We start from the raw sequence: 94,887 nt of genomic DNA on the forward strand, positions 1-94,887 counted from the left end.
ACGTGGATTCCGGCAACATTGCCTACAACCTGCTCAAGACGGCGGCGGGCGGCAACGTGGCGGTGGGTCCGTTCCTGCTGGGCGCGAACGCGCCCGTGCACATCTTGACCTCCAGCTCCACCGTGCGCCGCATCGTCAACATGACCGCGATGACGGTCGTCGATGTCAACACACCGCGTTGAAGTAAGGCCGGCCGGTCCGGCGTGCCCGCGCACGCCGACCGGCCTGGTCCTGACCGGAGGCGGCGCCCGCGCCGCCTACCAGGTGGGCGTGCTCAGCGCCATCATGGAACTGCTGGATCCGGACTGGCATTCCCGTTTCCAGAATCCGTTCCACATCATCTGCGGCACCTCGGCGGGCGCCATCAACGCCGCGGCGCTGGCGTGCCGGGCAGACCGGCCGCATCTGGGAGTGAGGCGCATCCGGCGCCTGTGGTCCTCGCTGAATACCGACATGATCTACCGGGCCGACACCCCCGGCATGCTACGCACCGGCGGCCGCTGGCTGGGCCTGCTGTCGCTGGGCTGGATGTATTCGGGGCTGACGCGCAAGCGGCCTACGTCCCTGCTGGACAACAGTCCCATGGAGGCCCTGCTGGGCCGGGTGCTGGATTTTCAGCACTTGAGGTCCAACCTGGAGAGCGGCGCCCTGTCCGCGCTGGCGATCACGGCCTCTGGCTATACCAGCGGCGAGCACTTGACCTTCTATCAGGCGCATACGCCCATCGAGCCCTGGCACCGCTATCTGCGCCTGGCCATTCCCACGCCGATCGGCATCGATCACCTGATGGCGTCGTCCGCCATCCCCTTCGTCTTCCCCGCCCGGCAGGTGCAGGTGCACGGCAAGGGCGAGTGGTGCGGCGACGGCTCGATGCGCCAGCTCGCGCCGATCAGCCCCGCCATACACCTGGGCGCGCATCGGGTGCTGGTGATCGGCACCGGCTTCCGGGACGACACTCATCCCGAGAACCGCGAGGACTCTCCGCCTTATCCGTCCCTGGCCCAGGTGGGCGGACATGCGCTGGCCAGCATATTCCTGGACGGCCTGTCGATCGACGTCGAGCGCCTGCAGCGGATGAACTCCTTGATGGCCTTGACCGGAGAGGGCGATTCCACCACCGGCGTGCGCCGCATCGACGTCCTGACGATCACTCCCAGCCAGTCGCTGGACCTGATGGCGCTGGAGCATTTGCAGGACATGCCGGCCCAGGCCCGTGCCCTTTTCCGCGTACTCGGTGTATCGTCCGATCCAAGCCGTCCGGGGGGCGGATCGCTGATGTCCTACCTCCTGTTCGAATCCAGCTACACCAAGCGATTGATTGAACTGGGTTATGCCGATACGATGCAGCGTAACGACGAAGTGATCGCCTTTTTCAAGGAGGCTCAGGCATGACGCGCAATGGCCAATCTACTTTGCAGCGGCAGCTGCTGCGCGGCGGTGCGCTGGCCGGCGAAGGGCTGGATAAAAAGGCCGTGGTGGACGCCGCGCATGAGCTCGGCCTGCCCCTGTTCGTCGCCAACTGCGATCCTGCCCGCAGCCGTTCGGCGGTGTTGCGCGCCATCGTCAAGGCGGTGGACTTTCCCGAGTACTTCGGCGGCAATCTCGACGCGCTGTACGACTGCCTCTGCGACACGGTGCTGGACCACAAGATCGGCGTGGTGCTGTGGCTGTACAAGCTGCATTCCGGAGATCCGGCGCTGGAAGAAGACGCCGCCCTCATTGAAACCGTCTGCTCCGATGCGTCCGATTTTGCGCGCGAGAACGGCCGCGTCTTTGCGTACGTCATCGAGCACGCCGGCAAGCATCCCGATCCCGAGCCGGGAGTCGCCGCCGCGCCCTACGGCGAAAATAGCTGAGCGGCCTACCAGCCCAGCAGGGCGCTGGCGGCCGATAGCAGGGCCAGCCCGGCTGTCTCGGTGCGCAGCACCCGGGGGCCGAAGCGCACGGCCTGAACCCCGGCCTCGCGGGCCAGCGCCAATTCCCTGTCGGACCATCCGCCTTCCGGACCCACCAGCAGGGTCAGCGCCTGCAGGCCGGGGGCGGACCGCAGCCGGGCGGCAAGATCGTCCTGCGCTTCCGGATGGCACATCAGGCGCAGCCCGGCCTCCGGCTGCGCCAGCCATTCCGCCAGCGTGCGGGGCGCGTCCACGGCCATCAGCCGGTTGCGGCCGCATTGTTCGCTGGCGGACTGCGCGATGCGCTGCCAGTGCGCCACGCGTTTTTCGAGCCGCAGCCCCGACAATTGCAATACGCTGCGCTGCGCCGCGACCGGGCAGACCCGCGCAGCTCCCAGTTCCACGGCCTTCTCGACGACCCAGTCCATCTTGTCCCCGGATGGCAGCCCCTGGACCAGGGTGACGCTGCCGGCCAGCTCGGCCTCGCGGGGCGAAAAGTCGCCCAAGCGGGCATAGCCGGCCTTGCCTTCCACCTCCAGCACCGCGGGATATTCGCCGCCGCGGCCGTTGAACAGCGTGAGGGCCTCGCCGTCGCGCAGGCGGAGCACCCGCAGCGCGTGGTGGGCAAGGGCATCCGGCAGGGGCACGCGGGTGCCGGCGGCGAGGGGGATTTCGCAAAAGAAGCGGGGGGCGGACATGGGCGTTGCGTTATGGCAAAGAGTGGCTGCAGGCCCGCGCGGCGGGGGCGGCGCGGGGACCTTATTATGCCGTCGGAAGCCGCTGCCGGACCGGCCTTTCGGCCGATGGCCTGAGGGAAACCCCTGGATGCTAAAATCCCTTGCTTCGCAACCTACTTAACTGGCCCTATTTTCTCTAGGCATGCCAGCTTCAAAGAGCCTTCCGAATGAGCAATCCGACCGCCCCTAAACTTGCCTTGGCGGATGCCATCCGCGCCCTCGCGATGGATGCCGTGCAACAAGCGAACTCCGGGCACCCGGGCGCTCCCATGGGCATGGCGGAAATCGCCCAGGCCCTCTGGATCGGCAACCTGCGCCACAACCCCAAGGATCCCGCCTGGGCCAACCGCGACCGCTTCGTGCTGTCCAACGGCCACGGCTCGATGCTGATCTACGCCCTGCTGCACCTGACGGGCTACGACCTGCCCATCGAAGAACTGAAGAATTTCCGCCAGCTGCACTCCAAGACGCCGGGCCACCCCGAAGTGGGCATCACGCCGGGCGTGGAAACCACCACCGGCCCTTTGGGCCAGGGCCTGGGCAATGCCGTGGGCATGGCGCTGGCGGAAGCGCTGCTGGCCGCCGAGTTCAACAAGCCCGGCCACACCATCGTCGACCACCACACCTACGCCTTCACCGGCGACGGCTGCCTGATGGAAGGCATCTCCCACGAAGTGTGCTCGCTGGCCGGCACGCTGAAGCTGGGCAAGCTGGTCGTGCTGTATGACGACAACGGCATTTCCATCGACGGCCACGTCGAGCACTGGTTCGCCGACGACACCGCCAAGCGCTTCGAAGGCTACGGCTGGAACGTGATCCGCGGCGTGGACGGCCATGACGTCGCCGCCGTCGACGCGGCCATCAGGCAGGCCAAGTCGCAGTCCGCCAAGCCCACGCTCATCGTCTGCCGCACCGTCATCGGCAAGGGCTCGCCCAACATGGCGGGCACGCACAACGTGCACGGCGCGCCGCTGGGCAAGGACGAGATCGCCGCTACCCGCGCCGCGCTGGGCTGGTCTTCGGAACCCTTCCAGATTCCGCAAGACGTCTACAACGGCTGGGACGGCCGCCAGAAGGGCGCCGCGGCCCAGGCCGAGTGGCAATCCGCCTTCGACGCCTATGCCGCCGAATTCCCCGCCGAGGCCGCCGAGTTCGCGCGCCGCATGAAGGGCGAACTGCCCGCCGGCTACGCCGATCAGTTCCAGGCGTTCCTGAACGCCACGCTGGAAAAGGCCGAAACCGTGGCTACCCGCAAGGCTTCGCAGTTCGCCATCACGGCGCTGGCCGCCGCGCTGCCGGAAATGCTGGGCGGCTCGGCCGACCTGACCGGCTCCAACTTCACCGACTGGAAGGGCGTCGCCGCCGTCCGCGCGGGCGAGCAGGGCATCCAGTTCGGCCGCCACATCAACTACGGCGTGCGCGAATTCGGCATGGCCGCCATCATGAACGGCGTGGCGCTGCATGGCGGCTACCTGCCGTTCGGCGGCACGTTCCTGACCTTCTCCGACTACTCGCGCAACGCCATCCGCATGGCCGCGCTGATGAAGCAGCGCGTGGTGCACGTGTTCACCCACGACTCGATCGGCCTGGGCGAAGACGGCCCCACCCACCAGTCCATCGAACACGCCGCCAGCCTGCGCCTGATCCCCAACCTGTCGCTGTGGCGCCCGTGCGATACCGCCGAAACCGCCGTGGCCTGGAACGCGGCCGTGACGCGCCCGACCAGCATCGGCATGGACGTGCATGATGGCGGCCCGACGGCCCTGCTGCTGTCGCGCCAGAACCTGCCGTTCGTGCAGCGCGACGCCGCCACCGTCGAAGCCATCGCCCGCGGGGGCTATGTGCTGCGCGACGCCGAAGGCGCGCGCGCCGTCATCATCGCCACCGGCTCGGAAGTCGCCATCGCGCTGGACGCGCAGGCGTTGCTGGCCAAGGAGGGCATCGCCGTGCGCGTGGTCTCCATGCCCAGCACCGACGTGTTCGACCGCCAGGACGCCGCCTGGAAGCAGTCCGTGCTGCCCAAGGGCCTGCCGCGCGTGGCCGTCGAGGCCGGCGTCACCGCCTTCTGGCACAAGTACGTGGGCCTGGAAGGCGCCGTGGTCGGCATCGACCGCTACGGCGAGTCCGCGCCGGCCGGCGCCCTGTTCAAGTTCTTCGGGCTGACCGCCGACAAGGTGGCCGAGACCGTCAAGCAAGTTTTGTAAAAAAGGAGCTTAGTCATGACCATTCGCGTCGCCATCAACGGTTACGGTCGCATCGGCCGCAACATCCTGCGTGCCCACTACGAAGGTGGCAAGAAGCACGATATCGAAATCGTCGCCATCAACGACCTGGGCGATCCCAAGACGAACGCGCACCTGACGCGCTACGACACCGCCCACGGCAAGTTCCCGGGCACCGTCGAAGTCGACGGCGACTTCATGGTCGTCAACGGCGACAAGATCCGCGTGCTGGCCAACCGCAACCCGGCCGAACTGCCCTGGGGCGAGCTGAAGGTCGACGTGGTGCTGGAGTGCACGGGCTTCTTCACGACCAAGGAAAAGGCTGGCGCGCACATCAAGGGCGGCGCCAAGAAGGTCATCATCTCGGCCCCGGGCGGCAAGGACGTGGACGCCACCATCGTCTACGGCGTGAACCACAATGTGCTCAAGTCGACCGACACGGTCATCTCGAACGCGTCGTGCACCACCAACTGCCTGGCCCCGCTGGTCAAGCCGCTGAACGACAAGCTGGGCCTGGAAAACGGCCTGATGACGACCGTTCACGCCTACACCAACGACCAGGTCCTGACCGACGTCTACCACGAAGACCTGCGCCGCGCGCGTTCGGCCACGATGAGCATGATCCCCACGAAGACCGGCGCCGCCGCCGCCGTGGGCCTGGTCCTGCCGGAACTGAACGGCAAGCTGGACGGCTACGCCATCCGCGTCCCGACCATCAACGTGTCGCTGGTCGACCTGTCGTTCGTGGCCAGCCGCGACACGACCGCCGAAGAAGTGAACGGCATCCTGAAGGCCGCCTCGGAAGGCGAGCTCAAGGGCATCCTGGACTACAACACCGAACCCCTGGTCTCGGTGGACTACAACCACAACCCGGCCTCCAGCACCGTTGACGCGTCGCTGACCAAGGTCTCGGGCCGCCTGGTCAAGGTCTCGTCCTGGTACGACAACGAGTGGGGCTTCTCGAACCGCATGCTCGACACCACCGTCGCGCTGATGTCGGCCAAGTAAGCAACACGGCTAGTCCATAGAGGGGACGGATTTGTTTTCCGCGCATGCGGAAAATGGGTTCGTCCCCTTTGTACGCCCATCGTAGGAATCCAAATATGTCCAAGGTCAACACTCTGTCCGCGCTGGCCAAGTCCGGCGCCCTGTCCGGCAAGCGCGTGTTCATCCGCGCCGACCTGAACGTGCCGTTCGACGACGCCGGCCGCATCAGCGAAGACACCCGCATCCGCGCCTCGGTGCCCGGTATCCGCCTGGCGCTGGATGCCGGCGCCGCCGTCATGGTCACCTCCCACCTCGGCCGTCCGAAGGAAGGCGTGCTGACCGACGCCGACTCGCTGGCCAAGGTCGGCCAGCGCCTGTCCGAGCTGCTGGGCATGCCCGTGCAACTCGTGCGCGACTGGGTCGACGGCGTCCAGGTCGATCACGGGCAGGTCGTGCTGCTCGAAAACTGCCGCGTGAACGTCGGCGAAAAGAAGGATGACGAGGCGCTGGCCAGGAAGATGGCCGCGCTGTGCGACGTCTATGTCAATGACGCGTTCGGCACGGCCCACCGGGCCGAGGCCACCACGCACGGCATCGCGCGCTTCGCGCCCGTGGCCTGCGCCGGCCCCTTGCTGGAAGCCGAGCTGGAAGCGCTGGGCCGTGCCCTGAACGAGCCGAAGCGCCCGCTCGTCGCCATCGTGGGCGGCTCCAAGGTGTCGACTAAGCTGTCCATCCTGCAATCGCTGGCCGACAAGGTCGACCAGCTGGTCGTGGGCGGCGGCATCGCCAACACCTTCATGCTGGCGGCCGGGCTGTCTATCGGCAAATCGCTGGCCGAGCCCGACCAGGTCGACCAGGCGCGCGCCGTGATCGACATCATGAAGCAGCGCGGCGCGGCGGTGCCGATCCCCGTCGACGTGGTGTGCGCCAAGTCCTTCGGCGCGGACGCCGAGGCGACCGTCAAGGCCGCCGGCGAGGTGGCCGACGACGACATGATCCTGGACATCGGTCCCAAGACCGCGGCGCAACTGGCCGAGATCCTGAAGAAGGCCGGCACCATCGTCTGGAATGGCCCGGTGGGCGTGTTCGAATTCGATCAGTTCGCCAACGGCACGGAAGTGGTGGCGCGCGCCATCGCCGAATCGGAAGGCTTCTCGATCGCCGGCGGCGGCGACACGCTGGCCGCCATCGCCAAGTACGGCATCAGCGAGCAGGTCGGCTACATCTCGACCGGCGGCGGCGCGTTCCTGGAGTTCCTGGAAGGCAAGACCCTGCCCGCCGTGGCCGTGCTGGAAGAACGCGCGGGGTGAGGGAGCCCCCACGCCGCGTCCCTGCGGGGCTAGCTGCCTCGCTTGGGCGCGGCGCAATCCTTCATCACTCCATCTTCGCGCCGGACATCTTCACGATGTCCGCATAGCGCGCGATCTCCGACTGTATGAACGCGCCGAAGGCTTCGGGCGTCTGGCCGTCCGGCACCAGCGCGCCCATGCCTTCCATCCGTTTCTTCATCGCGGGATCGGCGACCGCGGCGTTGATTTCCTTGTTCAGGCGCTGGACCACGTCAGCCGGCGTGCCGGCGGGCGCCACGATGCCGTACCAGGCGGATGCATACATGCCGGGCACGCCCGCCTCGGCGAAGGTGGGCACGTCCGGCAACGCGGGCAGCCGCTGGCGCGAGGCGACGGCCAGCGCGCGCAAGGCGCCGGCCTGTACCTGGGCCAGGGAGCCGGTGTCCAGCATCATGTCCACCTGGCCCGCCATCAGGTCCGACACCGCCGGGCCGCTGCCTTTGTACGGAATGTGCAGCACGTCGACGCCAGTCAGGTGCTTGAACATCGAGCCCGCCAGGTGCTGCGATGAGCCGACGCCGCCGGAACCATAGTTCAGCTTGCCGGGCTCGGCCTTCGCCGCGGCGATCAGGTCGGCGGCAGAGCGGAAACTCGATTTCCTGGGCACTTCCAGGATGTTGGGAATTTCGGCCACGAAGGCGACCGGCGCGAAATCCTTGGCCGGGTCGAAGCCTAGCCGCGAATAAAGGTGGGGGTTGGCGGCGTTGGTGGAGCTGGTGGCCATCAGCAGCGTGTAGCCATCGGCCTTTTCGCGCACGAAGGCGGCGGTGCCGATATTGCCGCCCGCGCCGGCCTTGTTGTCCACGATGACGGTCTGGCCCAGCTTCTCGGTCAGGCGCTGCGCCAGCATGCGGCCCAGCGCGTCGGTGGCGCCGCCCGGCGGCCATGGCACGACCAGCTTGATCGGACGGTCCGGGTAGGGTTGCGCGGAAGCGGCGGGGGCGATGGCGGCGGCCAGCGCGGCCAGCGCGAGCGCGCCGCCGGCGCGGCGCAGGAAGGCGATGTGCATGGGGTCTCCAGGAGTGCGGGCCCGTGGTCCGCCGGATGCGCTTGCGCGGGCGGGGGCCGATTTGGTCTACGGATGCGGCGGAGCGCCGCTTTTCTTATGCAGGCGACTCTACGCAATGATCTCGCTTCCGAAAAGGGATAAATATTGAAGAAAGTTGATTCCCTTAAGGAATATTCATCGCGGCGGCCCGATCCGGCGCATCTGCAACGCGCGGGCTTGGTGTAGGCTTGGCGCACACTCCGCGCGCCTTGCGGAATCCCGCTACCCCGATACGCCCGCAGCATCATGAACCTACGCCTGTTTCCTGGCCTGAACAACCTCCGGGGCATCACCCGGGAATCGGCGCGGCGCGACGTCCTGGCCGGGCTGAGCGTGGCGGCCGTGGCGCTGCCGGTGGGGCTGGCCTATGCCGCCATGATGGGAGTGCCGCCTGTCGCGGGCCTGTGGGCCGCCATCGCCGGCATGCTGGGCTACGCGGTGTTCGGCTCCTCGCGCACGCTGATCGTCGGGCCCGACACGGCGACCTGCACCCTGATCGCGGCCACCCTCACCGGGATGGCGCTCAGCATGCCCGAAGACCGCCTGGTGGCGGCGACGGGCATCGCCCTGACCGTGGGCGCCGGCTGCCTGATCGCCCGCGTCCTGCGCCTGGGCGTGCTGGCCAACCTGCTGTCGCGCCCCGTCCTCATCGGCTATATGGCCGGGGTGGCGGTCACCCTGGCCATTTCCCAACTGAGCGGCCTGACGGGAGTGGGGCTGCGCAACAGCGGCCTGGTGCATCCTTTCCTCGAGCTGTCGCGCCGCCTGCCCGAAATCCGGATCCCCACGCTCATCCTGGGCGTGGCGTCCTGCCTGCTGCTGGTGGTGCTCAAGCGCAGGCGGCCGAACCTGCCCGGTCCCATTCTGCTGGTGGCGGGCTCCTGCCTGGTGTCGTGGATCTTCGACTTTCCCGGCCTGGGCATCGCGGTCGTGGGCGAGGTGCCCGCCGGCTTGCCGTCGCTGAGCCTGCCGGTGCGGCTGGAGGGCGTGGACGGCATCCTGATGGGCGCGGCCGGGGTGCTCGTCGTGAGTTTTTCCAGCGGCATCGTGACGGCGCGCAGCTTTGCCGCGCGCACGGGCGAGCACGTCGACCCCAACCGCGAGCTGGTGGGCTTCGGCGCGGCCAATGTGGCGGCCGGCCTGTTCCAGGGGTTCGTGGTGACCGGCGCCGATTCGCGTACCGCGGTCGGGCTGGTGGCTGGCGGATCGTCGCCACTGGTCAGCGTCAGCGCCGCGGCCGCGCTGGCGATCGTGGTGGGCCTGCTGAGCGCGCCGCTCTACTGGCTGCCGCAAGCCGTCCTGTCGGCCATTTTGCTGTTGGCAGCCGTCAGCCTGTTCGACGGCAAGGCTTTCCTGCGCCTGGCCCGCATCTCGCGCATCGAACTCGCCTTCGGCATCCTGGCGGCCGTGGGCGTCATCGGTTTCGGCGTGCTGCAGGGGGTGGCGGTGTCGGTGGGCGCCACGCTGCTGTACGCGATGTATGTGTCGGGCAATCCGCGCGATGCGCTGCTGGGCCGGTTGCCCGGCGAATCGGTGTTGGGCAAGCTGCACCTGAATCCCGACGCGCAGCCGGTGCCGGGGACGGTGATCTGGCTCTTCGAGTCGTCCGTGTGGTTCTTCAATGCCGACGCGTTCCGCCGCCGCGCGCGCGAAGTGATGGACCAGGCGGCCGGCGCGCAGTGGTTCGTGCTGGACGCCGAGGCCATGACCCAGGCCGACGCCGACGCGGTCGAGGCCCTGTACGAACTCAAGCGCGAACTGGACGCCCGCGGCATGACCCTGCTGGTCGCCGGCGGGCATGGCCAGTTCCGCACGGCGCTGGAACGGTCCGGCCTGGTGAAGAAGATCGGGCGCGACAAGATTTTCGGCAGCCCCGAGCAGGCGGTCGAGGCCATCGAGCGCTGGCGCCAGGCGGCGCCGCCCACGCTGGGCTAGGGCCTGTTCACCCCGTAAGGCCTTTGCAGGCTCATCGCGGCTTCACCAGCGCCAGCGTATGCTGGGCGATGATCAATTCTTCATTGGTGCGCACCACGTAGACGCCGATGCGGCTGTCGTCGCTGGAGATGCGCGGACCGTGGCGGCCGTTGCGCTCCGGGTCCAGCTTGATGCCCAGCCAGCCCCAATGTTCGCTGATCGCCTGGCGGATTTCGGCGGAGTTCTCGCCGACGCCGGCGGTGAAGACGATGGCATCGACGCCGTTCATGGCGCAGGCCAGGCCGATCATGCCCTCGGCCACGCGCCACGCGAAATACTGCAGCGCGAGCCGGGCCGACGGCGCCTCGCTGGCCAGCAGTTCGCGCATATCGTTGCTGATGCCCGACAGGCCCTTCATGCCGCAGTCGTGATACAGCATGTGCTCGATTTCGTCGTGGCTCATGCCGCGTTCCATCATCCAGAGCACGATGCCCGGATCCAGGCGGCCTGGGCGGGTGCCCATGGGCAGTCCTTCCAGCGCCGTGAACCCCATGGTGCTGTCCACGCTCTTGCCGTGGTGCATGGCGCAGGCGGACACCCCCGAACCCAGGTGCGCGGCGATGATCTTGCCCATGGCGATGTCCGGCAGCGCCTGGCGCAGGCGCTGCGCGATGTATTCGTAGGACAGACCGTGGAAACCATAGCGGCGCACGCCCTCCTGGTACAGGCGCTCCGGCAGCGCGTAGCGGTCGGCCAGGTCGGAGTGGCTGCGGTGGAAGGCGGTGTCGAAGCACGCCACCTGGGGAATCCAGGGCCGGCGTTCGCGGATCACGCGGATCGGCGCCAGGTTGTTCGGCTGGTGCAGCGGCGCCAGCGGCGTGAAGGTGTCGAGCTTGGCCAGGATGTCGTCGTCCACCAGGACCGGCTCCGCCAGATCGGGGCCGCCGTGCACCACGCGGTGCCCCACGGCCAGCGGCGCCCCGCCTAGGTGGCCGCTCAGCCAGGTGCCGACCACTTCCTGGGCGTTGGGCACGTCGGGCGCGTGGCTGGGCGAGATTTCGCGCTCCACCAGGGTCTGGCCCGCCGCGTCGCGCACCCGCAGCCTGGGGTGAGGCGTGCCGATGCCTTCGAGCTGGCCTCCCAGGCGAGGGGCCAGTTCCTGCGCGCCGTCGATGTCGTACAGGTAGAACTTGATGCTGGAACTGCCGGCGTTGATGACGAGGATGGTGTCGGTCATGGCGCTGTGATTCCGGATTGGGACAAGTCGGGTCAGCGGATAGGGGCCGGCATCAGGCGAGCGGACGGGCCTGTTCCAGGCTGAGATGGTGCGCGTAGATGGCGGCCACCGCGCAGGAGGCCAGGCGCGATCGCGGGCTGTCGGCGCGGCTCGTCAGGATGATGGGCACGCGCGCGCCCAGCACGATGCCCGCCGCTTCCGCATTGGCCAGGAAGGTCAGGTTCTTGGCCAGCATGTTGCCGGCTTCCAGGTCCGGCACCACCAGCACCTGCGCGATCCCGGCGACCGGAGAACGGATGCCCTTGATGCGGGCGGCATCGGGGCTGATGGCGTTGTCCAGCGCCAGCGGGCCGTCCAGCAGGCCGCCGCTTATCTGGCCGCGATCGGCCATCTTGCACAGCGCCGCGGCCTCGATGGTGCCCGGAATGCTGGGCGTCACCTGTTCCACCGCGGACAGGATGGCCACGCGAGGCTCGCCCAGGCCCAGGCCGTGGTGCAGGTCGATCACGTTGCGGATGATGTCGGCCTTGGTTTCCAGGTCGGGGAAGATGTTGATGGCGGCATCGGTAATGAACAGCGGCTCCGCGTAGGTGGGAACCTCCATGATGAACACGTGGCTGATGCGCCGGCCGCTGCGCAGCCCGGTGTCGCGCGCCACCACTTCATGCATGAGCTCGTCGGTATGCAGGCTGCCCTTCATCAGCAGGGAGGCCTCTCCGCTGCGCACCAGGGCGACCGCGCTCTCGGCGGCCGCGTGGCTGTGCGGCGCGTCGACGATGCGGGCGTTGCCCAGCTCCAGCCCGTGCTGGGCGGCCGTCGCGCGGATCTTGAGCTCGGGGCCCACCAGGATCGGCTGCAGCAGCCCCAGATCCCGGGCCTGCAGGGCGGCGGACAGCGAAGGTTCGTCGCAGGGGTGGGCGATGGCGCAATGGGCGGGCGCCAGCGTCTGGGCGCGGGCGATGAGCTTGTCGTAATGCGTGGACGCGGGCAGGGTCATCAGGAGGCCGCCTTGGTGGATTTGCGCGCGGCGCGCGCCGGAGCCTTGGCGGCGCCGCGCTTGGCGCCGGAGGGCGAGGCCGCCGTCACGGCCTTGGCCGTGACGGCGGCTTGCGGGGTCTTGGAGGCGGCCGCCCGCGCGGGCCTGCGGGCCGCCGTCCTGGCCGGCGCGGGCGCCAGCGCCTGTTCGCGCTTCTGCGCGCGGCGCTCGGCGGATTCGAAGATCCGTTCCATTTCGCCCAGGCTTTCGCGCGCGGCCTCGCTCAGCGGTTCGGCGGCTTCCAGCACGCGCTTCATGGTGTCCAGCGTTTCGCGGATGGCGGCGGACGGAGAGTCTTCCAGCAGGCGCGGCATGGCCTGGATGGCGGCGGCCGAATCCAACGTCATCATCAGGGCCTGGTCGCGGGTGACGTCCTTGAATTCCTGCAGGGTCAGGGCATTGTCGGATTCCGCGCGCATCTTGCGGATCAGCGCGAAGCTGCGCTCGTCCAGGCCGCCTTCGGCGCCGGACACGTACAACAGCATCCGGATCGCGGCGACGCGCAGGCCGCCTTCCTGCAGCAGGGAACGCAGTTCGGCCGCGCGCTCTTCCATGAAGCGATGATGCTCGGGCGACACGCCCGGGTGCTTGCGCGGCGGGCCGGAACGCGCGCCCAGCCCGGCCATGTCCTGGACCAGGGGCGAGCCGTAGACCCCCATGAAGGTGCGTTCGTCCGCCGAATCGCGCAATTCCTGCCAGATGTTCAGGCTGGTCTCGATCAGGTTGGAGAACATTTCCTGCGCCAGCAGGAACGGGTTGGAGGGCGATACGGGCTGGCGGTGTTCGCGCACCTGTTCCGCCACCTGGGCGATCGGCGCGATCACGGGGTTGCGGTCCGAGATCAGCTCATAGGGCAGGCGCAGGGGATGCAGGCGCTGCGCCCATTCCGCGGATTGCGGCGTCACCATGGCGCGCACCCAGGGCTGCACGAAGCTGCGGTACATGCCCAGGTTGATGTCGGAGATCCGGGCCACGGCGGCGAAGCGGCGGTCGTCTTCTTCCTTGCGGTCCACGATGGCGCGCACGTCGTCCAGGCTGCGTTGTTCGAACGACAGGACGTAGTTGCCATAGGCCAGGTCGGCGTTCTGCGTGTCCGGCGTCTTGTCGGCGATCTCGGCCTGGTAGATGCCCGGCGGCAGCACGTCGATCATGTCGATGTTCGACGTGAACTCCTGGTGTTCCTTGCGGGCGACGCTGCCGGACACGAAGATGCCCAGGTGGCCGATGCTCTCGTGCACGGCGTAGACGATGGTCTGGCCGTGGGCCAGCACTTCGGCCTCGTCCTGGTAGAGATCGGGGATCCAGCCCAGCGCCTGCGGCGGAGGCGTGATGTTGTCGCCCTTGGAGCAGAACACCACGATGGGCGAACGGATGTTGCGCAGGTCGATGCGGATGCCGTCGGACGTCACCAGGCCGGCCGTCGCCAGACGGTTGCCGACGAACAGGTTGTCGACGATGTACTGGATCTCGGGGCCGTTCAGGAACACGTGGCCCCCCCACCATTTCTCGAAGCTCAGGTAGCGGGCGGATTCGGTGTCCACCTTGGAGTACAGGTTGTACTGCTTGGACCACAGCGTGTTCGCGGGATTGAGGTTCTCGAAGTTCTGCACCAGCCAGGCGCCGTCGAACTTGCCGTCGCCCAGGTCGCTGGTCATCGCCGTGAGCCAGCTGCCGCCCAGCAGGCCGCCGGCATAGCGCATGGGGTTCATGCCGCGCCAGCCGGCCCAATAGGAAAGGGGGGCGCCGGCGACGATGATCGGGCCGAAGAGCTCGGGGCGGACCGCGGCGGTCATCATGATCTGCCAGCCCGCCTGGCAATTGGCGACCACCACGGGCTTGCCTTCGGCATTGGGGTGCAGGGCGATGATTTCTTCCAGGAACCGGGCCTCGGCCATCATCACGTCTTCGACGGTCTGCGTGGGCATGGGCTGCGGCAGGAAGGTCGCGAAGTAGCAGGGATGGCCGGCGCGCACCGCCACGCCGATTTCGCTTTCGGGCTTGAAGCCGCCGATGCCGGGGCCGTGCCCGGCGCGCGGGTCCACGACGAGGAAGGGGCGCTTGATCGGATCCGTTTCCACGCCCGCGGGCGGCTTGATGCGCAGCAGGCCGTAGTTGACGGGGCGCGGCAGGCAGCGGCCGTCCAGCACCAGCTCGAACTCCATGCTCAGCACGTTGGGCGCGCGCTTGGCCATGTGTTCGTGATATTGATTGCCGCGCTGGCGCATGACGTCGGCGTAAAGCACGCCGCGCTGCCAGGCGTCCACTGCGTATTCGTAGGCGGCCGTCCAGGGGTTGAAGGACGGCGCGGGGACGCGATCGTTGCCGGATCCGGCCATGGCGATCTCCTTGTAGTAGCTTCCGGCGGCGGTAGCCGCCAGGCCGATCCCGAGTGGAACCGGCCAGGTTGACCTCACCATTACACCGCAACTGATGTTGCGCTGCAACATCAGAGGGGCTGATCTCCGTCAAGCCGGCCGGTTTTACCCGTCCCTATTTGCATTCCGGTTCCGCTGGCGCTGGCGGGTTCACGCCGGATCGTGGCACACGGCTTCGATCCGGTTGCCGGCCGGGTCCAGCAGGAACGCGGCGTAGTACTGCGGATGGTAGTGTTCGCGCGGGCCCGGCGCGCCTTCGTCGCGCCCGCCATGCGCCAGGCCGGCGGCATGGAAGGCGTCCACCGCGGCGCGGCTGGGCGCCTTGAAGCACCAGTGGCGGCGCGCGCCGGCGGCGGTGTCGACGGCCGCGCCGGTGGCGAACACGGATAGATAGCTATGCTGGTTGCCGCCGGGGCCGCAGCGCTCGCCGTAGCCGAGCGCATCGGGGCGGTCATAGACCTTGTCGGCGCCCAGCGCCCGCATGACGGCGTCGTAGAAGGGACGGGCCGGACCCAGGTCGGGCACGGTGATGGAAACATGGTCCAGCAGCTGCATCGGGCCCTCCGCGCAAGTGAGCCGGGATCAGGATCGGGCGGCGGCGTTGTGCTCCAGCCATTTCTGGACCGATGGGCGCTGCCACTGGCCGTCGGCGTAGGCGCGCAAGGGTTCCGGCAGATCGTCCTGGGACAGGCGCTTGAGCATGACCGCCAGGTCCGTGTCCGCGATGCACCATTCGTCGAACAGACAGGCCCGGCCCCCGCCCACCAGGCTTTCCGCCACCCGCACGAGCTTGGCCGCGGCGGCATGCGCGGCGTCGGATAGCGGCTGCCCGGCGGCGCCATAGAACACGGTTTCGGTGGGGCGCTCCTGGCGCAGGGCGGCCAGGTCGCTGCGCAGCCAGGCCTGCAATTGCCGGGCGCGGGCGCGCGCGCGGAGATCCCGCGGATACAGGGCCGTGTGCCCAGGCGCGGGAAAGGCCTCGTCCAGGTATTCGGCGATGGCGCTGGATTCGGTCAGGTGGAAATCCTGGTGCGTCAAGGCGGGCACCCTGGATGTCAGCGCGCGCGCCTGGTAGGGCTGCATGCGCTGCTCGCCGACTTCGAGGTCGATCGGGCGCACCTCGAACGGCAGCTGCTTTTCGGTCAGCGCCACGTAGGCCGACATGGCGTAGGGGCTGAGAAACAGGGAATCGACGAATAGCGTAAGCGGGGCGCCCAAGTGTGGTCTCCGATCAGGCGGGTGATAGGCGGCGGGGCGTCGCGGCGCGAGGCCCCGCATGGGTCAAGCGTAACGCAACTGCCGCCCGCGTGTCGCGCGGGGGCGTCAATCCACGATGAAGAGCTTGGCCCCCGTGGCGGTGGAGGAACGATGCGGCTCGGCCTGATCCGCGACCTGGTAGCTCATGCCGGGTGTCAGGACGAACTGCCGGCCGTCCTCGAGTTCGGTGTGCAGCTCGCCTTCCAGGCAGAAAAGAATGTGCCCCTTGCTGCACCAGTGATCGGCCAGGTAGCCGGGGGTGTATTCCACCATCCGCACCCGCAAATCGCCGAACTGCCGGGTCCGCCAATAGGCCATGCCGGTTTCGCCGGCGTGTTCGGTGCGTTCCACGTCGGCCCAGTCGGTGGTGCCGAAGGGGATATTGTTCATTTTCATGGTCGATCCTGCGTTGTGGTCCGGGCGAAGCCGCCCGGCGAAAAATGGATACCGCGCGGCTCAGGCCGGCAGCTTCTTCTGCCAGAACATGGCGCGGCCGGTGGCGTCGTCCAGCGCATAGCCTTCGAAGCCGAGCTTGCGGTACAGCCCTTGGGCGACGGCATTGCCTTCCAGCACTTCCAGCGTGATCTTGCAGCAGCCGAGCCGGCGCGCCCGGTCTTCGAGCGCGGACAGCAGGGCCTTGCCCACGCCCAGGCCCTGGAACCGGGGAGACACGCCCAGGTCATGCAGATTGACCAGCGGGCGGCAGGCGAAGGTGGAAAAGCCTTCGAGGTAGATCGCCACGCCGGCAGGCTCCCCGTCGACCCGGGCCAGCAGCGCGTGGGCCGTGGGGCGGCGGGCCAGCTCGGCGATGAGGTGCTGCCGCGCGTAGCCGGATAGCGGGGCGCCGCCGCCCATGGGGCCGCTGGCGTATTCGTCCAGCATGGCCAGCACCTGGCGGCCGTGTTCGGGGTCGTTGAAGTCGGCGTCGATGATTTCCAGCACGATCGTTCCTGTTCGTTCGTATTCGTTCGGCGCGGCAGCGGCCGCCGCGGCAACCGGACATTATGCGCGATGCGCCCGGCTTGGCAAGGCGCATTGAAAAAACGGTCCGCAACCCCTATCTTCTTGATATTCAAGGCCGAATCCAGGAGCGATCCAGGGCGGCCGCAACCCTTGCAAAGGGCGGAACATGGAGTTCAAGGACTATTACGGCATTCTAGGGGTGGAGCGGGGCGCTTCGGAAGACGAGATCCGGCGCGCCTACCGCAAGCTCGCCCGCAAATATCATCCCGACGTCAGCAAGGAAAAGGACGCCGAAACACGCATGCGCGACGTCAACGAAGCCTACGACGTGCTGCGCGACCAGGAAAAGCGCCTGGCCTACGACAATCTGGCCGAGGGCGTGTCGCCAGGGGGCGGCTTCCAGCCGCCGCCTGGCTGGGACGAAGGCTTCGAGTTTCATCGGGGCGCGGCCCCGGGCGAAGAGGCGCAGTTCAGCGAGTTCTTCTCCTCGCTGTTCGGCGGCCGCGGCCGTGGCCGCCACGGCGGGGCGCAACAGCAGGAGTTCCGCGCGCGCGGCGAAGACCACCATGCCGCGATCGAAGTGGACCTGGAAGACGCGCTCAAGGGCGCCACGCGCGACATCAGCCTGCGTTCGATGAAGATCGACGACCAGGGCCGCCCGCAGATGCAGACCCGCACGCTCAGCGTGAAGATCCCCGCCGGCGTGCGGGAAGGGCAATTCATCCGCCTGGCGGGCCAGGGCATGCCCGGATACGGCGGGGGCGAGAACGGCGACCTCTACCTGGAGATCCGCTTCAAGCCGCATCCGCAGTACCGGGTCGACGGCCGCGACCTGTACATGACGCTGCCCGTGGCGCCCTGGGAGGCCGCGCTGGGCGCCAGCGTCAAGTCGCCCACCCCGGGCGGCACCGTCGAGGTCACCATCCCGCCGGGTTCCGGCAACGGCCGCAAGCTGCGGCTGCGCGGACGCGGAATTCCGGGCGATCCGGCGGGCGACCTGTATCTGGTGCTGGATCTCGTGCTGCCGCCGGCCGACAGCGAGGCCGCCAAGGCCGCCTACCGGAAGCTGCAGCAGGACCTGCCTTTCAACCCGCGGCGCCACATGGGGGTCTGATCATGAAGAAGCTTGTCATCACCAGCGCCACCGTCGTGGGCAAGACGCAACCCCTGAGCGCCGACGACCTGGCCCGCGCCTGCGGCCAGGAAGTGGAATGGATCGTCCGGCTGGTCGAAGTGGGCATCGTCAATGCCAGCGGACGCCGGCCGGCGGATTGGCGGTTCTACAGCGTGGATCTGCAGCGCGCGTTGGACGCGCGGCGCCTGGAGCGGGATTTCGGCGCCAGCCTGGACGCGGCGGCGCTGATCCTGGACCTGAGCCAGGAGGTCCGGCGCCTGAAGGCGCAACTGCGCGTGCTGGGCGCCGACGAGACCTAGCCGCGCCCGGCGGATGAGTAAACTAGGCGCTTGCCGCAACACCGAACAAGCGAAAGAACCTTGGAGTCCTCATCCGCCCCGGCGCCCGCTCTCGCTGGCGCCCGCATCGACGGCCTGAAATCCTGCCTGCCCGTCATGATCGGCTACTTCCCGGTGGCCGTGACCTTCGGCATCGCCGGCATGGCGGCCGGCCTGGCGCCGCTGCAAGTCGTCCTGATCTCCGTGCTGGTCTACGCCGGCGCCAGCCAGTTCCTGCTGCTGGCCTCCATCAAGGCGGGCACGCCATGGCTGTGGGTGGTGGCGCTGTGCTCGCTGCTCAATGCCCGCCACCTGCTGTACGGCCCGCTGCTCTCCCGTTTCCTGCCCGCCGGCCTGCGCGGCCGCCTGAAAATCGCGTTCCTCCTGACGGACGAGGTATTCGCCACGGCGTTCAACCGCCTGCAGGCCGTGGATCCCGCGCGCCGACAGGGCTGGATGACCGCGCTGGGGCTTGGCGCCTGGCTGACCTGGATCGCCGGCACCGCGGTCGGCGTCTACGCCGGCGACGGGCTGGAACGCCACTATCCGATGCTGTCGCAGGTGATGCGCTTCGCGCTGCCGGCGCTGTTCATGGCCCTGGTCTGCCAGAGCGCCAAGCGCGGCATGGGCCTGCCCATCGTGGCCGCAGTGGCCGGGGCCGGCGTCGTGGCCGCCATGGGGCACACCAGCGCCGCCATCCTGGCCGGTGCCGTCATCGGCTGCATCGCATACCGCTTGAGGAGGTCCGCATGAATACCGACGGCCTGGGTTTCTGGGGCGCCGTGGTCGCCATGGCCGTGATCACCTACCTGACCCGCGCGCTGCCGTTCATGCTGTCCGAGCGCAGCCGCCTGCTGCGCCATCTGTCGCGGGAGGGGTCGGCGCTGGCCGCGCTCGGGCCTTCATTGCTGGCGGGGATCGCCGCTGCGGTGATCGTGCCCGATCTGCTGGAGGCCGGCGAGCAGGCCGCCCGGATCGGGCCATACGCCGGAGGTCTCGTCGTGACCGCCGTGGCGGCGCGGCTGGTCGGCAACACGGGTGTCGCCGTGCTCCTGGGGATGGCGGGCTATGGGGTGCTGCTGGCCTTGGCGGCCTAGGGTGAACAGGCCCTAGGCGGCGATGCGGGCCCGCAGGTCCGCCTGCCATTGCCCGGCGCGGCCCAGGTAGCGGGACGGCTCCAGCCGTTCATAGGCGCCGCCGCGTTCCAGCGCCAGGGTGGGGAAGCCCGTGCCTCCGAGCCGGGCCAGCAGCTGCCGGCTGGCCGCGATGTGCGACGCGGTTTCAGCGCCCCGGACCGCCGCGTAGGCGGCGTCGAAGGCCGCGCCGTCCAGCCCGATATCGGCCGCCAGGGCCGACAGCACGGCGGGGTCCGCGACGCGCAGGCCTTGCACGTAGTGCGCGCGCTGGATGCGTTGGAGCAGATCCGGCCCGCGGCCGCCCAGCGCTTGCGCCGCCAGGATGGCCGTGATGGGCGGTTCGGAATCGAACACGGCGCCGGTGTCGCGCAACAGCCCGTTGAAGTAGTCCTCGCCGAAGGGCTGGCCCGTCAGGCTGGCGATGCGTTCGTCGTGCGGCATGACGTAGCGGCGCAGCGATTCGGTCACCGGCCGGCGGTTGCCGCCCGCCATCATGCCGCCTCCGTGGAGCGCGATGTCCAGGCCGACGATGGCGCGCGCGGACGCCAGCAGCGGCGCGGCGCCGTAGCACCAGCCGCAGAGCGGATCGAAGATGTAATGCAGGGTGGGATTGGGAGCCGTCATGGCGCCATGGTAGACGCAGGCCGCTTCCCGCGTAAGGCCGGCGCGGTAGCCAGAGTGTTGCACCCGCCGCGCGGATTGCCCGCGCGGCCAGGGCAGGGGCGTCAGCCCGCGATCTGCACGCCGATCCAGAACAGCCCGGCCGCCAGCAGCATCGAAGCGGGCAGGGTCAGCACCCAGGCCATCAGGATGTTGCGCACCGTGCCGCCATGCAGGCCGGTCTTGTTGGCCACCATCGTGCCGGCCACGCCCGAGGACAGGACGTGCGTGGTGGAAACCGGCAGGCTGAATACATTGGCCAGCCCGATGGCGCCCATGGCGGTCACCTGCGCGGACATGCCCTGGGCATACGTCATGCCCTGCTTGCCGATTTTCTCGCCCACCGTCAGCACCACGCGGCGCCAGCCGACCATGGTGCCCGCGCCCAGGGCCAGGGCGACCGCAACGATCACCCAGAAGGGCGCGTACTCGGTGGTGGCCGTCAGGTCGGCGCGCAGGCGCTGGAGGTCCGCGCGTTCGCGCGCCGGCAGCCCTTCGACGCGGGCCACCTTCTTGGCCGTATCGTCCAGGCAGAGCAGGTAGCGGCGCACGGAGATGCGCTTCTCGGCGGACAGGTCGGCGTAGTTGGACACGCCTTGCAAATCGGCCTGCAGCGCCGCGATGGTCGGCATGGTCAGTTCGGGATCGCAGCGGAAGTTGCGGGGCAGCTCGGTGGTCGAGTCGTAGCGCTTGAGCGCCAGGTAGTCGCCCAGCATCGCCTCGTTGCGCTGGTAGAACACGTTCAGGTGATTGGCGGCGTCGCGGGTGCGCTCGATCTGGTACGTGGTGCTGCTGGTGTCCAGCACGAAGTTGGCGGGCACGATGCCGATCAGCACGAGCATGATCAGGCCGATGCCTTTCTGGCCGTCGTTGGAGCCGTGGACGAAGCTCACGCCCATCGCGGACAGCACCAGGATCAGCCGGTTCCAGAATGGCGGATGCTTCTTGTTGTCGAGAGCGCGGCGCTGTTCGGGCGTCTTGTGCATTTTCGACAGCGGCAGCCAGCGCCGGAGCACCAAAAGCAATCCGCCCGCCACCAGGAAGCCGGCCACGGGCGACACCACCAGCGACAGGCCGATGTCTATGGCCTTGCCCCAATTGACGCCGTCCGCCAGCGGCAGGTCGGTAATCAGCGCGTTGGCCAGGCCCACGCCCAGGATCGAGCCGATCAGCGTGTGCGAGCTGGAGGCGGGAATGCCGAAGTACCAGGTGCCCAGATTCCAGGCGATGGCCGCGGCCAGCATGGCGAACACCATGGCCAGCCCTCGTCCTGTGTCCACGTTGATCAGCAGTTCCACCGGCAGCAGGTGGACGATGGCGTAGGCCACGCCCACGCCGCCGAGCAGCACGCCCAGGAAATTGAAAATGCCCGACAGCACGACCGCGAGGTGCGGCGGCATGGCCTTGGTGTAAATGACCGTTGCCACGGCGTTGGCCGTGTCGTGGAATCCGTTGATGAATTCAAAGGCCAGGACGAACGTCAAGGCCAAGACAAGACTGAGGCCTACCCAAAGGTCTAGGCCGTGGAAGAGGTCGAACATGGAGGCGGGGCGAGGTTCCGGCGAGACGCTGATTATTGCAGATTTGTGACCTGTCACTGGTTGCGTGCGGCTACCAAATGAGGGGTCCGGCCGGCCTTAGAACTTCGAATACTGGAACTCGATTTCCATCGGTTTGCCCAGGTTGGCCGATGTGTCGGCCTGGATCAGCATGACCGCCAGCAGGCCCAGGTACAGCAGGCAAAGCCACAAGGTTCTTTTCATGGGATCCGTCCCCTTCACGGCCGGAAAACTTCGGCGATCCGCTGGTTGACGCGCAGCCAGCCCAGTTCCCCCAGGTGCTGCACGTCGCGCAGCGTGCCCACTTCGAAGGGCGCGCCGTACATATCCATGCAGCGCATGGCGTAGCGCCTGCACAGCGCCGCGACCTCGCGCTGAATCGGCGCGAAGCGGTCCAGGTCCTTGAACACCATGGGGTGCAGCGGCTGCATGACGAACAGCGCGTCCACGCCGCGCTGGCGCAGCAGCGCCATCAGGGCGGTCAGCTCGCGCAGTTCGTCGCGGCCGGTCAGCGGCTGCGGCAGGTAGGCCGTCTTGCCGCCCTCGGGTACGGTCCGCAGGTATTTCTGGAAAAAATCGTCGCGCACCGCGTAGGAGTTGCCCGCCATCAGGGCTTGCTCCGCGCCCTGGGCCTGTTCGGCCAGGGCGTCCCAGTCCACGACGCGGGCGGCGGCGGCCGGCCCCTCGCGCTCCCGTTCCGGGGCGGGAGCCGCGTGGGCTGGCGTCCACAGGTCGACCACGCGCTGGCGGAATACATAGGCCTGCTCGGCGGCCATCGACCAGGCGACGCCCGCGTCGCCCTTGGCTTGCAGCCAGCGCAGCACTTCGGCCCGGCCTTCGGGCTGCCTGAGCAGTCTGGGCAGCAGCGGATTGGCGTGCTCCTTGAATTCGTCCGGGCCCAGGCCGCCCTCGCCATCGAACCAGCCGGGCGACAGCATGACGACCACGCGGGAGGCCGGCGAGAGGTCGTCGGCCAGCGCCGCCAGCACGAGCTGCATGCCCAGGGACTGGAAACCGGAATGGCCATAGGCCAGCACCGGCATCTGCAACTCGTCGGCCAGGTAGCGGTAGGGCACGAAGCGCAGGTCGTTGCTGGTCAGCTCCGACGAACCCAGGATGACCAGGCGGTCTCCCGTGCGCAGGGCCTGGCTCAGGCGAGACAGGTTGCGGGTCTGCTCGTGCAGCGTATTGCCGAGATTGGGGATGTAGAGGCCCGGGGCGGCCGCGGGCACGGGTTCCGTCTTCAAGGCCAGCGAATGCAGGGCGCCCCATCCGGCGGCCGCGGCGGCGGCCAGGGCCAGCGCCGCCGCCAGCGCATGCTGCCGGAGGGTGAGAGTGTTCATTCTGGAGAACCAAAAAAAGCGCGGATGCCTTGCTCGCGGGTCGGATTGTTAGCGGATGTTAGCGAGCGGCCAGGGCCGGAACAAGCGCGGAAAAGCGGGGCCATGGCCGATTCGCTTTTTCGCCACAGCGCGGATCGCGCGGATGGCGGAGGCGGCCGCCATTTCCCGGGGGAAAGAATGCGATAGCATCGTCCTTGCGGGCATCTTCTGGATTTCCATGATTGACCGCGCCACACGCCGCGGTCGCGGCGTCCCACCGTCCAATTCCACGATTCCGCAACCATGACCTCCACCCGTATCGTCCGCAGCCATCCCGATGAATTGATCGTGGGACTGGTGTCCGTTTCCGATCGCGCCTCGAGCGGCGCCTACCAGGACCAGGGCCTGCCCGCGCTGCGGGAATGGCTGGGCGGCGCGCTGGCCACGCCCTGGCAGGCGGTCGACCGCTTGATCCCCGACGAGCCCGCCCGGATTTCCGAGGCATTGATCGAACTGGTGGACGGTTGCGGCTGCGACCTGGTGCTGACCACGGGCGGCACCGGTCCCGCGCGGCGCGACGTCACGCCCGAGGCGACGCTTGCCGTCGGCACCAAGGAAATGCCGGGTTTCGGCGAGCAAATGCGTCAGATCAGCCTGCGCTTCGTGCCCACTGCCATCCTGTCGCGCCAGGTCGCCGTCATCCGGGAAACGGCGGACCACGCCGCGCTTATCGTGAACCTGCCCGGCCAGCCGAAATCCATCCGGGAAACGCTGGAAGGATTGAAGGCGGAAGACGGCGCGGTGCTGGTGCCGGGCCTGTTCGCCGCCATTCCCTATTGCATCGATCTGATCGGCGGGCCCTATGCCGAAACCCGCCCGGAGGTCATCGAGGCGTTCCGGCCCAAATCGGCCCGGCGCGCGCCCCGGGCCTAGCGGCCGCAGGCCCAGGCCCGCGCGCTGCGCTATAGTTGGCCGCGCTTTTCCTGTTTCCACCCGATCGAGAGTTCCACCGCCATGAAGGTCCGTACCGCCCTGTCCCTCACCGTCCTGGCCGCGCTGACGGCTTGCGCCAACGTCAAAGACGTGCGCGATCGCGATCCCGTCTTCTACGGCTCCACCCAGCGTTCGGCCGAGGATTACACGAACTGCGTGGCGGAATCCTGGAAGAACCTGGGCGTGAATTTCGAGCGGCAGGCGGTGCGCAACGGCTTCGAGCTGATCATGCAGGACAGCATGGGCGTGGAGGCCGTGCTGACCACCACCCATTGGAAGGGCAAGACCGAAACGCGCCTGTCCACGCGCATCGCCCGCCGCGACCAGAGCATCATCGAGCCGGCGAACCTGTGCCTGTAAGCGCCATGTTCCGCCGTCGCGACGTGTTGCGGCTGGGCCTGGCCGCCGCGGCCGCCAGCCTGGGGCTGCCCGTCCTGGCGCAGCAGGAAGGCTATCTCACGCGCAAGCTCAGCTTTCCCGTGCCGGGCGGCGTCGCGGTCCTGGGCCTGGGCGATGCCGAACGCGCCCCGGAGGTCACGTACCTGGGGCGGCGTGTCCTGGTCGTGCGCGAAGAGGGCAGGCAGTGGATCGCCGTGGTCGGCATTCCGCTGAGCGTGAAGCCGGGCGAGCAGCAGGTGTCGGTTACGGATGCGCAAGGCCAGCGCAAGCTGTCCTTCAAGGTCGGAAGCAAGGAATACGCGGCGCAGCGCATCACGCTGAAGAACCAGCGCCAGGTCGAGCCGAATCCTGACGACCTGAAGCGCATCGAGCGCGAGATGGCCGAGCAAAGCGCGGCCAACCGTGGCTACCGGGCCGGGGTCACGCCGAGCAACCTGCTCTTGGACCGGCCGGTGAGCGGCGGGCGGCTGTCGAGCCCGTTCGGCTTGCGGCGCTTCTTCAATGGCCAGGAACGCAACCCGCACTCGGGGCTGGATTTCGCCGTGCCCGCGGGCACGCCGATCAAGGCGCCGGCCGCCGGCGTTGTCGTGCTGGTGGGGGATTACTTCTTCAACGGCAAGACGGTGTTCCTGGACCACGGCCAGGGCTTCGTCAGCATGTTCTGCCACATGTCGGCGATCGACGTGAAAGTCGGCGACGAACTGCCGCGCGGCGGTTTGGTGGGCAAGGTGGGGGCGACGGGACGGGCAACCGGCCCGCACCTGCACTGGAACGTCAGCCTGAACGACGCCCGCGTGGATCCCGCCATTTTCATCGGGGCCTTCAAGCCCTGATTCCACCGAGGCCGCGCCTCAGGCGGGCGCGGCCTGCAGCGCGATCCGGTGCAGCACGTGCTGGTGCACGCGTTCGGCATATTCCATCTGCTGCCGCACGTGAAGCTGCTGGGCTTCCTGTTCGTCCAGGCAGTTGTCGTACTTGGTCTTGGCCTCGGCGTAGGTCAGGCCGGTGTTGCGCAGGCTGTTGATGAACGCCTCGCGCGACTGGTGGAGCAGGCGCAGGCCTTCCTCGCCCTTCGCGAATCGCCTCCGCGCCAGGGCAAGCTCGTCAGCGGCTGCTTGCAACTCTTCTGTCAGGTCCATCTTGCATCGTGCGCGTTCCGCGGGAGTCGCGCGTGGGGAGGCGCCATTCGTCCGGATGCGGGCGCTCCACGCATAACGGCATATTGCCGTGGCGCTTAAGGCCCGCGAGCGGGGCAGGGAGCCGGCGCGGCGCCGGCCCTGTGTCGCCCTGGCTCAGCGGCGGTACTGCTGGGGGCGCGGCGTGGAGGGCGCGCGCTCGTCCTTGTGGCGGAAGTTGATGCGGCCCTTGGTCAGGTCGTACGGCGACATTTCCAGGGTGACGCGGTCGCCGGCCAGGATGCGGATGCGGTGCTTGCGGATGCGGCCGGAGGCATAGGCGCCGACTTCGATGCCGTTGTCCAGCTTCACGCGGTAGCGGCTATCGGGCAGCACTTCGTCAACGATGCCATCCAATTCGATGAGTTCTTCTTTAGCCATTTTCTACTCCTATCAATACGCGCAGCCATGCCGGCGGCATGGCTCGCCGCAGGGCGGCAAGCGCGTTGGACTCAAATAACCAGGTCCAGCGGTTTGAACGTAAAACGTCCGGGCAGGCGCGGGTAAGGGGCCAACGCATCCCAAGCGGATGTCTGAAATGACGGATACTCGCGCCGCGAGGGCAATGTGCGCGCGATGCGCGGCTTGGTCGCGGCGGCGCGCTACGCGCGCGTCGCCGGAAGAAGCGGGTGGAACGTTTATTGCAGTGCCGGATGGCGCTGCGCTTGGTGCGGCGACGCCTCTTGCGGCGGCAGGCTTCGTCCTTGAATTCCGGACGCGTCCCGAAGGGGCCTCATCGTATTGCCCTGAGGCGTTACAGGTTGGCGACGCAGAATGACCGAAGCCCGGTTTTCGCGGAGAAATCACGGACTTATGTTACTGCAAAGCGCAATGATTAGCCAGTATTTATCCGCCGCCGCGCCATGATAGTTGCTGCTGGACGACTCTAGCGGGGAGGGATCCTCGCCTGGTATTCGCTTTCCACCCGGCCGAGGACGGACCAGAACGGCCCGGGAGCGCGGCCGGCCAGGCGGGCTTCCAGCACGCCCAGGTGCACATGCCAGCCGCCGGCCACGTCCACCACGTCATCGCGCGAGGCGAGCTTGCGGTGGGTCAGGACCAGGCGGGTCTCCTGGCCCTGCGGGGAAAGCTCGAACGTGACTTCGGAAGGATGGCCGGGCGAGCCGCCCCACGTGAATGCAAGCAGGCGCGGCGGTTCGCAGCGGGTGATCACGCCCTGCGTAGTGACGCCGCCTTCATAGGGCTTGTAGGCGTCGGGGACGGGCTCATCCACGGAAGACAGGTCGGCATGCACGAAACGCAGCGTGACGCCGCCGCCTTCGCGCAGGTCCATGTCGCCGGAGGCCAGCCAGCGGCCGCGTTTTTCCGACTCGGTCAGGAAGGCCCAGACTTCCTCGACGCTGGCGGGCAGTATGCGGGTGAAACGGATGGAGGTGGGGTCGAGGACGACGCCGTGATCACTCATGCTGTTCTCCTGGGGACGCGGCCGGGGACCGGCTGGCGGCGAGCGCGGCTTCCAGCGCGCCCAGCCTGCCCGACCAGAATTGCTCATAGAAACGCAGCCATTGCATCGCCTCGGCCATGGGCTCGGGGTTGAGGCTGCAGACATGCGTGCGGCCGCGGATGGAACGCCGGACGAGGCCGGCGCGTTCCAGGGCCTGCACGTGCTTGGAGGCGCCCGCGAAGCTCATGCTGTAGGGCGCGGCCAGCTCGCCGATGGTCTGGTCGCCCTGCGTCAGGCTGCGCAGCATGTCGCGCCGCGTGGGATCGGCCAGCGCGCGAAAAACGGCATCGAGGACGGGGGAGGGCATTGATTCAACCATAAGGTTGAATATAAATCCGCCGCCGCTGAGATTCAACCAGTTGGTTGAGTTTTTATGTAACGGCCTGCGGGCGGTGCTCTTCCAACGCGCCGTAGGCGTCGGGGTATTGCGGCAGGTCGTCGGTGATGTCGAACCAGGGGGCCTTGCTGGCCACGTGGCAATGCGCGGCCGGCTTCACGCCCGGGTCGTCGTCCAGCGCGCCCAGCGGCAGGCCGTAAACGTCGGGAGTCTGGTCGAAACGGCTCAGCAGGGGCGTGCCGCAGGCTTCGCAGAAACCGCGATAGCTGCCCGGAGACGAGCAATACCAGGTGACGTGGTTTTCTCCCCGCGTCCAGGCGAAGTCCTTGGACTGGACCGTGGCGCGGCTGCGGAAGGCCGCGCCGTGCGATTTGCGGCACATGGTGCAGTGGCAGTTGAGGGCGTTGGTGAGCGGGCCGGTGATCTCGTACGCAATGCGGCCGCACAGGCAGGAACCTTTGATCATGATGAACGCCTGGCTGTTGGGGAATAGCTTCAATATACCCGCGGCGCGCGCGGCGGGGGGGCCCGCTTTTATGACGAATGTCTTTCAGCGCATTGCGGCGCCCCCGATTTCGGCCGAACCATTCAATTCCCGGGTCATCGTGCTGTCATGCCGTGAAAACAGAATGCGGCAATGACCAAACCCTCGGGGATTCGACTATGACTTACGCCATCGAAGTGCAAGGGCTGAGCAAAAGCTTCCATGCGGGCGCCAAGGCGCTGGACGGCGTGGACCTGCAGGTGGCCGACGGCGAGATGGTCGCCCTGCTGGGCGCCTCGGGCTCGGGCAAGTCCACGCTGCTGCGCCATCTGGCGGGCTTCGTCGCCGGCGATGTGGGCAGCGTGGCGGTCAACGGCCGCCTGATCCAGCGCAACGGCCGCATGAGCCGCGACGTGCGTAGCGCGCGCGCCGGCATCGGTTTTGTTTTCCAGCAGTTCAACCTGGTGGGCCGCCTGCCCGTCATCACCAACGTCCTGACCGGTTTGCTGCCGCGCGTGCCGCTGTGGCGCAGCCTGACGCGCTGGTTCCTGCGCGCCGAGGTCCGCCAGGGCCTGGACGCGCTTGCCCAGGTTGGTATAGACGACTACGCATTTCAACGCGCCTCCACGCTGTCCGGAGGGCAGCAGCAGCGCGCGGCCATCGCCCGCACGCTGGTGCAGAATGCCCGCGTCATCCTGGCCGATGAGCCCATCGCGTCGCTGGATCCGGAGTCGTCGCGCCGCGTGATGGACACGCTGGCCCAGATCAACCGCGGCCGCAAGGTGGCGGTGGTGGTATCGCTGCACCAGGTAGACGTCGCGCTGCGCTACTGCCCGCGCGTGGTGGCCCTGCGCCACGGCAAGGTGGTCTACGACGGCCCGTCTGCGGCCCTGACCCCGTCGATGCTGCGCGAGCTGTATGGCGCAGACCTGGGCGAACTGCTCCCCGAATACGAGACGCAGGCGCAGGACGCGCCGAGCGTCGCGTCCCTGTCCCACCTGGCGCACGCCGCCTGATTCCCCGCCCTTTTCCTCCCCGGAGCCTTCCATGCTACGCAGAACCTTTTTCACCCTGGTCGCCGCCGCGGCCCTGTCCACGCAGGTCCACGCCCAGGACGCCAAGACGCTGAACTTCGGCATCATCTCGACGGAGTCGTCGACCAACCTGAAGTCGGTGTGGCAGCCCGTCATCGATGACCTGAGCCGCGCGATCGGCGTGCCGGTCAAGCCGTTCTTCGCGTCCGACTACGCGGGCATCATCGAAGGCATGCGCTTCAACAAGGTGCAGATGGGCTGGTTCGGCAACAAGTCCGCGATCGAGGCGGTGGACCGCGCCCAGGGCGAGGTGTTCGCGTCCGTCATCGACAAGGACGGCAATCCGGGCTACTGGTCGCTGCTGATCGTCAACAAAGACAGCGACCTCAAGACCCTGGACGACGTGCTCAAGCGCGGCGGCAAGCTGAGCTATGGCGCCGGCGATCCCAACTCCACCTCGGGCACCGCCGTCCCGGGCTACTACCTGTGGGCCGCCAACAAGATCGAACCCAAGACCTTCTTCAAGACGGTGCGCGCCAGCAACCACGAAACCAATCTGCTGTCGGTCATCAACAAGCAGGTGGACGTGGCCGTCAACAATACCGAGGCGCTGGAGCGTTATCGCCTGAACACGGGCAAGGACGCCAACGACAGCGTGCGCGTGCTGTGGAAGTCGCCGCTGATCCCGGCGGATCCGCTCGTCATGCGCACCGACCTGCCGGCCGACCTGAAGGTCCGCATCCGCGACTTCTTTGTGAACTACGGGAAGGGCAAGGACGCCGAGCGCGAAATGGCCAACCTGAAGGCGCTGACCTATCAGGGCTTCCGCGCCTCGGACAACCAGCAGCTGGTTCCCATCCGCCAGATCGAGCTGGCGCGCGAGAAGGCCAAGGTAGAAGCCGACTCCACCCTGGGCCAGGCCGAAAAGCAGAAGCAGCTGGCCGACCTCGACAGCAAGCTGGCCAGCCTGGGCCAGCCGTCCTCCAAGCAGTAAGCGCGGCTTGCGCCGGCGCGTCGCCCGACGCGCCGGCGTCCGCGCGACCGCAAACCTTCCCGCCTATCGTCCGTCTCTATGAACCTAGCCATGCAGACCTCCCGTCTTCCCTCCGCGCCGCGCTCGTCGCTGCCGGTCCTACTCGTCTGGGCCGTCGTGCTGGCGTTGCTCGTCATGTCGTGGAAGGGCGCGGACATGCGGCCCCTGGACCTGCTGCGCGACTCGGGCAACATGGCCCAGTTCGCGGCGGACTTCTTTCCGCCGAACTTCCGCGATTGGCGCATGTATCTCGACGAGATGGTCGTGACCGTGCAGATCGCCGTCTGGGGCACGTTCCTGGCCATCGTGGTAGCGGTGCCGCTGGGGTTGCTGTGCTCGTCGAACATGGTGCCCGCCTGGGTCTACCAGCCCATGCGCCGGCTGATGGACGCCTGCCGCGCCATCAACGAAATGGTGTTCGCCATGCTGTTCATCGTCGCGGTGGGCCTGGGGCCCTTCGCCGGCGTGCTGGCGTTGTGGGTGCACACCACGGGCGTGCTGGCCAAGCTTTTTTCGGAGGCCGTCGAGGCGATCGACCCGCGCCCGGTCGAAGGCGTGCGCGCGACCGGCGCGAACGCCCTGGAGGAAATCGTCTACGGCGTGATCCCGCAGGTGCTGCCCTTGTGGATTTCGTACTCGCTGTATCGCTTCGAATCGAACGTGCGCTCGGCCTCGGTGGTCGGCATCGTCGGCGCCGGCGGGATCGGAACCGTGCTGTGGGAGATCATCCGCAGCTTTCGCTACGCGGAAACCTGCGCCGTCATGATCATCATCGTCGCTTTCGTCGTGGTGATCGACATGATGTCATCGCGGATCCGCAGCGCGCTGATCTGAGCGCAAAGATGCCGGGGCCGGGGCCCCGGCGGCATCATCGCTGCCGAGCCAGTTCCTGGAAGGCAGGCAGCGCCAGCAGGCCCGCCAGGCGCGCGGCATGGACGTCGTTATCCGACACCTCGGCGCGCGGCATCAGGAAATTGACGGTGCCCAGACAGGTCTCGCCGTAGACCACCGGCACGTTGACGACCGACCGCAACCCCAGTTCGCGGATCGCGCGGTGGTCGTCGAAGAACTCGCGGATCGCGTCCTCGCCTTCGCCGATGAACACGCGCCGCTCCAGCAGGACGTGGCGGCCCCAGGCCGTGCCGGCCTTGTCCTTGCTGCCGCCGGGCGGATAGGCTTCGGGATTGGAGCTGTACAGCCGCACGACCCGCATGGCGCCGGCGTCATAGCGGTTGATCGTGCACAAGGCATGCGCCAGCGAGGCGCGCGAGTAGTCGTCGATGGCGTGGAAAGCGGCCGCCGGGTCGGCGGCGGCATAGGCCCGGGCGATGGCCTGCACCGCGGCCAGCGCCGGGGTCGGGGAGGACGCTGCGCTCATTCGGCCGTGATCCCCAGCTCTTTGATCAGCTTGCCGTACTTGTCCGCGTCGCGCGCCAGGATCTGGCCGAATTGCCCGGGCGTGGTCTCGGTCAGCAGCACGCCCATGTCGGCCATTTTCTTGATGACGTCGGGGCGCTTGAGGATCAGGTTGATCTCGCGATTGAGCCGGGCGGTCAGCTCGGGCGGCATGCCGGCCGGGCCGAACGCGCCATACCAGACCGACAGTTCATAGCCGGGCAGCGTTTCCGCCACGGTGGGCACGTCGGGCAGCAGGGGCGAACGCGACTCCTCGGTGACGGCCAGCAGCTTGAGCTTGCCCGTCTGCACGTGCGGCAGGGTCTGCGTGCCGGCGCTGAACAGCACCTGCGTGCGGCCGGCCACCGTGTCCATGACCGCCGGCGCGCCGCCGCGGTACGGAATGTGGGTCATCTTCACGCCGGCGGCCTTCTCGAAGAGCGCGGCGCTGAGATGGTTGGTGGAGCCCTGGCCCGCCGACGCATAGGTCACGGTGTCCGGATGCGCCTTCAGGTAGGCGATGAATTCCTTGACGTTGGCGGCCGGCACGGAGGGGTGCACCACCATGGTGTTGGTGACCAGCGCGAGTTCTGCGATGGGCGTGAAGTCTTTCACGCCGTCGAACGGCATATTGGAATAGAGCGCCTGGTTCATCGTGTGCGTGCTCATGGAGCCCACCAGCAGCGTATAGCCGTCGGGCTTGGAGCGGGCGACGAAGGCGGTGCCAATGTTGCCGGACGCCCCCGAACGGTTCTCGACGATGACGGACTGGCCGAGAGACTGGGTCAGGCCCTCGGACAGCATGCGCGCCAGGATGTCCGTGGAACCGCCCGCGGCCCAGGGCACGATCAGCGTGATCGGCTTCTCGGGCCAGGCGGCGTGGGAGGCGGCGGGCGCGGCGAGCGCCAGGCCCAGGGCGCATGCGCGCAGCAGTCGTTTGAATCGCAGTGTCATGGTTGGTACCCCTTGTGCAAATGCCAGTCTGTGCGCCGGCTGGAACGAAACGGATTTATCGGCCGACGGCATACCCTTGCATGCCGCGGGGATTGGCGCCGGCGCGCAGCAACAGGCCGCCGCCGGCCGCGGGTTCGCGGGTGCAGGCGCTGATGCGGCCTTCCGACCAGTCGGGCCCCACCTTGACCTCATGGCCGGCGGCGCGGAGCGCCTCCAGCGTGGCGGCGGGCATGCGCGATTCCACGGTCAGCCGGTTCAGCGTCTGCGCGCGCGGCCAGAACGATCCCGGGAAGTGATCGATGTGCCAGGAGGGCGCGTCTATGGCTTCCTGCAGGTTCATGCCCATCGCGTGGCGCAGGAAGAACGCTACCGTCCACTGATCCTGCTGGTCGCCGCCGGGCGTGCCGAAGGCCATGTAAGGCTGGCCGTCCCGCAACGCCAGGCCCGGAGACAGCGTGGTGCACGGCCGCTTGCCGGGCTGCAGCTGCCCCGGCACGCCGTCGTCCAGCCAGGTCATCTGCAGGCGGGTGGTGAGGGGGAAGCCAAGTCCCGGCACGACGGGGCTGGACGACAGCCAGCCGCCCGACGGCGTGGCGGCCACCATGTTGCCGTCGCGGTCGATGACGTCGATCTGGCAGGTGTCGCCCACGAACAGTTCGCGCGCGGCCCATTCCGAGACGGGCGGCAGCGCCGCGAAGGTCGGCTCGCCCACGCCGAAGCGGGTGTCGGAAGCCGCCAGGGTACGGACCGCGGCGTCCAGATCCGGCAGCCGCGGAGCCCGGCCGCCGGGGTTGCCCGGTTGCAGCAGGCGGGAGGCGTGTTCGCCGATGCCGGCCGCGCGCGAGCGGGCGTAGGCGTCGCTCAGCAATTCCGCCAGCGGCACCTGCACGAAGGCGGGGTCGCCGTACCAGGCGCAGCGATCGGCGAAGGCCAGCTTGGCCGCTTCGGCGACGCGGTGCACGAACGCCGGGGACAACGGGTCCAGCCCGTCCAGGCCAAGGTGGCGCAGCATGGCCAGCTGTTGCAGATGGACGGGGCCCTGCGACCAGACGCCGCATTTGGCCACGGTATAGCGGCCATAATCCACGGTGAGGGGATCGTCGTAGGTGGCGCGCCAGTCCGCCAGGTCCGATTTGCGCAGCAGGCCGCGGTTGCGCTGGCCAGTGGTGTCGCGCACCGCTTCACCGCTGTAGTAGGCATCGATTTCGTCGGCGACGAAGCCGCGGTACCAGGCGTCCAGCGCGGCTTCGATGCGGCCGCGGCGGTCGGCGCTGGCGGCGTGGGCTTCGTCCAGCAGGCGGGTATAGGTGGCCGCGATCGCGGGCGTGCGGAACAGCGTGTCGGGGGCCGGCACCCGGCCGCCGGGCAGCCAGACATCGCGCGAACTGGTCCATTCGTCGCGGAATAGCGCCTGCACGGCAAGAATGGCCTGGGAGATGCGCGGCACCAGCGGAAAGCCATTGCGCGCATAGTCGATGGCGGGGCGCAGCACGTCGGACAGCTCCCAGGTGCCATAGTCCCGCAACAGGGTCAGCCAGGCGCCGAAGGCGCCGGGCACGGTGGCGGGCAACAGGCCGATGCCGGGCACCAGGTCCAGGCCCAGGCCGCGGAAATAGGCCGGCGTGGCCAGCGCCGGCGCGGGGCCCTGGCCGCAGAGGGCACGCATGCGCCGCTCGCGTTCGCTCCAGAACAGGATGGGCACTTCGCCGCCGGGGCCGTTCAGGTGGGGCTCCACGATCTGCAGGGTGAATCCGCCGGCCACGGCCGCGTCATAGGCATTGCCGCCGCGTTCCAGCACGCTCATGGCGACTTGCGAGGCGAGCCAGTGGGTGGAGGAAACCACGCCGAACGTGCCGCGTATTTCGGGACGGGTGGTGAAGGAGGGGCTCATAGTGCGATATCGGGCAGGGGGATGCCTGCAGTATAGGGTCGTGAAATAACTGGTTTTATGTTTGTTGGCATAATTCAATAACCAACTGGTTATGGGGAAGTTCGTGAACTGGGATGCGGCCCGCCTCGCCAATCGCTTGAAGCATCGTCACCTTGCGCTGCTGCTCAACATCGCCAGGCACGGATCGCTGACGCGCGTGGCCGCCGCCACGGGCATCAGCCAGCCGGCGGTCACGAAGGCCCTGGCCGAGCTCGAGGACATATTCGGGGCCCCGCTGTTCATGCGCACGGGGCGCGGCCTGCAGCCCACTTCCCTGGGCAGCCTGGCCCTGGTGCGCGCGCGCCATATGCTGAGCGACCTGGATCTGTGGGCTCGGGAAGTCGAGGCCCTGCATGCCGGCCGTTCGGCGCACCTGCACGTGGGCGTGGTGCCGTACGTGTCCAGCGCCTTGCTGACGGCGGCGATCAGCCGCCTGCACCAGCGCCATGGGGTGACGCTGAGCCTGCACCGCGCCACGACCGATCATCTCGTTCCCATGCTGCGCCAGCACGAACTGGACTGCATCATCAGCCGCGCCACGCCGATGGCGGCGCAAGAGGATCTCATCCACCGCGCGCTGTACCGCCAGCGGCCGCGGCTGATCGCGCACGGCAGGCTGGCCCAGCGGCTGGCGAGGCGCCGGCCGGACTGGGCGGCGGTGGCGGCGATGGATTGGGTGCTGCCGGCGGCCAATACCCCCACGCGGCAGCTGATCGCGGAGCATTTCATCCGCGAAGCGCTCAGCCCGCCATCTCCCGTGCTGGAGGCCTACTCGACGGACGTGATCGAAGGAATGCTGACCATGAACGAGACCTTCGTCTCCGTGGTGCCCGAAGAAATCGCGCGGGAGTTGTGCCAGCGGGGCAAATTGGGGATGGTGCCCTGGGACTTCGGCTGGGAGCTGCCGCCGATCAACCTGATCCGGCGCAAGCGCGAGCAGCCGCTCGCGGCCGAGGCGTATTTCTCCGACATCCTGCTGGACCTCTGCGGCGACGCGGCCTCGCCTTGGGGCGGCCGCGCGGCCGGATCCGATTGAACAGGCCCTAGGCGGCGAGTTTTGCGCGCGCGATGTCCAGCAACGCCGCTGCCGCGGTTTCAGGCGCGGCGTCGTTGCTGACCCGCAGCAGCCGGCAGCGTTGCGGCACCGGGAAGGCCTGTGTCGCGCGCGACAGCCGTTGCGCGATCTGTTCCGCGTTTTCGCGGCCGCGCCCCGCCAGCCGGCGGGCGAGCAGGGCGGGGGCGACAGTGATCTCTACCGCGGTCAGCTCCGGATAGCGGGCGTGGGCCTGTTCCAGGTGCGCGCGCGATCCGTTGATGATGACCGCCGCGCCGCAGGAGAGCCAGGCGTCTATCTCGATGCCGATGCCATAGTGCAGGCCATGGCTGCTCCAGCGCAGCGCGAAACAGCCCAGCGCGGCGCGGCGGCCGAATTCCTCATCGGTGAGGCGCAGCGCGTCTTCGCTGTCGCCGCTGTCGCGGGTAATGTAGCGGTGCGCCACCAGCACGGGTTCGTCGCCGCGCAGATGGGCGCGCAGCAGGCGCAGCAACGTGTCCTTGCCGCTGCCCGAGGCGCCCATCAGATAGATGAGGCGCGCGCCGCCGGCGGGTGCGTAGGCGTTCATGCGGCGGCAGGCCCTTGCAGGCAGGCGGCGCCGGCGGCGTCCACGCACGCGCCGTCGAAACGGTAGTGCCGCGCCGCGACGAAGTCGGCGCCCGGCGCCGCCTGCACATAGACGCTGACGCCCGGGACCTCCATCGCCCGTCCGCGCAGCGGATCGGCGAAGGCCGCGATGCCGGCCCGCGCCCGCGCCAAGGCCTCGGCGTCGAGCTTGCCCGTCAGCGTGATGTGGAACGTGTACGTGTCGAACACATAGGGGTAGCCCCAGCGCGCCAGCATGGCCTGCTGCTCGGGCGTGAGCGATTGCGGCTGGCGGCGCGCGGTTTCCTCGGGCGTGGGCGGGGCGCGCAGGGGATCGAGGTCGCGCACGGCCGCGTCGGCCAGGGCCTGGATGCGTGCGCGGCCGGCCGTGTCGGCGTCCGCGATGCGCCACGCCAGGAAGCCGCGCAGCGGCTCGCATTCCAGCGCCAGGGTGAACGGGCGGCCGCCCGCGGCCAGCCGGCGCGCGGCCGCGTCCACGTCCTGGGGGCGAGCGCCGGGGCGCAGGCGGAACGGCGGCTTCAGGGTCGCATGCAGGCCGTAGTGGCGGGGCGCCTGCGTCCATTCTCGCGGGTATTCGGCCTGGCCGGGCAGCGGGGCCAGCATCTGGCCGGTCTCCGCGCAGCGGCCCAGCCAGCGGCTGCCGTGTTCGAGCCAGGGGCCGGTGGGCGCCAGGTACAGGGCGTAACGGTGGGCAAGCGCCATGGTCAGGCCGCCATGAGCTGGTCGTGGCCGTCGCCGAAGGCCCGGCTGGCGTAACGCAATTCGCCGCCGACGATGGCCGCGCATACCCGGGGCAGCCCCGGCACCTGGTCGTCCACCACGATCGCATCGGCGATCAGGCCCGGCGCCAGGGCGCCGCGATCATCGAGGCCGGCGGCGCGCGCGGGATTCAGCGACACCAGCTCCCATGCCTGCGCCAGCGGCAGCACGCCGTCGGCGGCCAGCTTCAGGGCCGCGCTGAGCGGGGCGGGGTAGTAGTAGTCGGAGGTCAGGACGTCGCACAGGCCTGCGCGGACCATCTCCGTGGCGCTGGGGGCGCCGGTGTGGCTGCCGCCGCGCACGACGTTGGGCGCGCCGAACACGACGGAATTTCCCAGGTCGCGCGCAACGCCGGCGGCATCGCGGGTCAGCGGGAATTCCGCCACGCCGCAACCCAGCTGGTGGTAGTAGCGGCGCGTGGCCGCGTCCGGATCGTCATGCGATGCCACCCGCAGGCCGGCATCGCGGGCGCAGGCGGTCAGCTCGCGCATGGCGTCGGCCACGGAATCCGCCGCGGCCATGGCGGCGCGGATGCGGTCCTGGAAGACGTCCAGATCGCATTCCGCGCGGTGGGCGTACTGCATGAGCTTGCGGTCGTCGCCCAGGCGGCGCGCCATGCTGGGCAGGTGGTCGTTGAGGGCCAGGAAGCGGACGCGCCCGCTGCGTATCCATTGCTGGGCGATGTCCAGGCCGCCGACGTGGTGCGTCTCGAAGCGCAGGTGCACATAGTGCCGCGCGCCCATGATGGGGCGCATTCTCTCCAGGGAGTCGAACATGCGTTCGGCGTAGCCCTCGCCGCGCAGCCCGCCCTCCCAGGACAGCGTGACGCCGTGGAATTCCGTGGTGATGCCGTTGGCCAGCAACTGGCGGTCCACGTCGAACAGGGCGCCCTCGTAGGGGAAGGTCACGCTGGGCCGGGGCATGATGGCGCGTTCGAAGGCGTCGCCGTGCAAGTCCACGATGCCGGGAAGCACCAGCAGGTCTCCGGCGTCGAACCACGATGCGCCCCGCGCCGAGGCGGCGGCGGGGTCGTCGATCCGCCCTCCATGGAAGCGCAGGCTGGCATGTTGGACGCCGCGCGGCGTCAGGATGCGCTGGCCTGTGACACCGGCCAGGGGCGAGGGGGCTTGCGTGCGTATGTTCATGCTGCGACGGTAGCGGGATTGGATTACAACCAGATGTCTAGATGAGTTGGCGAGGCTTGCGGCGCTTTTGCAACGCCGCCGCGCCAGGCCGCGCGGGCGGCGTTGCGTTTTCCGCTTAGCTTTCGTCCGTCACCATGAGCTGCACCAGATCGCCGACGAAGCGGGCGATGCTGTATTGCAGGGGGGCGCCGTCCTGGTCCACGTTCAGCGCTTCGACCTGGAGGATGGGGCGGGTCTTGGGCTGGCCCAGCATGCGGGCGATTTCGGGCGAGGGCAGGACGGCCGTGATGCGCGACCACTTGCGCGTGTAGTCGCCGATGCCGTAGTGCGCGTAGACCTTGGAGATGGAGCGCATGGCGGCCAGCCGTTCCGCGAAATCGGGGAAGCGCTTTTCGTCGAAGTAGTGCTCCGAGGCGCTGATGGGGCGGTTCTCGGCCTTGCCGACGATTTGCACGCGCAGCAGGGCCGCGCCGCGGGCCAGCCCCAGGTGCTTGGCGATTTCGGCCGCGCGCAGCGACTGGCTGCCCAGCACCTCCTGGTGGCCCAGCATGCCCTGGCTGCGCAGGTTCTCGGAAAAGCGCGTGCGCTTGCCGATGGCGTAGTCGATGGCGTGTTCCTGGACGAATGTGCCGCGGCCCTGTTCGATCCTGACCAGGCCGCTTTGTTCGAGCTCGCCCATGGCGCGCCGTATCGTGTGGCGGTTGACCGAGAACTTGGCGGCAAGCTCGGGTTCGGACGGCAGCTGTTCTCCCGCCGCGTAGAGCTTGTTGCGGATGTCGTCCGCCAGCGATTCGCCGATTTGCCGCCAGACGGCGATTCCTGAACCTCTTTCAACCATGGGGTGCGCTCGTGCTGTCATATCCGCTCGTCAAGAATGGCCCCGATTGTGCCCGATGCCGCGGCCGCCGGAAAGACGCCCGCGGCTGTCATCAAAAATTCACGCCAGACTGTTGAACTTGCATTTCGAAGCGATCATACTCCATCCGGTCGTCTAGACGTTTAGAGGAAAAGAATGGATCACCCACAGGCAGGACGGGATGCGCCCGACGCCCGGCGCGCGGCCTGGATGCGCGTGTTGTCGCTGGCGGACCCCGGCGAGCTGGACGGCGCGTTCTGCGCATTGACCGGCGTTCCCGCGCACCAGACGTTGCGGCCGGCCCAGACCGGCATGGCCATGGTGCGAGCCCGCAGCGGCGGCACCGGCGCCCGGTTCAATCTGGGCGAAATGACCGTGACACGTTGCGCGGTGACGATGGGCGAGGGCGTGGTCGGCGTGGCGTATGTGCAGGGCCGCTCGCTGCGCCACGCGGAACAGGCCGCCGTGGCCGACGCCTTGCTGCAGCTGCCCGAGTGGCATGAAACGGTGCAGGCCCGGCTTATCGAGCCGCTGGCGCGCCAGCACGCCGAAAAGATCGAGCGCCAGGCCCGCGTGGCGGCGCAGACCAAGGTGGAGTTCTTCACGATGGTGCGAGGCGAGGACTGATATGGAACCGTTAATCATGGCGGCCGCGGCATCGGGCCGGACGCTGCTTCCCGGCTTCGCGGATCCGGTCGACGACGCGCAGGCCACGTTCCGGGCTGCGCTGAATGCGCTGGCCCATCCGGGGCGCGTATACGAGATAACGGCCGGCAGCGGCGTGCCGGCAGGCCTGTCGCCGGCCATGACCGCCTTGTTGCTGACGCTGGCGGACGTGGACACGCCGCTGTGGCTGCCCGACGGCGTGAGCGCGGATGCGCTCGCGTTCCTGCGCTTTCACTGCGGCTGCCCCATCGTGCCTTCCCCTTCGCTGGCCCGCTACGCGGCAGTGCCCGCCGGCTTCGCCGCGCCCGCGCTCGCGTCCTGCCACCCGGGCGATCCCGCCTATCCGGATCAATCGACCACCCTGCTGATCGAGGTCGAGTCCCTGGAATCGGGGCCCGAGGCCGTCCTTAGCGGTCCGGGCATTCAGACGCGGCAGACCCTGGCCGCGGCCGGGCTGCCGGCGGGCTTCTGGCGCGAATGGCGCATCAATCACCAACGGTTCCCGCTGGGCGTCGACGTCTTCCTGACGCACGGCCGGCGGATTTGCGGGCTGCCGCGCAGCGCGCGACTGGAGAGCTGATATGTACGTAGCCGTAAAAGGGGGCGAGCGCGCCATCCTCAATTCCTACCGCATGCTGGACGACTACCGGCGCGGCGACCGCGACGTCCCCGAACTGAGTCTGGACCAGATCCGCGAACAGATGCCGCTGGCCGTGTCCCGCGTCATGGCCGAAGGCTCGCTCTACGACCCGCAGCTGGCGGCGCTTGCCCTCAAGCAGGCGGCGGGCGATGTGATCGAGGCCGTGTTCCTGCTGCGCGCCTATCGCACGACCTTGTCGCGCTACGGCTATACGCAGCCGATCGACACGGGCCGCATGCGCCTGCGGCGCCGGATCTCGTCCACGTTCAAGGACGTGCCCGGCGGTCAGATCCTGGGCCCGACCTACGATTACACCCAGCGCCTGCTGGACTTTTCGTTGCTGGCGCAGCGCGAGGCCGACGCGCTGCCCGCCGGCGAGGAGGCGCTGGACAGCGCCATGCCGCGCGTGACGGATCTGCTGGCGCAAGACGACTTGATCGACGCCGAGCCGGTGCCGGAAGGCGATCCCGAACCTTTCGACCTGACCCGCCAGCCGCTGGACTTTCCCGCCTCGCGCGCGGCCCGCCTGCAGAACCTCGCGCGCGCCGATGAGGGCTTTCTGCTGTCGATGGGATATTCCACGCAGCGCGGCTACGGCAACACGCACCCCTTCGCGGCCGAGATCCGCTACGGTTCGCTGGAAGTGGAGATGCACATCGAGGAACTGGGCTTCGCCGTCACCGTGGGTGAGATCGAGGTTACCGAATGCCAGATGGTGAGCCAGTTCGCGGGCAACGCAGAGGAAGGGCCGAAGTTCACCCGTGGCTACGGGCTGACGTTCGGCTATGGCGAACGCAAGTCCATGTCGATGGCGCTGGTGGACCGCGCCCTGAAGGCGGGCGAATTGGGCGAACGCGCCGACTCCCCGGCCAACGACCACGAGTTCGTGCTCTACCACAGCGACAACGTCGAGGCGTCGGGCTTCGTGCAGCACTTGAAGCTGCCGCATTACGTGGACTTCCAGGCCAACCTGGAACTGCTGCGCCGCATGCGCGCCGAGCGCGCGCCCGAAGCGGCCCGTAACGAACTGATGGACGAGGCGGTCTCCCCATGACGACGCAACGCGCAACGGTCGAACGCGACGACCACTACAACTTCGCCTACCTGGACGAATCCACCAAGCGCATGCTGCGCCGGGCACTGCTCAAGGCGGTGGCCATTCCCGGCTACCAGGTGCCGTTCGGCAGCCGCGAAATGCCGCTGCCCTACGGCTGGGGCACGGGCGGGATCCAGGTCACCGCCTCCATCATCGGGCGCGACGACGTGCTCAAGGTGATCGACCAGGGCTCCGACGACACCACCAACGCCATCAACATCCGTCGCTTCTTCGGCCGCGTCACCGGCGTGACGACGACGGAATCCACGCGCGCGGCCACCATCGTGCAGACGCGCCACCGCGTGCCCGAAACGCCGCTTTCGGAGGGGCAGGTCATGGTGTTCCAGGTGCCCATACCGGAACCGCTGCGCTGGCTCGAACCCAGCGAAACCGAAACGCGCACCATGCACGCGCTGGCCGAATACGGCGGCATGCACGTCAAACTGTACGAAGACATCGCGCAGCACGGCCACATCGCCACCACGTACGACTATCCCGTCATCGTGAACGACCGCTACATGATGCGGCCCTCGCCGATTCCGAAGTTCGACAATCCCAAGCTGGACGGCAGCCCCGCGCTGATGCTGTTCGGGGCGGGCCGCGAGAAGCGCGTCTACGCGGTGCCGCCCTACACCCGCGTGAAGAGCCTGGATTTCGAGGACCATCCCTTCCGTGTGGAAACCTGGTCCGAGTGCTGCGATCTGTGCGGCTCGCGCGAAAGCTACCTGGATGAAATCATCCTGGACGATGCAGGCACGCGCCGCTATGTCTGCTCGGACACCGAATACTGCAACGATCGCCAGGCGCGGCAGCGTCCCGGCCAATCCCCGAACGAGGCCGCAGCATGAACGCCCAACCTTTGCTTTCCGTGCGGAACATGACGCGCACCTGGGACGGCGTGCATGGCTGCCGCAACGTCAGTTTCGACCTCTATCCCGGCGAAGTGCTATGCGTGGTCGGCGAGTCCGGCTCCGGCAAGAGCACGCTGCTGTCGGCGGCGTCGTACCAGACGCGGCCGGACGCGGGCAGCGTCTGGTACGACACGCGGGACCAGGGCTTCACGGACCTGGCGGCGCTGCAGGGCGCGCGCCTGCGCCTGCTGTCGCGCACCGATTGGGGCTTCGTGCGGCAGAACGCCCGGGACGGGCTGCGCATGCAGGTCAGCGCGGGAGCCAACATCGCGGAACGCCTCATGGCGGTCGGGGACCGTCATTACGGCGACCTGCGCCGGGTGGCCGGGAACTGGCTGCAGAAGATGGAGATCGATGCCGGCCGCCTGGACGATACGCCCGTGTCTTTCTCGGGCGGCATGCAGCAGCGCCTGCAGATCGCCCGCAACCTGGTGACGCACCCCCGCCTGGTGTTCATGGACGAGCCCACGGCGTCGCTCGACGTATCGGTGCAGGCGCGCCTGCTGGACCTGCTGCGTCAGCTGGTGACCGACCTGGGCCTGGCCGCCATCGTCGTCACCCACGACCTGGCCGTGGCGCGTCTGCTGGCGCACCGGACCCTGGTCATGCGCGGCGGCGAAGTCGTGGAAAGCGGGCTGACCGACCAGATCCTCGACGATCCGCAGCATCCCTACACCCAATTGCTGGTGTCTTCCATTTTGCAGAGCTGACCATGCGCGCAACGACTCCCATGATCGAGGCGCGGGGCCTCGGAAAGATGTTCACCCTGCATAACCAGGGCGGAATGCGGCTGCCGGTGCTGGAGGCGGTCGACTTCGACGCCTCGGCCGGCGACTGCCTGGTGCTGGCGGGGCCGTCCGGCACCGGCAAGAGCACGCTGCTGCGCTGCCTCTACGGCAATTATCTGGCGACCGAGGGCAGCATCCGCGTGCGCGCCGGGGATGGATGGGCCGAGCTGGTGGGCGCGTCCGAGCAACGCATCCTGGCGTTGCGGCGGGACGTGATCGGCTATGTCAGCCAGTTCCTGAGGGTGATCCCGCGCGTGGCGGCGCTGGACGTGGTGGCGGAGCCGCTGCGGGCCTGCGGCATGGATGCCGAGGAAGCCCGGGCGCGGGCCGCCGCGCTGCTGCAGCGCCTGAACGTGCCGGCCCGCCTCTGGGGCCTGGCCCCGGCCACCTTCTCGGGCGGCGAACAGCAGCGCGTGAACATCGCGCGCGGCTTCATCGCCCGCCATCCCATCCTGCTGCTGGACGAGCCCACCGCGTCCCTGGATGCCGACAACCGCAAGGTGGTGATCGAGCTGATCCACGAGGCCCGCGCCCAGGGGCGGTGCCTGCTGGGGATCTTCCACGACGAGGAGGTGCGCGACGCCGTCGCCACCCAGATCCTCACGCTGCGCCCCGCGCTGGCGGTCGCCGCCGATATGGAGGCCTGACGATGCATAGCACCTACCTGACCCATGCCCGCGTGGTGATGCCCGATCGCGTCCTGGAGGACAGCGCCGTGCTGATCGACGACGGCCGCATCGTGGCGATCGAGCCGGCCGGCGCGCGCGCCGACCGCGAAATCGATCTCGGCGGCCAGACCCTGATGCCGGGCCTGATCGACCTGCATTGCGATGCGATCGAGAAAGAGGCCGAGCCACGCTCCCGCGTGCTCTTTCCGCTGGACTTCGCCGTGGCGCAGGTGGACCGCCGCAATGCCGCGGCGGGCATCACCACGCCCTATCACGCGCTCTCGTTCGCCAATAGCGAGTGGGGCGTGCGCAACAACCAGACGGCGGCGGAAGTGGTGCGCACGGTGCGCGCGTTCCGCCGGCACAGTCTGGTCGACAACCGCGTGCACTGCCGCTATGAGGTCACCGACGCCACGTCCGTGGACGTGCTGCGCGCCTTGATGGACGAGGGCGCGGTGGACCTGCTGTCCGTGATGGACCATTCGCCGGGCCAGGGGCAGTTCAAGACCCTGGAATCCTATCTGCAATACATGATGGGCAACCATGCGATGAGTCGCGAGCAGGCCGAGGAAGCCGCGGAGGCCAAGACCCGCGCGAAGGACGGCGCGGTGGCGCGGGTGGAGGCGCTGCTGTCCCACGCCCAGGGGCTGGGCATCCCGACGGCCAGCCATGACGACGATTCGATCCACCGCATCGCCACCATGCGCAACCTGGGCGTGGCGATGAGCGAGTTCCCCATCACGCTGGATACCGCGCGCGCCGCCGTGTCCTGCGGCCTGCCCACCATCCTGGGCGCGCCCAACGTGCTGCGCGGCCAGAGCCAGAGCGGCTCCATGCGAGCGATCGATGCCGTCCGGGCGGGCGTGGCGAGCTGCCTTTGCTCGGACTACCAGCCATCCACACTGATCGCCGCCGCCTTCGCGGTGGAGGCGCAGACCGACCTGACGCTGTCGCAGGCGGCCGCGCTGGTCACCTTGAACCCGGCACTGGCTTGCGGCCTGTCGGACCGCGGCCGCATCGCGCCGGGGATGCGCGCGGATCTGGTGGCGGTGGCGCAGGTGGGCGGCCAGCCCCTGATCAGCCACACCTGGTCGGCGGGTCGCCTGGTATTCTCGACACACTACGCGCCCTTGCGTCTGGCCGAGGCCCGGGCGGCCGAGCCGCAGGGCCTGGCGGCCTGAGGCGATTCCTGGAGAAGCGTGATGAGTCCCATCGTGACCGCAGTGGCGCGCAGCGCGGCCCATTCATTCAGCAAGCCGGTCGTGCCCGCGATCACGTTGCTGGGGGGGCTGGGCGTGGAGGGCGACGCCCACCTCGGCGTGACCGTCAAGCACCGCTCCCGCGTCAAGGCGGATCCGACGCAGCCCAATCTGCGGCAGGTGCACCTGATCCAGGGCGAGCTGCACGACGAACTCCAGCTCGCCGGCTTCAACGTGGCGGAAGGCACGATGGGCGAGAACATCACGACCCGCGGCATCGACCTGCTGGGCTTGCCGCGGGGCGCGCGGCTGTACATCGGCGCGGGCGCGGTCGTGGAGATCACCGGGCTGCGCAATCCCTGCGCACAGTTGGACAACTATCAGAAGGGCCTGACCGCCGCCGTGCTGGGCCGCCACCCGGACGGCAGCCTGATGCGCCGGGCGGGCGTCATGGGCATCGTGATCGAGGGAGGCGAGGTGAGGGCGGGCGATTCCATCCGCGTCGCGCTGCCCGCCTTGCCGCACCTGCCGCTGGAGCGCGTCTGAAATATCCCGGCCATGCGCGGACGGCGCGCCGCGCATCTGGTTAAATGGCGGCAAGAGCGCTGCCGCGATTTCCCGCGGGCGGCGCCCCTTTTCCCGGAGCGCGCAATGGCACGAATCAATTTCACCCAGGATCCCGAGGAACCCGATCTGTGGGCGGCCGAAAACGTCGCCGCCGGCGAGGGGCGTCCTCCCATCCACGTCATGGTCCAGACCGACGGCGAGGAGCCGGGCAGCGGCGCTTCCAAGGTGGTCAAGGCGATCATCGACAACCTTGACGAGCAGATCCTCGCCGCCGCGGATTTCCTGCTCGACAACTATTCCTACGAGCACTACAAGAAGCTCGGCCTGGACGACAGCCAGCTGCTGCAGGAGGAAACCGCCGAAGCCATGGCGGAAAAGGCCGTGCTGCGCGCCTTGTGGCTGTTCGACGAGGATGGCGACGGCTATGAACTGTGGTTCACGCTGCCCTGGGACCCGGTGCACACGTACGACGTGGAGTTCGAAGACGGCGCGCCGGTGTCCTGCTCGGTGAACGACTAGCGCAAACAGACCCGCGGGCCGGCCCGGTCCGCCGGGGCAGGCCCTAGCGGGCCAGTTCGAAGCGGGTGGCCTGGGCCTGGCCCAGCGAATCGTCGTAGCGGTACCGCAGCTTCAGGGGCTTGCCCTTGCGCACCGTTCCGGCGCCGGCATTGGCCAGCGTCACGTCGATCTCGCGGTCGATGAACTCTGTGCAATCGGTATCGGCGCGGGCGCCGTCGGGGATGTCCGCGTGGCGGACCTTGAGCCTGAACATGAGCTGGGTGATTTCCGTGCCGTCGATGCGGTATTGCCGCAGCTGTATCGGCAGGTTGGCCACGGTGCCGCCGAGGTCGCAGGAAATGCGTGTCCAGGCGTATGAGGCGGGCGCGGCGGCGCTCAGTGCGATGGCCGCCAGGGTGCGGCGCAGGCGTTTGGAGATCATGGCTTGCGGGCGGCGCGCGGAGCGCTGGCGAGGCGCGCCGGTAAGTCGGGCAAAGGGCTTATATGTTGCTCCCGGCGATTCCGCCGGTCAAGGCGGAACACCCCCATGAAAACGGGCCTGGCGGCCCGTTTTTTTTACGCGCGCTGGTTGGCGGGCTGGCCCGCCGGGGCCTCGTCCGGCGCATCGCCAACCGGCTCGTCGGCGGGAGTTTCCTGTTCGCCTTCCAGCTTCGAGATGACGGCGGTGGCCAGACTGTTGCCCACGACGTTGGTGGCCGTGCGGCCCATGTCGAAGAACTGGTCGATGCCCATGATCAGCAGCAGGCCGCCTTCTGGCAGATGGAACATCGGCAGCGTCGCCGCCACGACGACCAGCGAGGCGCGGGCCACGCCGGCCATGCCCTTGCTGGTCACCATCAGCACCAGCAGCAGCGTCAGCTGCTGCGTGAGGCTCATCTGGATGTTGTAGGCCTGGGCGATGAACAGCACCGCGAAGGACTGGTACATCATCGAGCCGTCCAGATTGAAGGAATAGCCCAGGGGCAGGACGAAGCCCGAGATGCGCTTGGGCACGCCGAAGCGCGTGAGCGCCTCGATCGTCTTGGGATAGGCGGATTCGCTGCTGGCCGTCGAGAAGGCGAGCAGCGTGGGCTCCTTGATCAGGCCGCCCAGGCGGAAGGTGGATTTGCCCAGGAACAGGTACCCGACCGTGAACAGGACCGCCCACAGCAGCGCCAGGCCCAGGTAGAACTCGCCGATCAGCTTACCGTAGCTGACCAGCACGCCCAGCCCCTCGGTCGTGATCGCGGCGGCCATGGCGGCGAACACGCCGATCGGCGCGAAGCGCATGACGTAATCGGTCACCCGGAACATGATCTTGGCGAGTTCGTCGATCATGTTGTAGAGCGTGTTGTGGCCCTTGCCGCGGATGAACGACAGCGCGGCGCCGAAGAATAGCGAGAACACCAGGATCTGCAGGATCTCGTTGTCGGACATGGCCTCCGCGATGCTCCGGGGGAACACGTGCGTGATGAAGGCCTTCAGCGTGAAATCGCCCGTCTTCAGGCCGGAGGACGCGCCGACGTCCGGCAGCGTCATGTTCATGTGCGCGCCCGGCTGGAAAATGTTGACCAGCGCCAGGCCCAGCAGCAGCGAAATGGCCGAGGCGGCGATGAACCAGATCATCGCCCGCATGCCGATGCGGCCCACCGCGCTGGCGTCGCTCATGCTCGCCAGGCCGGTCACCAGGGTGGCGAAGACCAGCGGCGCGATGATCATCTTGATCATGCGCAGGAAGATGTCGGTGAGGAGGCTGAAGTACGAGGCGATATGCGCCGCCTCCTGTTCGTTCTGCGCGTACTTGTGGCAGAAATAGCCCACCACGATGCCCAGCACCATGGCGATGCCGATATAACGCGTCAGCTTCTTAGTGTTCATGATCAAAACGGAAAAACGGCGACCCTGTGCCTGGCCTCGCGGGGGGCCGGGTCCGCCGGCATGGAGCGGGCAGGCGGGTCGGGTGACAGACATGCCGGGGCGGTCCCGGGATTGCGGGTTTACCCTCGGGGCGCGATGTTAACGCCGCCAACCTGACAGGCAGTTGTCAGCAAGCCGTGGATATGCCGCGTTGGGCAGCCTGCGCCCCGCGGGCCGGCCGGCGGCGGATTTGTATCAATTTGGAACCGAGGCACGGCCGCGCCCGGTCATGCCAGAATTGGCCGCCGGAGACAAAAAAAGGAGACAGGCAATGCTGAAACGCGAACTATCGGTGCTGGCGTCCGGATACACCTATCTGGAGGGACTGCGCTGGCACGAGGACCGCCTGTGGGCGTCGGACTTCTATACCGGGCAGGTCATCGCCGTGGACCTGGAAGGCAAGGTGGAGCGGATCTGCGAGGTGCCGCAGCAGCCGTCGGGGCTCGGCTGGCTGCCGGACGGCCGCCTCCTCATCTCCTCCATGAAGGACCGCCGGCTGCTGCGCCGGGAGCCCGACGGCACGCTGGCCGTGCACGCGGACCTGTCCGCCCTGACCGGCGGCCACGTCAACGACATGGTGGTGGATGAGCGGGGCCGGGCCTATGTGGGCAACTTCGGCTTCGACATCATGGCCGGCGCGCCGGTCCGCAATACGACGATCGTACGGGTGGATCCCGACGGCGCCGTCCAGGTAGTGGCCGACGGGCTGTGCTTTCCGAACGGTTCCTTCATTACGCCGGACGGCAGGACCATGATCGTCAACGAGACTTTCGCCAACCGCATTTCCGAATTCGACATCCTGGCCGACGGCGGCCTGGGGCCGCGGCGGGATTGGGCCAACTTCGGCGCGCTGCCGGACAGCGACGACCTGGGCGTCCTGATCGCGGCGTCGGCCATCGGACCCGACGGCGGCGCGCTGGACGCCGAAGGGGCGTTGTGGGTGGCCGATGCCATCGGCAAGCGTATCGTGCGCGTGGCGCGCGGCGGCAAGATACTGGAGCAGATCGACACCGGCGAATTCGGCATCTTCGCCGCCGCCCTGGGCGGGCCGGACGGCCGCAGCCTGTTCATGGCGGCGGCGCCGGACTTCATCGAAGCCAACCGCCGGGCCAGGCCGGAGGGCCGGATCCTGATGACGCGAGTGGACGTGCCGCACGCGGGCAGGCCGTAGGCGCTCCCGGGGCGGGCGCCCGCGTGAGGCGCCCGCAACCGCCGCGCTACTTGGGCTCCAGCCAGGCGTCGGCGTACGTGTCCACGGCGCCCAGGCCCGTGGTGATGGCGTCGTGCACGCGCTTGTCCAGAAAGGTGGAGTAGTTGGTGTCGTCGATCCACGCCAGCGGCACATCTTCCGCCAGGATCTTCTGCACTTCGGTGTACAGGCGCTGGCGTTCCTCGTCGGTGGGCGCGGTGGCGGCCTGGTCGAACAGTTCGTCCACCTTGGGGTTGCGGTACTGGGAGGTGTTGGTGAAGGCCAGCCCTTTCTTGATGTTGCTGCTGACATAGGTGCGCGACACGCCGATCGCCGGGTCGCCGTACTGGAACACGCCGTTGTAGGCCATGTCGAAGTCCCAATTTCCCATGCGCGTGGTCCAGCCGCCGACATCGGTGTTCTCGATGTCGATGACGATGCCGACCTTGCCCAGGCTTTGCTTGGTGTATTCGGCGATCCGGCGCTGCATTTCGCCGTAGGGGTTGGGGATCAGGCCCAGCTTCACGCGCACGCCCTTGGCGTCGGGCTTCAGGCCCATCTCATCCAGCAGCGCGACGGCCTTCTTCGGATCGTAGGGGTACTGCTTGATGTTGGGATCGTAGAAGCGGGTGTTGCGGTGGAACGGCCCGGTGGACACCGTGCCCATGCCGAACATGATGCGCTTGGCGATGAATTCGCGGTCGATCGCGTACATCACGGCCTGGCGGAAGCGCTTGTCGTCCATCGGCTTGCGCGCCTCGTTCATTTCGATCCAGTGCAGCGTGGACCAGTATTCGTAGCCTTTCTGCGTGGCGTTGATGTGCGCGAGCTTGGACACGCGCGGGATATCGAAGGGCTCGATGTCCTGCAGCCAGGCTTGCTGCACCGTGCGCTGTTCCAGCGCCAGGCGGCGCGAGGCGGCGTCCGGGATGACGCGATAGGTGATGCCGTCCAGGTAGGGGCGCCCTTCCTTCCAATAGTGTTCGTTCTTGACCAGCTCGATGTAGGAGCCGCGTTCCCAGCGCTTGAACTTGAACGGGCCCGTGCCGACCGGCGCGTTGTTGTGCGGATTCTGCGCCAGGGGCGTATCCACGTCGTACAGATGCTTGGGCAGGATGACGCCGCCGCCGATGTCGAAGGCATACAGAAAGGCCGAGTAGCGTTCCTTCAGGCGGAAGACCACGGTGTGCTCGTCGGGCGCCGATATGTCCTCGATATAGCGCATCAGCGAGCGCGTGCGCGGCGTGTTGGCCAGGATCTTCGTATAGGTGAACACCACGTCGGCGGACGTGAAGGGCTTGCCGTCGTGCCATTGCGCCTTGGGCTGCAGATGGAACGTATAGGTCAGCTGGTCCGGCGACACGTCCCAGGACTTGGCCAGGCTGGGCTGGGGCTTGAGATCGAAGGAGTAGGTCAACAGGCTTTCGTAGACTTTGCCGGCCACCATCTGCGTGGTGCCTACCTGCTGCATCGCCACGTTCAGGTTGGGCGGTTCCGGGTTCAGGATGGCGGTCAGGACGCCGCCATACTGCGGCTGGGAACCGGACGGGGCGGCGGCGCCGGCGGGGAAGGCGGCGGTGGCGGCCGCGGCCAGCAGCCCGTGCACGAGGGCGCGGCGGACGATATTGCACTTCAAGGCAAACCTCCTCGGACGGCGGCGCCGTGGCCTGCCATGGACCGCCATTTGTTAAATCTTAAGTATCAAATATTGATACTTAAGAATCCAAAATGGTAATGGTGCAGCAGGGAGCGCGGCCGCGCAAGGCGGCCGGCGCTAGGGATTACCCCGGGAACCGGGGGTTCAGTTGCGGTTGGGGCGGCCGCTGAGCGCGCGCGCGGCCGAGATCGCCAGCGAGCTGAAACGCTGCGAAAAAGAGTCCAGCGTCCATTCGGCGAGCAGGCCGGAGATGTGGATGGCCGCCAAGGGGCGGCCGCTATGGTCGACGACTGCGCTGGCCAGCACGATCTCGCCCACCATGCTTTCTTCCAGGCAGATGGCGTAGCCCTGTATGCGGGCTTCCCGCACGCGCTCGCGTATCCGTTCCGGGTCGGTGATGGTCTTGGGCGTCAGGGGCCGCAGATCGCTGCGCGCGAGAATGTCGTCGACCTCCGCGTCCGGCAGGTGCGACATGATGGCGCGGCCGCCCGAGGACGAGAACGTAGGCATGCGCCGGCCGACCAGCGTGGCGTAGAAGGTCTGCCGCTTGGTCTGGCGGCGCAGCGCATAGACGATGCTCAGGTCGTCGAACAGGCTCAGGTCCACGCGTTCCCCGCATTCCTGCTGGAGCTGTTCCAGGATGGGCGTCGCGCGTTCCAGCAAGGGGTGGCTGCGCAGGAAGTCGAAGGTGCGGTCCAGGATCTTCTTGCCGAGTACGTAGCCGCGCTGGTTGCTGCCTCGTTCCAGGTAGCCCAGCGCCACGAGGGTGTGCAGCATCCGCTGGGTCGAGCTGCGGTCCAGTCCCGACAGTTCCGTCAGTTCGTTCAGGCTGAGCGGGCCCGGGTGGTTCGAGAAGGCTTCCAGGATGCCGAAGCCTTTCGCCAGGGATTGGTTGAACCGGGTCTCGGTCGTGGCCATCTTCATCTACTCCGATTTTCTTGGTCTGTGCGGCGGGCGCCGGCGCGCGCTGCCGCCAGCGGGATACGCAATGTAGCGGCAGGCGATTTCCGGCAGGGCTAGGGAAATCACTCATGGCCGCCGTCTTGTTCCGCGCATTCGCGAACTCTATCATGACAAATATAGATATCTAAGTATCAAATATTGATACTTATGTTATTTACGATTTCAACCTCGATAAGGAAAGCGCCATGAGTGCCGTCGCAGCAGCCAGCCTGGATCAGGACCGTATCGCCAACGCCGTGGGCAACCTTCGCCAGTACATGACCGACACGCTGACCGGGTTCGTGCAGTGCCGCAGCCTGCCGGGCCAGGAAACGTCCGCCGCCGAGTTCCTGGAAGGGGCGCTGTCGGACTTGGGACTGGCCTCGGAACGCATCGCGCTTCGCACCGAGGAACTCAAGAGCCTGCCGCTCTATTCGCCCGCCTGCTGCCCGGACGGCGGCCGCTACAACGTCCTGGCGCGCCACGAGCCGCGCGGCCCGGGCGGCCGCGCCGTGCTGTTCAACGGCCACCTGGACGTGGTGCCCACGGGGCCGCATGAACTCTGGGACCCGGCGCCGTTCGACGGCGAATTGCGCGACGGCTGGCTGTATGGGCGCGGCGCGGGCGACATGAAGGCGGGCATCGTGTGCGCGCTGGCGGCATTCAAGGCGCTGCGCGACCTGGGCGTGCAGCCGGCCGGCGCGGTCGGCTTCAACGGCGTGCTGGAAGAGGAAAACACCGGCAACGGCACGCTGGCCACCGTATCGGCGCTGCAAAGCGCCATCGCCGCGGCCAAGCTCAGCGCGTTCGACGCGGTCGTGATTCCCGAGCCGACGCATGAACGCATGATGAGCGCGCAGCTGGGCGTGTTCTGGATGTACGTGGATGTCGTGGGCCGGCCCGCGCACGCGGCCTACATGACCACCGGGATCAACCCGGTGGAAACCGGCTTGCGCATCGTCGACGCCATGAAGCAGTTGGAGCACGAATGGAACCTGCCTGAAAACAGGCATCCCGCGTACCGCGAGCACCCGCATCCCATCAACTTCAATCTGGGCCAGATCCATGCCGGGGATTGGAATTCGTCCGTGCCCAGCGTTTGCACGCTGGGCATGCGCATCGCCTGCTATCCGGACATGAGCATCGACGAGGCCAAGCAGCTGGTGGAAGCGCGGATACGCGCCGTCGAGGCGGATCTGACCGATAGCGACGTGCGCATCGACATCCGCTACGAAGGTTTCCACGCGCCGGGCTGCGAGTACGACCTGGACGTGCCCGCCATGCAACTGCTGGCCGACGCCCATCGCCGCGTTGCCGGCGAATTGCCTCAGCCGACCGCGCTGACGGCCACCACGGACGGGCGCCATTTCCGGCTGATGATGGATGTGCCGGTGACCTGCTACGGCCCCAAGGTGCAGAACGTGCACGGCTTCAACGAATGCGTATCGGTGGACAGCATGGTGCGCGTCGCGACTTCGCTGGCGCTCTTCATCCATGACTGGTGCGGCGTCGAACCGCTGCAAGCCTGAGCCCGTCCGCGGTTTTCCTCCCTCATACGGAACCCTGCCATGAAATCCTTCCACGCCCGGCGCGCCGTGGCGCGCTGCGCGCTGGCCGCCGCCAGCCTGCTCGCCTTCGCCGCGCCTTCGGCGCATGCCGAAGAAACGCCGCAATACGGCGGCGTCCTGACCGCCATCCTGAGCCCGGAACCTCCCACTTTGAACGTGGCCGTGCAGCAGGTCGCCGGCACCCAGCTGGTGGCCGGCAAGATTTTCGAAAGCCTGCTGACCTATTCCTTCGATCTCAAGCCCCAGCCCAGCCTGGCCCGGTCCTGGGAGATATCCGATGACCGGCTGACGTACACCTTCCATCTGCAGCCCAAGGTGCAGTGGCACGACGGCAAGCCGTTCTCCTCCGACGACGTGGTGTTCACCTACACCAAGATCCTGGCCAACACGCCGCGCACGCGGACGCTGATGACCAACGTGCGGGAAGTGTCGGCGCCGGACGCGCAGACCGTGGTGTTCAAGCTGAAGCAGCCGTACTCCGCCTTCCTGTATGCCATGGACATCGGCGGCGGCGCGATACTGCCCAAGCATCTGTACGACGTGGATACGCCCCTGGCGCAGAATCCGCACAACAACGCGCCGGTCGGCACGGGCCCGTTCAAGTTCAAGCACTGGGAACGCGGCTCGTACATCGAGCTGGTCAAGAACGAACACTATTGGAAGGAAGGGCGCCCCTACCTGGACGGCATCACCTACCGCGTGATCCCCGATTCCGCCTCGCGCCGCGTGGCGCTGGAGCAGGGAACGGTATTGCAGGCCTGGCTGCAGGACATCGAGCCGGTGGACGTCCCGCGCGTGGCCAAGCTGCCCACGATCAGCCAGACCCGCAAGGGCTACGAATACTGGTCCACGATGCAGTGGATAGAGCTGAACGGCGGCCGCCAGCCCTTTTCGGACAAGCGGTTCCGCCAGGCCCTGATGTACGGCATCAACCGCCAGTTCATCGTCGACAAGATCATGTTCGGTTCGGGCACCGTGGCCACCGGCCCCATCCACCACAACACGCGCTTCTACGACGCCAACGTCAGGCCTTATCCCTACGATCCGAAGAAGGCCGTCGCGCTGCTGGACGAGATGGGCCTGAAGCCCGACGCCAAGGGCGTGCGCGCCACCGTCGGCCTGATTCCCTTGCCCTACGGCGAGATGCCGCGTCGCGTCGCCGAATACATCAAGCAGAACCTGGCCAAGATCGGCGTGGCGGTCACGCTGGAGAACACGGACGTCGGCGGCTGGACCAGCCGCGTCGGCAACTGGGACTTCGACATGGGCGCCAATGGCGTGTTCCAGTACGGCGACCCGGCGATCGGCGTCTCGCGCACCTATCTGGGCAGCAACATCAAGAAGGGACTGATGTTCAGCAATACCTCGCAGTACAACAACCCGAAGGTCGACGAGCTGTTCAATGCCGCCGCCATGGCCGCCACCGATGAAGAGCGCCAGAAGCTGTACAGCGAAGTGCAGAAAATCCTTGTGGAAGACGTGCCGGTGCTCTGGCTCGCGGACACCAATTACTCGACGCTGCTGAACAAGCGCGTGCACAACGCGGTGACGACGGCGCTGGGCGTGGTGGATACGCAAAGCGAAACCTGGTTGTCCAAAGAATGAAGAAGATCGCCAAGTTCCTGGCGAACCGGGTGGTCAAGAGCGTCCTGGTTCTGCTGATGATCGCGCTCTTCAACTTCTTCCTGGTGCGGGCGGCGCCCGGCGATCCCGCCGAGATCCTGGCCGGCCAGTCCGGCGCGGTGGATGCCGAGTTCATCGCCAAGCTGCGTCAGGAGTTCGGGCTGGACAAGCCGATTTCGACGCAGCTCGGCCAATACCTCAAGAACGTTGCCACGTTCGACCTCGGGTACTCCTATCGCCAACAGGCGCCGGTGGCCAGCCTGATTCTGCAGCACCTGCCGGCGACCCTGCTGCTGACCTTGTCCGCCTTCGCGTTCGCGCTGCTGGCCGGGGTCAGCCTGGGCACGCAGGCCGCGCTGCGGGTCGGGAAATGGGGCGATACCGTCATCACCACCTTGTCCATGCTGGCCTACGCCACGCCGCTGTTCTGGGTGGGGCTGATGCTGGTCCTGCTGTTTTCGGTGAATCTGGAATGGCTGCCCGCCTTCGGCTACGAAAGCGTAGGCGCCAATCTGACCGGCCTGGCCCGCGTGGCCGACGTGGCCAAGCACCTGCTGCTGCCGGCGCTGACCCTGGGCATGTTCTATATGGCCGTCTATGCCCGGCTGACACGCGCCTCGATCCTGGAGATCAGCCAGCTGGATTTCGTGAAGACCGCCCGCGCCAAGGGGCTGTCCGAACGCACCGTGATCGTCCGCCATGTATTGCGCAACGCGCTGCTGCCCGTCATTACCTATGCCGGCATCCAGGCGGGCGGACTGATCGGCGGATCGCTGCTGGTGGAAACGGTCTTTGCCTGGCCCGGCATCGGGCGCCTGGCCTTCGACGCGTTGATCCAGCGCGACTACAGCGTGCTGCTCGGCGTGTTCTTCATGGCCTCCCTGATCGTGGTCGTGGTCAACCTCATCACCGACATTCTGTACACGGTGGCGGATCCCAGGATCGAACTCAAATGAAAGCATTCATGCAATCGTTCTGCCGCAACAAGGGCGGCATCATGGGCCTGATCGTGCTGGGCCTGGTGACGCTGATGGCCGTCACCGCCAGCTGGGTCTTCCCGGACAGCCCCTGGGACATCATCAACGGCCCGTTCATGCCGCCCCTGTCGGAAGGGGCCGTGCTGGGCACCGACACGCTGGGCCGCGACATCGCGACCGGCATCGCCTACGGTTCGCGCATCACGCTGGTGCTGGCGGCGGTGTCGACGGCGGTCTCGATTCTGCTGGGCATCACGGTAGGCGCGCTGGCCGGCTTCTACGGCGGGCGCGTGGACCAGGCCATCGTGGGCTTCATCGAATTGTTCCAGACCATTCCCAGCTTTTTCCTGGCGGTGGTGCTGGTGGCCATCCTGACGCCCAATATGGGCACGGTGATATTCGCGATCGCGGTGGTGTCCTGGCCGCCGCTGGCGCGCCTGGTGCGAGCGGAGTTCATGAGCTTGAAGAACCGCGAGTTCGTGCAGGCGGCGATGCTGGCGGGGCAGTCGAACCTGCGCATCATCCTGACGCAGATCCTGCCCAACAGCCTGTCGCCCGTCATCGTGTCGGGGTCGCTGATGATCGCCAGCTCGATCCTGCTGGAATCGGCGCTGAGCTTCCTGGGCCTGGGCGACCCCAACGCCATGACCTGGGGCTACATCATCGGCGCGTCGCGCAGCGTGCTGCGCGACGCCTGGTGGATGAGCGTGTTCCCGGGCGTGGCGATCCTGCTGACGGTGCTGTCGCTGAACCTGATCGGCGAAGCCCTGAACGACGCCCTCAATCCCAAACTGGCCCGCAGGAGGGCGACGCAATGAGCGCGCTGCTTGAAATCAGTGACTTGAGCGTGGCCGCCGCGCATGGCGGTCCGACCGTGGTGCGGGGCGTTTCCTATACCGTGGGCCGCAACGAAATCCTGTGCGTGGTGGGCGAATCGGGCTCCGGCAAGTCGGTGACGGCGCACGCCATCATGGGGCTGCTGCCCGCCGATCAGTTGAATGTCACCCAGGGCCGGATCCTGTATGGCGGACGCGACCTGGTCGGCCTGCCGGCCGTGGATTGGCACGGGCTGCGCGGCAAGTGCTTCGGCATGGTGTTCCAGGAGCCCATGACGGCCCTGAATCCCATCATGCGCGTGGGCCGGCAGGTGGACGAAGTGCTCGAACGCCATACCGATCTGGGCGCCGCCGCGCGCAAGCAGCGCGTGCTGGACCTGTTCGGCCAGGTGCTGCTGCCGGATCCGCAGGCCATGTACGACGCCTATCCCTTCCAGTTGTCCGGCGGGCAGCGGCAGCGCGTGGTGATCGCCATGGCGCTGGCGCTGGAGCCGGACATCCTGATCGCCGACGAGCCCACGACCGCGCTGGACGTCACGACGCAGGCGCAGATCCTGAATCTGATCAAGGATATCCAGCGGCGCATGGGCATTGGCGTCATTTTCATCACGCACGACTTCGGCGTGGTGGCCGATATCGCCGACCGCATCGTGGTGATGCGCAAGGGCGAGGTGGTGGAGGCCGGCACGGCGGACGACGTGCTGAACCGCCCGCAGCATCCATACACCCGCCAGTTGATCGCCGCCGTCCCGCACAAGCCCGAAGGCAAGGGCGAGGCCGCGGCGGCGGCGCCCCTGATGGTGGTGGAAAAGCTGTGCAAGACCTTCGCCACCGGCGGCCGCCGCGTCGACGCCTTGCGCGACATCTCGCTGGAGATACGCCAGGGCGAGACCCTGGGCCTGGTCGGCGAATCCGGTTCGGGCAAATCGACCCTGGGGCGCGCCCTGATCGGCCTGATACCGCCCGACCGCGGCAGCGTGCGCATGGACGGACGCGAGCTGGTGGGCATGAAACCGCGCGACTTCCGCCCGTACCGGCGCCAGATCCAGATGGTGTTCCAGGATCCGTATGCCTCGCTCAATCCCCGCCACCGGGTCGTCGAAGCCGTGGCGCAAGGTCCCATCGCCTTCGGCGAAAGCCGCAAGACAGCCCTGCGCGAAGCGCGCGAACTGCTGGCGCTCGTGGGGCTGGGCGGCGACGCCGGCGACCGCTATCCGCACCAGTTCTCGGGCGGCCAGCGCCAACGGATCGGCATCGCCCGGGCGCTGGCGCTCAAGCCGCGGCTGCTGGTGGCCGACGAGGCCGTCTCGGCGCTGGACGTTTCCATCCAGGCCCAGGTGCTGGACCTGCTCAAGACCGTGAGCGGGCAGTTCGACCTGTCCGTGCTGTTCATTACCCACGACCTGCGGGTCGCGGCCCAGATCTGCGACCGCATCGCGGTGATGCGGCAAGGGCAGCTCGTGGAGCTGGACCGCGCGGCCACGATTTTCTATCACCCCCAACACGAATACACGCGCCGTTTGATCGAGTCGGTGCCGGGCCAGTCCTGGAACAAGCCCGACCTGGCGGCGCAGGACGACCCCTCTAGGAGCAAGCAGTATGCATGACACCGAGTATCAGGCGTTGGACGGGCTGGCGTTGGCCGGCCTGCTGGCGCGGCGCGAAGTCAGCCCGGAAAGCCTGATGGCCTGCGCCATCAGGCTCGCGCAGGAGCGCGCGCCGGCGCTCAACGCCTTGTGCTATGAGCGTTTCGAGGAATCCCTGGAGGTGGCCCGCGGGTGGCGGCCCAGAGGCGCGTTCGGCGCCATTCCGTTCCTGCTCAAGGATTCCGGGCTGGCGCACACGCGGTTCCCGTCCAGCCTGGGGTCGCGCCTGCTCGACGGCACCGGCTACGCGCGCAACGCTACGCTGGCCGACCGTTTCGAGGCCGCCGGCCTGATTCCCTTTGCGCGCACGACCGTGCCGGAATTCTGCATGGCGCCCACCACCGAGGCTGCCCGCAACGGCGGGCCGACGCGCAATCCCTGGGACCCGGCGCGCTCGTCGGGCGGATCCAGCGGCGGCGCGGCCGCCGCGGTGGCCGCGGGCATCGTTCCGCTGGCCCACGGCAGCGACGGAGGCGGATCGATACGGATTCCCGCGGCCTGTTGCGGCGTCTATGGCTTGAAGGTCTCGCGCGGGCGCGTGCCGATGGGGCCGTTCCGCGGCGAAGGCTGGGGCGGCCTGGCGACCGATGGCGTGCTGTCGCGGTCCGTGCGGGACACGGCGGCGGCGCTGGACGCCATCGCCGGCTACGAGCCCGGGGCGCCCTATGCCGCGCCGCCGGCGCCGGCCTCGTATCTCAAGGGCCTGGATGAGCCGCCGCGGCGGCTGCGCATCGCCCTGTGGCGAAGCGCCTGGAACGGCGTGCCGGTTGCTCCGGAGTGCGTCGCGGCCGTGGAGCGCGCCGCCGCCCTGTGCCGGGACCTCGGGCACGAGGTCGTCGACGCCGCGCCGCCGGACATCGAGTACGAAGCGTTTGTGCTGGCGCACGCCAACGTGCTCGCGGGCAATATCGTGCTCACGGTCGATACCCGCCTCGGCCTGACGGGACAGGCCTTGCGCGACGACGACCTGGAACCCGCCCTGCGCCAGGGCTATGAGTACGGCAAGACACTGCCCGCCGCCCAGTACATCGGCAGCGTGAACCGTTTCCACGCCATCGGGCGCATTCTGGAAGGGTACATGGAGGGGTACGACGCGATCCTGTCCCCCACGCTGACCCAGTTGCCCCTGAAGCTGGGCGAACTGTCCACCGCAAGGGGGTCGTTCCTGGATTTCCGCCGCCAGGTGGCCACTTACGGAACCTTCTCGGCGGCGTTCAACGCCTCGGGCCAGCCCGCCGCCAGCCTGCCGCTGGCCTGGACGGACGCCGGCTTGCCCGTGGGCGTGCAGGTGGTCGGCCGCTACGGCCGGGAAGACGTGGTGCTGGCCCTTTCCGCCCAGATGGAGGCCGCCCAGCCCTGGGCCGGGCGGATCGCCGTCCCGGCCGCGCGCTAGGGGACGGGCCGCCGCCCCGCCGCGCCATCCTCCGTCCGGAGGGAGGCGCCGGGGCGGTTTGCAACCTTCGGCGCAACCCGAATGGCCTGGATACCGCCGGTTGCAAGACCTTTCGGCGAATCCCCCGTAAAATCACCCCACTCAGCAGGACTTCAACCATCTTTCAATAGACAGTACCTAAGGAGGACCACTCATGGCCCTAGTCTCCATGCGCCAGTTGCTCGACCACGCCGCCGAGCACGGCTACGGCATTCCCGCTTTCAACGTCAACAACCTGGAGCAGGTCCAGGCCATCATGGAAGCCGCTGCGGAGACCGACAGCCCGGTGATCATGCAGGCCTCGGCCGGCGCGCGCAAGTACGCGGGCGAAGGCTTCCTGAAGTACCTGATCCAGGCCGCCGTGGAATCCTATCCGCACATCCCCGTGGTCATGCACCAGGACCACGGCCAGTCGCCCAAGATCTGCCAGGGCGCCATCGACCTGGGCTTCTCCAGCGTCATGATGGACGGCTCGCTCAAGGAAGACGGCAAGACCATCGCCGACTACGACTACAACGTGGACGTGACCAAGAAGGTCGTGGACATCGCCCACAAGCTGGGCGTGACGGTCGAAGGCGAACTGGGCTGCCTGGGCTCGCTGGAAACCATGCAGGGCGACAAGGAAGACGGCCACGGCGCCGACGGCAAGCTCACCATGGACCAGCTGCTGACGGATCCGGAGCAGGCCGCCGACTTCGTGCGCAAGACCCAGCTCGACGCGCTGGCCATCGCCATCGGCACCAGCCACGGCGCCTACAAGTTCACGCGCAAGCCCACCGGCGACATCCTGTCGATCTCCCGCATCAAGGAAATCCACGCCCGCCTGCCCAACACCCACCTGGTGATGCACGGCAGCTCCAGCGTGCCGCAGGAACTGCTGGCCGAGATCCGCGAATTCGGCGGCAACATGAAGGAAACCTACGGCGTGCCCGTCGAGGAAATCCAGGAAGCCATCAAGTACGGCGTGCGCAAGATCAATATCGACACCGATATCCGCCTGGCCATGACGGGCGCGATCCGCCGCTTCTTCGCCGAAAACCCGGAGAAGTTCGACCCGCGCGAATACCTGAAGCCGGCCCGCGCCGCCGCCAAGGCCATCTGTGTCGCCCGCTACACGCAGTTCGGCACCGCCGGCAACGCCAGCAAGATCAAGGCGCTGCCGCTGACCGAAATCGCCGCCCAGTACGCCTCGGGCAAGCTGGCCCAGGTGGTCCAGTAAGCATCGTCGGGCCCCGGCTGCCGGGGCCACGGATGAAAAGGGCGGGTCCTTGCGGACCCGCTTTTTTTTGCCCGGGCGGCCTGGCGCGTTTTCGCTAGGAGGCCGGGGAATTGCGGGGAAAGTGCGGCACGCTGCGGTCCACGTGGTGCCACGACGGGGCCGAGCCGGTCCAGAGGCTGACCCGGGCGCGGAAGGCTTCGGGATCGTCCAGCGAGCCTGCCCGCAGCACTTCGTAGCCCATGCCGGCCGAGCTGCCGAACAGCGGCGTGCCGCAGTCCGCGCAGAAGCTGCGCATGACCGTGTGGCCCGAATCCCCGCGGTAGCGGTGTTCCTTGGCCTGGCCGCGCAAAAGAGTGATGGAGCCGGCGGGGAAGATCAATGCGTGGGCCGGGGCGCCGCCGCTGGAATACTGGCAGTCCCGGCAATGACAGGTGGCGGCCGAAATAGGCTCGTCGGTGATGGCGTAGCGGATGGCGCCGCACTGGCAGCCGCCGGTCAAGTGCACCTGCGCGTCGGCGTGGGTGCTGCGTTTGAGGGAAGCATCCTGCATACGGCTCTGTCTCCGGACTCGGTGAAACGACAGCCTAACCCGGGCGCCGGGCGGCGTCGAGGGGGAGGGCGGGCCGGCCCCGGCCCGGCCGGGAGTCCGGCAAACCCGGCCCATTTGCAGTAACCTATGCGCTTTGCAGGACCGCGCCCCGCGCCGGCCCTGCCCGCGGTTCCCGGATTCCGTTCTACTTCCCGCCCTGGCGCCTGCCCGAGGCGGGAATCTTCATTATTGCCATAGGCCATTTCCCGTGACTTCTGCTTTGCATCAATCCAGCATCAAGTCCTTGCCGCTGCTGGGCCGCGGTAAGGTGCGCGATATGTACGCGGTGGGCGACGACAAGTTGCTGATCGTCGCGTCGGATCGCATCTCCGCCTTCGACGTGATCCTCGACGACCCCATCCCCGGCAAGGGGCAGGTGCTGACCGAGCTGACCGAATTCTGGCTGCAGAAGCTGGCCCACATCCTGCCGAACCATTCCACGGGCGTAAAGCCCGAAGACGTGGTGGCCCCGGACGAAGTGGACCAGGTGCGCGGCCGCGCCGTCGTCGTCAAGCGCCTGAAGCCCATCCTGGTCGAGGCGGTCGCCCGCGGCTATCTGATCGGTTCGGGCTGGAAGGACTACCAGGCCACGGGCTCGGTCTGCGGCATCAAGCTGCCCGCCGGGCTGCAGCAGGCCAGCCAGCTGCCGGAACCCATTTTCACGCCGGCGGCCAAGGCCGAATTCGGCATGCACGACGAAAACGTGGACTTCGCGCACGTGGTCAAGGAAGTCGGCCAGGAAATGGCCGAGCGCATCCGCGACGTGACGCTCAAGCTCTACACCGAGGCGTCGAAGTTCGCGGCCACCAAGGGCATCATCATCGCCGACACCAAGTTCGAATTCGGGCTGGACGACGACGGCACGCTGTACCTGATGGACGAAGTGCTGACGCCCGATTCCTCGCGCTTCTGGCCCGCCGACGGCTACCGCGTGGGCATCAGCCCCCCGTCGTTCGACAAGCAGTTCGTGCGCGACTGGCTGGAAACCCAGACCTGGGACAAGACGCCGCCCGCGCCGCGCCTGCCCCGGGACGTCCTGGAAAAGACGGCCGCCAAGTACCGCGAAGCCCTGGATCGCCTGGTCGCCTGACCGGGCGTCCCCGAGGCAAGAGAAAACCGCTCGTATCGGGCGGTTTTTTTTTCGCGTCTGCGCAGGCGGATGGGCGGCGCTCCGGGTATTCGATAACATTTATTGCGTATTGTTACGTTATACTTTTCGGCTGCTTGTATCGGGACGTCCCAGAAAGGAGCGCTACGCATGGTAATGATGTTGCCTTTCCTGACCGGCCTGGTCGCAGTGGGGTTCGGGATGCTTGGAAAGCGCCGCCCCTGCGTGACCTTCTGGCTGCTCACCCTGGCGATCTTCGCCGCCTGGTGCCAATACCACATGACCAGCCCCCTGGCGCTGTCGTTCTAAGGGCCGGGCGATGATCTTCTCCCGCAATCCCGCGCGCGGCTCGCGCATCCTGAACGGCCTGGCGTTGCTGGGAGTCACCACGGCCCTGGGCATGGCGTTCTTCTGGCAGTTCGCCTATGGCGAGCTGCCGTGCCCCCTGTGCCTGCTGCAGCGCGTGGCGCTGATCCTCGCGGGCGTGGGTTTCCTGCTGAACCTGCGGCTGGGCCCATCTCCCATGCACTACGCGATGAGCATCGCGGCCGCGCTGGGCGGCATGCTGGCCTCGGGCCGGCAGGTGCTCCTGCACATCGCGCCCGGGGATCCCGGTTACGGCGCCCCGTTCCTGGGCCTGCACTTCTATACCTGGGCGTTCATCGCCTTCGTAGCCATCATCGCATTCTGCGCGGTCATGCTGTCGGCCGACCGCAAGTGGGGCGACAGCATGCTGAAAAAGCCGGTGTCGGTGCTGGGCGTCCTGGTCATGGCCCTGTTTTTCATCGCCACGCTGGCCAACGTCGGCAGCACCACGCTGGAATGCGGCTTCGGGCCCTGCCCGGACGATCCCACCGGCTATCTGTGGCTGGATTCCGGCGCCGCGCGGTAGCCGCGCGTCCTCCCGGTTAAAATACCCGGTTTCGCGGCCTGGTTCCGCGGTCCTCCGACTCTCCGCGGCCCCGCGCCGCGGTCTCAACTTCAGACACCGGTTATGACAGCCAAGACTTCCGCAGCCGCCGAGGCCACCCCTGTGGTGGGCGTGATTATGGGTTCTTCCAGCGATTGGGAGGTCATGAAGAACGCCGTCACCATGCTGGAGGACTTCGGCGTGCCGTACGAGGCGCGCGTGATTTCCGCGCATCGCATGCCGCAGGACATGGCCGAGTACGGCGCCGCCGCGCATGAGCGCGGCCTGCGCGGCATCATCGCCGGCGCAGGCGGCGCGGCGCATCTGCCGGGCATGATGGCGGCGCTGACCGAAGTGCCGGTGTTCGGCGTGCCGGTGCCGTCCAAGTACCTGCGTGGCGAAGACTCGCTGCTCTCCATTGTGCAGATGCCCAAGGGCGTGCCGGTGGCCACCTTCGCGATCGGCGAAGCCGGGGCCGCCAACGCGGCGCTGCACGTGATCGCCACGCTGGCGGGCACGGATGCCGGCCTGCACAAGAAGCTGGTGGCGTTCCGCGCCCGCCAGACGCAGGCCGCGCGCGACATGAAGGTTCCGCCCGAGGCTTGATCAGAATGACCCAATCCACTGCTTTCATGATCGCGCCCGGCGGCTGGCTGGGCATGCTGGGAGGCGGCCAGCTGGGCCGCATGTTCTGCCACGCGGCGCAAAGCCTGGGCTACAAGGTCGCGGTGCTGGATCCGGCGGCCGAGTGCCCGGCGGGCATGGTGGCCGACCTGCATATCCAGGCCGCCTACGACGACGAGGACGGGCTGGCGCGCCTCGCGCAGACCTGTCAGGCCGTGACGACCGAATTCGAGAACGTGCCCGCCGACAGCCTGCGCACGCTCGCCACGCGCTGCCGCGTGAGCCCGGCGGGCGACGCCGTGGCCATCGTGCAGGACCGCATCGCCGAAAAGACCTTCATCGCCTCGCAGGGCATCCCCGTGGCGCCGCATGCGGCCATCCGCAGCGAGGCCGACCTGCGCGCCGCGCCGGACGGTCTGTTCCCCGGCATCTTGAAAGTGGCCCGCCTGGGCTACGACGGCAAGGGCCAGGCCCGCATCGCCACGCGCGACGAGGCGCTGGCTGCGTTCGCCGAATTCGGCGGCGTGGCTTGCGTGCTGGAAGCGTTGATGCCGCTGGACTACGAGATCTCGGTGGTGCTCGCGCGCGGCTTCGACGGCGCCAGCTTGGTGTTCCCCGTGGCGCGCAATGTGCACCGCGACGGCATCCTGGCGGTTTCCACCGCCGCGCCGGTCCAGCAGGACGCGGCCCATGCCGAGCGCCAGGCCCGCGCCACGCAGGCGGCTCAGTCCATCGCGCAGGGCCTGGGTTACCACGGCGTGCTGTGCGTGGAGTTCTTCGTGCTCAAGGACGGCAGCCTGATCGTCAACGAAATCGCGCCGCGTCCGCACAACAGCGGCCACTACACGATGGACGCCTGCCTCTCCAGCCAGTTCGAGCAGCAGGCGCGCGCCATGGCCGGCCTGCCGCTGGGCGGCACGGATCTGCTGGCGCCCGCGGTCATGCTGAACATCCTGGGCGACATCTGGTATCCGTCGGCCACGGCCACGACGCAGCGCGAACCCGATTGGGCCGCGGCCCTGGCGGTGCCCACGGCCAAGCTTCACCTGTACGGCAAGCGCGAAGCGCGCCGCGGCCGCAAGATGGGCCACGTCACCATCGTGGCGCCCACCTTGCAGCAAGCGCGCGACGACGCCGCGCGCGTGGCGGCGGCGCTGGGCATGCAGGCTCCCGAGTAAGCGCGGCTTCGATGAATTCCCACCAGTCCTCGGATTCCGCCAGCGCGGCGGAGATCGCCCAAGCCGCCCAGCGCCTGCTGGACGGCGAACTGGCCGCCTTTCCCACCGAGACCGTCTATGGCCTGGGCGCGGACGCGGAAAACCCGCAAGCGGTGGCCAGGATCTACGCGGCCAAGGGCCGGCCCTCCAACCATCCCGTCATCGTGCACATCGCGCCGCAAGGCGACGTGTCGTACTGGGCGGCGGAGGTGCCGCCCGAGGCGCGCCTGCTGATCGACGCCTTCTGGCCCGGCCCCCTGACCCTGATCCTCAAGCGCGCGCCGCACATCGCCGATACGGTAAGCGGCGGCCAGGACAGCATCGGCATCCGCTGCCCCTCGCACCCGGTGGCGCAGGCGCTGCTGGCGGCCTTCGCGGCCGGCAAGCCGAACGGGCAGGGCGGCGTGGCCGCGCCGTCGGCCAACAAATTCGGCCAGGTGTCGCCCACGCGCGCCGAGCACGTGCGCAGCGAATTCCCCGAGGAAGTCGCGGCCGGCATGCCCGTGCTGGAAGGGGGGGCATCCGAGGTCGGCATCGAATCCACCATCCTCGACCTGTCGCGCCTGGACCGGGGGGCGGGCCCGGTGCTGCTGCGTCCCGGCCACATCAGCGCCGCGCAGATCGAAGCCGTGCTGGGCGTGCAGGTGTTCGCCCCGGACGCCGCGGCGCCGCGCGCCTCGGGCACGCTGAAGGCGCACTACGCGCCGCGCACCGCGTTGGAGCTGGCCACGGATGAGCGGCTTCATGATGTGGAGCAGGGCCGCGACCTGCCGCAGGGCCGGGTGGTCGTGGTCGCCTATGGCGACGCGCCGGCCGTCCTGGACCCGCGCGTGCAATGGCAGCCCGTGCCGGCGGACCCGGCGCGCTACGCGCAGGCGCTGTACGGCCTGCTGCGCGACCTGGACAAGCAGGGCTACGCCCGTATCATCGTGCAGGCGCCGCCCGCCACCGACGACTGGCACGCCGTCAACGACCGCATCGGCCGCGCCGCCGCCGCCTTCACCCTCGATACGACGGACCTGTAGGAAGGGGCGTCACGCCGCCAGGAATTCCCCTATCCGTTCCACGGCCTGCCGCAAGGGCGGCAGGAATTCCTCCGTCAGCCGGTTCAACGGCACCCTGGCGGCCTTCACGCTGACGTTTACCGCGCCGCAGGCCTTGCCGCTGGCCGAACGCACGGCCACCGAGATGGCGCGCACGTTCAATTCCAGTTCCTGGTCGACGACCGCGTAGTCCTGCTCCCGGATGCGGGCGAGTTCGGCGCGCAGCTTGTCCTCGGCGATCACGGTGAATTCGGTATAGGGTTGCAGTTCGGTCGCGGCGAAGTAGCGGGCGAGGGCGGGCTCCGGCAACTGCGCGAGCAGCACGCGCCCGATGGACGTGCAGTAGGCCGGCAGCCTGCTGCCCAGGCCCATCGAGGTGGCCAGCAGGCGGTGGACCTCGGAGCGGGCCAGGTACAGCATTTCGTGGCCTTCCATGATGGCCAGCGCGCAGGTTTCGTTCACGGTGGCGCTGAGTTCTTCCAGCACGGGCTGCGCCAGCGATACGAACGGCGTCGACGAAAAGTAAGCATAGCCCAGGCCCAGGATGCGGGGCGTCAGCACATACAGCCGGTCGTGCTGCTCGGCCATGCCCAGCAGGATGAGCGTGTGCAGGCAGCGCTGCACGACGGCGCGGGGCAGGCCCGCGCGCCGGCTCAGTTCGGCGGCCGTCTGCGGCTGGCGGCGCGTGCCGAAGGCGCGGATCACGTGCAGGCCGCGGGCCAGCGTGAGCATGTAGTCCGGATCTCCGCGCAGCTGGTCGGGATGGTCTTCCGCCGCCAGCGGCGCGGCGTAGCCGGGAGGGGGAAGATTGGGCCGCATCAGTCCGCGCGCAGAGGCGCGCCGGTGCGCGCCTGCAGTTCTTTCAGGGTCATGCCGTCGATCATATCCCGGACCCGCAATCCATCGGGCGTCACGTCGATAACGGCCAGGTCGGTATAGATGCGGTCCACCACGCCCGCGCCCGTCAGCGGATAGGCGCAGCGCTCGACGATCTTCGGGTCGCCGTTCTTGGCGTTGTGCTCCATCATGATGTAGACGCTGCGCGCGCCCACGGCCAGGTCCATCGCGCCGCCCACGGCGGGCGCTTCGCCCTCCCGGCCGAGCGACCAGTTGGCCAGGTCCCCGTTGGCGGCCACCTGCATTCCGCCCATGACGCAGATGTCCAGATGGCCGCCCCGCATCATGGCGAACGAATCCGCGTGGTGGAAGTACGAGCCGCCTTCAAGCAGGGTCACGGGCTGCTTGCCGGCGTTGATCAGGTCCAGGTCGAGGTCCGCTTCCGGCGGCGGAGGACCCATGCCCAGAATGCCGTTTTCGCTGTGCAGCACGATTTCACGGCCGGGCGGCAGGTGAGCGGCCACCAGCACGGGCATGCCAATGCCCAGGTTGACATAGCTGCCGTCGGGGATGTCCAGCGCCAGGCGGCGCGCCATGGCCTCGCGGGTCAGGGGTTGGAACATATGGGCTTCCTCAGCTGGAGAAGGCGGCGTTGGCCACCTGGGTGACGCGCTTGACGAAGATGCCGGGCGTGACGATGGCCTCGGGCGGCAATTCGCCCAGCGCCACCTTGGCCCGCACCTGCGCGATCGCGACCTTGGCCGCCATGCACATGATGGGCCCGAAGTTGCGCGCGCTCTTGTTGTAGGTGAGGTTGCCCCAGCGGTCGGCCAGGTCCGCCTTCACCAGCGCGAAATCGCCGTGCAGGGGCCGCTCGAAGACATGGCCGCGGCCGTCGATGATGCGGGTCTCCTTGCCCTGCGCGAGTTCCGTGCCGTAGGCGGTGGGCGTGAAGAAGCCGCCCAGCCCGGCGCCGGCCGCCCGCAGCCGTTCGGCGATGGTGCCCTGGGGCACGCATTCGAGTTCGATGCGGCCCTCGCGGTACAGGCCGTCGAAGACCCAGGAATGCGAGGCCTTGGGAAACGAGCAGATCACCTTGCGCACGCGCCCCGCCTTGATCAGCGCGGCCAGGCCGGTCTCGTGGTTGCCCGCGTTGTTGCTGACGACGGTGAGCTCGCGCGCGCCTTGTTCGATCAGGGCATGGATCAACTCCGTGGGCATGCCCGCTCCGCCGAAACCGCCGACCAGCACGGTGGCCCCGTCGTGGATGTCGGAGACGGCCGCCTCGGGAGTGTCGAAAAACTTGTCGATCATGGTGGATCCCGTCAGGGGCGGGCGCGGCGGGCGCGCCCGCCGCATTCAGTTCACGGTGATGTGCGCCTGTTTGATGATTTCGGCGTAGCGCGCCGAGTCCTTCTTCATCAGCGCCGCGAATTGTTCGGTGGTGCCGCCCGCGGGCAGGAAGCCCGCGTCCAGGAATTTCTGCCTGACATCGGGTTCCTTGACGATTTCGCTGATCTCGCGCGCCATGCGTTCGATGATGGGCTTGGGCGTGTTCGCCGGCGCCATCAGCCCGGCCCAGGAGCCGGTGACGAAGCCGGGCAGGCCGGCCTCCTCCATGGTGGGGATGTCGGGTTCGGTCGGCCAGCGCTCCTTGCCGGTGAACGCCAGCGCCTTCAGGCGGTTCTGCTTTACGTATTGCATCGGCACCAGGATAGGGTCGAACACCATGGATACGCGCCCGCCCAGCAGATCGGTCAGGATGGGAGCGCTGCCCTTGTAGGCCACGTGCGTCATTGTGATCTTGCTTTGCAGGGCGAAGTCGGCGCCGGTCAGGTGCGCGCTGGACCCGTTGCCGCTGGAGGCGTAGGTGAGCTTGTCCGGATTCTTGCGGGCGTAGGCGACCAGGTCCGCCACGGTTTTCACCGGCAGGTCTTCGGCAACGAACAGGAACAGCGGCAGGTCGGCCATCTGCACCACAGGCGTCAGGTCGGCCGGGCTGTAGGCCAGCTTGTACAGATGGAAGTTGATGATGTAGGCCGGCAGCATGGACAGGAAGGTGTAGCCGTCCGGCTCCGCCTTGGCGGCCATGGCCGAACCCACGCTGCTGTTGGCGCCCGGCCGGTTTTCCACGACGATGGTCTGCTTCAGGCGCGGCCCCAGCTTTTCCATCACGATGCGGGTGACGATGTCGGTCGATCCGCCGGGCGTGTAGGGGACGATGATCTTGATGGGCTTGTTCGGCCAGTCGTCCGCCGCTTGGGCGGGGCCGGCGGCCAGTCCCGCGGCGGTCAGGACCGCGCACAACAGGGTCTTCAGGGTGTGGCGGCGAAGCCGCGATTTGCTTGCATATGCCATGGAATCTGTCTCCTCCATGAATCGGCCGTCTAGGGATGCGCGTCCGTGCATCGATGGCGCGCCCTTTTTTTAGCGGTGGCGGCTGTGGCTGCGAACGGCCAGAGCGCGAAAAAAGTATGGCACGCGGGCAAAGACGTGCGCGCCGCGCGGCCGGGCGATAAAGTTCGATCACCGGACAACGGGAAAACTCGCCCGCGGGCCGGCGTTTCCCTCGGGTTTCCACTAGGCCGCGTCGCGTTGTTCACGCCGTGGACATCGCTTAATCTGGCGGCCGGCCCTGTAAAGCTGGGCCTGGTTTCAAACGCAGCCGGCTTACAAGCCGGCGCGGCATCCATCTCAGGAGAGGCAATAATGAAGCGGTCCATCTTGTTTGCAGCCAGTGCCCTTGCCCTGGCTTGCGCGTCGCAGGCGGCGGTGGCGGGTCCCACCCTGGACGCGGTTAAGAAAAAGGGGTTCGTCCAATGCGGCCTGACCGACGGGGTCTCGGGCTTCTCGGCGACGAACAGCAAGGGCGAATGGGAAGGCATGGACGTGGACATCTGCCGCGCCGTCGCCGCGGCCGTGTTCGGTGATCCGACCAAATTCAAGGGGACCGCGCTGTCCACCCAGCAGCGCTTCACCGCGCTGCAATCGGGCGAAGTGGACGTGCTGCTGCGCACCGTCACGCTGACGCAGACGCGCGATACGTCGCTGGGCCTGTCGGCCGTCGCCGCCAGCTTCTATGACGGCCAGGGCATCCTGGTGAGCAAGAAGCTGGGCGTCAAGAGCGCCAAGGAACTCAACGGCGCCACGGTCTGCGTGCAGCCGGGCACCACCACCGAACTCAACCTGGCGGATTGGTTCCGCGCGAACAACATCGAATTCAAGCCCGTCGTGATCGACAAGGTGACCGAAGTCGTGCGCGCCTTCGAGTCCGGCCGCTGCGATGCGTTCACCGACGACTCTTCGCAACTTGCCGCCGTGCGGGCCACGCAGGTCGCCAACCCCGACGACTACGAAATCCTGCCGGAACGCTTCTCCAAGGAACCGCTCGGCCCGATGGTCCGGCAGGGCGATGAAAACTGGCTGGGCATCGTGCGCTGGACGCTGTTTGCGCTGATGGAGGCCGAGGAATACGGCATCACGCAAAAGAACGTGGACGAGATGCTCAAGAGCAAAAACCCCAATATTTCGCGCATCCTCGGCGTGACCCCGGGCGCTGGCAAGAACATGGGCCTGGACGAAAAGTGGGCCTACAACGCGATCAAGGCCGTGGGCAACTATGGCGAGGTCTTCGACCGCAACGTCGGCAAGGACAGCAAGCTGGGCCTGCAGCGCGGCACGAACGCGCTGTGGAGCAAGGGCGGCGCCATGTACCCGTGGCCGATACGTTGAAGCGCTCGCGGGCGTGACGAACGGCCCAGGCTCGCGCCTGGGCTTTTTTTGGCCATCGGACGCGGGCAGGCGGGCGTCGGCGCATCCCTTGACGCCCCCGATTCGCGGTGCGATATGAGCGCACCGTAATACGGTACGCTATGCGCTTTCCCATCGGACGCGCTGCGCCATGATACCGACCCGAAACGCCGAGGACTCTCCCCTGTACATCACCGCGCTGGCGCGCGGCGTTTCCGTCCTGCGGGCGTTCAGCGAGGGGCAGCCGGCCATGACCTTGCCGGAGCTGGCCGACGCGACCGGCCTGAGCAAGAGCTCCGTCCAGAGGTTTGCCCATACGCTCTGGACACTGGGCTATTTGCGCAAGGACCCGGGCAGCAAGAAGTTCTCGCTGGCGCCGTGGTCCCTGGAACTGGGCATGAAGTATGTGCAGACCAGCCCGCTGGTGCTGGGGGGCAATCCCTTTTTGCACATGCTGAACCGCAACAGCCAGGAAACCTGCAGCCTGGCCGAGCCCGATGGCCTGGACATGGTCTATGTCGCGCGGTTCGCGACCCACAAAGAGATGTTCGTGAACATGCCGGTAGGCATGCGGCTGCCTCTGTATTGCACGGCGGCGGGCCGCGCGGTGCTGGCCAGGCTGGACGCTTCCGTGGCGCGCGGCCTGCTGGAGCGCTGCGACCGCAAGGCATACACGGTGGGAACGATCACGGACATGGACGCCTTGCTGGCGGAACTGGAATTCGCGCGGCGCCATGGCTATGCGCGCTCCAATGGCGAGTTCTATCCGGGCGACATCACGGTCAGCGCCGCCGTGCTGGACGCCGGGGGCACGCCGGTGGGGGCGGTGAACGTGTCGGTGCCGTCCAGCCGCTGGTCGTTCGAACAGGCGCAAGCGGTATTCGGCCCGCAGGTCATGGAAACCGCGCACGCCATCAGCGCGTCGCGCACCCTGGGCCGCACGCGCCCATTCTACGAAATGGAGCCTCCGGGAGGCGCCTTGCGCGGCGCGCCGATGGAAGCCGAGAGCCTCTAATTCCGATAAATTCACTCAACTAATTTTCCAGCCTTTAGGGGAAACTCCCTAATTGGCGGCCTGTGCTCGTGCTTGATACTCTTATTTCGCCATAAGCGTATCGCATAGCGATTCAGTCGAATCTAAATAGCTCGGCGATGTACGAGCCGGGCGCCGCACAGGAGCCGTGTTGTGCAGCAGTCAGCCGAAGTCTGTTTCCATCCCGTGTCGGGATTCATGGGCCTGCCGTCCGTCCGCGCCGCAGGAACCGGCGAGGCGCGAGCCTGCGTGGTGGGCATCCCCTTCGATTGCGGCACGCATCCGTTCCGCGTGGGGTCGCGCCAGGGGCCGGACGCCATCCGTGAGCAATCGAGGCTATTGCGCCCCGTCGACATCTTTCGCCGCAACGGCATCGACAATCCGCCCGAGTTCCTGCGCGCCATCGACGTGGGCAACGTCGCCTGCCATCCGGGCGATCCCGAGGCGTCCTATCCGCTGATCGAGGCCGGCATCGGCGCCATCCTCGACCGGGGCGCGATTCCCATTTCCATGGGCGGCGATGGTGCGGTAACGCTGCCGCAGCTGCGCGCGGTGGCGCGGCGCCATCCGGATTTCGTCGTGCTGCATTTCGATTCGCACACCGACACCTATCCCATCCCCGGCTACAACACGGCCACCACGTTCACGCGGGCGGCGGAAGAGGGCCTGCTGGACGTGGCCTCCAGCTTCCACGTGGGCACGCGCGGAAGCTCGTTCATGCCGGGCGTGCTGGAGTTCGGCCGAGAGGTGGGCTACACGATCGTGCCCTACGAGGATTTCGACCGCGACCAGCAGGCCGCGCTTGCCGACATCAAGCGGCGCATCGGCCAGCGGCCGGTCTACCTGTGCTTCGACATGGACATCTTCGACCCCTCCTGCGCGCCGGGCGTCTGCACGCCGGAGTGGGGTGGGCTCTCTCCCAAGGAAGGGCTGGCGCTGCTGCGCCAGCTCGCGGGCCTGAACTTCGTGGCGTTCGACGTCAACACCGTGTCGCCGCCGCAGGACGTGCAGGGCGCCACGGCCTTCCTGGCGGCCACCGTCATGCAGGAATTCTGCGCGTTGGCGGCGGCGGCAGTGCAGCAGTACCCGCAGGGGCGCCCGGCCTGAGCCGGCGAGACCTTGCCATCCAATTTCATCCAAGGGGAAAAACGATGAAGCTCACATCCATCCTGCTGGGCTTGGCGGCGGCCGGCCTGCTCATTCAATCCGGCGCGCAGGCGCGCACGCTGGACGAAGTCCGCTCGGACAGGACCCTCAACGTCGTCACGACCGCATCGGCGCCGCCGCACGGCTTCAAAAATCCGAAATCCAACCAGCTGGAAGGCATCATGGTGGACGTGGCGGCAGCCGTGGCCAAGCACCTGAAGGTTGCGGACAAGCTGTCCGACGTGCCGTTCTCCGGCCTGATCCCGACCCTGACCTCCGGCCGCGCCGATGTCATGTCCGCGCCGCTGTTCATCACGGAGGAGCGCGCCAAGGCCATCGATTTTTCCGCGCCGGTCTACGAATGGGGCGAGGGCGTCGTGGTCAGCGACAAGGCCGACAGGAAATACGGCAAGTTCGAGGACATGAAGGGCAGGCGCGTCGGCGTGCTGGTGGACTCGGTGCAGTTCAACATGATCAAGGACATGCCCGGCACCAAGGTCTCCACCTACCAGGACTACTCCACGCTGCTGGCCGACGTGCGCGCGGGCCGCATCGATCTGGGCATCGTGGATCCGCCCAGCATCGTCTATCAGATCAAGACCAAGAACATTCCGGGCGTGAAGCTCGATACGGGCTATCAGCCCCAGCGCAAGTGGCAGGTGGGCATGGCCGTGCAAAAGGGCAATACGGCGCTGCTGGAGGCGGTCAACGCGGCGCTGGCCGAGATGAAGAAGAACGGCGAACTCGCCGCCATCGGACAGAAGTGGGGCGTGCCGGACCTGATCAGCAAGTAAGCCCGCAACCGCAAGGACAAGGAGCACGTCTTGGATCTCGCTACCCTGCGCATGTACCTGACTCCCCTGGCCGAGGGCACGGTCTGGACCCTGGCGCTGTTTTTCACTTCGGCTTTCCTGGCGGTGGCGCTGGGCCTGGTCGTCTGTCTTTGCCGTCTTTCGCCCTCTCCGGTGCTGAGCCGGGTGGCGCGGTTCTACATCGACGTGATACGGGGCACGCCGCTGCTGCTGCAGCTGTTCTACATCTACTACGGCCTGCCGGAAATGGGCGTGGTGATCAACGGCTTCGTCGCCGGCGTGCTCGGCCTGACCCTCAATTTCGGCGCCTATCTGGCCGAACTCTTCAGAAGCGGCATACAGTCGGTGGACACGGGCCAGTACGAGGCGGCCCGCGCGCTGGGGCTGCGCAAGGTGCAGCGTTTGCGCCGCATCGTCCTGCCGCAGGCGTTGCGCACGGTGTTTCCGGCCCTGGGCAACTATGCGCTGGTGCTGATCAAGGAAACCTCGCTGGTCGCCGTCATCAGCGTCTATGAACTGATGCGGGCGGGCGAGATGCTGGCCGGGGCCACGTTCCAGGCGCTGACGGTCTACACGATGGTGGGCGTCATCTACTTCGCCATGTGCAGCGTCCTGTCGTATGTGTTCCGCCGTTCCGAAAAGCGCCTGACCGTGCCGGGCTACTGGAGCGGCGCCGGCGAAAACCACGATATTTCGAAGGCCTGACGCGATGGATGGATTGAACGCTTCCGCCCCGATCATCACGATGCAGGGCGTGTGCAAATGGTATGGCGATTTCCAGGTGCTGGACGATCTCGAGCTGGATGTGCTGCCCGGGGAAAAGCTGATCCTCTGCGGCCCGTCCGGTTCCGGCAAGTCCACCACCATACGGCTCCTGAACCGGTTGGAGGAGCATCAGAAAGGCCGCATCGTCGTCGACGGCATAGAGCTCAACGAAGACGTGAAGAACATCGAGCGCATCCGCGCCGAGGTCGGGATGGTGTTCCAGCATTTCAACCTGTTCCCGCACCTGACCGTGCTGGAGAACTGCACGCTGGCGCCGATGCTGGTCAAGGGCGTGCCGCAGGCGCAGGCCGAATCCTGCGCGATGGACTATCTGGAACGCGTCAAGATCCCGCAACACGCGGCCAAGTACCCGGGCCAGTTGTCGGGCGGCCAGAAGCAGCGCGTGGCGATCGCGCGGGCCCTCTGCATGCAACCCAAGATCATGCTGTTCGACGAGCCCACTTCCGCGCTGGACCCGGAAATGGTCAAGGAAGTGCTGGACACCATGGTCGCGCTGGCGCGGGATGGCATGACCATGGTGTGCGTGACGCACGAAATGGGTTTCGCGCGCGAAGTGGGCGACCGGGTCGTGTTCATGGACCAGGGCGCGATCGTGGAAGCGGACACGCCGGATAATTTCTTCCGCGCGCCGCGTTCCGAGCGGGCGCAGGCGTTCCTGGGGCAGATACTGGCTTGAGCGCGGGCGGCCGTCCCTTGCAGGCCGCTTCCGCGCAGGGCGGTTCGCCGCTTTGTTCCGGCAGGCGGAATGCGCGGGAATGGTTCCATGCGCGCAAGCGAAAATGGTTCTACCCCGCCCCGCCCGGGCTACCTATGATGTCCATCACGCGGCCGCGATGGCGCGCCCGCAAGCCATTGATAACGACTAGGGAAACACGATGAACGGCGCCGACAGCCTTTGCGACACCTTGCTTGCCAACGATGTGGACGTTTGCTTTGCGAATCCGGGCACCTCGGAAATGCACTTTGTGGCGGCCCTGGATCGCAAGCCCAAAATGCGTTGCGTGCTGGGCTTGTTCGAAGGCGTGGTGACGGGCGCGGCCGACGGCTATGCGCGCATGGCCGACAAGCCGGCCGCCACCTTGCTGCACCTGGGGCCGGGCCTGGGCAATGGCCTGGCCAACCTGCACAACGCCAAGCGCGCGCGCACGCCCATGGTCAACATCGTGGGCGACCATGCCACCTACCACGTCCAATACGACGCGCCGCTGACCAGCGATGTCGAAGGCGTGGCGCGTCCGATGTCGCACTGGGTCAAGCGCACGATGACGGCCGCCGCGCTGTCCGCCGACGCGGCCGAGGCCGTCGGCGTGGCGCGCCAGTCGCCGGGCAATATCGCCACGCTGATCCTGCCGGCCGATACGGCCTGGACCGAGCTGCCCGAGAGCGCGGCCCAGCCTGTGCTGGCCCCGGCTGCGCCGCTGACCCAGACCACGGCGGAGGCGGTGCGCGCCGCCGCGGCCGCGATCCGTTCCGGCGAAGTCGTGACCCTGATGCTGGGCGGCGCGGCGCTGCGCGAGCGCGCCCTCAACGCCGCTGGCCGCATCGCGCGCGCCACCGGCGCGCGCCTGGTGTCGGAAACGTCGAACCGCCGCATCGAGCGCGGCGGCTCCCGCACGCCGGTCGACCGCCTGCCCTATCCGATCGACATGGCCGTGGCCAAGCTGAAAGACGTCCGGCATCTGGTGCTGGTGGGCGCGAAGTCGCCGGTCGGCTTCTTTGCCTATCCGGGCAAACCCAGCCTGCTCGCCCCCACCGATTGCAACCAGGTCGTGCTGGCCACCGCGGAGCAGGACCTGGCGCATGCGCTGGAATGGCTGGCCGATGAACTGGGCATCGCGGCGGACGCGCCGCGCCTGGCGGCGCCCGCCGCCAGCTACGACGTGCCCCAATCCGGAAAGCTGACCGGCGCGGCCGTGAACATCCTGGTCGCGCACATGCTGCCCGAGCAGACCATCGTGTGCGACGAATCCATTACCCAGGGCCGCGAGTTTCCCATCTACAGCGCCAGCAGCGCGCCGCACGACTGGCTGATGCTGACCGGCGGCGCCATCGGTATCGGCCTGCCGTTGGCGACCGGCGCCGCGGTGGCCTGCCCGGACCGCAAAGTCGTCACGCTGCAGGCCGACGGCAGCGGCATGTACACCCTGCAGGCGCTGTGGACGCAGGCGCGCGAGAACCTCGATTGCCTCACGGTGATCCTGGCCAACCGGTCCTACGCCACGCTGCACGGCGAAATGAAGAACGTGGGCGTGCAGGAGCCCGGCCGCAACGCGCGCCGCATGCTGGACCTGCAAGAGCCCCACCTGGACTGGACGCATCTTGCGCGCGGCATGGGCGTGGAAGCCGTCAGCGTGGATACGGTGGAAGGATTCGCGCGCGCGCTGCAGGAAGGGCTGAAGCGCCGCGGACCGTTCCTGATCGAAGCGGTGATTTGAATGGCGCCGCGCCTCAGCTCAGGAAGTACCCGGGCTGGGGCGCGGTGACGACGGCGCGGTATTCTTCCAGCAGTAATTCCGCGTGGCGCGTCAGCGGCCGTATGCGCGAACGCACGATGCGCGAGTGAATGAGCAGGCTGGGACGAAACGGCCTGATCACGAACTGATTCAGGGGAAAGGGGGCGATTGCCGCGGGTTCCACCAGGCCTACCCCTACGCCGGCGCGTATCAGCGCCAGCAGCGCCGCCGATGAGGTGACCTCCACCGATACCGGCATGTGCAGGCCCGCTTCGGTGAACGCGATTTCCAGGAAGCTTCCGAAATTCGTTTGCGGCCCGTAGGACAGGAAAGTCTCCGACTTGAGGTCCTGCGCGGTGACCTGTTCCTGGCTGGCAAAGCGGTGACCGCGCGCCGCCACGCAAACCAGGTGCTGCGGCCCGAGGTCTTCGTTGTGGGTGTCGGGCGACGCGGTGATGTCATGCACCAGGCCGAAATCCGCCTGCCCGTTCAGCACGCGCTCGACAATGGGCTGGTTGGCCAGTATTTCCAGCGTGACGGTGATGCCGGGATGCCTTTCCCGCAGCCGCTTCACGGCTTCGGGAAGAAAGGTCGCGGCCTGCGTGGGAATGGCGGCCACGGTCACGTTGCCATGATCGGGATTGGCGAGGCTGCCGATCAGCCGCTGGACCACGCCGTAAGAGCCGTAGAGATGTTCGACGCTCTCGTGCAGTTGCAGCGCCTGCGGTGTCGGAACGAGGCGCTGGTGGGTGCGTTCGAACAGCGCCAGGCCCGTGTCATCCTCCAGTTGCCGCAGCATTTTGCTGGCGGCCGATTGCGTCATGCCCAGCAGCTTTGCCGCGCGCGACACGGAACCTGAAATCATGATTGCATTGAAGACGCCCAGCTGCGCGAAACTGGGTTCGCGCAATTCGTGGGATCTGCTCAGGCCGAGATGCGCGCGAGGGCTCATGAGGGAAGGGCCTAGGGGGAAGCCCGGATAGGTGCAAAACTCATATATTGCATGAAAGAAATCGCGTCGTCATCATGCCTGCTCCTTCGATTCCTTCCGGAGCCTGCAGATGAAGATGCCCACGCAAGACCCTTGCATGACCGATGCGGCGCGCCTTGCGCTGAGCGATCCCACGCTGTCTTCCGCGCGCCGGCGCCAGCTTCTGGGCTTGTTGGGCGCCGTTGGCGCGGGGGCCATGCTGCCGGTGCGCCGCGCGCGCGCGGATGCAGGGAAGATCGTTGTCTGCAACTGGGGCGGAGACGCCATCAAGCACCAGCCCATCGTCTGGGGCAAGCCATTTGAAAAGGCCACGGGCACCAAAGTGGAGTTCGACGGAACCGGGCCTTCCTTCGGCAAGATCCGCACTATGGTGGAATCCAGGAACGTGGTGTGGGACGTATGCGACGCCAATCTCGCGGCCGCGCATTCGCTGGGCAAGCGAGGCTATCTGGAGCCGATCGATTATTCGATCGTGGACCGCAACAAGGTCCGCCCGGGCTTCAGCAGCGAATACGGAATTTCGCATTTCATCTACAGCTTTGTCCTGGCCTACGACAAGCAGGCCTTTGGAGACCGCGCGCCCAGAACCTGGGCCGACTTCTGGAACACCAAGGACTTTCCCGGCACTCGCATCCTGCCGGACCGCGTGCTGGCCTCGCTGGAGGCCGCGCTGATGGCCGATGGCGTGCCCGCGGACGCCAGCAAGATTTATCCCATCGATGAAAAGCGCGCGCTGGAGAAGATCGCCGCGATCAAGGAACACGCCATTTTCTGGAAGACGGGGGCGGAGAGCCAGCAGCTGTTGCGGCAGGGCGAAGCCACGATGGGCCTGGTGTGGCACACCCGCGCCGTGGTGATGCGCCGGGAGCCCGGCTCCAGCATCGATTTCACCTGGAACCAGGGCATCCTTATCCCGGCGGGCTGGCTGGTGCCCAAGGGCAATCCCGCGGGGCGCAAGGTATTCGACTTCATCGCCTCCACGCAGTCGCCGGAGAGCCAGATCGAATTGCTGCGGCTCATGGGCAATGGCCCCGCCAATCCTGCCGCCAGCGCGCTGGTGCCGCCGGAACTGCGCAAGGACAATCCGACCGACGACGACAATTTCCGGCAGCAGATCGTGGCCAATGCAAGCTGGCACGGCGAGAACCAGGACCGCATCTATAACGAGTACGTCAAAGTGATCACCGGTTGAGCGGGCAACATGAGCGCATACGCGGATATGGTGTTGCATGGCGGCCGCATCGCCACGCTGGACGCGTCCCTGGGCGTGGTGCAGGCGCTGGCAATACACGGCGGCCGGGTCATCGGGGCAGGGAGCGACGCTGATTGCCTGGCGCTCGCGGGCCCTGGCACCGTTCGGATCGGCCTGGAGGGAGCGTTCGCCATGCCGGGCATCAACGACAGCCATTGCCATCCGGATGGGCAGGCCGTGAAGGCGGGGCGCTGGGACGACCTCTCGGGAATCGGGGCCCAGGCCGTTCTGCTCGAACGCATTGCGGCGTTTCATCGCAAGGCGCCCGCCGGCGCCTGGTACCTGGGTTTCCGCCTCGACGAAAACGATATCGGCGGTTATCCCTTGCGCTCGGCGCTGGATGCGGCAGCGCCAGGGCGCGCGGTCTTCCTGCTGCGCCGCGACGCGCAGGTCGGCGTGGGCAGCCTGGCCGCCTTCGTCGCCTTGAAGGCCAGCGGCCTGGCACGCGCGGTGCCAGAGCATTGCCTGAACGAGCAGGCGGGCATGGCGCGCGGCCGGGGCGTGTTCGCGTTCACCACGCATATCGCGGCGGGCGACCGGGTCGAAGATTATCTGGACGGGTACCCGGCGATCTTCGGCGAGATGGCCAGACTGGGCATCACCAGCGTGCACAATGCACTGACCAGCGGCCTGGCGATGCAGGCCTATCGGCGCCTGCATCGCCAGGGCGGCTTGCGGGTGCGCGTGGGCATGATGCTCAACGGGCGTGACGAGGCTTTGGTGGACGAGGTCCTGCTGTCCGGCGCCCGATTCGGCGACGGCGACGCGTACCTGCACCTGCTTGGCGTCGAGTACGGATCGGACGGCAGCACCAGCGGCCGCACCGCCGCGTACTATCAGCCTTATGCGGCGCATGCCGGCGCCACGGGGGAGCCGCCCGAGTTCGGCGACGTGAACTTCTCGGCCGACGAACTCGCATTCAAGGTCGGCCGCGTCATGGGCGCGGGCCTGCAGGCCGCCGCGACCGGAAACGGCGACCGCGGCATCGATTTCGCGCTGGACGCGTTCGAGACGGCAATGGCCGCCCATCCCGGCGCCGTCCCCCCGCGCATCGAGCATTGCTGTTGCGCGCCGCCTTCCATTCAGCAGCGCATGGCGCGGCTGGGCGTGATCGACTCTTCCGCGGCCGGTTTCGCCTACAACCTGGGCGACGCCTATTTGCGCAATCGGCCCGCCTCCGATTGGCCCTGGCTTTGGCCCCATCGCGACATGCTGGACAGGGGCGTGCTGGTCTGCGGGCATTCGGACGCTCCGGTCTGCGACCGCAATCCGTTTCTCGGCATGTGGTCCATGGTTACGCGCAAGACCGCGTCGGGCGCCGAGATCGGCGCCGCGCAAGCGATCTCGGTGGACGAAGCCATGCGTTGCTACACCGTCAATCCCGCCATCGCCGAGCGCCAGGCCGGGTCCAAGGGCACGCTGGCCCCGGGCAAGCTGGCCGATCTGATCGTGCTGGACCGGAACCTGTACGACATCCCCGCCGACGCGATCCGCGCAACGGAAGTGCGCGCGACGCTAGTCGGCGGGCGCGTCGCGTTCCGGTCGCCGCTTGCGTCCTGGACGGATGAACTGCCCGAGGAGGACTGAATCATGCAGCGTTCGCTACCCATCGCGCTGGTCTTGCCCGTGGTGTTGCTGGTCGGCGGGCTGTTCCTGCTGCCGGTCTTGCGCATCCTGGCGATCAGCTTCACGGAGCCCGCGCCCGGCATCGGCAATTACGTGGCGCTGTTCACTCAGCCGCTCTATCTCAAGATCATGGCGACCACCGCCAGGATATGCATCTGGACGACCTTGATCGCCCTGGTGCTGGGCTACGTCGTGGCCTACGTCATGGCCAATGTGCCTGCGCATGTGCGGAGCTGGATGACGATCTGCCTGCTGGTGCCGTTTTGGCTGTCGGTGCTGGTCCGGGCGTTCGCCTGGGTGTTGCTGTTGTCCAGGGAAGGGGTGGTCAACGCAACGCTCATGGCGCTGGGAATGGCCGACCGGCCGCTGGCCCTCCTGCGCAACGAAACCGGCGTGCTGATCGGCATGGTGCATTACATGATCCCGTACGCCGTGTTGCCGATGCTGACCAATATGCTGGGTATGGACCGTTCCCTGATGGCGGCCTCCCGCGCGCTGGGAGCCGGGCCCGTGCGCACGTTTCTGCGTGTGTACCTGCCGCTGTCCCTGCCCGGCGTGCTGGCGGCGGCGGTGCTCGTGTTCATTTTCTGCCTTGGTTTCTTCATCACTCCGGCCCTGCTGGGCGGCGGCAAGACCGTGATGGTGGCCCAGTACATCGAGTTCGGAATCAGCGAAACCATGAACTGGGGGATCTCCACGGCATTCGCCAGCGCCTTGCTTGCGGCGGTGGTGCTGAGCCTGGTCCTGATGTCGCGCTGCGTGCGCGTTCCTTCCCTGTTCGGTGCGCCATGAGCATACGTCCATCGTGGTGGTTCGCGGGCGCGGCAGTGTGTGCGGCGCTGGTGCTGGCATATCTGTTCCTGCCGGCGCTGGTGGTGATTCCCGTGTCGTTCACCGACCGCAGCTATCTGTCGTTTCCGGCGGATTCATGGTCGCTGCAGCATTACCGGCAACTGGTGGAAAGCCCGGTCTGGCGCGAAAGCCTGCTGCAGAGCATTGCCGTGTCCGCGGTGTCTACGCTGGCCGCGACCTGCCTGGGCTGCGCGGCCGCGATAGGCGCCTGGAAGCTGGGCGCGCGGCTCGGAGGCCTGGTGCGCATGCTGGCTTTGCTGCCCCTCATCGTGCCCACCATCGTGGGGGCGCTGGCGTACTACCGCCTGTATATCGACCTGGGGCTGCTCGACACCTACATGGGCGTGGTGCTCGCCCATGTGGTCGCGGCGACGCCTTTCGTCTTCGTGTCGGTCGGTTCCGCGCTGGCAAATTTCGATCCGCGGCTGGAGCAGGCCGCGCGCTCGATGGGCGCGCGGCCCTTACAGGTGCTGTCACGCATCACGCTGCCCGGCATTCGCCCCGGCATCGTCTCGGGGGCCATTTTCGCGTTCATCGTGTCCTGGGACGAGCTGGTTGTCCTGCTGTTCATCACGACGCGCAACGTCTACCTGCTGCCGCGGGCGATGTGGGATGGAATCAACGAGAACGTGGACCCCACGATCGCGGCCGTGGCCACCCTGATGATCTTGATCACCTTCATCTGCCTGTGCGTCGAGCGCCTGCTCGCGCACCGGAAAGAAAAGCGGGAGTCCTCATGAATTCAGTTCTATCTTCGGCTGCGCCGCTCTTGCGCGTGCAGGGGCTGCGCAAGCTCTTCGGTTCGACGGCGGCGTTGGACGGCATCGATTTTTCGCTGGCCCCGGGAGAATTCCTGACGTTGCTGGGCCCGTCGGGATCCGGCAAGACGACGACCCTGATGTCGATCGCCGGCTTCGTCACGCCGACGGCCGGCGAGATTTTCCACCGCGGCGCTCCGATCACCCGCCGTCCGCCCGAGGACCGGGGGTTCGGCATGGTGTTCCAGGGCTATGCGCTGTTTCCCCATATGACCGTGGAGCAGAACGTCAGGTTTCCGCTGTCTATACGCGGAGTGGCCAGCGGCGAAGCGCGCGTTCGCGCGCGGGCGGCATTGGAGCAGGTGCAGCTTGGAGCATACGCCGGACGCTATCCCAGGCAGCTTTCCGGGGGGCAGCAGCAGCGCGTGGCGCTGGCCCGCGCCTTGGTCTACCGGCCCGACGCGCTGCTGCTGGACGAACCCCTGTCGGCGCTGGACAAGAAGCTGCGCGCCGATCTGCAATGGGAGCTGCGCAAGCTGAACAAGGAATCGGGCGCCTCATTCCTGTATGTCACGCATGATCAGGAAGAAGCGCTGTCGATGTCCGATCGCATCGTCATTTTCAACCAGGGCCGCATCGCGCAGATCGGTTCGCCGTCGGAGCTCTACGAACGGCCCGCAAGCCTGTTCGTGGCCGAGTTCCTGGGCCGCAGCAACGTGCTGCGGGGCACTGTCCGCTCAGCAGGGCAGGACGGCGTGGCGGTGGATTACGAGGGGGGTGTCATCCGCGTCCCCGGCCCCGCGCCGGCATGCGCCGCAGGCGATAGCGTGAGCCTCGTGGTGCGGCCGCACAAGCTGCGGCTGGCGCCGGCGGGGCAGCCGGGCCTGCCCGCCAAAGTGGAGGCTGTCGGCTATGGGGGAAACCTGCTGAACTATCTGCTGCGCACCCCTCGCGGCACCCCGCTGTACCTGGAGTGCGTCGCCGGCGCGGGGCGAGACCCAGGCCTGCGCCAGGGCGCCGAGGTGTGCGTCGCCCTGGACGGCGAAGCGGTGAGCGTGCTGGAGGCGGCCCGAGGCTGATCCGAACGCGCGCCGTGGGCTACACGCCCAGATGCCTGGTCAATTGCTCGGGCTGGCGGGCCAGCGCGGCACTATCGCCATCCTGCACGATCAGGCCCTTCTCCATGACCAGGCAGCGGTCGGTGTGTTCCAGGACCGCGCGGTAGTTGCGGTCCACGATCAGGGTGGACATGCCGCTGGCGCGGATCTGGCGGATGATCTTCCAGATTTCGGCCACGATCAGCGGCGCGAGCCCTTCGGTGGCTTCGTCCAGGATCAGCAGCTCGGGATTGGTCATCAGCGCCCGGCCGATGGCCAGCATTTGCTGTTCCCCGCCCGAGAGCTGTTGGCCGCCGTGGCCCAGCCGTTCCCGCAGGCGCGGGAACGTATCCAGCACGCGGTCGTACGTCCAGTCGCAGCGGCCCATTCTGCCCGGGCGCGCGGCCACCAGCAGGTTTTCGCGCACGTTCAGGTTGGGAAAGATGCCGCGGCCTTCAGGCACGTAGGCCACGCCCAGCCGTGCGATCGCATGCGGCCGCGCGCGCGTGCAGTCGAGGCCGTCGACGCGCACGCTGCCGCGCGCGCTTTGCACCTGCCCGACCAGGCTGCGTATCAGGGTGGTCTTGCCCATGCCGTTACGGCCGACCAGGCCCACGGATTCGCCGGGCGCGATATGCATGTCGATGCCGCGCAGCACGTGGCTGGCGCCGTAGTAGACATGCAGGCCGCCGGTCTCGATCAGCGTATTCATTGGCCGTCTCCCGGCATCTCGTCGCCCAGGTAGGCGGTCCGTACTTCGGGGTTGGCGCGGATTTCCCGGGGCGCGCCGCTGGCGATGGCGGTGCCGTTGACCATGACGGTGATCGTTTCGGCCACGCGGAAGACGGCGTCCATGTCGTGTTCGACCAGCAGGATGGCATGGCCGGGTTTCAGCGCCTGCAAAAGCGTCAGGATGCGGTCGGTTTCCTCGGGGCCCATGCCGGCCAGCGGTTCGTCCAGCAGCAGCACCTGCGGTTCGCCAGCCAGGCACATGGCGATTTCGAGCTGGCGCTTGCGGCCGTGGGGCAGCAGCCCGGCCTCGCGCGCCGCGTCGTCGGCCAGCCCGGCGCAGTCCAGCGCGTGCCGAGCGAGTTCGGCGCTGCGGCGGCAGTCGGAGGCGGGCCGCCACCAGCGCCAGAAGCGCTGGCGCCGGGCCTGGGCAGCCAGCCTGCAGTTCTCGAACACGCTCAATTCGGGAAAGATGGTCGAGCGCTGGTAGCTGCGCCCCAGGCCGGCGCGCGCCCGTTCTGGCTGGGGCCATGCGGTGACGTCGCGTCCGTCCAGCACGACCTGGCCGCTGCTGGGCGCCAGCTCGCCCGACAGGATGTTGATCAGCGTGGACTTGCCCGCGCCGTTGGTGCCGATGACGGCATGCACCTGGCCGCGCCGCAGATCCAGCGACACGCCGTTGACGGCCGTCAGACCGCCGAAGCGGCGCGTGACGGCGCTGGCGGCAAGCAAGACTTCAGACATGGGGCTCTCCCTGGATGGGCAGGCGCGCGGGAGCGGGCTGGCGGCTGGCCGTGGCGTCCGGCGTCGTGGCGGCGCGGGCGCTGCGGCGCTGGCGCAACTGCGCGGGCAGCCCGGCCAGCCCGTTGGGCAGCAGGGCCACGAGCGCGATGATGGCGATGCCCAGAGGCAGGTGCCAGTGGCGCGCATAGTCGCCGAACAGGGCCTGCGACTGGAACAGCTCCTGGAGCAGCACCAGCGCCACGGTGCCCAGGATCGCGCCGCCCAGGCTGCCCATGCCGCCCAGGATCACCATCAGCAGGACCAGGCCGGATTGCTCCCAGGCCAGCAGCTCGGGCGTGACGAACCCGTCCTTCAGCGCGAACAGGAAGCCGGCAATGCCGGCCAGCGCGGCGCCGATCACGTAGGCGGCGAGCTTGTAGGGATAGGTCGAGTAGCCGGCGGCGCGCATGCGCTGTTCGTTTATGCGGATGCCGGCCAGCGCCGCGCCGAACGGCGAGCGCCGCAACAGGGCCAGGAAGCCCCAGGCCGCCGCCAGCCAGGCCAGCACGAAGAAGTAGAAACTGCGGGCATTTGCCAGGTCGACAGGCAGCCAGCCGCCCAGCGACGGTTCGGGCCGGAAATACAGGTAGATGCCGTCGCTGCCGCCGCCGATCTCCGTATCGTGGAACACGTAGTACGCCATCTGCGAAAAGGCCAGCGTGACCATGATGAAATACACGCCGCGCGTGCGCAGCGCCAGCGCGCCCGTCACGGCGGCGTAGGCCGCCGCGGCCAGCACCGCGGCCGGCAGCAGCAGCCACAGGCTCCCCGCCTCGGATTCGGGCGACAGCAGCGCCGCGACATAGGCGCCGATGCCGAAAAAAGCGGCATGGCCCAGGCTGACCAGCCCCGCGCCGCCCACCAGCAATTGCAGGCTGAGCGCGAAGATCGCATAGATCATGAGCTTGATCGCCAGGCCCGTGTAGTAGTCGCTGCCGCTCCAGGAAAAGGCGGCCAGGGCCAGCAGCACCGCGACGGGAAAGAGTCGGTTCAACATGTTCAGCCCTGCTTGAACAGCCCTTCGGGCTTGCAAAGAAGAATGAACGCCATCAGCAGGTACACCAGCACCCCCGCCGCGGCGGGGAACAGCACCTGTCCGAAGGTCTCGACGACGCCCACCAGCATCGCGGCCAGGAACGCGCCGCGCACCGAGCCGATGCCGCCGATCACGACGACCACGAAACAGATGATGAGCACGCCATTGCCCATGCCGGGATAGACGGACGAGACGGGCGCGGCGATGCTGCCGGCCAGCGCCGCCAGCGCCACGCCCGCCGCGAACACCAGGCGGTAGAGCCTGTTGACGTCGATGCCGAGCGAGGCGGTCATTTCGCGGTTGCTGGAGCCGGCCCGCAGCATCATGCCCAGCCGGGTGCGCGAGATGACCCAGTACAGCAGCAGCGCCACCGCGATGCCGACGGCCGAGATGAACAGCCGGTACACCGGATAGGTCATGACGCCGCCCAGGGAAACGCTGCCCTGCAGCCACGAGGGCAGGGGGACGCCGTGCACGTCGTTGCCCACGAGGATGCTGCGCAGCTCTTCGAAGACCAGGATCAGGCCGTAGGTCATCAGCACCTGTTGCAGGTGATTGCGCCGGTACAGGAAACTGAAGAAGGCTGCCTCCAGCAGATAGCCCAGCCCCGCGGCGGCGGCCACGCACACGGCCAGCGTGGCCAGGAAACCGCCGCCCAGCCATCTGTCCACCGCCGGCCCCAGCGCGAAAGCCATGTATGCGCCGATCATGTAGAAGCTGCCGTGGGCGAGGTTGATGATGCCCATGATGCCGAAGATCAGCGTCAGTCCGCTGGCCACGAGGAACAGCAGCAGGCCGTACTGGAAGGCGTTCAGGCTCTGGATGAGCAGGATGCTGAAGTCCATGGGACCTCCCTGTGGCGGGTGCGGATCAGAGCTTGCAGCCGCGGGCTGGGTCGGCGAGCTTTTTCACCGCGACCTCCACGACCTTGTTCTCCAGGCCATCGACGCGGCGCAGGTAGATGTCCTGCACGGGGTTGCCGGCGGCCGACAGCGTGAACGGGCCCCGCGGACTGTCCACGGTGGCGCCGCGCATGGCCTTGCGGAACTCGTCCTTTTTGCCGACATCGCCCTGCACCGCGGCCAGGCCCGATTGCATCAGCTGCGCGGCGTCGTAGCCCTGCACCGCATAGACGTCCGGCTGCGCCTTGTAGGCCTTGGCGTAGTCGGCGCGGAAGGCGTTGTCGCGAGGCGTGTTCAGGCCGTCCGCATAGTGCAGGGTGGTGAGCAGGCCCTGGGCGGATTCGCCCTGGGCCTGCAGCGTGCCGTCGGTGAGGAAGCCCGAGCCGTACAGCGGAATGCGCTTGTCCAGGCCCGCGGCGTGGTAGTCCTGCACGAACTTGACGGCGCCGCCGCCGGCGAAGAAGGTGAACACCATATCGGGCTTGAGCGCGGCGATCTCGGTCAGGAGCGGCTGGAATTCCACGTTGGGGAAGGGCAGGCTCAGTTCCTTCACGACCTTGCCGCCTGCCTTCTCGAAGCCTTCCTTGAAGCCTCCGATGGCTTCGTCGCCCGCGGCGTACTTCCAGGTAATGGTGACCGCCGTCTTGTGGCCCTTGCCGTGCGCGACCGGGCCCATGGCGTAGGCGGGTTGCCAGTTGGTGAACGAGGTGCGGAAGATGCCGGGGCCGCAGAGCGGGCCGGTAATGGCGTTGGCGCCGGCGTTCGTGACGATCAGGGTGGTGTCGGCGTCCTTGGCCGCCTTGGCCAGGGCCATCGCCACCCCCGAGTGCACCGTGCCGATCAGCACGTCGACCTGGTCGCGCTTGATCAGGCGGTTCGCGTTCTCGGCCGCCTTGGCCGGGTTGGATTCGTCGTCCACCTTGAAGTACTCGATTTCACGCCCGCCCAGCTTGCCGCCCTGTTCGGAGACATACAGCTTGAAGCCATTCTCGATGGCGTTGCCGAGCGCTGCGTAGGTGCCGCTGTAGGGCAGCATGAAGCCGACCTTGAGCTTGTCGGCCGCTTGCGCGCCACCGGCGGCGAGCATCAGGGTCGCGGCGAGCGCGGTCCGGGTCAGGACGTGGTTCATGGTTTGTCTCCGTGCTTGTTATGGGCCGACGCGGGGTCAGCGGGGTTTTTCCAATCCGCCGACGAAAGCGGCGACGGCCTGGATGACGCGGGCGGGCTGGTCCTTGTGCGGCGAATGGCGGCAGTCCGGGATCTCGAGCAATTCGGTCTGGGGCGCGAGGCGGCGTATGCCGCGTATCTGCGCGAGCGTGCCGTATTCGTCGTCCACGCCCTGGATGGCCAGCACGGGACAGGCGATCCGGGCCAGGTATTCCTCGATGTTCCAGTCGCGGAATGCGGGATCGAGCCAGACGTCGTTCCAGCCCCAGAAGGCGGAATCCGCATCCGCGTGATGGCGGCCCAGCCGGGCGCGCAGGTCCGTCTCCCGGTAGGCGCGCCGGGCCTGCTCGATGCTGGATAGCGTCACGTCTTCGATGAAAATGTGCGGAGCGGCGGCCACGACGCCGGAGACGGCGTCCGGATGCATCGCCGCGTACAGCAGGGCGATCGAGCCGCCGTCGCTGTGGCCGAAGAGCACCGGCTTGTCTTGCCGGGCATCCACGCCCAGCGCGCGGAACAGGGCCGGCAGCGCTTCGCGCGCCTGGCCGTGCATGAAGTCAGTCGGCCATTTTTCCCGCGGCGGCCGCGGCGTCGATTGGCCGTAGCCATAGCGCGAATACACCAGCCCGCGGCATCCGGCCGCTACGCACAGCTGCCGCGGCCAGTCCTTCCACATGGACACGGATCCCAGCCCTTCGTGCAGGAAGACCAGCAGCGGGGCCCCGGGGCGCGGGGCGTCTATCCACAGGCATTCCAGGCGCATGTCGCGCCCCAGCGCATGGACGTCGGCGTAGACGGTCCCGGGCGCGGCGGGGCGGTTCATAGCGAGGCCTCTTCCAGCTGCCGGAGCCGGAACCGCTGGATCTTCCCGGTGGCGGTCTTGGGCAGTTCGTCGGTGAAGTCGATCTGGCGCGGATATTTGAAGGGAGCCAGGTGTTGCTTCACGTAGGTCTGCAGCGCGGCGCCGGTCCGGGCGTCGGGCTCGAAGCCCGGGCGCAGCACCACGTAGGCCTTGGTCTTCACCAGCCCGTCGTGATCCGGCACGCCGATCACGGCGGCTTCCAGCACCGCTTCATGCTGCACCAGGATGTTCTCGACCTCCACGGGCGAAACATACTGTCCGCTGACCTTGATCATGTCGTCGCTGCGGCCTGCGTAGGTGTAGTAGCCGTCGGCGTCGCAGGTGTATTTGTCGCCGCTCTTGAGCCAGTCGCCCAGGAAGCATTGGCGCGTCTTGTCGCGGTTGTTCCAGTACATCAGGGCCGCGCTCGGCCCCTTGATGTAGAGGTCGCCGATGGCGCCAGGCTCCACGGGCGCCCCGTTTTCGTCCCGCAGCTGCACTTCGTATCCGGGCACGGGCTTGCCGGTGGTGCCGTAGCGCAATTGCCCGGCCTGGTTGGAAATGAAGATGTGCAGCATTTCGGTGGAGCCGATCCCGTCCAGGATGTCGCAGCCGAAATGCCGCGTGAAGCGTTCGCCGATGTCCCGGGGCAGGGCTTCGCCGGCCGACGTACAGACGCGCAGGCCGACCTGCTCGCGTGGCGGCAGCTCGGGCGAGGCCAGCATGCTGGCGTAAAGCGTGGGCACGCCGTAGAACACCGTCGGCCGGTGCCGCGTGAGGCGCGCGAAGACGGCTTGGGGCGTCGGGCGTTCGCTCATCAGGATGACGGTTGCGCCGACCGACAAGGGAAAGGTCAGGCCGTTGCCCAGGCCGTAGGCGAAGAAGAGCTTGGCGGCCGAGAACACGACATCGTCTTCGCGGATGCCGAGCACCGGCTTGGCATAGAGTTCGGCGGTGTGCCACAGGTTGCCGTGGGTGTGGACCACCCCCTTCGGCTTGCCGGTGGAGCCGGAGGAATACAGCCAGAAGGCGATTTCGTCGGACAGCGTGCGCACGGCGGGCGCGAGCGGCGCGGATGCCAGCAGGGCTTCGAGCTCGAACGCGCCGGCCGGCAGAGGGCCCGCGGGCTGGGACACGACCAGGTGCTCCACGTCGGCGCCCGCCTGCTTCAACGCGGCCTGCACGGTGGGCAGCAGGGCGCCCGAGACGAACACCGCCCGCACGCGGCTGTGCCCGATGATGTATGCATAGTCGTCGGCGGTCAGCAGGGTGTTGACGGCGACGGGGACCACGCCGGCGTGCAACGCGCCCAGAAACACGACGGGCCAGTCTGCCGTGTCCTGCATGAGCAGCAGGATGCGCTCCTCGCGCCGCAGGCCCAGGTTGCGCAAGGCGCCGCCCAGGCGGGCCACCCGCTCCGCCAGCTCGCCATAGGTGAGCTGGCGCGTGTCGTCGATATAGGCGGGCTTGGCGGCGCGCGGGGCATTGAGCGCCGCCAGGTGGCTGGCGAAATTGAGTTCGGCGGGACAGATGTTCACGGTTGTCTCCTGGTGTCCTGGTGGGCGGATGCCGCGCCTGTGTTTTTCTGGAAAGCGGTGGCGTCGGCGGGCGCTAGGGACGGGCGAAATCGATGGCGCCGCCGGGCAGCAGGTACAGCACCAGCGCGCGGCCGCCGGTCACGGTCGGGCGATGCGCGCTGCCCGGGCCGTAGACCAGCCAGCCGGCGCCGTGGCCGTCGAAGCGGGCGCCTTCGGTGAGCGGCATGATCATGTCGATCTCGCCATTGGGATGCGCATGCTGGGGGCCGGCGAGGCTGTCCATGTCCACGACGTCCACCGAGCAGTCGGCCAGGTCGGGCGCGGGCTTGATGACGCGGCCGTAGCGGATGCCGCCGCCCTCGCGGCTGCACATCCAGCCGTCGGCCACGCCCTGCCTACAGGCGGCGAAGATGTCCTGGAACAGCGCGCTGCGCGGGCCGGCCTCGAGGTTCAGCTTGGCCTGCAGGCCAGCGTCCAGGCTGTGGCCGGCCGTCAGGCGCGCGACGTCGCGCATCAGGGCATGGAATCGATCTGGCGTGCTCACCGGGGCTCCTCCTTTACACTTGTCGGCGCTTTTGAAGCGAAATGCACTCCACTGCTGTTTTCGTGCATCTGACCGGCAGTTGAATTCATTTGAGGAAAAATAGTGCTTCCATTGATTTGGGTCAAGCACTATAGTGCATAAATCGATGACTATCAGGGTTTTTGCGGAGTCAGCCAGAACATGAATCAAGCGCTAGACGCGGCGCCATCCGAACCTCGGCGGGAGGCTTTTCTCGTGGCATTGGGCGAGCGGGTGCGCCGCCTGCGGGCCATACGCGGGATGACCCGCAAGAGCCTGTCGCAGGTGACCGGCGTGTCGGAGCGCCACCTGGCGAATCTTGAGCATGGGGTGGGCAATGCGTCGATCCTCGTGCTGCTGCAGATCGCCAAGGCCTTCAATTGCGCGCTGGCCGAGCTGGTCGGCGATGTCACCACGGAATCGCCGGATTGGCTGCTGATCAGGGAATTGCTCAGCGGCCGGACGGAGTCCGACCTGCAGCGCGCGCGCGAGGCGCTGACCCAGCTGTTCGGCGTGGGGGCGGGCGCGCAAAGACCCAACCGCACCCAGCGGGTGGCGCTGATCGGCCTGCGGGGCGCGGGCAAGTCCACGCTGGGCCAGATGCTGGCGGACGACCTGGGCTACCCCTTCGTGGAGCTGAACCGCGAGATCGAGCGGGTGGCGGGATGCAGCATCCTGGAGATCCACAATCTGTACGGCCCCAATGCCTATCGCCGCTACGAACGGCGGGCGCTGGAAGAGGCCGTGCAGATCTACCCGGAAATGGTCCTGGCCACGCCGGGCGGCCTGGTGTCCGAGCCGGCGACGCTGAACCTGCTGCTGGCGCATTGCTATACGGTATGGCTGCGCGCCACCCCTGAAGAACATATGGGCCGCGTCATGGCGCAAGGCGACTTCCGCCCCATGTCGGGCAACAACGAGGCGATGGCCGATCTGAAGCGCATCCTGGCGGGACGCGAGGCCTTCTATGCCAAGGCCGACCTGACCTGGGTCACGAGCAACCTGGACGTGAAGGAGAGCTTCGCGGGCCTGCGCACGCAGGTGCGCAAGGCTTGCGGCCTTCCGCTGTAGCGGGCTCGGCGCCGCCAACAGGAAGTTTTTTTGCATATCCCCGCTTGACGGGGATTTTTTTCGCCAGTAATCTGCATAATAATTCATGTTGTGCAGTATTTTTCCTGTTGTGGCGTACGAGGAGACACAGATGAGCAGCACACTCAACCGGGTGGATTTCCGGACCGATCCCGGGCAGTACCGCCATTGGCGCCTGACGTTCGACGGCGCGATCGCCACGCTGGCGATGGACGTCGCCGAGGACGGCGGCCTGCGGCCCGGCTACAAGCTGAAGCTGAATTCCTACGACCTGGGCGTCGACATCGAACTGCACGACGCCTTGCAGCGCATCCGCTTCGAGCATCCCGAAGTGCGCGCGGTGGTCGTGACCAGCATGAAAGAGCGCATCTTCTGTTCGGGCGCCAATATCTTCATGCTGGGCCTGTCCTCGCATGCCTGGAAGGTGAACTTCTGCAAGTTCACCAACGAGACCCGTAACGGCATCGAGGATTCCAGCCGCCATAGTGGCCTGAAGTTCATCGCCGCGCTCAACGGGGCCTGCGCCGGGGGCGGCTACGAGCTGGCGCTGGCCTGCGACGAGATCGTGCTGATCGACGACCGTTCTTCCTCCGTGGCGCTGCCCGAGGTGCCGCTCCTGGGGGTGCTGCCGGGCACCGGCGGCCTGACCCGCGTGACCGACAAGCGCCGCGTGCGCCACGATCACGCCGACATCTTCTGCACCTTGGTGGAAGGCGTGCGGGGCCAGCGCGCCAAGGACTGGCGGCTGGTGGACGAGGTGGCCAAGCCCGCCCGTTTCGAAGCGGCCGTGCGCGAACGCGCCCAGGCGCTGGCGCAGGGCAGCGACCGGCCGGCGGGCGAGCAGGGCGTCGCGCTGACGCCCGTGCAGCGCGCGGAAAGCGCGGACAGCCTGTCCTACCGCTACGTGGACATCCGGATCGACCGCGAAAAGCGCCAAGCCACCTGGACGCTGCGCGCGCCCGAGGCCGATGTGCAAACCGAGCTCGCGGACATCCTGGCGGCCGGGGCGGCCTGGTGGCCGCTGCAGATGGCGCGCGAACTGGATGACGCGATCCTGTCCATGCGCACGAACGAGCTGGATATCGGCACCTGGATTTTCAAGACCGAAGGCGAGGCGGACCGCGTCCTGGCAGCCGACGCCGCGTTGGAGCGGCACTCGGGCCATTGGTTCGTGCGCGAAACGGCCGGCATGCTGCGCCGCACGCTGGCGCGCCTGGACGTCACGTCCCGCAGCCTGTTCGCGCTGATCGAGCCGGGCTCCTGCTTCGCCGGCACCCTGCTCGAAGTGGCGCTGGCCGCCGACCGCAGCTACATGCTGGACAACGAGGACGAATCGGCGCCCGCGCAGATCGTCGTGGGCGACCGCAATTTCGGCGCTTATCCGCTGGTCAATGGCCAGAGCCGCCTGCAACGCCGCTTCCATGAAGAGAGCGGCCCCCTGGAGGCCATTCGCGCGCGCGCGGGCCAGCGGCTGGCCGCGGCCGAGGCCCTGGAACTGGGGCTGGTCACCTTCGCGCCCGACAGCATCGATTGGGACGACGAGGTGCGCATGATGCTGGAAGAGCGCCGCGCCCTGTCGCCCGACGCATTGACGGGCCTGGAAGCCAACCTGCGCTTCGGCGGCAGGGAAACGATGGAGACCCGGATCTTCGGCCGCCTGACCGCCTGGCAGAACTGGATATTCAACCGCCCGAACGCAGCCGGCGACAAGGGCGCGCTCAAGCTCTACGGCAAGGGCGAGCAGGCCGCATTCGACTGGAACCGGGTCTGACCCAACAAACAGGAGCGAGACAATGTCCGGAATCAATTACACCGACAAGATCCCCAATAACGTCAATCTTGCCGGCGACCGCACGCTGCAGCGCGCGTTGGAGCATTGGCAGCCCAATTACCTGCAGTGGTGGCAGGACATGGGGCCCGACGGTTCGCATGGCTTCGACGTCTACCTGCGTACGGCGGTCAGCGTGCAGCCCGACGGCTGGGCGCATTTCGACCACGTGAAGATGCCCGACTACCGCTGGGGCATCTTCCTGGCGCCGCAGGACGGCCAGCGCAAGATCCATTTCGGCGAGAACATGGGACGCGACGCCTGGCAGGACGTGCCGGGCGAGCACCGCGCCAACCTGCGCCGCATCATCGTGACGCAGGGCGATACCGAGCCGGCCTCGATCGAGCAGCAGCGCCACCTGGGGCTGACCGCGCCGTCGCAGTACGACCTGCGCAACCTGTTCCAGATCAACGTAGAGGAAGGCCGCCATCTCTGGGCCATGGTCTACCTGCTGCACCGCTACTTCGGCCGCGACGGCCGCGAAGAGGCCGACGCGCTGCTGCAGCGCAGTTCGGGGGATGCCGACAATCCGCGGATCCTGGGCGCGTTCAATGAAAAGACGCCTGACTGGCTGGCGTTCTACATGTTCACGTATTTCACCGACCGTGACGGCAAGTTCCAGCTGTGCGCCTTGGCGGAGTCGGGCTTCGACCCGCTGGCGCGCACCACCAAGTTCATGCTGACCGAAGAGGCGCACCACATGTTCGTGGGCGAATCGGGC

General features: G+C 67.7%; 99 protein-coding genes. 56 read left to right on the forward strand and 43 right to left on the reverse strand.

Going from position 1 to position 94,887, the window contains the following annotated elements; genetic code table 11:
• The 3 genes from ACN6PJ_RS21665 to ACN6PJ_RS21675 form a co-directional block, all read left to right on the forward strand.
• The coding region (locus ACN6PJ_RS21665) for a phosphate acyltransferase (RefSeq protein WP_427997871.1) at nucleotides 1–182 on the forward strand (182 nt) is incomplete at its 5' end.
• On the forward strand, nucleotides 163–1,392 hold the full coding sequence (locus ACN6PJ_RS21670) for a patatin-like phospholipase family protein (protein ID WP_427997872.1): 1,230 nt from the start codon (nucleotides 163–165) through the stop codon (nucleotides 1,390–1,392). The genes ACN6PJ_RS21665 and ACN6PJ_RS21670, both read left to right, overlap by 20 nt.
• The gene (locus ACN6PJ_RS21675) at nucleotides 1,389–1,856 is read left to right on the forward strand and encodes a barstar family protein (protein WP_427997873.1); all 468 of its coding nucleotides are present in this window, start codon (nucleotides 1,389–1,391) and stop codon (nucleotides 1,854–1,856) included. The genes ACN6PJ_RS21670 and ACN6PJ_RS21675 overlap by 4 nt, the downstream gene beginning before the upstream one ends.
• Before the next feature lie 5 nt (nucleotides 1,857–1,861).
• Here ACN6PJ_RS21675 and ACN6PJ_RS21680 read toward each other — a convergent pair whose 3' ends face one another.
• Nucleotides 1,862–2,593: a 16S rRNA (uracil(1498)-N(3))-methyltransferase gene (locus ACN6PJ_RS21680; RefSeq protein WP_427997874.1), complete on the reverse strand. Its 732-nt coding sequence runs from the start codon at nucleotides 2,591–2,593 to the stop codon at nucleotides 1,862–1,864.
• A 206-nt stretch (nucleotides 2,594–2,799) separates the two neighbouring features.
• Here ACN6PJ_RS21680 and tkt point away from each other — a divergent pair, with 206 nt between their 5' ends.
• The 3 genes from tkt (at nucleotide 2,800) to ACN6PJ_RS21695 (ending at nucleotide 7,151) form a co-directional block, all read left to right on the forward strand.
• A complete protein-coding gene (tkt, locus tag ACN6PJ_RS21685; RefSeq protein WP_427997875.1) occupies nucleotides 2,800–4,836 on the forward strand; it encodes a transketolase in 2,037 nt (678 codons plus the stop codon).
• Between the two features lie 15 nt (nucleotides 4,837–4,851).
• Entirely contained in the window at nucleotides 4,852–5,862 is a 1,011-nt protein-coding gene (gene gap / locus ACN6PJ_RS21690) for a type I glyceraldehyde-3-phosphate dehydrogenase (RefSeq protein WP_427997876.1), read from the forward strand.
• Nucleotides 5,863–5,957: 95 nt separating this feature from the next.
• On the forward strand, nucleotides 5,958–7,151 hold the full coding sequence (locus tag ACN6PJ_RS21695) for a phosphoglycerate kinase (protein WP_427997877.1): 1,194 nt from the start codon (nucleotides 5,958–5,960) through the stop codon (nucleotides 7,149–7,151).
• Nucleotides 7,152–7,215: 64 nt separating this feature from the next.
• Here the strand turns inward: ACN6PJ_RS21695 and ACN6PJ_RS21700 are convergent, their stop codons facing one another.
• On the reverse strand, nucleotides 7,216–8,199 hold the full coding sequence (locus ACN6PJ_RS21700; RefSeq protein WP_427997878.1) for a Bug family tripartite tricarboxylate transporter substrate binding protein: 984 nt from the start codon (nucleotides 8,197–8,199) through the stop codon (nucleotides 7,216–7,218).
• 285 nt (nucleotides 8,200–8,484) lie between these two features.
• Here ACN6PJ_RS21700 and ACN6PJ_RS21705 point away from each other — a divergent pair, with 285 nt between their 5' ends.
• Nucleotides 8,485–10,173, forward strand: a complete 1,689-nt coding sequence (locus ACN6PJ_RS21705; RefSeq protein ID WP_427997879.1) for a SulP family inorganic anion transporter — start codon at nucleotides 8,485–8,487, stop codon at nucleotides 10,171–10,173.
• 31 nt (nucleotides 10,174–10,204) lie between these two features.
• Here the strand turns inward: ACN6PJ_RS21705 and ACN6PJ_RS21710 are convergent, their stop codons facing one another.
• The 7 genes from ACN6PJ_RS21710 to ACN6PJ_RS21740 all read right to left on the reverse strand — a co-directional run bounded on the left by ACN6PJ_RS21710 (nucleotide 10,205) and on the right by ACN6PJ_RS21740 (nucleotide 16,999).
• Complete coding sequence (locus ACN6PJ_RS21710; protein WP_427997880.1) at nucleotides 10,205–11,389, reverse strand: acetate/propionate family kinase; 1,185 nt, start codon at nucleotides 11,387–11,389, stop codon at nucleotides 10,205–10,207.
• Between the two features lie 52 nt (nucleotides 11,390–11,441).
• The gene (locus ACN6PJ_RS21715; RefSeq protein ID WP_427997881.1) at nucleotides 11,442–12,386 is read right to left on the reverse strand and encodes a phosphate acetyltransferase; all 945 of its coding nucleotides are present in this window, start codon (nucleotides 12,384–12,386) and stop codon (nucleotides 11,442–11,444) included.
• On the reverse strand, nucleotides 12,386–14,761 hold the full coding sequence (locus ACN6PJ_RS21720; protein WP_427997963.1) for a DUF3141 domain-containing protein: 2,376 nt from the start codon (nucleotides 14,759–14,761) through the stop codon (nucleotides 12,386–12,388). The genes ACN6PJ_RS21715 and ACN6PJ_RS21720 overlap by 1 nt, the downstream gene beginning before the upstream one ends.
• Before the next feature lie 189 nt (nucleotides 14,762–14,950).
• Nucleotides 14,951–15,355, reverse strand: coding sequence for a VOC family protein (locus tag ACN6PJ_RS21725; protein WP_427997882.1), 405 nt, complete (start codon nucleotides 15,353–15,355; stop codon nucleotides 14,951–14,953).
• 27 nt (nucleotides 15,356–15,382) lie between these two features.
• Nucleotides 15,383–16,018, reverse strand: coding sequence for a glutathione transferase (gene yfcF, locus ACN6PJ_RS21730; RefSeq protein ID WP_427997883.1), 636 nt, complete (start codon nucleotides 16,016–16,018; stop codon nucleotides 15,383–15,385).
• 105 nt (nucleotides 16,019–16,123) lie between these two features.
• Nucleotides 16,124–16,453 (reverse strand): DHCW motif cupin fold protein, encoded by a 330-nt coding sequence (locus ACN6PJ_RS21735; RefSeq protein ID WP_427997884.1) that lies wholly within the window; start codon nucleotides 16,451–16,453, stop codon nucleotides 16,124–16,126.
• Nucleotides 16,454–16,513: 60 nt separating this feature from the next.
• A complete protein-coding gene (locus ACN6PJ_RS21740) occupies nucleotides 16,514–16,999 on the reverse strand; it encodes an N-acetyltransferase family protein (RefSeq protein WP_427997885.1) in 486 nt (161 codons plus the stop codon).
• A gap of 187 nt (nucleotides 17,000–17,186) precedes the next feature.
• On the opposite strand from ACN6PJ_RS21740, the gene ACN6PJ_RS21745 reads away from it, so the two are divergent.
• From ACN6PJ_RS21745 to ACN6PJ_RS21760, 4 genes are read left to right on the forward strand one after another with little or no spacing between them, the layout of a single operon-like run.
• Nucleotides 17,187–18,134: a DnaJ C-terminal domain-containing protein gene (locus tag ACN6PJ_RS21745; RefSeq protein WP_427997886.1), complete on the forward strand. Its 948-nt coding sequence runs from the start codon at nucleotides 17,187–17,189 to the stop codon at nucleotides 18,132–18,134.
• A 2-nt stretch (nucleotides 18,135–18,136) separates the two neighbouring features.
• On the forward strand, nucleotides 18,137–18,454 hold the full coding sequence (locus tag ACN6PJ_RS21750) for a chaperone modulator CbpM (RefSeq protein WP_043545986.1): 318 nt from the start codon (nucleotides 18,137–18,139) through the stop codon (nucleotides 18,452–18,454).
• 60 nt (nucleotides 18,455–18,514) lie between these two features.
• Complete coding sequence (locus ACN6PJ_RS21755) at nucleotides 18,515–19,225, forward strand: AzlC family ABC transporter permease (protein WP_427997887.1); 711 nt, start codon at nucleotides 18,515–18,517, stop codon at nucleotides 19,223–19,225.
• Entirely contained in the window at nucleotides 19,222–19,569 is a 348-nt protein-coding gene (locus tag ACN6PJ_RS21760) for an AzlD domain-containing protein (protein ID WP_427997888.1), read from the forward strand. Before ACN6PJ_RS21755 ends, ACN6PJ_RS21760 begins: the two co-directional genes overlap by 4 nt.
• 12 nt (nucleotides 19,570–19,581) lie before the next feature.
• Here the strand turns inward: ACN6PJ_RS21760 and ACN6PJ_RS21765 are convergent, their stop codons facing one another.
• The 4 genes from ACN6PJ_RS21765 to ACN6PJ_RS21780 all read right to left on the reverse strand — a co-directional run bounded on the left by ACN6PJ_RS21765 (nucleotide 19,582) and on the right by ACN6PJ_RS21780 (nucleotide 23,170).
• Nucleotides 19,582–20,232, reverse strand: coding sequence for a DsbA family protein (locus ACN6PJ_RS21765; RefSeq protein ID WP_427997889.1), 651 nt, complete (start codon nucleotides 20,230–20,232; stop codon nucleotides 19,582–19,584).
• Between the two features lie 101 nt (nucleotides 20,233–20,333).
• Nucleotides 20,334–21,809, reverse strand: coding sequence for an inorganic phosphate transporter (locus ACN6PJ_RS21770; RefSeq protein WP_427997890.1), 1,476 nt, complete (start codon nucleotides 21,807–21,809; stop codon nucleotides 20,334–20,336).
• Between the two features lie 96 nt (nucleotides 21,810–21,905).
• A complete protein-coding gene (locus ACN6PJ_RS21775; RefSeq protein WP_258231456.1) occupies nucleotides 21,906–22,031 on the reverse strand; it encodes a hypothetical protein in 126 nt (41 codons plus the stop codon).
• 14 nt (nucleotides 22,032–22,045) lie between these two features.
• Nucleotides 22,046–23,170: a D-alanyl-lipoteichoic acid biosynthesis protein DltD gene (locus ACN6PJ_RS21780; protein ID WP_427997891.1), complete on the reverse strand. Its 1,125-nt coding sequence runs from the start codon at nucleotides 23,168–23,170 to the stop codon at nucleotides 22,046–22,048.
• A gap of 282 nt (nucleotides 23,171–23,452) precedes the next feature.
• On the opposite strand from ACN6PJ_RS21780, the gene mog reads away from it, so the two are divergent.
• The 3 genes from mog (at nucleotide 23,453) to ACN6PJ_RS21795 (ending at nucleotide 25,374) form a co-directional block, all read left to right on the forward strand.
• Nucleotides 23,453–24,082 carry a molybdopterin adenylyltransferase gene (gene mog / locus ACN6PJ_RS21785; RefSeq protein ID WP_427997892.1) on the forward strand — a complete coding sequence of 210 codons (630 nt, stop codon included), beginning with the start codon at nucleotides 23,453–23,455 and terminating at the stop codon, nucleotides 24,080–24,082.
• Between the two features lie 81 nt (nucleotides 24,083–24,163).
• Nucleotides 24,164–24,502, forward strand: a complete 339-nt coding sequence (locus ACN6PJ_RS21790; RefSeq protein ID WP_427997893.1) for a hypothetical protein — start codon at nucleotides 24,164–24,166, stop codon at nucleotides 24,500–24,502.
• Between the two features lie 5 nt (nucleotides 24,503–24,507).
• The gene (locus ACN6PJ_RS21795) at nucleotides 24,508–25,374 is read left to right on the forward strand and encodes a peptidoglycan DD-metalloendopeptidase family protein (RefSeq protein WP_427997894.1); all 867 of its coding nucleotides are present in this window, start codon (nucleotides 24,508–24,510) and stop codon (nucleotides 25,372–25,374) included.
• Between the two features lie 18 nt (nucleotides 25,375–25,392).
• On the opposite strand, the gene ACN6PJ_RS21800 is transcribed toward ACN6PJ_RS21795, so the two are convergent.
• The 5 genes from ACN6PJ_RS21800 to ACN6PJ_RS21820 form a co-directional block, all read right to left on the reverse strand.
• Nucleotides 25,393–25,680, reverse strand: a complete 288-nt coding sequence (locus tag ACN6PJ_RS21800; RefSeq protein WP_427997895.1) for a hypothetical protein — start codon at nucleotides 25,678–25,680, stop codon at nucleotides 25,393–25,395.
• A gap of 153 nt (nucleotides 25,681–25,833) precedes the next feature.
• Complete coding sequence (infA, locus tag ACN6PJ_RS21805; protein WP_043545975.1) at nucleotides 25,834–26,097, reverse strand: translation initiation factor IF-1; 264 nt, start codon at nucleotides 26,095–26,097, stop codon at nucleotides 25,834–25,836.
• 505 nt (nucleotides 26,098–26,602) lie between these two features.
• Nucleotides 26,603–27,142 (reverse strand): SRPBCC family protein, encoded by a 540-nt coding sequence (locus ACN6PJ_RS21810; RefSeq protein WP_427997896.1) that lies wholly within the window; start codon nucleotides 27,140–27,142, stop codon nucleotides 26,603–26,605.
• Nucleotides 27,135–27,500 carry an ArsR/SmtB family transcription factor gene (locus ACN6PJ_RS21815; protein ID WP_427997897.1) on the reverse strand — a complete coding sequence of 122 codons (366 nt, stop codon included), beginning with the start codon at nucleotides 27,498–27,500 and terminating at the stop codon, nucleotides 27,135–27,137. Before ACN6PJ_RS21815 ends, ACN6PJ_RS21810 begins: the two co-directional genes overlap by 8 nt.
• Nucleotides 27,501–27,552: 52 nt before the next feature.
• Entirely contained in the window at nucleotides 27,553–27,984 is a 432-nt protein-coding gene (locus tag ACN6PJ_RS21820) for a GFA family protein (protein ID WP_427997898.1), read from the reverse strand.
• Nucleotides 27,985–28,181: 197 nt separating this feature from the next.
• On the opposite strand from ACN6PJ_RS21820, the gene phnC reads away from it, so the two are divergent.
• From phnC to phnE, 3 genes are all read left to right on the forward strand, one after another.
• A complete protein-coding gene (phnC, locus tag ACN6PJ_RS21825; protein ID WP_427997899.1) occupies nucleotides 28,182–29,018 on the forward strand; it encodes a phosphonate ABC transporter ATP-binding protein in 837 nt (278 codons plus the stop codon).
• A gap of 31 nt (nucleotides 29,019–29,049) precedes the next feature.
• Complete coding sequence (gene phnD, locus ACN6PJ_RS21830; protein WP_427997900.1) at nucleotides 29,050–30,030, forward strand: phosphonate ABC transporter substrate-binding protein; 981 nt, start codon at nucleotides 29,050–29,052, stop codon at nucleotides 30,028–30,030.
• 78 nt (nucleotides 30,031–30,108) lie between these two features.
• Nucleotides 30,109–30,903 carry a phosphonate ABC transporter, permease protein PhnE gene (gene phnE, locus ACN6PJ_RS21835; RefSeq protein WP_427997901.1) on the forward strand — a complete coding sequence of 265 codons (795 nt, stop codon included), beginning with the start codon at nucleotides 30,109–30,111 and terminating at the stop codon, nucleotides 30,901–30,903.
• A 34-nt stretch (nucleotides 30,904–30,937) separates the two neighbouring features.
• On the opposite strand, the gene ACN6PJ_RS21840 is transcribed toward phnE, so the two are convergent.
• From ACN6PJ_RS21840 to ACN6PJ_RS21850, 3 genes are read right to left on the reverse strand one after another with little or no spacing between them, the layout of a single operon-like run.
• The gene (locus ACN6PJ_RS21840) at nucleotides 30,938–31,447 is read right to left on the reverse strand and encodes a GAF domain-containing protein (RefSeq protein WP_427997902.1); all 510 of its coding nucleotides are present in this window, start codon (nucleotides 31,445–31,447) and stop codon (nucleotides 30,938–30,940) included.
• On the reverse strand, nucleotides 31,444–32,418 hold the full coding sequence (locus tag ACN6PJ_RS21845) for a Bug family tripartite tricarboxylate transporter substrate binding protein (RefSeq protein ID WP_427997903.1): 975 nt from the start codon (nucleotides 32,416–32,418) through the stop codon (nucleotides 31,444–31,446). The genes ACN6PJ_RS21840 and ACN6PJ_RS21845 overlap by 4 nt, the downstream gene beginning before the upstream one ends.
• Before the next feature lie 55 nt (nucleotides 32,419–32,473).
• The gene (locus ACN6PJ_RS21850) at nucleotides 32,474–34,309 is read right to left on the reverse strand and encodes a gamma-glutamyltransferase family protein (RefSeq protein WP_427997904.1); all 1,836 of its coding nucleotides are present in this window, start codon (nucleotides 34,307–34,309) and stop codon (nucleotides 32,474–32,476) included.
• A gap of 103 nt (nucleotides 34,310–34,412) precedes the next feature.
• Here ACN6PJ_RS21850 and ACN6PJ_RS21855 point away from each other — a divergent pair, with 103 nt between their 5' ends.
• A complete protein-coding gene (locus ACN6PJ_RS21855) occupies nucleotides 34,413–35,384 on the forward strand; it encodes a LysR family transcriptional regulator (protein ID WP_427997905.1) in 972 nt (323 codons plus the stop codon).
• Nucleotides 35,385–35,391: 7 nt separating this feature from the next.
• Here ACN6PJ_RS21855 and phnN read toward each other — a convergent pair whose 3' ends face one another.
• The 4 genes from phnN to phnF form a co-directional block, all read right to left on the reverse strand.
• A complete protein-coding gene (phnN, locus tag ACN6PJ_RS21860; protein WP_427997906.1) occupies nucleotides 35,392–35,970 on the reverse strand; it encodes a phosphonate metabolism protein/1,5-bisphosphokinase (PRPP-forming) PhnN in 579 nt (192 codons plus the stop codon).
• Complete coding sequence (locus ACN6PJ_RS21865; protein WP_427997907.1) at nucleotides 35,967–36,710, reverse strand: DUF1045 domain-containing protein; 744 nt, start codon at nucleotides 36,708–36,710, stop codon at nucleotides 35,967–35,969. Before ACN6PJ_RS21865 ends, phnN begins: the two co-directional genes overlap by 4 nt.
• Nucleotides 36,711–36,712: 2 nt before the next feature.
• Entirely contained in the window at nucleotides 36,713–37,912 is a 1,200-nt protein-coding gene (locus ACN6PJ_RS21870; RefSeq protein WP_427997908.1) for an alpha-D-ribose 1-methylphosphonate 5-triphosphate diphosphatase, read from the reverse strand.
• Nucleotides 37,913–38,027: 115 nt separating this feature from the next.
• Nucleotides 38,028–38,750: a phosphonate metabolism transcriptional regulator PhnF gene (gene phnF / locus ACN6PJ_RS21875; RefSeq protein WP_427997909.1), complete on the reverse strand. Its 723-nt coding sequence runs from the start codon at nucleotides 38,748–38,750 to the stop codon at nucleotides 38,028–38,030.
• A gap of 174 nt (nucleotides 38,751–38,924) precedes the next feature.
• On the opposite strand from phnF, the gene phnG reads away from it, so the two are divergent.
• The 9 genes from phnG to ACN6PJ_RS21920 all read left to right on the forward strand — a co-directional run bounded on the left by phnG (nucleotide 38,925) and on the right by ACN6PJ_RS21920 (nucleotide 45,822).
• A complete protein-coding gene (phnG, locus tag ACN6PJ_RS21880; RefSeq protein WP_427997910.1) occupies nucleotides 38,925–39,395 on the forward strand; it encodes a phosphonate C-P lyase system protein PhnG in 471 nt (156 codons plus the stop codon).
• 1 nt (nucleotide 39,396) lies between these two features.
• Nucleotides 39,397–40,014: a phosphonate C-P lyase system protein PhnH gene (gene phnH / locus ACN6PJ_RS21885; protein ID WP_427997911.1), complete on the forward strand. Its 618-nt coding sequence runs from the start codon at nucleotides 39,397–39,399 to the stop codon at nucleotides 40,012–40,014.
• Nucleotide 40,015: 1 nt separating this feature from the next.
• The gene (locus ACN6PJ_RS21890) at nucleotides 40,016–41,128 is read left to right on the forward strand and encodes a carbon-phosphorus lyase complex subunit PhnI (protein ID WP_427997912.1); all 1,113 of its coding nucleotides are present in this window, start codon (nucleotides 40,016–40,018) and stop codon (nucleotides 41,126–41,128) included.
• Complete coding sequence (locus ACN6PJ_RS21895; protein ID WP_427997913.1) at nucleotides 41,125–42,018, forward strand: alpha-D-ribose 1-methylphosphonate 5-phosphate C-P-lyase PhnJ; 894 nt, start codon at nucleotides 41,125–41,127, stop codon at nucleotides 42,016–42,018. The genes ACN6PJ_RS21890 and ACN6PJ_RS21895 overlap by 4 nt, the downstream gene beginning before the upstream one ends.
• Nucleotides 42,015–42,791: a phosphonate C-P lyase system protein PhnK gene (gene phnK, locus ACN6PJ_RS21900; RefSeq protein WP_427997914.1), complete on the forward strand. Its 777-nt coding sequence runs from the start codon at nucleotides 42,015–42,017 to the stop codon at nucleotides 42,789–42,791. The genes ACN6PJ_RS21895 and phnK overlap by 4 nt, the downstream gene beginning before the upstream one ends.
• A gap of 2 nt (nucleotides 42,792–42,793) precedes the next feature.
• Nucleotides 42,794–43,516: a phosphonate C-P lyase system protein PhnL gene (gene phnL / locus ACN6PJ_RS21905; protein ID WP_427997915.1), complete on the forward strand. Its 723-nt coding sequence runs from the start codon at nucleotides 42,794–42,796 to the stop codon at nucleotides 43,514–43,516.
• A 2-nt stretch (nucleotides 43,517–43,518) separates the two neighbouring features.
• Complete coding sequence (locus ACN6PJ_RS21910; RefSeq protein WP_427997916.1) at nucleotides 43,519–44,718, forward strand: alpha-D-ribose 1-methylphosphonate 5-triphosphate diphosphatase; 1,200 nt, start codon at nucleotides 43,519–43,521, stop codon at nucleotides 44,716–44,718.
• Between the two features lie 21 nt (nucleotides 44,719–44,739).
• Nucleotides 44,740–45,282: an MOSC domain-containing protein gene (locus ACN6PJ_RS21915; RefSeq protein WP_427997917.1), complete on the forward strand. Its 543-nt coding sequence runs from the start codon at nucleotides 44,740–44,742 to the stop codon at nucleotides 45,280–45,282.
• A gap of 105 nt (nucleotides 45,283–45,387) precedes the next feature.
• Nucleotides 45,388–45,822, forward strand: a complete 435-nt coding sequence (locus ACN6PJ_RS21920) for a hypothetical protein (protein WP_427997918.1) — start codon at nucleotides 45,388–45,390, stop codon at nucleotides 45,820–45,822.
• A gap of 43 nt (nucleotides 45,823–45,865) precedes the next feature.
• Here ACN6PJ_RS21920 and ACN6PJ_RS21925 read toward each other — a convergent pair whose 3' ends face one another.
• Nucleotides 45,866–46,243 (reverse strand): hypothetical protein, encoded by a 378-nt coding sequence (locus ACN6PJ_RS21925; protein WP_427997919.1) that lies wholly within the window; start codon nucleotides 46,241–46,243, stop codon nucleotides 45,866–45,868.
• 134 nt (nucleotides 46,244–46,377) lie between these two features.
• Nucleotides 46,378–47,679, reverse strand: a complete 1,302-nt coding sequence (locus ACN6PJ_RS21930) for a dicarboxylate/amino acid:cation symporter (protein ID WP_427997920.1) — start codon at nucleotides 47,677–47,679, stop codon at nucleotides 46,378–46,380.
• Nucleotides 47,680–47,989: 310 nt separating this feature from the next.
• Between ACN6PJ_RS21930 and ACN6PJ_RS21935 the strand changes: the two genes are divergently transcribed.
• The gene (locus ACN6PJ_RS21935) at nucleotides 47,990–48,889 is read left to right on the forward strand and encodes an SMP-30/gluconolactonase/LRE family protein (RefSeq protein WP_427997921.1); all 900 of its coding nucleotides are present in this window, start codon (nucleotides 47,990–47,992) and stop codon (nucleotides 48,887–48,889) included.
• 46 nt (nucleotides 48,890–48,935) lie between these two features.
• Here the strand turns inward: ACN6PJ_RS21935 and ACN6PJ_RS21940 are convergent, their stop codons facing one another.
• Together ACN6PJ_RS21940 and ACN6PJ_RS21945 are read right to left on the reverse strand one after the other, a co-directional pair.
• Nucleotides 48,936–50,543: an ABC transporter substrate-binding protein gene (locus ACN6PJ_RS21940; RefSeq protein ID WP_427997922.1), complete on the reverse strand. Its 1,608-nt coding sequence runs from the start codon at nucleotides 50,541–50,543 to the stop codon at nucleotides 48,936–48,938.
• A gap of 165 nt (nucleotides 50,544–50,708) precedes the next feature.
• Entirely contained in the window at nucleotides 50,709–51,482 is a 774-nt protein-coding gene (locus ACN6PJ_RS21945) for an IclR family transcriptional regulator (protein ID WP_427997923.1), read from the reverse strand.
• 230 nt (nucleotides 51,483–51,712) lie between these two features.
• On the opposite strand from ACN6PJ_RS21945, the gene ACN6PJ_RS21950 reads away from it, so the two are divergent.
• The 7 genes from ACN6PJ_RS21950 (at nucleotide 51,713) to fba (ending at nucleotide 60,807) form a co-directional block, all read left to right on the forward strand.
• A complete protein-coding gene (locus ACN6PJ_RS21950; RefSeq protein ID WP_427997924.1) occupies nucleotides 51,713–53,035 on the forward strand; it encodes an ArgE/DapE family deacylase in 1,323 nt (440 codons plus the stop codon).
• A gap of 39 nt (nucleotides 53,036–53,074) precedes the next feature.
• Nucleotides 53,075–54,679: an ABC transporter substrate-binding protein gene (locus tag ACN6PJ_RS21955; protein WP_427997925.1), complete on the forward strand. Its 1,605-nt coding sequence runs from the start codon at nucleotides 53,075–53,077 to the stop codon at nucleotides 54,677–54,679.
• Nucleotides 54,676–55,653 carry an ABC transporter permease gene (locus tag ACN6PJ_RS21960; RefSeq protein WP_427997926.1) on the forward strand — a complete coding sequence of 326 codons (978 nt, stop codon included), beginning with the start codon at nucleotides 54,676–54,678 and terminating at the stop codon, nucleotides 55,651–55,653. The genes ACN6PJ_RS21955 and ACN6PJ_RS21960 overlap by 4 nt, the downstream gene beginning before the upstream one ends.
• Nucleotides 55,650–56,492: an ABC transporter permease gene (locus ACN6PJ_RS21965; protein ID WP_427997927.1), complete on the forward strand. Its 843-nt coding sequence runs from the start codon at nucleotides 55,650–55,652 to the stop codon at nucleotides 56,490–56,492. Before ACN6PJ_RS21960 ends, ACN6PJ_RS21965 begins: the two co-directional genes overlap by 4 nt.
• Nucleotides 56,489–58,117, forward strand: coding sequence for an ABC transporter ATP-binding protein (locus ACN6PJ_RS21970; RefSeq protein WP_427997928.1), 1,629 nt, complete (start codon nucleotides 56,489–56,491; stop codon nucleotides 58,115–58,117). Before ACN6PJ_RS21965 ends, ACN6PJ_RS21970 begins: the two co-directional genes overlap by 4 nt.
• A complete protein-coding gene (locus ACN6PJ_RS21975; RefSeq protein ID WP_427997929.1) occupies nucleotides 58,110–59,549 on the forward strand; it encodes an amidase in 1,440 nt (479 codons plus the stop codon). Before ACN6PJ_RS21970 ends, ACN6PJ_RS21975 begins: the two co-directional genes overlap by 8 nt.
• Before the next feature lie 193 nt (nucleotides 59,550–59,742).
• Nucleotides 59,743–60,807: a class II fructose-bisphosphate aldolase gene (fba, locus tag ACN6PJ_RS21980; protein ID WP_043545934.1), complete on the forward strand. Its 1,065-nt coding sequence runs from the start codon at nucleotides 59,743–59,745 to the stop codon at nucleotides 60,805–60,807.
• Nucleotides 60,808–60,901: 94 nt separating this feature from the next.
• Here fba and ACN6PJ_RS21985 read toward each other — a convergent pair whose 3' ends face one another.
• The gene (locus ACN6PJ_RS21985) at nucleotides 60,902–61,357 is read right to left on the reverse strand and encodes a GFA family protein (RefSeq protein WP_427997930.1); all 456 of its coding nucleotides are present in this window, start codon (nucleotides 61,355–61,357) and stop codon (nucleotides 60,902–60,904) included.
• A gap of 247 nt (nucleotides 61,358–61,604) precedes the next feature.
• Here ACN6PJ_RS21985 and ACN6PJ_RS21990 point away from each other — a divergent pair, with 247 nt between their 5' ends.
• The 6 genes from ACN6PJ_RS21990 to ACN6PJ_RS22015 all read left to right on the forward strand — a co-directional run bounded on the left by ACN6PJ_RS21990 (nucleotide 61,605) and on the right by ACN6PJ_RS22015 (nucleotide 66,280).
• Nucleotides 61,605–62,486 (forward strand): phosphoribosylaminoimidazolesuccinocarboxamide synthase, encoded by an 882-nt coding sequence (locus ACN6PJ_RS21990; RefSeq protein ID WP_427997931.1) that lies wholly within the window; start codon nucleotides 61,605–61,607, stop codon nucleotides 62,484–62,486.
• Between the two features lie 168 nt (nucleotides 62,487–62,654).
• Complete coding sequence (locus tag ACN6PJ_RS21995) at nucleotides 62,655–62,813, forward strand: DUF5993 family protein (protein ID WP_427997932.1); 159 nt, start codon at nucleotides 62,655–62,657, stop codon at nucleotides 62,811–62,813.
• Nucleotides 62,814–62,823: 10 nt separating this feature from the next.
• Entirely contained in the window at nucleotides 62,824–63,396 is a 573-nt protein-coding gene (locus ACN6PJ_RS22000; protein WP_427997933.1) for a disulfide bond formation protein B, read from the forward strand.
• A gap of 102 nt (nucleotides 63,397–63,498) precedes the next feature.
• On the forward strand, nucleotides 63,499–64,020 hold the full coding sequence (purE, locus tag ACN6PJ_RS22005) for a 5-(carboxyamino)imidazole ribonucleotide mutase (protein ID WP_427997934.1): 522 nt from the start codon (nucleotides 63,499–63,501) through the stop codon (nucleotides 64,018–64,020).
• 5 nt (nucleotides 64,021–64,025) lie between these two features.
• On the forward strand, nucleotides 64,026–65,216 hold the full coding sequence (locus ACN6PJ_RS22010) for a 5-(carboxyamino)imidazole ribonucleotide synthase (protein ID WP_427997935.1): 1,191 nt from the start codon (nucleotides 64,026–64,028) through the stop codon (nucleotides 65,214–65,216).
• A gap of 11 nt (nucleotides 65,217–65,227) precedes the next feature.
• The gene (locus tag ACN6PJ_RS22015) at nucleotides 65,228–66,280 is read left to right on the forward strand and encodes an L-threonylcarbamoyladenylate synthase (RefSeq protein ID WP_427997936.1); all 1,053 of its coding nucleotides are present in this window, start codon (nucleotides 65,228–65,230) and stop codon (nucleotides 66,278–66,280) included.
• 9 nt (nucleotides 66,281–66,289) lie between these two features.
• Here ACN6PJ_RS22015 and ACN6PJ_RS22020 read toward each other — a convergent pair whose 3' ends face one another.
• The 4 genes from ACN6PJ_RS22020 to ACN6PJ_RS22035 are packed head-to-tail and all read right to left on the reverse strand — an operon-like array spanning nucleotide 66,290 to nucleotide 69,493.
• Complete coding sequence (locus ACN6PJ_RS22020) at nucleotides 66,290–67,117, reverse strand: IclR family transcriptional regulator domain-containing protein (protein WP_427997937.1); 828 nt, start codon at nucleotides 67,115–67,117, stop codon at nucleotides 66,290–66,292.
• Nucleotides 67,117–67,758 (reverse strand): 3-oxoacid CoA-transferase subunit B, encoded by a 642-nt coding sequence (locus tag ACN6PJ_RS22025; protein WP_427997938.1) that lies wholly within the window; start codon nucleotides 67,756–67,758, stop codon nucleotides 67,117–67,119. The genes ACN6PJ_RS22020 and ACN6PJ_RS22025 overlap by 1 nt, the downstream gene beginning before the upstream one ends.
• A 10-nt stretch (nucleotides 67,759–67,768) precedes the next feature.
• Nucleotides 67,769–68,449 (reverse strand): 3-oxoacid CoA-transferase subunit A, encoded by a 681-nt coding sequence (locus ACN6PJ_RS22030; RefSeq protein WP_427997939.1) that lies wholly within the window; start codon nucleotides 68,447–68,449, stop codon nucleotides 67,769–67,771.
• A gap of 45 nt (nucleotides 68,450–68,494) precedes the next feature.
• Nucleotides 68,495–69,493: a Bug family tripartite tricarboxylate transporter substrate binding protein gene (locus ACN6PJ_RS22035; RefSeq protein ID WP_427997940.1), complete on the reverse strand. Its 999-nt coding sequence runs from the start codon at nucleotides 69,491–69,493 to the stop codon at nucleotides 68,495–68,497.
• Nucleotides 69,494–69,844: 351 nt separating this feature from the next.
• Between ACN6PJ_RS22035 and ACN6PJ_RS22040 the strand changes: the two genes are divergently transcribed.
• The 7 genes from ACN6PJ_RS22040 (at nucleotide 69,845) to ACN6PJ_RS22070 (ending at nucleotide 77,097) form a co-directional block, all read left to right on the forward strand.
• Nucleotides 69,845–70,867, forward strand: coding sequence for an amino acid ABC transporter substrate-binding protein (locus tag ACN6PJ_RS22040; RefSeq protein ID WP_427997941.1), 1,023 nt, complete (start codon nucleotides 69,845–69,847; stop codon nucleotides 70,865–70,867).
• A gap of 172 nt (nucleotides 70,868–71,039) precedes the next feature.
• On the forward strand, nucleotides 71,040–71,900 hold the full coding sequence (locus ACN6PJ_RS22045) for an IclR family transcriptional regulator (RefSeq protein ID WP_427997964.1): 861 nt from the start codon (nucleotides 71,040–71,042) through the stop codon (nucleotides 71,898–71,900).
• Between the two features lie 216 nt (nucleotides 71,901–72,116).
• Nucleotides 72,117–73,025: an arginase family protein gene (locus ACN6PJ_RS22050; protein WP_427997965.1), complete on the forward strand. Its 909-nt coding sequence runs from the start codon at nucleotides 72,117–72,119 to the stop codon at nucleotides 73,023–73,025.
• A gap of 44 nt (nucleotides 73,026–73,069) precedes the next feature.
• Nucleotides 73,070–73,858, forward strand: a complete 789-nt coding sequence (locus ACN6PJ_RS22055; RefSeq protein WP_427997942.1) for an ABC transporter substrate-binding protein — start codon at nucleotides 73,070–73,072, stop codon at nucleotides 73,856–73,858.
• A gap of 30 nt (nucleotides 73,859–73,888) precedes the next feature.
• Complete coding sequence (locus ACN6PJ_RS22060; RefSeq protein WP_427997943.1) at nucleotides 73,889–74,581, forward strand: amino acid ABC transporter permease; 693 nt, start codon at nucleotides 73,889–73,891, stop codon at nucleotides 74,579–74,581.
• Between the two features lie 4 nt (nucleotides 74,582–74,585).
• Nucleotides 74,586–75,338 (forward strand): amino acid ABC transporter ATP-binding protein, encoded by a 753-nt coding sequence (locus ACN6PJ_RS22065; protein ID WP_427997944.1) that lies wholly within the window; start codon nucleotides 74,586–74,588, stop codon nucleotides 75,336–75,338.
• A 199-nt stretch (nucleotides 75,339–75,537) separates the two neighbouring features.
• The gene (locus ACN6PJ_RS22070; protein WP_427997945.1) at nucleotides 75,538–77,097 is read left to right on the forward strand and encodes an acetolactate synthase large subunit; all 1,560 of its coding nucleotides are present in this window, start codon (nucleotides 75,538–75,540) and stop codon (nucleotides 77,095–77,097) included.
• Nucleotides 77,098–77,110: 13 nt separating this feature from the next.
• Here the strand turns inward: ACN6PJ_RS22070 and ACN6PJ_RS22075 are convergent, their stop codons facing one another.
• Entirely contained in the window at nucleotides 77,111–78,067 is a 957-nt protein-coding gene (locus ACN6PJ_RS22075; protein WP_427997946.1) for a LysR family transcriptional regulator, read from the reverse strand.
• 109 nt (nucleotides 78,068–78,176) lie between these two features.
• Between ACN6PJ_RS22075 and ACN6PJ_RS22080 the strand changes: the two genes are divergently transcribed.
• From ACN6PJ_RS22080 to ACN6PJ_RS22100, 5 genes are read left to right on the forward strand one after another with little or no spacing between them, the layout of a single operon-like run.
• Entirely contained in the window at nucleotides 78,177–79,298 is a 1,122-nt protein-coding gene (locus ACN6PJ_RS22080; protein ID WP_427997947.1) for an ABC transporter substrate-binding protein, read from the forward strand.
• A gap of 9 nt (nucleotides 79,299–79,307) precedes the next feature.
• On the forward strand, nucleotides 79,308–80,945 hold the full coding sequence (locus ACN6PJ_RS22085; RefSeq protein WP_427997948.1) for an amidohydrolase: 1,638 nt from the start codon (nucleotides 79,308–79,310) through the stop codon (nucleotides 80,943–80,945).
• Between the two features lie 3 nt (nucleotides 80,946–80,948).
• Nucleotides 80,949–81,776, forward strand: a complete 828-nt coding sequence (locus ACN6PJ_RS22090) for an ABC transporter permease (protein WP_427997949.1) — start codon at nucleotides 80,949–80,951, stop codon at nucleotides 81,774–81,776.
• On the forward strand, nucleotides 81,773–82,576 hold the full coding sequence (locus ACN6PJ_RS22095; protein WP_427997950.1) for an ABC transporter permease: 804 nt from the start codon (nucleotides 81,773–81,775) through the stop codon (nucleotides 82,574–82,576). The genes ACN6PJ_RS22090 and ACN6PJ_RS22095 overlap by 4 nt, the downstream gene beginning before the upstream one ends.
• Nucleotides 82,573–83,673 carry an ABC transporter ATP-binding protein gene (locus ACN6PJ_RS22100; protein ID WP_427997951.1) on the forward strand — a complete coding sequence of 367 codons (1,101 nt, stop codon included), beginning with the start codon at nucleotides 82,573–82,575 and terminating at the stop codon, nucleotides 83,671–83,673. The genes ACN6PJ_RS22095 and ACN6PJ_RS22100 overlap by 4 nt, the downstream gene beginning before the upstream one ends.
• A gap of 19 nt (nucleotides 83,674–83,692) precedes the next feature.
• Here the strand turns inward: ACN6PJ_RS22100 and ACN6PJ_RS22105 are convergent, their stop codons facing one another.
• The 8 genes from ACN6PJ_RS22105 to ACN6PJ_RS22140 form a co-directional block, all read right to left on the reverse strand.
• Complete coding sequence (locus ACN6PJ_RS22105) at nucleotides 83,693–84,403, reverse strand: ABC transporter ATP-binding protein (RefSeq protein ID WP_427997952.1); 711 nt, start codon at nucleotides 84,401–84,403, stop codon at nucleotides 83,693–83,695.
• Entirely contained in the window at nucleotides 84,400–85,164 is a 765-nt protein-coding gene (locus ACN6PJ_RS22110; protein WP_427997953.1) for an ABC transporter ATP-binding protein, read from the reverse strand. Before ACN6PJ_RS22110 ends, ACN6PJ_RS22105 begins: the two co-directional genes overlap by 4 nt.
• The gene (locus ACN6PJ_RS22115) at nucleotides 85,157–86,200 is read right to left on the reverse strand and encodes a branched-chain amino acid ABC transporter permease (RefSeq protein WP_427997954.1); all 1,044 of its coding nucleotides are present in this window, start codon (nucleotides 86,198–86,200) and stop codon (nucleotides 85,157–85,159) included. Before ACN6PJ_RS22115 ends, ACN6PJ_RS22110 begins: the two co-directional genes overlap by 8 nt.
• A 2-nt stretch (nucleotides 86,201–86,202) precedes the next feature.
• Nucleotides 86,203–87,084 carry a branched-chain amino acid ABC transporter permease gene (locus ACN6PJ_RS22120; protein WP_427997955.1) on the reverse strand — a complete coding sequence of 294 codons (882 nt, stop codon included), beginning with the start codon at nucleotides 87,082–87,084 and terminating at the stop codon, nucleotides 86,203–86,205.
• Nucleotides 87,085–87,109: 25 nt separating this feature from the next.
• A complete protein-coding gene (locus ACN6PJ_RS22125) occupies nucleotides 87,110–88,270 on the reverse strand; it encodes an ABC transporter substrate-binding protein (protein WP_427997956.1) in 1,161 nt (386 codons plus the stop codon).
• 36 nt (nucleotides 88,271–88,306) lie between these two features.
• Nucleotides 88,307–89,131 (reverse strand): alpha/beta fold hydrolase, encoded by an 825-nt coding sequence (locus ACN6PJ_RS22130; RefSeq protein ID WP_427997957.1) that lies wholly within the window; start codon nucleotides 89,129–89,131, stop codon nucleotides 88,307–88,309.
• A complete protein-coding gene (locus ACN6PJ_RS22135; RefSeq protein ID WP_427997958.1) occupies nucleotides 89,128–90,687 on the reverse strand; it encodes a benzoate-CoA ligase family protein in 1,560 nt (519 codons plus the stop codon). The genes ACN6PJ_RS22130 and ACN6PJ_RS22135 overlap by 4 nt, the downstream gene beginning before the upstream one ends.
• A gap of 73 nt (nucleotides 90,688–90,760) precedes the next feature.
• Nucleotides 90,761–91,231, reverse strand: coding sequence for a DUF4863 family protein (locus ACN6PJ_RS22140; RefSeq protein ID WP_427997959.1), 471 nt, complete (start codon nucleotides 91,229–91,231; stop codon nucleotides 90,761–90,763).
• Between the two features lie 180 nt (nucleotides 91,232–91,411).
• Between ACN6PJ_RS22140 and ACN6PJ_RS22145 the strand changes: the two genes are divergently transcribed.
• The 3 genes from ACN6PJ_RS22145 to boxB form a co-directional block, all read left to right on the forward strand.
• Nucleotides 91,412–92,320, forward strand: coding sequence for a helix-turn-helix transcriptional regulator (locus ACN6PJ_RS22145; RefSeq protein ID WP_427997960.1), 909 nt, complete (start codon nucleotides 91,412–91,414; stop codon nucleotides 92,318–92,320).
• A gap of 130 nt (nucleotides 92,321–92,450) precedes the next feature.
• Nucleotides 92,451–94,109, forward strand: coding sequence for a 2,3-epoxybenzoyl-CoA dihydrolase (boxC, locus tag ACN6PJ_RS22150; protein WP_427997961.1), 1,659 nt, complete (start codon nucleotides 92,451–92,453; stop codon nucleotides 94,107–94,109).
• 22 nt (nucleotides 94,110–94,131) lie between these two features.
• On the forward strand, nucleotides 94,132–94,887 hold a 756-nt coding region (boxB, locus tag ACN6PJ_RS22155; RefSeq protein ID WP_427997962.1), incomplete at its 3' end, for a benzoyl-CoA 2,3-epoxidase subunit BoxB.

The sequence above is a fragment of the Achromobacter sp. genome (genome assembly GCF_050285585.1).
In the GTDB taxonomy this organism is placed as follows: Bacteria; Pseudomonadota; Gammaproteobacteria; order Burkholderiales; family Burkholderiaceae_B; genus Achromobacter.

Excerpts from the sequence above, each read along its gene's own strand:
- ACN6PJ_RS21670 (WP_427997872.1), top strand. The coding sequence starts at position 163 with ATGTCAACACACCGCGTTGAAGTAAGGCCGGCCGGTCCGGCGTGCCCG.
- ACN6PJ_RS21675 (WP_427997873.1), top strand. The coding sequence starts at position 1,389 with ATGACGCGCAATGGCCAATCTACTTTGCAGCGGCAGCTGCTGCGCGGC.
- ACN6PJ_RS21680 (WP_427997874.1), bottom strand. The coding sequence starts at position 2,593 with ATGTCCGCCCCCCGCTTCTTTTGCGAAATCCCCCTCGCCGCCGGCACC.
- tkt (WP_427997875.1), top strand. The coding sequence starts at position 2,800 with ATGAGCAATCCGACCGCCCCTAAACTTGCCTTGGCGGATGCCATCCGC.
- gap (WP_427997876.1), top strand. The coding sequence starts at position 4,852 with ATGACCATTCGCGTCGCCATCAACGGTTACGGTCGCATCGGCCGCAAC.
- ACN6PJ_RS21695 (WP_427997877.1), top strand. The coding sequence starts at position 5,958 with ATGTCCAAGGTCAACACTCTGTCCGCGCTGGCCAAGTCCGGCGCCCTG.
- ACN6PJ_RS21700 (WP_427997878.1), bottom strand. The coding sequence starts at position 8,199 with ATGCACATCGCCTTCCTGCGCCGCGCCGGCGGCGCGCTCGCGCTGGCC.
- ACN6PJ_RS21705 (WP_427997879.1), top strand. The coding sequence starts at position 8,485 with ATGAACCTACGCCTGTTTCCTGGCCTGAACAACCTCCGGGGCATCACC.
- ACN6PJ_RS21710 (WP_427997880.1), bottom strand. The coding sequence starts at position 11,389 with ATGACCGACACCATCCTCGTCATCAACGCCGGCAGTTCCAGCATCAAG.
- ACN6PJ_RS21715 (WP_427997881.1), bottom strand. The coding sequence starts at position 12,386 with ATGACCCTGCCCGCGTCCACGCATTACGACAAGCTCATCGCCCGCGCC.
- ACN6PJ_RS21720 (WP_427997963.1), bottom strand. The coding sequence starts at position 14,761 with ATGGCCGGATCCGGCAACGATCGCGTCCCCGCGCCGTCCTTCAACCCC.
- ACN6PJ_RS21725 (WP_427997882.1), bottom strand. The coding sequence starts at position 15,355 with ATGCAGCTGCTGGACCATGTTTCCATCACCGTGCCCGACCTGGGTCCG.
- ACN6PJ_RS21735 (WP_427997884.1), bottom strand. The coding sequence starts at position 16,453 with ATGAAAATGAACAATATCCCCTTCGGCACCACCGACTGGGCCGACGTG.
- ACN6PJ_RS21745 (WP_427997886.1), top strand. The coding sequence starts at position 17,187 with ATGGAGTTCAAGGACTATTACGGCATTCTAGGGGTGGAGCGGGGCGCT.
- ACN6PJ_RS21750 (WP_043545986.1), top strand. The coding sequence starts at position 18,137 with ATGAAGAAGCTTGTCATCACCAGCGCCACCGTCGTGGGCAAGACGCAA.
- ACN6PJ_RS21760 (WP_427997888.1), top strand. The coding sequence starts at position 19,222 with ATGAATACCGACGGCCTGGGTTTCTGGGGCGCCGTGGTCGCCATGGCC.
- ACN6PJ_RS21765 (WP_427997889.1), bottom strand. The coding sequence starts at position 20,232 with ATGACGGCTCCCAATCCCACCCTGCATTACATCTTCGATCCGCTCTGC.
- ACN6PJ_RS21770 (WP_427997890.1), bottom strand. The coding sequence starts at position 21,809 with ATGTTCGACCTCTTCCACGGCCTAGACCTTTGGGTAGGCCTCAGTCTT.
- ACN6PJ_RS21775 (WP_258231456.1), bottom strand. The coding sequence starts at position 22,031 with ATGAAAAGAACCTTGTGGCTTTGCCTGCTGTACCTGGGCCTGCTGGCG.
- ACN6PJ_RS21780 (WP_427997891.1), bottom strand. The coding sequence starts at position 23,170 with ATGAACACTCTCACCCTCCGGCAGCATGCGCTGGCGGCGGCGCTGGCC.
- mog (WP_427997892.1), top strand. The coding sequence starts at position 23,453 with ATGACCTCCACCCGTATCGTCCGCAGCCATCCCGATGAATTGATCGTG.
- ACN6PJ_RS21790 (WP_427997893.1), top strand. The coding sequence starts at position 24,164 with ATGAAGGTCCGTACCGCCCTGTCCCTCACCGTCCTGGCCGCGCTGACG.
- ACN6PJ_RS21795 (WP_427997894.1), top strand. The coding sequence starts at position 24,508 with ATGTTCCGCCGTCGCGACGTGTTGCGGCTGGGCCTGGCCGCCGCGGCC.
- ACN6PJ_RS21800 (WP_427997895.1), bottom strand. The coding sequence starts at position 25,680 with ATGGACCTGACAGAAGAGTTGCAAGCAGCCGCTGACGAGCTTGCCCTG.
- infA (WP_043545975.1), bottom strand. The coding sequence starts at position 26,097 with ATGGCTAAAGAAGAACTCATCGAATTGGATGGCATCGTTGACGAAGTG.
- ACN6PJ_RS21810 (WP_427997896.1), bottom strand. The coding sequence starts at position 27,142 with ATGAGTGATCACGGCGTCGTCCTCGACCCCACCTCCATCCGTTTCACC.
- ACN6PJ_RS21815 (WP_427997897.1), bottom strand. The coding sequence starts at position 27,500 with ATGGTTGAATCAATGCCCTCCCCCGTCCTCGATGCCGTTTTTCGCGCG.
- ACN6PJ_RS21820 (WP_427997898.1), bottom strand. The coding sequence starts at position 27,984 with ATGATCAAAGGTTCCTGCCTGTGCGGCCGCATTGCGTACGAGATCACC.
- phnC (WP_427997899.1), top strand. The coding sequence starts at position 28,182 with ATGACTTACGCCATCGAAGTGCAAGGGCTGAGCAAAAGCTTCCATGCG.
- phnD (WP_427997900.1), top strand. The coding sequence starts at position 29,050 with ATGCTACGCAGAACCTTTTTCACCCTGGTCGCCGCCGCGGCCCTGTCC.
- phnE (WP_427997901.1), top strand. The coding sequence starts at position 30,109 with ATGAACCTAGCCATGCAGACCTCCCGTCTTCCCTCCGCGCCGCGCTCG.
- ACN6PJ_RS21840 (WP_427997902.1), bottom strand. The coding sequence starts at position 31,447 with ATGAGCGCAGCGTCCTCCCCGACCCCGGCGCTGGCCGCGGTGCAGGCC.
- ACN6PJ_RS21845 (WP_427997903.1), bottom strand. The coding sequence starts at position 32,418 with ATGACACTGCGATTCAAACGACTGCTGCGCGCATGCGCCCTGGGCCTG.
- ACN6PJ_RS21850 (WP_427997904.1), bottom strand. The coding sequence starts at position 34,309 with ATGAGCCCCTCCTTCACCACCCGTCCCGAAATACGCGGCACGTTCGGC.
- phnN (WP_427997906.1), bottom strand. The coding sequence starts at position 35,970 with ATGAACGCCTACGCACCCGCCGGCGGCGCGCGCCTCATCTATCTGATG.
- ACN6PJ_RS21865 (WP_427997907.1), bottom strand. The coding sequence starts at position 36,710 with ATGGCGCTTGCCCACCGTTACGCCCTGTACCTGGCGCCCACCGGCCCC.
- ACN6PJ_RS21870 (WP_427997908.1), bottom strand. The coding sequence starts at position 37,912 with ATGAACATACGCACGCAAGCCCCCTCGCCCCTGGCCGGTGTCACAGGC.
- phnF (WP_427997909.1), bottom strand. The coding sequence starts at position 38,750 with ATGGTTGAAAGAGGTTCAGGAATCGCCGTCTGGCGGCAAATCGGCGAA.
- phnG (WP_427997910.1), top strand. The coding sequence starts at position 38,925 with ATGGATCACCCACAGGCAGGACGGGATGCGCCCGACGCCCGGCGCGCG.
- phnH (WP_427997911.1), top strand. The coding sequence starts at position 39,397 with ATGGAACCGTTAATCATGGCGGCCGCGGCATCGGGCCGGACGCTGCTT.
- ACN6PJ_RS21890 (WP_427997912.1), top strand. The coding sequence starts at position 40,016 with ATGTACGTAGCCGTAAAAGGGGGCGAGCGCGCCATCCTCAATTCCTAC.
- ACN6PJ_RS21895 (WP_427997913.1), top strand. The coding sequence starts at position 41,125 with ATGACGACGCAACGCGCAACGGTCGAACGCGACGACCACTACAACTTC.
- phnK (WP_427997914.1), top strand. The coding sequence starts at position 42,015 with ATGAACGCCCAACCTTTGCTTTCCGTGCGGAACATGACGCGCACCTGG.
- phnL (WP_427997915.1), top strand. The coding sequence starts at position 42,794 with ATGCGCGCAACGACTCCCATGATCGAGGCGCGGGGCCTCGGAAAGATG.
- ACN6PJ_RS21910 (WP_427997916.1), top strand. The coding sequence starts at position 43,519 with ATGCATAGCACCTACCTGACCCATGCCCGCGTGGTGATGCCCGATCGC.
- ACN6PJ_RS21915 (WP_427997917.1), top strand. The coding sequence starts at position 44,740 with ATGAGTCCCATCGTGACCGCAGTGGCGCGCAGCGCGGCCCATTCATTC.
- ACN6PJ_RS21920 (WP_427997918.1), top strand. The coding sequence starts at position 45,388 with ATGGCACGAATCAATTTCACCCAGGATCCCGAGGAACCCGATCTGTGG.
- ACN6PJ_RS21925 (WP_427997919.1), bottom strand. The coding sequence starts at position 46,243 with ATGATCTCCAAACGCCTGCGCCGCACCCTGGCGGCCATCGCACTGAGC.
- ACN6PJ_RS21930 (WP_427997920.1), bottom strand. The coding sequence starts at position 47,679 with ATGAACACTAAGAAGCTGACGCGTTATATCGGCATCGCCATGGTGCTG.
- ACN6PJ_RS21935 (WP_427997921.1), top strand. The coding sequence starts at position 47,990 with ATGCTGAAACGCGAACTATCGGTGCTGGCGTCCGGATACACCTATCTG.
- ACN6PJ_RS21945 (WP_427997923.1), bottom strand. The coding sequence starts at position 51,482 with ATGGCCACGACCGAGACCCGGTTCAACCAATCCCTGGCGAAAGGCTTC.
- ACN6PJ_RS21950 (WP_427997924.1), top strand. The coding sequence starts at position 51,713 with ATGAGTGCCGTCGCAGCAGCCAGCCTGGATCAGGACCGTATCGCCAAC.
- ACN6PJ_RS21955 (WP_427997925.1), top strand. The coding sequence starts at position 53,075 with ATGAAATCCTTCCACGCCCGGCGCGCCGTGGCGCGCTGCGCGCTGGCC.
- ACN6PJ_RS21960 (WP_427997926.1), top strand. The coding sequence starts at position 54,676 with ATGAAGAAGATCGCCAAGTTCCTGGCGAACCGGGTGGTCAAGAGCGTC.
- ACN6PJ_RS21965 (WP_427997927.1), top strand. The coding sequence starts at position 55,650 with ATGAAAGCATTCATGCAATCGTTCTGCCGCAACAAGGGCGGCATCATG.
- ACN6PJ_RS21970 (WP_427997928.1), top strand. The coding sequence starts at position 56,489 with ATGAGCGCGCTGCTTGAAATCAGTGACTTGAGCGTGGCCGCCGCGCAT.
- ACN6PJ_RS21975 (WP_427997929.1), top strand. The coding sequence starts at position 58,110 with ATGCATGACACCGAGTATCAGGCGTTGGACGGGCTGGCGTTGGCCGGC.
- fba (WP_043545934.1), top strand. The coding sequence starts at position 59,743 with ATGGCCCTAGTCTCCATGCGCCAGTTGCTCGACCACGCCGCCGAGCAC.
- ACN6PJ_RS21985 (WP_427997930.1), bottom strand. The coding sequence starts at position 61,357 with ATGCAGGATGCTTCCCTCAAACGCAGCACCCACGCCGACGCGCAGGTG.
- ACN6PJ_RS21995 (WP_427997932.1), top strand. The coding sequence starts at position 62,655 with ATGGTAATGATGTTGCCTTTCCTGACCGGCCTGGTCGCAGTGGGGTTC.
- ACN6PJ_RS22000 (WP_427997933.1), top strand. The coding sequence starts at position 62,824 with ATGATCTTCTCCCGCAATCCCGCGCGCGGCTCGCGCATCCTGAACGGC.
- purE (WP_427997934.1), top strand. The coding sequence starts at position 63,499 with ATGACAGCCAAGACTTCCGCAGCCGCCGAGGCCACCCCTGTGGTGGGC.
- ACN6PJ_RS22010 (WP_427997935.1), top strand. The coding sequence starts at position 64,026 with ATGACCCAATCCACTGCTTTCATGATCGCGCCCGGCGGCTGGCTGGGC.
- ACN6PJ_RS22015 (WP_427997936.1), top strand. The coding sequence starts at position 65,228 with ATGAATTCCCACCAGTCCTCGGATTCCGCCAGCGCGGCGGAGATCGCC.
- ACN6PJ_RS22020 (WP_427997937.1), bottom strand. The coding sequence starts at position 67,117 with ATGCGGCCCAATCTTCCCCCTCCCGGCTACGCCGCGCCGCTGGCGGCG.
- ACN6PJ_RS22025 (WP_427997938.1), bottom strand. The coding sequence starts at position 67,758 with ATGTTCCAACCCCTGACCCGCGAGGCCATGGCGCGCCGCCTGGCGCTG.
- ACN6PJ_RS22030 (WP_427997939.1), bottom strand. The coding sequence starts at position 68,449 with ATGATCGACAAGTTTTTCGACACTCCCGAGGCGGCCGTCTCCGACATC.
- ACN6PJ_RS22035 (WP_427997940.1), bottom strand. The coding sequence starts at position 69,493 with ATGGCATATGCAAGCAAATCGCGGCTTCGCCGCCACACCCTGAAGACC.
- ACN6PJ_RS22040 (WP_427997941.1), top strand. The coding sequence starts at position 69,845 with ATGAAGCGGTCCATCTTGTTTGCAGCCAGTGCCCTTGCCCTGGCTTGC.
- ACN6PJ_RS22050 (WP_427997965.1), top strand. The coding sequence starts at position 72,117 with ATGGGCCTGCCGTCCGTCCGCGCCGCAGGAACCGGCGAGGCGCGAGCC.
- ACN6PJ_RS22055 (WP_427997942.1), top strand. The coding sequence starts at position 73,070 with ATGAAGCTCACATCCATCCTGCTGGGCTTGGCGGCGGCCGGCCTGCTC.
- ACN6PJ_RS22065 (WP_427997944.1), top strand. The coding sequence starts at position 74,586 with ATGGATGGATTGAACGCTTCCGCCCCGATCATCACGATGCAGGGCGTG.
- ACN6PJ_RS22070 (WP_427997945.1), top strand. The coding sequence starts at position 75,538 with ATGAACGGCGCCGACAGCCTTTGCGACACCTTGCTTGCCAACGATGTG.
- ACN6PJ_RS22075 (WP_427997946.1), bottom strand. The coding sequence starts at position 78,067 with ATGAGCCCTCGCGCGCATCTCGGCCTGAGCAGATCCCACGAATTGCGC.
- ACN6PJ_RS22080 (WP_427997947.1), top strand. The coding sequence starts at position 78,177 with ATGAAGATGCCCACGCAAGACCCTTGCATGACCGATGCGGCGCGCCTT.
- ACN6PJ_RS22085 (WP_427997948.1), top strand. The coding sequence starts at position 79,308 with ATGAGCGCATACGCGGATATGGTGTTGCATGGCGGCCGCATCGCCACG.
- ACN6PJ_RS22090 (WP_427997949.1), top strand. The coding sequence starts at position 80,949 with ATGCAGCGTTCGCTACCCATCGCGCTGGTCTTGCCCGTGGTGTTGCTG.
- ACN6PJ_RS22095 (WP_427997950.1), top strand. The coding sequence starts at position 81,773 with ATGAGCATACGTCCATCGTGGTGGTTCGCGGGCGCGGCAGTGTGTGCG.
- ACN6PJ_RS22100 (WP_427997951.1), top strand. The coding sequence starts at position 82,573 with ATGAATTCAGTTCTATCTTCGGCTGCGCCGCTCTTGCGCGTGCAGGGG.
- ACN6PJ_RS22105 (WP_427997952.1), bottom strand. The coding sequence starts at position 84,403 with ATGAATACGCTGATCGAGACCGGCGGCCTGCATGTCTACTACGGCGCC.
- ACN6PJ_RS22110 (WP_427997953.1), bottom strand. The coding sequence starts at position 85,164 with ATGTCTGAAGTCTTGCTTGCCGCCAGCGCCGTCACGCGCCGCTTCGGC.
- ACN6PJ_RS22115 (WP_427997954.1), bottom strand. The coding sequence starts at position 86,200 with ATGTTGAACCGACTCTTTCCCGTCGCGGTGCTGCTGGCCCTGGCCGCC.
- ACN6PJ_RS22120 (WP_427997955.1), bottom strand. The coding sequence starts at position 87,084 with ATGGACTTCAGCATCCTGCTCATCCAGAGCCTGAACGCCTTCCAGTAC.
- ACN6PJ_RS22125 (WP_427997956.1), bottom strand. The coding sequence starts at position 88,270 with ATGAACCACGTCCTGACCCGGACCGCGCTCGCCGCGACCCTGATGCTC.
- ACN6PJ_RS22130 (WP_427997957.1), bottom strand. The coding sequence starts at position 89,131 with ATGAACCGCCCCGCCGCGCCCGGGACCGTCTACGCCGACGTCCATGCG.
- ACN6PJ_RS22145 (WP_427997960.1), top strand. The coding sequence starts at position 91,412 with ATGAATCAAGCGCTAGACGCGGCGCCATCCGAACCTCGGCGGGAGGCT.
- boxC (WP_427997961.1), top strand. The coding sequence starts at position 92,451 with ATGAGCAGCACACTCAACCGGGTGGATTTCCGGACCGATCCCGGGCAG.